The organism is Paracoccus homiensis (assembly GCF_900111675.1).
In the GTDB taxonomy this organism is placed as follows: domain Bacteria; phylum Pseudomonadota; class Alphaproteobacteria; order Rhodobacterales; family Rhodobacteraceae; genus Paracoccus; species Paracoccus homiensis.
Genome location: NZ_FOHO01000005.1, coordinates 110,836 through 222,832, shown reverse-complemented (window position 1 = coordinate 222,832; position 111,997 = coordinate 110,836). Strand labels below are relative to the sequence as shown.

Below are 111,997 nucleotides of genomic sequence, written 5' to 3'. Positions count from 1 at the left end.
ATCGCACCGCGCATTCTGCAAAGCTGGTGGGCTCCGCGCGATGTCGTGCGGGGCCTTTCGGCCATGCCCGAACGGGCAAAGCTGGTCGTGCTGATGGCGGCCATGCTGATCTTTCTGATCGCCCAGGCCCCGCAACATGCCCGCAACGCCCATCTAGACCCGTCCGTGCCCTTCGACGCCCGGATGGCCGGATCGTTGCTGGCGGTGATGTTCGTGATGCCGTTGCTGGCCTATGCGGTGGCCGGGTTGGTGGCGTTTCTGTCACGTGCCCTGCCGCGGCGGCTGACCCCCGAGGATTCGCGGCTGGCGCTGTTCTGGGCGCTGCTCGCGGTCGCGCCGGCGATGTTGCTGACCGGGCTGGTGGCCGGGCTGATCGGGCCGGGGGCGGCCCTGATCGTGGCACAGACCGTGACCGGTCTGGGTTTTCTGTGGATCTGGGGCGCGAATATTGCGGCACTGGCGAGGAAGGCATGACTTTCGACGATCTCAAGGCCCTGATCGGCCTGACCTTTCGTGAACCCGAGGCGGCGGCCCGGCAGTTGATGTCGGCGGAGATTCCGCTGCCCGCGCGCTGGATGGGCTTGGCGATCGCGGTGTCGGTTTCGGCCATTCTGGCCTGGTTCTCGGCACAGCTTTTCCCCCTGCCCGAGGGCGAGGCGATGCCTGCCCTGTCGATGACGGCGCAACCCTTGCTGATGGCCAGCGTTCAGGCCGGGGCGATTCTGCTTGCGGCCGGGCTGATGTCGGCGGTGGGGCGCATGTTCGGCGGGCAGGGCCGGTTCGAGGATGCGCTGCTGCTGGCCGTGTGGATCGAGGTCGTGCTGCTGCTGGTGCAGGTGGCGCAGGTCGTGGTCAGTCTGCTGCTGCCCGCCGTCGCGGGCATTCTGGGTATTCTGGCAATCGCGATGTTTTTGTGGCTGACGGTTCAATTCACCAAGGCGCTGCATGATTTTCGCAGCGGCGCCAAGGTATTCATGGGTCTGATCGCAACCGCCTTTGTCGCGGGCTTTCTTCTATCCTTCATTGCCGCGGCATTGGGCATTCTACCGGAGATTTCGCAATGAGCTTTGATATCGCCAAGGTCCGCGCGGATTTCCCGATCCTGTCGCGTCAGGTGAATGGCAAGCCGCTGGTCTATCTGGACAGCGGCGCCAGCGCGCAGAAACCGCAGGTCGTGATCGACGCGATCACCCGTGCATATGAGGGCGAATACGCCAATGTTCATCGCGGTCTGCATTACCTGTCGAACCTTGCGACCGACAATTACGAACGCGTCCGCGCCATCATCGCACGGTTCCTGAACGCCCCCCGCGAGGATGAGGTGATCTTTACCAGCGGTTCGACCGAGGGGATCAATCTGGTCAGCTATGGCTGGGCTGCGCCGCGCCTGCAGGCCGGTGATGAGATCGTGCTGTCGGTTCTGGAACATCACGCCAATATCGTTCCCTGGCATTTCCTGCGCGAACGGCAGGGTGTCGTCCTGAAATGGGTCGAGCCCGAGGCCGATGGCAGCCTGCCCGCCGAAAAGGTTCTGGCCGCCATCGGTCCGAAGACGAAACTGGTGGCCGTCACGCATATGTCGAACGTGACCGGCACTATCGTCGATGTCGCGGCGATCGCGCAGGGCACCGATGTGCCGGTGCTGGTCGATGGCAGTCAGGCCGCGGTTCACATGCCGGTCGATCTGTCGGCGCTTGGCTGCGATTTCTACTGCGTGACGGGGCACAAGCTTTACGGCCCCTCGGGCTCGGGGGCGATCTGGATCAAGGCCGCGCGTCAGGCCGAGATGCGGCCCTTCCTTGGCGGCGGCGACATGATCCGCACCGTCGCGCGGGACGAGGTGACCTATGCCGACCCGCCCCTGCGTTTTGAGGCCGGGACCCCCGGCATCGTCAACCAGATTGGGCTGGGCGCGGCGCTGGAATATCTGATGGATCTGGGGATGCAGAATGTCGCGGCGCATGAACGCGTGCTGCGCGATCATGCCCGCGACCGGTTGCGGCAGCTGAACTGGCTTAGCGTTCAGGGTGACGCACCGGACAAGGGCGCGATCTTTTCCATGACCATGGAAGGCGCGCATGCCCATGACCTGTCCACCATTCTGGACAAGAAGGGTGTCGCCATCCGCGCCGGGTCCCATTGCGCGATGCCGCTGATGGAATTCTATGGAATCAATGCCTCGGCCCGGGCGTCTTTCGCGATGTATAACACTGTCGAAGAAGTGGACGCGCTTGTCGAAGCTTTAAGCTTCTGCCGCGAGCTTTTCGCCTGAATCTTGCAAAGTTTTGGCCAGTCACCGAAGATTGGCCGAAATTCCTTGCCCGAGTGCGACGATTTCCTGCATCCCGGCGTTGACACGTCAAGGAGGCAGTCATGTCCGAGATTCTGGTTCTGGGCGCAGGCATGGTCGGCGTCACAACCGCGTTGGCCCTGCAGGAACGGGGCCATGACGTCACCATCATCGACCGCAACGCGCCGGGGCGCGAGACCAGCTATGGCAATGCCGGGCTGATCCAGACCGAGGCGGTAGAACCCTATGCCATGCCGCTGGCGCCCGGTGCGCTGCTGCAAATCGCGCTGGGGCGCGGCTATGATGTGAAATGGAACATTCCGGGGCTTCTGTCGCAGGCCGGCGCGGTGTTCGCCTATGCCCGAAACTCGCTTCCGGCGGCGCATCGCCGCGCCTCGCAGACCTGGGGCAAGCTGATCCGCCAGTCGACGGAACGCCACGGCCCGCTGATCGAGGCGTCAGGCGCCGACAACATCATCCGCCGCGACGGCTATATCGAGCTGCACCGGACCCCCGCCAAGCTGGAAAAGGGCCGCAAGGCGGTGGAACGGTTCCGCACTGAATTCGGCGTGGAATCAACCCTTCTGGATGGGGCGCAGCTGCGCGCGCTGGAACCTTCGATCAAGGTCGATATTCTGGGCGCGACGCATTGGGCCGACAGCTGGAACTGTTCCGATCCGGGCGGTCTGGTCGCGCGCTATGCGGCGCTGTTCGAACGGCGCGGCGGACGGATCATCAATGGCGACGCGGGCGATCTGCACCGCAAGGGCGCGGCATGGATCGCGGATGAGGGCGAAGGCGAACATGCCGTCATCGCGCTGGGGCCGTGGTCGCCGATGCTGTTGGGCCGCTATGGGCTGAAGGTGCCGATGGTCTACAAACGCGGCTATCATCGCCATTATCACATGGACGCGCCGCCCCATCATCCGATCGCGGATTTCGGCAATTCGGTCGTCCTGTCGCCCATGCGCCGCGGGCTGCGGATCGCCACCGCCGCCGAACTGACCAGCCACCCGCGACTGCTGCCCCCGCAGCTGAGCCACGGTGAAAAGGCGGCAAAGGAACTGTTCGAGATCGGGGCCCCGGTCGAGGCCGAACCCTGGACAGGTCGCCGCCCCTGCATGCCGGACATGCTGCCCGTGGTCGGGGCGGTGCCGGATCAGCCCAACCTGTGGGCACATTTCGGGCATGGGCATCAGGGCTTTACCCTTGGCCCCGTCACGGCCGAGATCCTGGCTGAACAGATGGATGGCGGCCCCGGCTGGTCCGAGCTGTCGCCGGATCGCCTGCACCGTTAGGGCGCGGACACGCAAGACCGAAGGGCGTCCATCCGGGCGCCCTTATTTCATGAAAGGGTGCAGCAATCGCATTCCCGCGAGTGTAATGTCAAGTGATTCACTCAGGTATTGTGGAAAGTTCTGGCGACGCGGGTGGCGGCGGTTTTTCTTGTTCCAAGCAGCCCATCCTATAACTAACTGAAATTATAAGATTAAGGGCGGTCGGCAGGATTTCTTTATCCCTTTGTAATCAGGTCATTTTGCAACAGCTTCGGGAATCCTGACTGTTTTAGTTGATCATTCCGCCGTGATTGGCGCATCTCAGCGCGAAACACATGTCGCGGAGATGACCCATGCAAAGACTATCGTTCCCCGCCATGACCGGTGTATCGCTGATCGCGATGGCAACGGCATTGCAGGCACAGGACGCCACCATTTCTCAGACGCCGGGAACGGTCGTTCTTGACCCCATCACGCTGGTCTCGGACGGGCAGGAAAGCACCGAGGCGACCGGCGGCGTCACCCTGACGCAAGCGGATCTTCAGGCGCTGAAGCCCGCCGATGTGTCGGAACTGTTCTCGCGCGATTCTGCGGTCAATGTCGCGGCGGGCACCGGCCCGGCCAAGCGGATCTATGTTCTGGGTCTGGAACAGTCGAACCTTGCCGTGACCGTCGATGGCGTGCCGCAGTTCAAGGACAGCTGGCATCACGGTGGGTCCAGCTTTGTCGATCCGGCCTTCTTGAAACGCGTCGAGGTCGAGGCAGGCGCGGCAGGTGCCGATGCGGGCTTTGCCGCAGCCGCGGGTGCGGTGCGCTATGAAACGCTTGGCGCACGCGAACTGCTGACCGATGGCCGCACGCAGGGCGGGCGCGCAAGCCTGTCCTATGGCAGCAATGGCCGCGGCGTGACCGCCAGCCTTGCCGGATATGGCGTTTACGACGGGTTCGACTGGTTCGCGATGGTCAACACCGCGCAGGGCGACAATTACGACGATGGCGACGGCAACGAGATCCCCGGCAGCGAGGCGTCGAATGTCACCGGTATCGTCAAGCTGGGTTATGAATTCGAAGGACACCGCGTCGAACTGGCCTATGAGCACAGCGAAGACGACGCCGACCGCCCGGTCCGCATGAACATGAATCTGGAAGATGCGGTCTATCCGCTGAAACTGACCCGCGACACGCTGAGCCTGACCTATACCGAAACCGCACCTTCGGCGATGTGGGATCCCGAACTGTCGATCTATCTGGCCCGTCAGGAATACGCGCGGACGAATTTTCTTGAAGGTCGCGCGGGCGGTGACTTTTCGTTCGATGCGACGACTGTCGGCGGCGTCGCAAAGAACCGCTTCGATGTCGGGGTCGGCACCGTCACGGCGGGTCTGGATTGGGCCTATAACGACTATTCGATCGACAATTTCGGCGATACCGATGTGCCGGTCCACGAACTGGAAACCATGCAGGCGGGCGCCTTCGTTCAGGGCCGGTTCGAATTCGCCAACGGCATTCGCCTGTCAACCGGCGGCCGTCTGGACGCACATCGTTTCAGCGACTGGACGGGGGATCGCCGCTCGGACACGGGTGCCAGCGTGAACGCCACCATCGCCTATGAATTCGCACCCGGTTACGAGGTGTTCGCAGGCGCGTCGCGGACCTGGCTGGGCTATGATCTGGGCGAATACGGCTATCTGCATGCCCGCGATTCCTCGACCGTCACGGCCGACGGGTTCGAGCCTGCCACCGCCAAGAACTACAAGCTGGGCCTGAACGCCAGCCAGGGCAACTGGACAGGCAACGTGACCCTGTTCGACACCCGTCTGGACGGTCTGGCCAACGCCTATTACCCGACGCTGGACAACAGCGAGGAATATCGCAGCAAGGGCTTTACCCTGTCGGGGAATTACAGCTGGGGTTCGGGCCGCATCGGGGCCAGCATCACCAAGGCAGACGTGTCCTATGACGGCGACGATCTGGCGCCGGTCGGTGGCGAGGCGACGCCCTTCGGTACCGTGGCCACGCTGTTCATCGATCAGGATATCCCGCAATACAATCTTGCCGTCGGCGCAAGCGTCGAACTGGCCGATCGGCTGTCGGGTGACTATATCACCGATAGCGGCTTTGCCGAGGCGCCCGGCTATGCGGTCGTGAACGCTTATGCCGAATGGTCGCCCGCCCAGTATCAGGATGTTGTCGTGCGTCTTGGCGTCGAAAACCTGCTGGACAAGGCTTACTATGAACGGTCGACCTATGGTCGCAATCTTGATCGCGACGTGACCCCGCTTTACGCGCCGGGCCGCACCGTCACCCTTGGCGTCAGCATGGACTTCTGATCCCTGATTCTGCCGCCGGGGCAGCCCGGCGGCAGGATGTCTGTTCCCTCTCTCTGACAGACAAAAACAGCCGCCCTGGTCGGGGCGGCTGTTTTCTGTATCGGGGATCGGCGCGGGGCGTCAGATCAACAGCACCTGCGTGCCGATATTCGACAAGCTGAACAGTTCGGCGATATGTTCGTTGTAAAGACCGATGCACCCGTTCGAGGATTTGCGCCCGATCTTGCGCGTGTCATGCGTGCCGTGAATGCGGTAATACTGCCAGCTTAGCCACAGGGCGTGGGTGCCAAGCGGGTTGTCGGGGCCGGGGCCGACGAATTCGGGCCATTCCGGGTTGCGCTTGCGCATGTCGGGGGTGGGTGCCCAGCTGGGGCCTTCGACCTTCTTGATGATCTCGGTCCGGCCGGTGCGCGTCAGGTCGGCGCTGACCGGGATCGAGGACGGGTACAGCCGATAGACCGATTCATCCTCGGACCAGTAATGCACCGCGCGCGAGGTCAGGTCGCACAGGATCGCGCCATTGGTGAGATTGTCGAAATAGGGACGCCAGTCCTGAGCGCGGAAGCTGGAGATGTTGTGCCGCTGGTTCGACTGTTCGTATTGCACCGCGCCCGCATCGGGCGTCGCGCCTGCGGTGGCGCCATAGATCGGCTGACCGGTATAGGGGTCAACCTGCTGGGCCGCTGCGGGCAGCACCAGACCGGCGGTTCCCATCGCGGCGGCCGTGCCCAGAAAGGCGCGGCGGTTCATTGCGACTGACTTGCTCATTGCAGTATGTCCTTCGTTCCAGACCGCGCTTTTCCAGCGGGGTTCTGACTGCATCACCTCTTGAATGATACCGACAAATATAGATCGCGCTGCGCAACCGGGCAATTCAAACCGGCGAGATCGCGCCCGCGTGAGGAATTCGCGATCATCACGAATTCTTGCGTTTGAAGCGTTGCGGGGGATTCTGTAAATCTGTCCTTAAAATAAAGACGAGGGACAACCCAAAATGATGAATTTCAAGGTGATTGCGGCCTTGTCGCTGATTGCGCTGACCGCGTGTCAGCCGCGCAGCGCGCCGCAGCTTGGTCCGGATGGCCAGCCCTTGCCCGTGGCCTATACGATCGACCAGCGCGAAGCGGCCGAAATTCCGGCCCGAGTGTTGCAGCAAATCAACACGCTACGGGCCAATGTCGGTGCCCCGGCATTGATGATGAACCCGCAATTGTCGGCGGCTGCGGCGACTCATTCCCGTGACATGGCGGCGCAGAACCGCGCGTGGCATTGGGGTTCCGATGGCTCGTCGCCGCTGGATCGGGCGCGCAGCCAGGGCTATTTCGGCACCTTGGTCGGCGAGAATATCTCGGAGACCTATGAAAACGACATCCAGACCCTGAACGCCTGGATGAGCGAGCGTGACACCCGCGACGTGATCATGGACCCCACGGCCACCAATCTGGGCTTTGCCTGGTATCAGGAACCGTCGGGCAAGGTCTGGTGGACGCTGCTGGCCGGCCGCTGATCGCCGCAGCAAGCCCCGCGCATGACAAAGCCCCGGCCTTGCGGTCGGGGCTTTTTGCGATCGGCGGGACGGGATCAGGGATTGATGACGATCGGCACGCCACCGCTGAGCATGGCGTAGATTTCCTCGATCTCGTCATCCTTCACCGCGATGCAGCCCGCGGTCCAGTCGCGTTTCTTCGGCGCCTTTGCGTTGCCTTCGGGGCCGCGGCCATGGATGAAGATATCGCCGCCCGGCGAAAGGCCGAACTGGTTGGCAAACATCTTGTCATTGGGATTCGGGTAGGACACGCCGACCGACAGGTGAAAGGCGCTGTTGGGATTGAAGCGGTCGATGAAATAGATGCCCTCGGGGGTCTTGCCGTCGCCTTCGAACTGCTTGTGGCCGATCGGTTCATTGCCCAAGGCGATGTCATAGGATTTCAGCACGGTACGCCCGCTGAGCAGGTGCATCCGGCGTTCGCCCTTGTTCACGACGATCTGCGTGACCGGGGGCCCGCTGTATTTCTTGAACTTGGAAGGTTTCCCACAGGCGGCCAATGCGGCCAGAAGCCCGACGGTGAAAATCCGGCGTGTTGCGCGTGCCATGTCTGCCCCAGCTACTTTTTTTGTTGGTCCTGAATAACACGTCAGGGCGGGTTCGCGCTAGCGTCGAACAAACTCGGTCACGGTTTCGACATGGGGTGACCAGCGGAACTGATCGACGACATAGACCCGCGTGATCTGATAGCCGCCATCGCATAAGATCCTTGCATCCTTGGCGAAATTCACCGGGTCGCAGGCGACGAAGGCGATTTTCGGAACAGCAGATTCCGCGATCTGGCGGGTCTGCGCCTCGGCGCCGCTGCGGGGTGGATCGATCACGATTGCGTCAAAGCCGGCAAGCTCTTGGTCAAGAAGGGGATTGCGGGCCAGATCGCGGATCTCGGTGGTCACCTGACGCAGGCCGGGTGTCATGCGCCATGCCTGGGTCAGCGCCGACAGGGGCGCGGCAAGACCTTCGACCGCATGCAGTTCGGCCTGCTGGGCAAGGGGCAGGGTAAAGGTGCCGATCCCGGCGAACAGGTCAAGGATCCGGGTTGCGCCTTTGGTCATGTCGCGCACCGCGCCCAGCAGCGCGGCCTCGCCCTGCGCGGTTGCCTGCAGGAAGGCGGCGGGTGGCGGCACCACCTGGGCGCGGCCCATCGGCAGCGCGGGGGCGCGGCGGGTGATCGCCTGACCGTCCCAGTCCAGCCGCGCCAGATCGCCCTCTTCGGCCAGCGCGGCCAATGTCTGAAAAAGGGCGGGTTCCAACGGGCGACCGCCGGTGACCGCCAGATCCAGCCCCGCAGGCCCGGCGATGACGGTCAATGTCAGTTCCGCCGCGCGGCTGGCCCCGGCGATCACGATGCGGCGCAGCAGGCGCAGCGCGGCAGTTATTCGTGGGTCCATGACAAGGCAATCGGCCAGATCCACGATCACGTCCGAGGCGCGGGCGTGAAAGCCCACCAACGCGCCTTTCTTGGTGCGCCGTCCCGACAGCACCGCCCGACGCCGCGATTTCGGTGGCGAGACATGCGTGCCCGCGATGGGGGCCGTCAGCCGTTGCGCGGTCAGGGCGGTTTCGACGACCTGCCGTTTCCATGCCGCCACGAAGCTGTCGCTGCCATGCATCAGCGAACACCCCCCGCAGGCGCGGTAATGCGGACAGGCGGGCCGTACCCGCATCGCGGACGGCGTCAGAATGCGCGGCGCGGCGATGCGACCGTCCACGGCCTCGCCCTCGATCTGTTCGCCGGGCAGGGTCAGCGGGGCCAGCGCGCGTCCCTGATCGCCGACAGCCACGCCATCCCCGCGACGGCCCAGCCGCTCGATCGTCCACTGCATTATTCCGCCGCCTCTTCGGTTCCCAGAAAGCCGCCCGATTGCCTGTTCCAATAGCGGGCGTAAAGCCCCCCTTTGGCCAGCAGCGCATCGTGGCTGCCCTGTTCGACGATCTGCCCGGCTTCCATCACGATGATGCGGTCAAGCTGGGCGATGGTGGACAGGCGGTGGGCGATGGCCAGGACCGTCTTGCCCTGCATGGCGCGTGCCAGCGCGTCCTGCACCTGTGCCTCGACCTCGCTGTCCAGGGCGCTTGTGGCCTCGTCCAGAACCAGAATCGGCGCGTCTTTCAGGAACGCGCGGGCCAGCGCGATCCGCTGACGCTGACCGCCCGACAGCTTGACCCCCCGTTCCCCCAGATGCGCGTCGTAACCGGTGCGTCCGGCATGATCGGCCAGACCAAGGATGAACTCATGCGCCTCGGCGGCGCGGGCGGCGGCGTGGATCTGATCCTCGGTCGCGTCGGGGCGGCCATAGGTGATGTTGTCGCGGGCCGAGCGGTTGAACATCGCGGTTTCCTGCGTGACCATGCCGATCTGGCGGCGCAGGCTTTCCTGTGTCACCCCGCGCAGATCGCGACCGTCGATGCGGACCGTGCCACGTTCGACATCGTAAAGCCGCAGCAACAGCGCAACCAACGTCGATTTCCCCGCCCCCGAGGCGCCGACGATGCCGATCTTCTCGCCCGCCGTGATATGCAGATCGACGCCGCGCAGACCGCCGCTGCGCTGGCCATAGGCAAACCCCACATCGTCGAAATCGATACGCCCGGCGACGCGGTCCAGCACCTGCGCATCGGGCGCATCCTTCAGGTCATGCGGGGGCGACAGGGTGCGCATCCCGTCCTCGACCTCGCCGATATTGCCCCAGATCCCCATCAGCGACATGCTGACCCAGCCGGTCATCTGGCTCAGCCGCATCGCGATCGCGCCCGACGCCGCGATATCGCCCGGCGTGGCCAGCCCCTGACGCCACAGCAGGATCGAACCGCCGACAAGAATGACAGGCAAAATGCCCGCAATCACCATCAGCGACAGGCGAAACGCGCTGCTGACGACGCCGAAATCCAGTGCACGTTCGCGAAAACCCGCCATCGCCCCAAGCGCGGCGCGATCCTCGTGTTCGGCATGGGCGAACAGCTTGACCGTCTTGATATTGGTGATGGTGTCGACGACCTGTCCGGTCACCATCGCCCGGGCCGAGGCCCGCGCCCCGGACCGTTCGCGGATACGGGGCAGGAAAAAGCGGATCAGCGCCAGATATGCTACCAGCCAGACGATCAGCGCGACCGCGCCCCAGCCATCGACCGCCAGCAGAAACGCCGCCGAGCCCAGGACCGAGGCCAGCGCGAAGGCGACCACATTGACCATTTCGGTCGCGACATCGGTGACCGCGCGGGCGGTCTGCATCTGCTTTTGCGCCAGTCGCCCGGCAAAGTCGTTGTCGAAGAAGGTGACCGAATGGCCCATGGTCCAGCGGTGCAGCCGCGACAGCACAAGGGGCAGGATGTTCGGCCCCACGATCACGTTCGATGTCGCGGTCGAGATCCCGAAGATCGCCGGTCGCAGCAGCAGGAAGAACCCGACAAATGCCGCGATAAGCCAGCCGTTCTGCGCCCAGAACACCGATGCATCGCCGCTGGCGACGGCATCCACGACCGCGCCCAGAAGCACCGCCGCCAGGACATCCGCCGCACCCCCCAGCGCCGAGGCGACCGCGGCGATGCCAAGCCCGCCCCAGGCGCCTGACAGGCACCAGCCGAAAAAGGCCAGCAGGGTCGCAGGCGGCGCACCCTCGGCGGGGCGGAAGGCATGGATCAGGTTGCCTAGGCGGCGATGCAGGCTCATGTCCGGCTTCCTTCCATCAGCGCGGTATCGATCAGGGCCGGGGCGGGGACGGCGAACTCTCCCGCGATCCAGGCGGCCTCGGCGGCGTGAAGCCCGCGCCCGATGGCGGGGCCGGACAGGGCAGGCATCAGATCGCGGGCGGTGATCGGCAGGGTCGCGCGCGCCGCCTCGGCGATGCGGGTCTGCCAACCCTGTGGCAGCGGCCGTCCATGTGCGGCACAGATCAGCGCCTGATCCGTCGCCAGCGCCGCGCCCAGCCGATAGCCGGCCTCGTTCAGGGACCAGTCCGCGGCAACGGCATCGCGCAGCGCGGCCTGCGTCTTTGCCTCGTCCCGCGACAGGCGCAGATGGTCCGATACATCCGGTGCCTTCAGACAGGCCAGCCGGCGCGGCCAGGCGGGCGGCAGATGGCCTTCGGCGGCGATCAGGGCGGGCATGGCGGTCGCGTCGGCACCGGGCAGGACCATTCGCAGCACGCCGGTCTGATCCATCAGCGCAACCGCAGGGCCGGGATCCGGCGCGGCCAGCAGCTTTTTCAACTCGGCCCCGATCCGTTCGCGGGCGATGCCGGTCAGCCCGTCCTTCAGCGCGGCACAGGCGGCGACGGCCTGCGGTTCCGCGTCATGACCATACCAGGCCAGAAACCGGAAAAAGCGCAGGATACGCAGGTAATCCTCGCGGATGCGCAGTTCGGGCCGACCCACGAACCGAAGGTGCCGCGCGGCCAGATCGGGCAATCCGCCGACCGGGTCGATCACCTGACCATCGCGCCCGGCATAAAGTGCATTCATCGTAAAGTCGCGGCGGCGGGCGTCCTCGGCCAGATCGGTCGAAAAGGCCACGACGGCGCGCCGCCCGTCGGTTTCCACATCGCGGCGGAAGGTCGTGACCTCGAAGCCCTGCTTGTCCACGACGACGGTGATCGTGCCGTGGTCAATCCCGGTCGGCACGGGTTTCAACCCGGCGGCCTTGGCCAGCCGCACCACCTGATCGGGCAGGGCATCGGTTGCGATGTCGATATCGTCCACCGGCTGACCCAACAGCGCGTTGCGCACCGCGCCGCCGACCAGAAAGGCGCGATGACCGCCCGCCTCGATCGCGTCCAGCACGGCGCGCAGGGCAGGGGCGCCTAGCAGATCAGGCGGCAATACGGTCATGGGTCAAGCCTTCGTGCCAGTTGCAGCAACACCCGCGCGGTCGCGCCCCACAGGTAATAGGGGCCGTAGGGGGCGACATAGTATCTGCGCCAGCCGCCGCGCCAGCGCCGCCCCTCGACCCGGTAATTCGCCGGCTGGGCGATATGGGCGAAGGGCAGGGTGAAGACCTCTTCGACCTCGCCGGGTTCGGGGCGGGCGGCAAACTGGCCGCGCACGATGCCCAGAACCGGGGTCATGGTAAAGCCGGTCACGGTGCGATGCGGCGGCAGGGTGCCCAGAACCTCGACCTGTGCGGGGTCCAGCCCGACCTCTTCGCGGGCCTCGCGCAGGGCGGCCGCGATTTCGTCGGCATCGCCCGGATCGACCTTGCCACCGGGCAGGGCGATCTGTCCGGGATGGTGGCGCAGCCCAGATGCGCGCTTGGTCAGGATCAGCCGCCCGTCATCTTCGTGAAAGGCGGCCAGAACCCCGGCCGGGCGCAGGCTGACCTCGGGCGCGGGGTCGGGGTTCAGGTCATAGTCCGAACTTGGCCCCGACGCCTGCGTCAGGGCCTGTCGCAGCCGATCTTCTGACCAGCCCGCCGTCACTCGGCGGCCTTGTCTTCGGGATCGATCGGATTGCCTTCGGGATCGACGGTGGCCTCGAACCCAAGGCTGTTGGGGTCGAATTCGTAATGCGCACCGCAGAACTGGCAATCGGCGGTGACCTTGCCGTCATCGGTGGTCATGTGGCCGATATCCTTGGCCGAATAGATCGCCAGTGTGTCGCGCACCCGATCCGAGGTGCAGGAGCAGCCGAATTCCACCCGCTGCGTGTCGAAGACCCGCGGGCTTTCTTCGTGAAACAGCCGCAGAAGCAAATCGGTCGGCCCGACCCGCGGACCGATCAGTTCCAGCGTCTCGACCGTGTCCAGCAGCATGTTGGCGCGGTTCCAATCCTCGGATTCGCCCCCTTGCAGGATGTCGGCAGCCTCGATCAGCCCGCCTTCGCCACTGCCGCCATCGGCGGCATCCATTGGCATCGCCGGCAGGGTCTGCAACATCACCCCGCCCGCGCGCCAATGCTCGGGTTCGCCGGACAGTTGCGACCGGCCATGAGCCAGAGAGAACCGCGTGGGCAGCTGTTCGGATTGCGCGAAATAGGATTGCGCACAGGCCGACAGCGACCCGCCCGCCAGAGGCGTGATGCCCTGATAGGGCTGCGTGCCTGCGCCCTGGTCGATGAGGATCGCGAAATATCCTTCGCCGATCTGGTCGAACGCCTCGCGGTCATCCAGTCGGTCGGCATCGAAACTGGCCCAGGCGCGGATGCGCGCGGGCTCGCCCTCGGCGGCGGGGGCGTAGAAATCGGTGGCGATGGTGCGGATGGCGCCATTGCCGCGCACCTGCAGGCTCAGTTTCCAGCGCAGCTTGATCGTCGGGCCGATCAGCGCCGTCAGCAGGGCCAGTTCGGCCACCAGCGCGCTGACCAGCGGCGGATAGTCGTGGCGCGACAGAATATGGTCCAGAACACCGTCAAGCCGCGCGACGCGGCCGCGGATATTCGAGCGGTCCAGTTGAAACGGCAGAACCGTGTCGTCCCAGGCGATCTGGTTGATCTTGCTCATGGCGTATCCTTGAAATGGCGTCAGCCCGCCTTTCGGGCGGGCCGCTTTGGTCCCCAATATAGAGGTTTCGCCGCCGATCCCAAGGGGGGGCGCATGCCGCCTTTCGCAGCCGGCGCATAGCCGCTAGAACCGCCGCAACGCTATCGGAGCCTGCCATGACCCCTCGTTTCGGCCAGCCGCCGCTGCCCGCCACCCGTTATCGCCGCAGGCCGGGGGCCTATGCGGTGCTGCTGCGGGAAGGCCGGGTCCTGCTGACCCATCAGGCCTGGCCCGACCCCGAATATCAACTGCCCGGTGGCGGCATAGATCCCGGCGAACACTCGATCGCGGCCCTGCATCGCGAGGTGCATGAGGAAACCGGCTGGCGTATTTCTGCGCCGGTTTTTGTCGGCAACTACCGGCGTTTCTGTTTCCTGCCGGATTACGACTACTTTGCCGAAAAGCAATGTTCGATCTGGCTGGCGCGTCCCGTCGCCCGTCTTGGCCCGCCGACCGAGCCGGGACACCGCGCGGTCTGGGTCGGTGCGGGCGAGGCGTCGCGCCTACTGGGCGATCCGGGGTCGCGTGCATTGCTGGATCGGGTCTTGCGGCGGGTTTAGGATCCGCGAAGGGATACGGTGTCGGCCGATTTCCGATATTCCAGCAGCACGGCCGACATGTCGTCGGGACGTTCGCCGCGGCAATATTCCGATACCGACCAGGCCATCGATTCCAGAAAGGCATGACCGCTGAGAAAGGCGTTGGTCTGCATGATCGCCCGCAACCCTTCTTCGCCCAGCAGATGGCCCGCGGGGCTGCGCGCCTCGATCACGCCGTCCGAAGCGACCATCAGCCGGTCGCCGGGCTGCATGGTAAACTCGATCTCGTCAAAGATCGGATCCTCGACCACGCCGATGGGCATGCCGCCCGCACCGATTTCCTCGATCCGGCCATCGGCGCGCTGCAGGACGGGATGGGGGTGGCCGGCCTGAACCATCTGCACCTTGCCGGTCTTATGGTTCAGTTCGGCATAGATCATGGTGAAATAGCTGTCGGTGATCATCTCCTCCAACATCATGTTGTTGAAGAAATGCGCCAGCGCGGCAGGGTGCACCGCCTCGCTGCCCGATTGTGCGGCGCGCAGGGCGACATTCTGGTCCGATGATCCCGACAGATGCACGGACAGTTGCGCCGTCAGCAGCGCCGCCGTCACCCCGTGGCCCGATACGTCCAGCGCGTAGAACCCGACGCGCGAATCGTCGATCGGAAAGAAATTCACCAGATCGCCGCCGATATGTCCGGCAGGTCGCAACAGCAACGACAGGTCGAACGGACCCCATCGCCCGCTGCGTTCGCGGACCAGGCCCTGTTGCAGCTTGCGGGCTTCGCGCAGGTCGCGTTCCATCGCCGTCTGCGTATCGCGCAGCTTGTCCAGCGCGCTGCGCAACTGGTCGTTGCTGTTGCGCAGGCTTTCCTCGACCCGCAGCATGCGTTCGCCCGTGGTCAGCCGGACCTCCAGTTCGGCGGGGGCAAGTGGCAGCTTCAGAAAATCGTCTGCTCCGGCCTCCAGCGCAGCAAGTATTTCGGGCATGTCGCGCCGGGGCATCATCAGGATCACGAAGCCATAGCTGGCCCCCGACTGCACCCTGTAGGCGCGACAGAATTCCAGCGTCGACATGCAGGGCAGCGACCAGTTGGCGATGACGATGTCAAACTTCGTTTCGCGACAAAGGATTAGTGCTTCGGGGCCGGTGGTGGCGCCGGTCACGTCATAACCGGCATTCCGCAGGAACTGCGTGATCTGCTGTCGGGTTTCGTCGGGTTCGTTGACCAACAGCACCCGCCGCACCAGTTTCGGTGCGGAATGGTCGGCCGGGCGTGTGGGCAATTTCTTGGCGGTCTTCATGTCCGCAGAAATAGCCCGAAGCCTTTAAGAAAGCCGTAAATACCGGACACCGCAGCCCGGAAAACTAGTTCAAATACGCCTTAATTCGGGTCGGCTCAGACCAGAAGCTCGGCCAGAATCTCGTCATTGGTGATATCGCGATAGGCAAAGCCCGCCTGATCCAGCCGCTTGACCAACGTGTCCAGATTGGCCGGGTCCGAAGTTTCGATCCCCAGCAGAATCGACCCGAAATTCCGTGCCGATTTCTTCAGGTATTCGAATCGGGCGACGTCGTCGTCGGGGCCAAGAAGTTCCAGAAAATCGCGCAGGGCGCCGGGGCGTTGTGGCATCCGCAGGACAAAGTATTTCTTGACGCCCGCGTATCGCTGCGCGCGTTCCTTGACCTCGGGCAGGCGTTCGAAATCGAAATTGCCGCCCGAACAGACGCAGACGACCGATTTGCCGGACAGATCGCCCAGATCGGCCAGCACATCCAGCGCCAACGCGCCCGCCGGTTCCAGAACGATGCCCTCGGCATTCAACAGTTCCAGCATGGTGCCGCAGATCCGATCCTCGGGGGCCAGATGGACCTGATCGGGGGAAAATCGCGACAGATGCTCGAATGGCAGCGCCCCGATGCGGGCCACCGCGGCACCATCGACAAAGCTGTCGACGGCGGGCAGGGCGATGGGCGCCCCTGTCTGCAATGCGGCCTGAAGGCTGGCCCCGCCACGCGGTTCGGCAAAGGCGAATTCGGTGTCGGGCGCAAGCTGGCGCAGATAGCGCGTCACCCCCGATGCAAGCCCGCCGCCGCCCACCGGCAGCACCACCAGATCGGGCGCACAGCCCATCTGGTCCAGCATCTCAAGACCCACGGTCGCCTGACCCTCGATCACGTCAGGTGCATCGAAGGGCGACAGAAAGGACGCGCCCTGATCGGCGCAAAAGGCCTGCGCGGCCGCCAGCGTCTGGTCGAAATAGTCGCCGGTCAGCACGATCTCGACCGCGTCGCCGCCAAAGACGCGGGTTTTCTGGATCTTCTGCTGCGGCGTCGTCACCGGCATGAAGATCGTGCCCTTGGCACCGAAATGACGGCAGGCATAGGCGACGCCCTGCGCGTGGTTTCCGGCGCTTGCGCAGACGAAATGACCGGGGGCGTCGGGTCCGACCAGCTTGCGCATGGCGTTGAACGCGCCGCGCAGCTTATAGCTGCGCACCGGGGTCAGGTCCTCGCGCTTCAGCCAGATATCGGCGCCGTATTTCGCCGACAGATGGTCATTGCGCTGCAGGGGCGTAGGCTCGAACAGGTCGCGAAGCGCGGCCTCGGCTTGCTGGACGGAGGCGACAAAGTTTTCCATGGCCTCGGCCATGCCCAGATTTTGCGCCGGACACAAGCCCAATCGCGGCAAACCGCACCTGACGCCCTTGTGACAGCGACGAAATCGCCGTATTCCCCCGAAAACTTCGACGAAGGGTTACCGCATGTCCGACGCGCCGAAAAAAGTCGTCCTCGCCTATTCCGGGGGCCTCGACACCTCGATCATCCTGAAATGGTTGCAGACCGAATATGGCTGCGAGGTCATCACCTTCACTGCCGATCTGGGGCAGGGCGAGGAACTGGAGCCGGCCCGCAAGAAGGCCGAGATGCTGGGCATCGCGCCCGAGAACATCCATATCGAGGATCTGCGCGAGGAATTCGTGCGCGATTTCGTCTTCCCGATGTTCCGCGCCAATGCGCTGTACGAGGGGCTGTACCTGCTGGGCACGTCGATCGCGCGGCCGCTGATCTCGCAGCGCCTGGTCGAGCTGGCCCACCAGCACGGCGCGGATGCGGTGGCGCATGGCGCGACCGGCAAGGGCAACGACCAGGTCCGGTTCGAGCTGTCGGCCTATGCGCTGGACCCGTCGATCAAGGTCATCGCGCCCTGGCGTGAATGGGATCTGACCAGCCGTACCAAGCTGATCGAGTTTGCCGAACAGAACCAGATCCCCATCGCCAAGGACAAGCGCGGCGAGGCGCCCTTCAGTGTGGATGCGAACCTGCTGCACACCAGCAGCGAGGGCAAGGCATTGGAAGATCCGGCCGTCGAGGCCGGCGATTACGTGTTCCAGCGCACCGTCGCCCCCGAGGATGCGCCCGATACCCCCGAATATATCGAGGTGACCTTTGAGAAGGGCGATGCCGTCGCCATCGACGGTCAAGCCATGTCGCCCGCGACCATCCTGACCGCGCTGAACGAGTATGGCCGCAAGCACGGCATCGGGCGTCTGGACTTTGTGGAGAACCGCTTTGTCGGCATGAAGTCGCGCGGCATCTATGAAACGCCGGGCGGCACGATCCTGCTGGAAGCCCATCGCGGCATCGAGCAGATCACGCTGGACAGCGGCGCGGGCCACCTCAAGGACAGCCTGATGCCTCGCTATGCCGAGCTGATCTATAACGGTTTCTGGTTCAGCCCCGAGCGCGAGATGCTGCAGGCCGCAATCGACAAATCGCAGGAACATGTCAGCGGCACCGTCCGTCTGAAACTGTACAAGGGCAGCGCGACCTGCGTGGGCCGCTGGTCGGATCATTCGCTCTATTCCGAGGCGCATGTGACCTTCGAGGATGACGCCGGCGCATACGACCAGAAGGACGCGGCGGGCTTCATCAAGCTGAACGCCCTGCGCCTGAAGCTGGTCGCCAACCGGAACGCCCGCTTCAAGTAAGGCGGCGACATCGCACCATGTCGGGCGGCGCGCGGGGGCACCTGCGCGCCGCCTTTCTTATGCGGCGATCAGTCGAACAGACCGCGCAATCCGCGCGTGACCAGATTGCCGACCTTGGGGCGGGGCTGGGCGATGAAGGGCAGGGGGCGGCAGACCTCCATCGCGGCAATGCCCACACGGGCGGTCAGGGCGCCGTTCACGACACCTTCGCCAAAGCGGCGCGACAGTTTCGCCAGCACGCCACCGCCCGCGACGGTGTGGATCAGATCATCGCCGGCCGCGACCGCGCCGGTGGCGACCAGATGGGTCATCACCGTCCGCGCCAGACGCCACCCCCCGACCGCGCCCGCGCGCCCGCCATAGATTTCGGCCATGCGCCGGATCATCCGCAGATTGGCAGCCAGCGCGGCGGCGACATCGGCCAGCGCCAGCGGGATCAGCGCCGTGGCGGCGGCGACGGTGCGGGCTGCGGCCTCGATTTCGCGCCGGGCCTCTTGGTCCAGTTGCGCCATCAACTCGGTCTCGGCCATGGTCAGCAGGCTTTGGGCATCCACAGCCTCGGCCTGATGCTCGGCAAGACGCTTGGCCGCCCACTCCATTTCGGGGCGCTTGTGATAGATCGCCAGCAGATCCCTTGTCGCCTGCCGCGCCTGATCCAGGCTGCCCTCTGCAAGGGCAGACCCGGCGCGGCGCTGAATCGCGTCGATCCGGGCAAAACGGGCCCAAGCGCGGTATTCGCGCCACGCCATTCCCAGCGCGGCCAGTGTAAAGACCGCGAACAGCGCGATTCCGATCCAGCCCAGCAGCGGATAGCTGTTCAGCAACCCGTTCAGAAAATCCAGCGCCGCGATGGACAGCAGGAACGCAAACAGCGCCACCCCGGAATTGATGAAGATCCGGGTCAGCCGCGACGGCGGTCGCCCGATCAGACGGGTCACCATTTCCATCGTGCGCGGACGTGGCAGCGGGCCGTCGGGATCGTCGATTGCAGGGGCGTCGGCGGGGCTGGGGCCGGGCTCGCGCGGTGCCTCGGCCGGGCCTTGGCGGGCATCGGTGTCGGGGCCGTCCTCGAGTTCGATCAGAACCGGGCCGCGTCTGCGTTCGTTCATAGCCTGTCTCCGATCAGGAACTGGGCGGCGCGGTCCAGCCGGATATGGGGTGGACCGTCACCGGGGCGCGATGTCAGCGGCGCGGGTGCGAAATTCATGATCGCGTAATCGCCATCCAGCCAGCCCGCATCGCCATTGCGGGCGGGTTGCAGCAGTTGCGAGGGATCGGTCGGCAGGTCGCCGGGATAGAATGCCGCCTGCCGACCATCCAGCAGGCGCCCGCGCACGGCAGGCAGATCCTCGCCATCCTGGGCGATCACATCCTCGGTCGTGGCGCGCAGAGCGGCAATCGCCATCGCCTCGGTCCGGGCGCCGCTGAAATCGGCGCGATCGCGGGCCTCGCGCAGCATCGCGGACAGGATCGCGGTCAGGCGGTTGTGCTGGCTGTGATGCAGGTGGTCGGCCTTGGTCGCGGCGAACAGGATGCGTTCGACCCGGCGCGTGCCCAGAATCTGCGCCAGCCAACCGGCGCGACCGGGCCGGAACGCGGTCAGGATATCGGCCATCGCGCGGCGCATGTCCTCGACGGCGGGCGGTCCCTGATGGATCGCGCCCAGCACATCGACCAGCACCACCTGCCGGTCGATCCGGGCAAAGTGATCGCGAAAGAACGGGCGCACGATACGTGATTTATAGGCCTCATAGCGACGACGGAATTCCTTGTGCAGGCGGCTGCCCTCCATCTCCTCGGGCAAGGGCGCAAAGGTCAGCGCGGGCGATCCGGCCATTTCGCCGGGGATCAGGAACCGGCCGGGTGTGCAATCGGACCAGCCCGCATCGCGCGCGGCCTGCAGGTGATCGCTATAGCTGCTGGCCAGCGCCTGCGCGGTGGGTTCGTCCATGCGCTGCGGATCGGTCGCCGCAAGGTCAGCGCGATAGCGGGCCGCGCCGGGGCGGCCGTCGATGCGTGACAGCACCTCGGCGGACCAGGCGCTGAAATCCTTGTCCATCAGCCGCAGGTCCAGCAGCCATTCGCCGGGGTAATCGACGATATCCAGATGCACGGTCCGCGGCCCGCGCAGCCCCGACAACAGCCCGCGCCCGTCCAGCCGCAGCGACAGGCGCAACTGGCTGACATGGCGGGTGCCATCGGGCCAATGCGGGTCCGGCCCGGTCAGCGCCGCCAGATGCCGTTCGAAATCGAAGCGCGGCACGGTATCGTCGGGCTGCGGTTGCAGCCACGCGGTTTTCAGGCTGCCATCGGCGGCGACCTGCAAGGCATGCATCCGACCGCGATCCATCAGGTTGGCCACAAGCGAGGTGATGAACACCGTCTTGCCCGCCCGGCTAAGCCCGGTGACGCCCAGCCGGATCACCGGATCGCCAAGGCCAATGCCCGCCATCAGATCGCTGCCGATACCCATTCTGCCCGCTATCCTTTTCTTTTCATGCACAAGATAGGTCCGATGCAGGCGTTTTCATAGGGCGGGCTTTTCTGGGGCAAGACGCTCTGCCATAAGCCTGCGCATGCTGGATAGATTGCCCATTGACGATGCCTTGCCCGACCTGATCGCCGCGCTGTCGGCGCATGGCCGTGCCGTGCTGGTCGCGCCGCCGGGTGCGGGCAAGACGACGCGCGTGCCGCTGGCGCTGATGGACCGGGTGCCGGGGCGGATCGTCATGCTGGAACCGCGCCGCCTTGCCGCCCGCGCCGCGGCCGAGCGTCTGGCCCATGGCCTGTCAGAGCCGCTGGGACAGCGTGTCGGCTATCGCATCCGCGGCGAGTCGGTTCCGGGCACGCGGATCGAGGTCGTGACCGAGGGGATCCTGACGCGGATGATTCAGGGCGACCCGTCGCTGGACGGGATCGGCTGCGTCATCTTCGACGAGTTCCACGAACGCAGCCTGAACGCAGATCTTGGTCTGGCGCTGGTCTGGGAGGCGCGATCCGCCCTGCGCGAGGACCTGGCGCTGCTGGTCATGTCGGCCACGCTGGACGCGGAACCGGTCGCGGCGATGCTGGATCAGGCCCCGATCATCCGGTCCGAGGGGCGCGCCTTTCCGGTCGAGACACGCTGGCTGGATCGTCCGTTGCCGCCCCGCAGCCGCATGGTGGACGAAGCCGCGCGGCTGGTGCGCTATGCCGTCGCAGAGACCGCGCAGACCGGCGGCACGATCCTGACCTTCCTGCCCGGCGAGGGCGAGATCCGCCGGGTCATGGCGCAACTGGGCGATACCGGTTGCGAGGTGCTGCCCCTGTTCGGCGCGTTGGACGCCAAGGCGCAACGCGCGGCGCTGTCCCCGCCGGGCGACAGGCGGCGCATCGTTCTGGCGACGGCGATTGCGGAAACCTCGCTGACCATCCCCGAGGTGCGGGTGGTCGTGGATGCCGGTCAGGCCAGGCGCGCGCGGTTCGATCCGGGCAGCGGCATGTCGCGGCTGGTCACCGAACGGGTCAGCCGGGCCGAAGCCGAACAGCGCCGGGGCCGTGCGGGTCGTGTCGCCCCCGGCATTTGCTATCGGATGTGGGCGCGGGTCGAAGAGGGCGCCTTGCCCGCCTTCGCCCCCGCCGAGATCGCCGTGGCCGATCTGACCGGACTGGCGCTGGAACTGGCCGCATGGGGCGCGGCTCCGCAGGATCTGGCATTTCTGACCCCGCCGCCCGATGCGGCCATGGCCGAGGCGCGCGCCCTGCTGACGGGGCTTGGCGCGCTGGACAATGCGGGCCGGATCACCGCGCATGGCAAGGCACTGGCGCGGCTGCCGCTGCATCCGCGGCTGGCGCATATGCTGTTGCAGGCCGGGCGCGGGGCTGCCGATCTGGCGGCGCTGCTGTCGGATCGCGATCCGCTGCGCGGGGCACCGGTCGATCTGTCGCTGCGGCTGGCCGCGCTGAAGGATCCGCGCGGTTTTGCCGACCGTCACCCCTATGACCTGCACCGCGCCGCCCTGCCGCGCATCCGGGACGAGGCGGCCCGCCTGCGTCGGCTGTCGGGCGGCAATGCGGGCGGCCTTTCGGTCGCGCAGATGGCTGCGTTGGCCTATCCCGACCGTATCGCACAGCGCCGCAAGGGGGACGAGCCGCGCTTCGTGATGTCGGGCGGCAAGGGCGCGGTTCTGGACCCGACCGATCCGCTTGCGCAGCAACGGCTTCTGGTCGCGCTGGACCTGGATGGCGACACGCGCGAGGCGCGGGTTCGTCTGGCCGCGCCGATCACCGAATCCGAACTGCGCGAGGTTCTGGGCGATCAGGTGCGGCAGGTGCGGATCTGCGAATGGTCGCGCCGCGACAACCGCGTTCTGGCGCGCGAACAGGAACGGCTGGGTGCCGTGGTGCTGTCGGATCGCATCTGGTCCGACGCGCCCGAAGATGCGGTGGCGCTGGCGGCGCTTCAGGGGTTGCGGCTGGACGGGCTGCCCTGGACCAAGGCCGCGGCCCGGCTGCGGGCGCGGATGCGGTTGCTGCCCGATCTGGGCCCGGTCGATGATGACAGCTTGCTGGCCGATGGTGATTGGCTGCTGCCGTGGCTGGGCCGTGTTCGCACGCAATCCGACCTGCGCGCGCTGGATCTGGTCGAGCCGCTGAAGGCACGGATGGGCTGGGATGGGCAGCAACGGCTTGCCGCCGAAGCCCCGGCCCATTTCGTGACGCCCCTGGGTCGCAAGGTGCCTATCGACTATGACCACGAAACGCCGTCGATCGAGCTGCGGCTGCAGGAACTGTTCGGCGTGACCCGGCATCCGGTCGTGGGCGGCAGGCCCCTGCGGGTCAGCCTGTTGTCGCCGGGCGGCAAGCCGGTGCAGGTCACGACCGATCTGCCCGGCTTCTGGGCCAGTTCCTATGCCGATGTCCGCAAGGATATGCGCGGCCGCTATCCGCGCCATCCCTGGCCCGAGGATCCGACGCAGGCCGACCCCACGACCCGCGCCAAGCCGCGCGGCACCTAATCGTCGACGGGGCGGATCAGCTTGCGTTCCAGCACCCGCAACACCTGTCCCAGGTCGTGACCGCGTTTCAGGATGCGCCCATCCATGCCGATCACGGCATAGATGCCCTGGGCATTGCGCAGCTTCGGGCGTTTCTCGATGCGGTACAGCGGGTGTTCGGTCGCGCGGCGAAACACGCTGAAAATCGCCGCGTCGCGCAGAAAGGACATGGCATAGTCGCGCCATTCCCCCGCCGCGACAAAGCGACCATAGACCGACAGGATCAACCCCAGTTCAGAGCGGTCAAAGACCACGCGGTCGGGATCGGCAGCAAACGGCGGCGATGCGTTCATCATGACGAAATGGTGACACCGCGCGCCGCGCAGATCAATCGAAAAGGGCGACCCGTGGGCCGCCCGTCGTCTCAGTAGCAGCTGACCTTTTCGATCAGGCCGGCGCGGCTGTATTCGATGTTCAGCCGATCGGGCCGGTAATCTGCGGTCACCGCGTCCTCGGGGCCGATGACCCGCGTTCCCAGCGGAAACTTCATGCTGTCCAAGGCGGCTTTCGGCTGGCCGACCAGACCCTGATAGCCCGCGGCCCCGCATTCCTGCGGCAGATCCAGGACCGGTTGCGAGCCGTCATCCGTCACGGGTTCACAGGCTGCCAATGTCAGTCCGGCCAGGGCCGCGAATGCAAGGGCGCGCATGATCAACCGCAATCGATGTTGTAGATATTGCCCGAGGCGTCCAGCCGGAAGACGACGCGCTGCGGATTGTATTCCTGCGGCTCGATCCCGCGATATTCGACGACGCGGTATTCACGGGTCACGCCAAGCGACGGGATCACGCTGCCGGGCTGGGACAGGGCGCTGGTATAGTTCTTGGCGCCGCACAGGTCGGGCTGACGTTCTTCCAGACCGCTGATGCCCTCGGTCGGCAGCACGGGCACAGGTTGCACGGCGGGGATCGGCGCAGGCGCCGGGACCGGAGTGGGGGCCGGCATGCAGCCCGCCAGAAGCCCGGTCAGTGCAGCGATCGGCAGGATCGTCGTCTTCAGCATTTCCTCGATGTTCCCTCGTATGCCCGGATGGGTGGGCGATTGTTCCAAGGCGACTATACGTCGCAGCCGGGGCTGTGAGAACCCGGCCCGAAGGTCACGATTATTTCAGCTGTCGCAGCGATGCGATCAGGCAACGGCGCTGGTCTGGCGGCTGGGACCGAAGGCCGACAGGAACAGTTTTCCGGCCTCTTCGCCATTGGCGCGCACGGCATCGGCTTCGGGTTTGCGCACGGCCAGCAGCGCATCCTCGACCGAGGCGCTGCCGCACAGGCGCACGAAATAACGCGCCGCGCGGTCGGCATCGGCGACCTGAATTTCGCCGCGCTGATGGAAATGCTTCAGCAGTTGCGCCAAGGGCGCGATCAGCAGCTTGGTCAGGCTGGCGTGATAGGCGGTGGCGATGTTGGGAAAGCGCGTCGCCTCGCCCACGGTCAGGCGATAGATGCGCAGTTCGGCGTCGCGGGCCAGCCATGCCGCGATCAATCCGCCGATCCGGGGCAGGGCCACCGCGGCGGGTTCGTCGCCGGATACCTTCTGCAACGGACCTTCCTTGCGGGATTCGATTTCCGAACGCAGAACCTCTTGGAACATCAGCGTCTTGTCGGGAAAATACGCGTAAAGCGTGGCTTTCGAGACGCCTGCCTGCCGGGCGATGTCGTCGACGCTTGCACCGGCGTAGCCGTCTCGCAGAAAGATTTCCTTGGCCCCGTTGCACACCTGAATGAACTTGCGGCCTTCGATGACCTTATTCTGTTTTTTACTATTCGACATCTTCAAAAATCCAATACTGACATCGCCTGTACAACGCGGCCCGGGGCGACGGGTTGCTGACTTGCAGCGGCTCGGCCTGAAAACTGGCGCGGATGGTCCAATAATCGTGGGAATTTGCCAGATTACGCAAATCTCTGCAATGGTGATCGGCGTGTTAGCGCCGACATGGCGTGGCCTTGCGGCGGGGATTCACCTATTCCTGAAAGACAAGATTCGTGCCAAGCGAAACAGGAGGCTTTCATGGCCAGCACGCATACGTCATTCCGCGACTCGGTCGAGCGGATGTACACCCACGCCGCAGGGTTGATGACCTTGCCGCCGGGGCTGGAAGAAAAGATCCGGGTCTGCAACTCGACCTACACGGTACGTTTCGGGGTCCGCCTGCGTGGCGAGATCCATACCTTCACCGGCTACCGTTCGGTCCATTCCGAACATATGGAACCGGTCAAGGGCGGCATCCGCTATTCGCTGGATGTGAACCAGGATGAGGTCGAGGCGCTGGCCGCGCTGATGAGTTATAAATGCGCCTTGGTCGAGGTGCCGTTCGGCGGTTCGAAGGGCGGTCTGAAGATCGATCCCCGCGCCTGGAACGAGGATGAGCTGGAACGTGTGACGCGTCGCTTCACCTATGAACTGTCGCGCCGCAACCTGATTTCGCCCAGCCAGAACGTGCCGGCCCCCGACATGGGCACGGGCGAGCGGGAAATGGCGTGGATGGCCGATGCCTACAAGCGCCTGCATCCCGACGACATCAACGCCAAGGCCTGCGTGACCGGCAAGCCGCGCAGCGCGGGCGGCATCGACGGCCGGGTCGAGGCGACGGGCCGTGGTGTGCAATATGCCCTGCGCGAATTCTTCCGCCATGACGACGTGATGAAGCGCGCAGGTCTGGAAGGCACGCTGGCCGGCAAGCGCGTGATCGTGCAGGGTCTGGGCAATGTGGGCTATCACGCCGCACAGTTCCTGTCGGCGGAAGACAAGGCGCTGGTCACCTGCGTCATCGAACGCGACGGGGCCATCACTAATCCGCAGGGCATCAATATCGATGCGCTGCGCGGGCACATCATCTCGACCGGTGGGGTGCGCGGCTTTGCCGGTGGCGATTACCACGAAGAGGGTCTGGCCCGTCTGGAAGACGAATGCGACATCCTGATCCCGGCCGCCGTCGAAAGCGTGATCCACGCCAAGAATGCCGACCGGATCAAGTGCAAGCTGATCATCGAGGCCGCGAACGGTCCCGTGACCGCCGATGCCGACGAGATCCTGAAGCGCAAGGGTATCGTGATCATCCCCGACATGTATGCCAACGCGGGCGGTGTGACGGTGTCCTATTTCGAATGGGTCAAGAACCTGTCGCAGATCAGCCTTGGCCGACTGGAGCGTCGCCACGAAGAGGCCCGCGCCCGCATGTTGATCGAAGAGCTGGAGCGGATCTCGGCCGATACCGGCACCAATTTCACGCTGGCCAAGGGCTTCAAGGATCAGTTCCTTGTCGGCGCCGATGAACTTGAACTGGTGCGTTCGGGTCTGGACGACACCATGCGCGAGGCGTTCGGCAAGATGAAAGAGGTGTGGATGGCCAACCCGCGCGTCGATGACATGCGGACGGCGGCCTATGTGGTGGCGATCCGCCGCATCTCGAATGTCTATGGTTCGCTGGGTCTGTAACCGGGCCTGACACACAGCGCCCGTCCCGGTTCCGGGGCGGGTGCGACCTTGGCGCGGGGGTCGTGACGCGGGGTTTCGGTTGTGACCTGCGATCACCTGCCTAAGATGCCCCTGACAGCCTTGGCGACCCGTCTGCGTCGCGCATTCCGAAGGGGGGAAATCATGTCCTATAGGGCACCGGTCGAACAGATCCAGTTCATGCTGCGCCATGTCGTGCCATTTGCCGATGTCGCGGCCACCGAACGATTTGCCGAAGCCACCCCCGAAACCGCCGATGCGATCCTGAACGAGGCCGGCAAGCTGACCTCGAACGTGCTGGCGCCGCTGAACCGCAATGGCGACCTGACGCCCGCGCGGCTTGAAAACGGGGTGGTGCGATCCTCGCCCGGCTTTGCCGACGGGTTCCGCGCGATCGCCGAGGGCGGCTGGGTCGGGCTGGCCGCCGATCCCGAATATGGCGGCATGGGCCTGCCACAGGCGCTGAACATGGCGGTCGCCGACATGATGTCGGGCGCCAATCTTGCGCTGCAACTGAACCCGCTGCTGACGCAGGGCCAGATCGAGGCGTTGGAGCATCACGCCAGCGACGAGCTGAAGGCGCTGTATCTGCCCAAGCTGACCTCGGGCGAATGGTCGGGCACTATGAACCTGACCGAGCCCGGCGCGGGCAGCGATGTCGGCGCGTTGACGACCAAGGCCGAACGGAACGAGGACGGCACCTATTCGGTCACGGGGCAGAAGATCTTCATCACCTGGGGCGACAGCGACGTGACCGAAAACGTCTGCCATCTGGTGCTGGCGCGTCTGCCCGATGGCGCCAAGGGCACGCGCGGCATCAGCCTGTTCATGGTGCCCAAGCTGATCCCCGACGAGAACGGCAAGCCGGGCCGCGCCAACAGCCTGAAGGTCGTCAGCCTTGAAGAAAAGCTGGGAATCCATGGCAGCCCCACCTGTGTCATGAGCTTCGAGGGGGCGACCGGCTGGCTGGTCGGGGCCGAACACAAGGGCATGGCGGCGATGTTCACGATGATGAACTGCGCCCGTCTTGGCGTCGGCATGCAGGGCGTCGGCGTGGCCGAGGCTGCGCTGCAGCAGGCCGTCGCCTATGCGCAGGATCGCAATCAGATGGGTCAGATCATCCAGCATCCCGATGTCCGCCGGATGCTGGCCACCGCCCGGGCCGAGGTGTTCGCCGCCCGCGCGATCGGTCTGGCCTGTGCGACCGCAATCGACATGGAACGCGCCACCGGCGATCGCGATCATGCGGCCCGCGCGGCGTTTCTGACCCCGATCGCCAAGGCCTATGGCACCGATGTCGGCGTGCGCGTGGCCGATATGGGCGTTCAGGTGCATGGCGGCATGGGTTATGTCGAGGAAACCGGCGCGGCGCAGTATCTGCGCGATGTCCGCATCACTCCGATCTACGAGGGCACCAACGGCATTCAGGCGATGGATCTGGTAGGGCGCAAGCTGTCGGATGGCGGCGACGCCGCGATGCGCCTTCTGGACGAAATTTTCGACGGGGCGAAGGCCGCGCATCATGACCATCCCGATCTGACAGATCCGGTATTGCAGGCTGCGGAAACCCTGCGCGAAGCCACGCAGTCATTGCTGGAACGCGACCTGACGCTGCGCTTTGCCGGGGCGGTGCCCTATCTGTCGGCCTTTGCGCGCGTTCTGGGCGCGCATTATCATCTGCGTGCGGCCCGTCATGGCGGCGGCGCGCATGTCGCGCTGGCGCGGGTGCATATCCTGCGCGTGCTGCCGCGTGCCGCAGCCGAACTGCAAGAGGCGCTGGCCGGTCTGGACGACCTGACTGCGCTACAGGACGCGCATCTGGCGGGGGATTTCGCGGCGTGATCGTCACGCCGTTCCAGACCCCGCCTGTGGAAGGTCAGGCCACAGAGCTTGCCGAGGGCGTGCTGTGGTTGCGCCTGCCGCTGCCGATGGCGCTGGACCATGTCAATGTCTTTGCGCTGGATGATGGCGATGGCTGGACCATCGTGGATACCGGACTGGATACAAGGCGCGGTCGCCAGATCTGGCAGGCACTGCGCACGGGGCCGTTGCGCGGCCGTCCGATCCGGCGCGTGATCGGCACGCATCATCACCCCGACCATATCGGCCTTGCGGGCTGGTTCATGGCCGGTGACGATGCCGAACTGATGATGTCGCGCACCGCCTGGTTGATGGCGCGGATGCTGGTGCTGGACCGGCAGGATCGTCCCACACCACAGGCGCTGCGGTTCTGGAAACAGGCGGGGATGCCTGCCGGGATGCTGGAACGCCGCGCCGCGCAGGCGCCCTATAACTCGGCCGATGTGGTCCACCCGCTGCCGCTTGGTTTCACGCGGCTGTCCGAAGGGCAGATCGTCGGCTTTGGCGGGCGTCGCTGGCGGGTCGCCTTGGGTGACGGGCACGCGCCGCGCCATGCGACCTTCTGGTCGCAGGATGACGGGCTGGTCATCGGTGGCGATCAGTTGCTGCCCTCGATCTCGCCCAATCTTGGCGTCTACCCGACCGAGCCGCAGGCGGATCCGGTGGGCGAGTGGCTGGAAAGCTGTACGCGGCTTGCCGGGCTTGCGCGCGACGATCAGCTGGTTCTGCCGGGGCACAAGCTGCCCTTCCGGGGGCTGCCGACGCGGCTGCGGCAGCTGATCGACAATCACCACGGCGCGTTGAACAGGCTGGAACAGGCCTTGCAGGCCGGTCCCCGCAGCGCCGTCGATTGCTTTGACATCCTGTTCAAGCGCCGCATCGGTGAGGCCGAGTTCGGACTGGCGCTGGTCGAGGCGGTCGCGCATGTGAACCACCTGCATCAGCGGGGCAGAATCGCACCAGTCGGCGAAAGCGATGGCGCGATATTGTGGGGGGGCGTGACAGCCCCGGCAGTTTCGGCTATCGCGGAAATATCGAGGTAACAGGGGGCAGCCATGGCCACGCATCACGAAGTTTCGGAACATCAGCACGGGTCGATGGACATCACCGAGCACAAGAAAACCTTTGCCGGTTTCATCAAAATGGCAACTTGGGTGGTTATTCTGTCGGTGGCCGTCCTGATCTTCATGGCGCTTGCCAATTCCTGATCTCTGTCGCGGATACCGGTGATGAAAAGACGAGTGTTTCTGGCGGCGTCCCTGCCGGCGGTTCTGGCCGCCTGCGGTGCCGATAACGTCTGGGACGATGCCGAAGAGGTGCGCAAGGCCCGGTTCGTATCGGACGAGGCCCCCTCGATCACGCTGTTCACCGTCATCGGTATTCCGCGCGGGCAGGGCGGTCACTCGGCCTTGATGATCAATGGCAGCCAGCGCGTGATCTATGATCCGGCCGGCAGCTGGAAACATCCCCGGATTCCTGAACGGCATGATGTCCTGTATGGCATCACCGACAATTTCAAGAATTTCTACATCGATTATCATGCCCGCAGCACCTATTGGGTGGCCGAGGACAGCGTGCCCGTCACCCGCGAGGTCGCCGATCTGGCCATCCGCCGGGCCGAGGCGAATGGCGCGGCCAACAAAAGCTTCTGCGCGGTCGAAACCGGCACGGTCCTGCGGGGCGCTCCAGGATTTCAGGGCGCGCCAAGCGGGTTTTCCCCGATCAAGCTGCGCAACTGGTTCATGACCCTTCCCGGCGTCACCTCGAAGCGTCACCATGACGGCGACCCGGCCAATAACCATAACGTCCTGATCCGTCAGAAGGACGGTCAGTTCACCGGCTATCCCAGAACGTAAAGCAGCCCGAACAGCGTGATCGCGCCCGCAAGGATCGACAGGATCACGTTCTTGGTCAGCACGCCAACCGCCACGGTCGCCGCCGCCGCCGACAGGCGGGCGGGGTCGGGCTGACCGTCGGTCGCCGCGGGCCACATCACCAAGGGCGCGACCAGCGCGGGCAGCACCGCCACCGGCGTATAGCGCAGCATGCGCAGCACCCATTCCGGCATGTCGCGATTGCCCAGGGCACCCAGAAACGACCAGCGGATCAGGAAGGTGCCGATCCCCAGCGCGATGATGACGATCCAGATGGAAAGTTCGGAATACTGGTCGATCATGACATCTGCCCCTTGCGGCGTTCGGTCCAGGTCTCGACAAGGGCGCCTGCGGCCATGCCAAGCGGTGCGGCGATCATCAGGCCCAGCCCCGAAGGCAGACCCGCAAACAGCAATGCGGCGCTGATCGCCACAAAGCAGGCGACAAGATGCGCCGCCGTGCGCAGCATCGGGGCGATCATCGCCAGAAAGGTGATCGGCATGGCGAAATCCAGCGCGATGTCATCGGGGATCGCGCGTCCCAGCGTGGCACCGGCCCATGTCGCGGCCATCCACGGAATGCTCAGCGCCATCGCCGTGCCAAAGAAATAGGCCATCCGCTGCCGCACGCTCAGGCGCGGGTGCCGTTCGTAATGCTGGACCGCCAGCGCATAGCTTTGATCGATCAGCAGGTAGGCCAGCCAACCCTTTTGCGCGGCTGGCGCATCGCGCAGCCACGGTACAAGAGATGCCGAATACATCGCCATCCGCAGGTTCACCGCCAGCCCCGACAGGATCACGATGAAGATCGGCGCGTTGTCGGTCATCAGCTGTACCGCGGTGAATTGCGACGCGCCCGCCAGCACCAGCACCGAAAAACCCATGGTCTGCGCCAGATCCATCCCGGCTTCCAACGCGACGACGCCGAACAGGACGGCGAAGGGCACGATGACGATCAGGAAGGGCAGGGCCTGCACCATGCCATGCCGGAATGCCTGCGCGGGTGTGCGGGCAAGGGCGCGCAGACCGGCCTCGTCCGGGGCGGGCTGGCCGGGATCGGGTCTGGGGGCGGGTGAGGGGGCCATGGCTGCTTTCATTCTGCCGCGATTGCGGTCACCTTGGTTGCATGACGTGCAAGCAAGGGCAAGGCAGGCCGGTGCAGATTCTGACCCCGATTCCGGATGCGTTTCTGCCCGATGCCGCGCGGCTGTGGTGTAACGCTTTCGCGCCGCGCAGTCGGCGGGCGGCAATGCGTGCCGATCACGGGATCGCGGCCGTGAGGTGGGGGCAGGTCGTCGGTATCTGTGGTCTGCGCGACGCGGGCGGCGGCTTTCCAGGGACGTCGATGCGCGGCGGTTTCGCCTTTCGCGCGGCGCCGCAGACATCGGATCTGGTGCTGGACGGTCTGGTCGTTGCCGAAACGCGTCAGGGGATCGGGCGGGCGCTGGTCATGGCCGCCGTGCGGCAGGCCGCGTTTCGGGGCCATCCCGGACTGCGGGCCGAGGTGCGGATCGCAAATCGACCGGCCATGGCATTCTATCGCGCACTGGGGTTTGTCGAGGTGACGCGCGGGCGCTTTGGGTGGCCCTGGGGCGGGCAGGTCGCGGTGCTGCACCTGCCCGTCGATGACTAGGCGAACAGCCCCGCCGCGCGTCCGACAAGCATGAAGGCGCGCGTGGACCGCGTATCGCCCATGACCTGCAATTCCGCGTCATCCAATTGCGGGATCAGCTGGGTGATCAGCACGTCGAAATGGCGCAGGAAGTGATGGGCGCTGTCGCGGAAAATCTCGTCCCCGCGCAGGATGTCCGAGGTCAGCGCCAGGGCATCGGCATCGTTGATCCCGCCAAGTGGGGCGATGGCGCTGCCCCGCTCGCCCTCGCCAAAGCGGCGCCAGACATCGGCCGGGGCGGGCTGTGGCGGCAGGTCGTCCATATAGACGCCGCGATCGGCCAGCAGGGTGATGACATCCTGCGCCGCGCGCAGAACGCGTGCGGTTTCATGATCCTGCAGGGCGCTGCGCAGCGCGGCGATGGCATCGGCATCGTCCGGCCCATCGGGAAAGTTCAGCGCCCGGATCACGGTTTCGGCCGGAATATCGACCGCTTCGGGGGCGTCAAAGCTCATGGCGGATTGACGCGGATCGGGCCGGGCGATGGCTGCGGGACGGGGCTGCGCGGGGACCTGCGGCCTTGGTGCAGGCGGCGACCGGTCCGGCGGGGGGGCCGGACGGGCGGTGCCGGACGGACGCGGCTGATCTTCGCTGCGCGTGGGGCGCGCGGGCTTGCCACCGCGCAATTCGTCCAGCTGACGATGCAGGTGGTCGGCCTCGGCCCGCAGTTCCGCAATCGACCGTGCCAGCGAGACCGCCATCCAGATCAGCGCAAGCGGCATCACCGCGCCGATGATGGCCACCAGTCGCGTGACCCCGCCAGTGGCACCTTCATCACCCGGCGCCAACAGCCAGAACAGCATCAGCAGGATCAGCCACCCGGCCGACAATGCGTATCCCACCGCGGTCAGCGCATCACGGCGGGCCAGGGATGCAAGACGACCGGGAAGGGACATCGTCATTCGTACCGGATCGCCAGAACTTCGTAGCTGCGCACACCGCCCGGGGTCTGGACATCGACGCTGTCGCCTTCATCCTTGCCGATCAGCGCCCGCGCCAGCGGCGACCGCATGTTCAGCAGGCCGCGTTCGATATCGGCCTCGGCCTCGCCCACGATCTGGTAGGTCTTTTCTTCTTCGGTGTCCTCGTCGACCAGATGCACCGTCGCCCCGAACTTGATCGAGCCCGACAGCCGGGCCGGGTCGATCACTTCGCAGCGCGACAGGATGCTTTCCAGCTCTTTGATGCGACCCTCGATGAAGCCCTGCTTTTCGCGCGCGGCGTGATATTCGGCGTTCTCGGACAGGTCGCCATGTTCGCGCGCCTCGGCGATCTGGCGGATGATGGCCGGGCGTTCCTTGGATTTCAGCTCGGTCAGTTCGCGTTCCAGCAGCTGATAGCCGCTGCGGGTCATCGGTATCTTGTCCATCCCTGCCCAGTCCTTTGCGCTTTGCGTTCGCGGTCCGGATGCTAATCGAACGCCCCCGCCATTCGAAAACGGCAGGGGCGCAAAATCCGGTTCTGGCATCGTGACCCCAAATCCGGGACCAATGCAAGCCCACTTGCTGGGCACAGGTCGATTTCGGCCTATGGCCCGTCGCGTAACGATTGCTCTGTGCAAAAACGCGCGATAGTGCTGTTGCAGCAAGAAACTGGGGAGAGTTCAGCCATGACCGACGAGACGCAGATCGAACGCGAGTCGATGGAATACGATGTTGTGATCGTCGGCGGTGGTCCATCGGGTCTGTCCGCAGCCATCCGGTTGAAGCAGATCGATCCCGAGCTTCAGGTCGTGGTCCTGGAGAAAGGCTCGGAAATCGGCGCGCATATCCTGTCGGGCGCGGTTCTGGACCCCGCAGGGTTGAACCGCCTGATCCCGGACTGGAAGGAAAAGGGCGCGCCCCTGAACACCGAAGTCGTGGACGACAATTTCTTCGTTCTGGGCGAGGCGGGCCAGGTCCGCGTGCCGAACTGGCCGATGCCGCCGCTGATGAACAACCACGGCAATTATGTCGTCAGCATGGGCAATGTCTGCCGCTGGCTGGCCGAACAGGCCGAGGAACTGGGCGTCGAGATTTTCCCCGGCATGGCCGCCAGCCAGATCGTCTGGGACGGCAATCGCGTCAAGGGCGTTGTAGCGGGCGAAATGGGTCTGAACGCCGATGGCACCCCCGGCGCGATGTATGAACCGGGGATGGAGCTGCACGGCAAGTATGTATTCATCGCTGAAGGCGTGCGCGGCAGCCTTGCCAAGGAAATCATCGAAAAGCTGAACCTGTCCGACGGTCACGAGCCGCAGAAATTCGGCCTTGGCATGAAGGAAATCTGGGAGGTTCAGCCCGAAAAATTCCAGAAGGGCCGTGTCGTCCACACGATGGGCTGGCCGCTTGGCAAGAACGCGGGCGGCGGCAGCTTTATCTATCACTTCGAGGATAATCAGGTTCTGGTCGGCTTTGTCGTTCACCTGAACTATGCCAATCCGCATCTGTATCCCTATGCGGAATTCCAGCGATTCAAGCATCATCCGATGGTTGCCGAACTGCTGGAAGGCGGCAAGCGCGTCGCCTATGGCGCCCGCGCGATCAGCGAGGGTGGCCTGCAATCCATCCCGGAACTGTCCTTCGATGGCGGCGTCCTGCTGGGCTGTTCGGCGGGCATGGTCAATGTTCCGCGGATCAAGGGCAACCATAACGCCATGATTTCCGGCATCGAGGCAGCCGAGGCCGCGGCCGCCGCGCTGAAGGAGGGTCGCGAAGGCGATCGCCTGACCGCCTATGACGAGGCCGTGCGCAAGGGCGACATCGCCAAGGACCTGAAGAAGGTGCGCAACGTCAAGCCGATCTGGTCCAAGCTGGGCCTGTGGCCGTCGCTGATGCTGGGCGGTATCGACATGTGGGTGTCGAACCTGACCGGCTGGAACCCGCTGGGGACGTGGAAGCATGGCAAGACCGACGCGCAGGCGACGGGCAAGGCCAAGGATTTCCAGCCCATCGACTATCCAAAGCCCGATGGCAAACTGTCCTTCGACCGTCTGACCAACGTGGCGTTTTCCTTTACCAACCACGAGGAAAGCCAGCCCGCGCATCTGAAGCTGAAGGACCCTTCGATCCCGATCAAGGTGAACCTGCCTGAATATGCCGAACCGGCGCAGCGGTATTGCCCCGCGGGGGTCTATGAGGTGATCGAAGAGGGCGGCGAGGCGCGCTTTCAGATCAATTTCCAGAACTGCGTCCATTGCAAGACCTGCGACATCAAGGACCCGTCGCAGAACATTAACTGGACCACGCCGCAGGGCGGTGACGGGCCGAACTACCCGAATATGTGATCGCTGGGGCCGGGGCTGTGATTGCCCCGGCCGTTTCACATGTCTAGGCTGGGTCGCAACGCCCTTGTGATTTCTGCGATGGATGACGTGAGCACGACCCGACCGAATCTGGCCCTGATCGTTGCGCTGCTGGCTGGCCTGAGCTTGCCCGCCGTTGCGCAAGAGCCCCCCGCACCAAAGCCCGACCAATCCCCGTCTGCCGCGACCGCCAAGGCCGGGGATGACCAGACCGCGCCTCTGACCTTCGGGTTGGCCGGCCCCTATCTGGCCGCCCGGATGGCCACGGTCGAAAACGACTATCGCGCCGCCGCCCGCTATTTCGTTCAGGCGGTCGCCCATGATCGGGGTGATCGTTACCTGCAGGACAACGCGCTTGTCGCGCTGGTTTCGGCGGGGAATATCCCCCGTGCCGTCGAATTGGCACAGCAGATGACGCAGGATGGCGACCGGACCGAATTGTCCGACATCCTGCTGCGCGCCCAGTTGGCCCATCAGGGCGATTGGACCGGCCTGATCCAGCTGATCGACACCGCACGCAGCGACGATGACAGTCAGCGCAACCTGATCGAGGATATGGTCCAGGCCTGGGCGCTGATGGGGGCGGGCCGCGCCTCGGACGCGCTGGCTGAATTCGAACGCCTGTCGCAGATCGACGGCGTTGGCCCGATGGTCCGCTATCACCTTGCCTTGGCGCGCGGCATGGTCGGTGACTACGAAAGCGCACAGGAATTGCTGGCCGATCCCGCGACCGGCGGCCATTTGCTGGGCGTGACCGCCCGCGCCCAGATCCTGAGCCAGCTGGAGCAGAACGACAAGGCCGTCGACATGCTGAACCAGTTGCAGGGGATCGAGGCCGAGCCACAGATCGTCGCGCTGCGTGACCGCTTGGAAACCGGGGAGACCATTCCCTTCGATGTGGTGAAATCCCCGGCGGATGGCATTTCGCAGGCTTTTCTGACCTTCGCGACCGCGCTGGCCAGCAACCCCGATCCCGAACCGCTGTCGCTGATCCACGCCCGCATCGCGGCCTGGCTGTCGCCGGAAATGCCCGAAGCACGCCTGATGGTGGCGCAGCTTCTGCAGGACCGGCAGCAATTCGATCTGGCCGAACCCGAATTCGAGGCGCTGCGCCAGATGGGCCAGATGCGCCCGGTGGCCGAATTGTCGCGCATCGACGCGCTATCCCGCGCCGACCGCCGCGCCGAGGCTGAAAAGGCCGCGCTGGCACTGACCGCCGCCTATCCCGATCTGCCGCAGGCCTGGGTCGCGCTTGGGGATGTCCTGCGCCAGCAGGAAAAATTCGCCCAGGCCGTGCCTGCCTATGACAAGTCCCTGGCGCTGATGCAGGATGGCCCGGACCAGTCGCGCTGGTTCCCGCTTTATGCACGGGGCATCGCGCTGGAACGATCCGGCCAGTTCGATCGCGCCGAGGCCGATCTGCAGGCCGCGATCAAGATCAAGCCGGATCAGGCCAGTTTGCTGAACTATCTGGGCTACAGCTGGATCGACCGGAACCAGCACCTGGAAAAGGGGCTGGAACTGATCCAGAAGGCGGTCGAACTGTCCCCGAACGACGGTTATATCCTTGATTCGCTGGCTTGGGCCTATTTCCGTCTGGGTCGTTTCGATGAAGCGGTCGCCCCCATGGAACAGGCGGTCGGCAGCATGGCGGCCGATCCGGTGGTAAACGATCATCTGGGCGATATCTACTGGATGGTCGGCCGCACCCGCGAAGCCGAAATTCAGTGGCAGCGCGCCCTGTCGCTTGAACCCGGCGACAGTGGCGATGTCGATCCCGACCGGCTTCGCGCCAAGCTTGACCGAGGTCTGGATGCGGTGATGGCCGAGGAACGCGCCGCCGGCGAAACCAAGGATCTGCCGCCGCCGCAGACCGAGGCCGGGGCCCGGACCGATCCCAAGACCACGGATTGACCCGCCTCCATGACCGAAACTTCCGTGGTCGAATTCGCCCCGGCCAAGCTGAACCTTGCCCTGCATGTGACCGGCAGGCGTGACGACGGTTATCACCTGCTGGATTCGCTGGTCTGCTTTGCCGATCACGGCGACCGCATTGCCTTGTCGCGGGGCGGTTCATCGCTGATGATCGACGGACCGTTTTCTGCGGGCCTTGACGCGGGTGGCGACAACCTGTGCCTGCGCGCGGCGGCCCTGACGGGCGCCGATGCGGCCATTCGCCTGACCAAGAACCTGCCGGTGGCCTCGGGCATCGGCGGCGGTTCGGCCGATGCGGCGGCCGTGCTGCGCGGGCTTGCGCGCTTGGGCCATCCAATGCCGGACGATACCCATCGTCTGGGGGCTGATGTCCCGGTCTGCCTACGTTCGGCTCCGGCACGGATGTCCGGCATCGGAGAGGTCGTCGTTCCGCTGCCCGCCTTGCCGACGCTTGATCTTGTGCTGGTCAATCCGGGCGTGGCGGTGTCCACCCCTCAGGTTTTTGCCGCGCTGGATCGGCGCGACAATCCGCCGCTGCCGCCGATCCCCGCATTTGCCGATGCGACCGCGCTGATCGCGTGGTTGCGTCAGACCCGCAACGATCTTCAGGCCCCCGCCAGCCGGATCGCGCCGGTCATCGGCCAGGTGCTGCAGGCGCTGACCCACCACGGCGCGGGCCTTGCCCGCATGTCGGGATCGGGGGCGACCTGCTTCGGAATCTTCGACGGGGCTGCGGGAGCCCGCGCCGCCGCGTCGGATCTGGCGCGACGGGGCTGGTGGGCGGTCGCGACGGAACTGGCACAGCCGCAAATCGCGGGCTAGACTGCCGCTCGACCTATCCCGGAGGACCGACATGCTGCGCCTTGGCGTCAATATCGATCACGTCGCGACGATCAGAAATGCCCGCGGCACGCCTTGGCCCGATCCGCTGCGCGCCGCACGGATTGCCGAACAGGCCGGTGCCGACGGCATCACCGCGCATTTGCGCGAAGATCGACGCCATATCAGCGATGCCGATATCGACGCGCTGATGGCCGATCTGCGCCTGCCATTGAATCTGGAAATGGCAGCGACCGCAGAGATGCAGCAGATCGCATTGCGGCACCGCCCCCATGCCGTCTGCCTCGTCCCCGAAAAGCGGGAAGAGCGTACCACCGAAGGCGGCCTCGACGTCGCCGGAAACGAAAACTATCTGGCCGAATATATCGCCCCGCTTCGCGACGCGGGCAGCCGCGTGTCGCTGTTCATCGGTCACGAACCCGATCAGATCCGCGCCGCCGCCCGCATCGGCGCCGCCGTGGTCGAGCTGCATACCGGGGCCTATTGCGATCTCGACACCGAAGGTCGCCACGCCGACCGTGACGCCGAACTTCGGGGCCTGCGCGACGGCGCCGCCCTCGCAGCCAGCCTCGGCCTCGAGGTGCATGCCGGCCATGGCCTGACCTTCGATACCGTCGGACCCATCGCCGCCATCCCAGAGATCGCCGAACTGAATATCGGTCATTTCCTGATCGCCGAATCGGTTTTCATCGGTCTCGGCGATGCCATCCGCAAAATGCGCCGCTGCATGGACAAGGCACGGACGTGATCCGCAGGGCGGCCCTTCTGGCGTTTCTGGCCACCCCGGCGATGGCGCAGCAGGATCTCGGCGCGGCGCAGGTGCAGCCCTGCGGCGACGCCGATCGTGTCGATACCATCGCCGAACCCTGGCAGGACAACATTTCCAGCTACGCGCAGGGTCAGATCCGTATCGCACTGCTGGATTACGTCGAACCTGCGGGCGGCGCCTTCAAGCTCTTGGTGCTCAGCCCGCCGCGCGACGAACTCGGCTTTCGTCAATGCCGGATCGTGCAGCTCGGCGACGGTATCGGGTTCTACGACATGGATTTCGGCCGGCATCACGCCAGCTATGACCCCGCCCGCGGGCTGACCGTCACGCTGCCCGCCAGGCATTATCCGGTTTCGGGCGATCATGATGACGATGCGGGCTGGTTCCAGCTTTCTGTCACCATCGATCAGCAGACCGGCCAGATTACGACGCAAGGCTTCAAATGATGCGAACCGGCTTCTTCTTTGTTCAAATACCCATGATCCTGACGGGGATGTCGCGCGCATGATTCTGGGCATCGGAACCGACCTTGCGAATATCGACCGCATTCAGGGGACCCTCGACCGTTTTGGCGATCGCTTTCGGGACCGTGTGTTCACCGAGACCGAAAAGGCCAAGGCGGCCCGCCGCAAGGACGAGGCCGGAACACTGGCCAAAAGATGGGCGGCAAAAGAGGCCTGCAGCAAGGCGCTGGGAACCGGGCTTGCCATGGGCATCAGCTGGCGCGACATGTCGGTCAGCAATCTGCGCACCGGGCGGCCGGTCATGCATCTGACGGGCTGGGCGGCGGACAAGCTGGCTCAGATGACCCCCGCCGGGCACGAGGCCATCGTCCATGTCACCCTGACCGACGATCACCCCTGGGCACAGGCTTTCGTGGTGATCGAGGCGCGGCCGCTTTCAGGCTCGCCTGCTTGACTTTGCCCCCCTTGGGGGACCATGAACGCCACCAAACGCGGCCGCCGTGCCACGCAGGAAAGGACGACGACTATGGCCGACAGCACGGCAGGCAAGAAAAAGGAAGGCATCTGGGAGACGGTCAAGACGATCTTCTGGGCGCTGGTCATCGCAGGCATCTTCCGGACCCTGTTCTTTCAGCCCTTCTGGATTCCCTCGGGCTCGATGAAGGACACGCTGCTGATTGGCGATTTCCTGTTCGTCAACAAGATGGCCTATGGCTATTCGCAATATTCCTGCCCCTTCGGGATCTGCCCGATCACGGGGCGTATCCTCGCCTCGGAACCCGAACGCGGCGATGTCGTCGTGTTCCGCCATCCGACCCGCGGGGTGGATTTCATCAAGCGCCTGATCGGCCTGCCCGGTGATACCGTGCAGATGCGCGGCGGTCGTCTGTGGCTGAACGGGGAAGAGGTGCCGACCCAGCCCGCCGGCGATTTCGTCGAGACCAAGGAACAGCAGGGGCCGCAGGGCCTGATCCCGCGCTGCGTGAACGATCCGGTGCAGGAGGGCGGCGAATGCGTCAAGCAACGCTTTACCGAAACCCTGCCGGGCGGTGGCAGCCATGATGTGCTGAACATCGTCGATGGCTGGGTCGCCGATGACACTGCCACCTTCACGGTGCCGGAAGGGCAGTATTTCTTCATGGGCGACAACCGCGACAATTCCGAGGATTCGCGCTTTCCCCAAGAGGTCGGCGGCCTTGGCTTTGTCCCGGCGGAATATCTGATCGGCCGCGCCGACCGGATCATGTTCTCGTCCGCGGGCCGCTCGCTTCTGTATTTCTGGACCTGGCGTCCGGACCGCTTCTTCAAGGCGGTCGAGTGACCCCCTCTGCCGAGATACGCGCCTTCATGGGCCGTCTGGGTCACGAGTTCAAACATCATGAACTGCTGATCCGGGCGCTGACTCATGGCTCGATCGCGTCGCCGACCCGGCCCGACAATCAGCGGCTGGAATTTCTGGGCGACCGCGTTCTGGGCCTGGTCATGGCCGAGGAATTGTTCAATGCCGACCTGACCGCCAGCGAAGGGCAGTTGGCGCCGCGCTATAACGCGCTGGTCAAGGGCGATACCTGCGCCGATATCGCCCGCCAGATCGGGCTGGGCGATGTGCTGAAACTGGGCCGTTCGGAAATGCTGTCGGGCGGGCGGCGCAAGGATGCGCTGCTGGCCGACGCGATGGAGGCCGTACTGGCCGCCGTTTATCTGGATGCCGGTTTCGCCACCGTGCGCAAGGTCGTGCTGCGTCTTTGGAAGGATCGGCTGGACGGGCTGGAAGATGATCCGCGCGACGCCAAGACCGCCTTGCAGGAATGGGCGCAGGCCAATGGCATGCCGCCCCCGCGCTATGACCAGACCGGGCGCAGCGGTCCCGACCATGCCCCCGTTTTCCATATCACCGTGCGGCTTGCCGACGGGCGCGAGGCTTCTGCCGAAGGCGCCGGAACCAAGCGCAGCATCGAACAGGCAGCGGCGAAACTGCTGCTGGACCGGCTGGAGGGCCGCGAATGACCGAAACCAACACCCGCGCAGGCTTTGTCGCGCTGATCGGCGAACCGAATGCCGGGAAATCCACCCTGCTGAACCGCATGGTGGGCGCAAAGGTCAGCATCGTGACCCACAAGGTGCAGACCACCCGCGCCCGCATTCGCGGGATCGCGCTGCATGATGACAGCCAGATCGTCTTTGTCGACACGCCGGGCATCTTCCGTCCGCGCCGTCGTCTGGATCGCAGCATGGTCGCCGCCGCCTGGGGCGGGGCTGCCGATGCCGATGTGATCCTGTTGCTGATCGAGGCGCATCGCGGCCTGACCGATGGCGCGCAGGCGATCATCGACCAGTTGAAATCGCTAGACACGAAAACGCCGGTCGCGCTGATCATCAACAAGATCGACCGCGTGAAATCCGAGGTTCTGCTGGCCCTGTCGCAAAAGCTGAACGAGGCCTATGCGTTTCAGCAGACCTTCATGATTTCTGCGGAAAAGGGCTATGGTTGCGCCGATCTTCTGGACTGGCTGGCCGCGCAGGTGCCTGCAAGCCCGTGGCTGTATCCCGAAGACCAGATCGCCGATCTGCCGATGCGCATGATCGCCGCCGAGATCACGCGCGAAAAGCTGACCCTGCGCCTGCACGAGGAAATTCCCTATCAGCTGACGGTCGAGACCGAGCAGTGGGAAGAAAAGAAGGACGGCAGCGCAAGGGTCGAACAGGTGATCTATGTCGCCCGTCCCGGCCACAAGGGCATCGTCCTTGGCAAGGGCGGCGAGACGGTCAAGGCCGTCGGGCAGGCCGCCCGCACCGAGATGGAGGAATTCATGGGACGCCGCGTCCATCTGTTCCTGCAGGTCCGCGTGCGCGAGAACTGGCAGAACGAGGCCGAACGCTATGGCGAGATGGGCCTTGATTTCCGCGATGGCGACTAGGCACGACCATGGCTGAGGCGCGGCTGGCGGCCGGGGTCTGGGTTTCGGCCTATCTGACCCGGCTGGGGCTGGCCAATATCCCGGCCTATGTGATCGCGCATGGCGACGACACCGCGGGCGCGATCATGGTGAAATGCGCCCGGCTGGACGGCACCGCGCAGCTTTATGCCCGCGAATGGGACATGGACAGAGACGAACGGCCCTGGACCCTGACCGCCGATCTGCCCGAGGCGCAGATAGATCAAGCGATCCGCCGCCAGCGGGGCTTTGATCCCGATCTATGGGTCATCGAAATCGAAAGCCGCGATGGCCGCACCCTGCTGGACGAAGCAGGGCTTGGCTGAATATCGGCTCTGGCGCGGCGCGGTATTGCGGCATATGCAATCCGCATGAGCGCCGCGATCCCCATCCCCGCCGATTCCCCCCGTGGCTTTGCCTATGCGATGGCCGCCTATCTGTGCTGGGGCCTGTTGCCGCTGTATATGAAGGCGCTGTCCCACATTCCCGCGACCGAGGTGATCGCCCATCGGGTGCTGTGGTCCTTGCCGATCGCGGCGGCGGTGCTGCTGTGGCAACGGCGGTCGGATGATGTGCGTGCGGCCTTGCGCAGCCCACGGCTGCTGGCGATGGCGGGGCTGACGGCGGCGCTGATCAGCGTGAACTGGCTGACCTATGTCTGGGCCGTCGGCAACGGTCATGCGCTGGATGCCGCGCTGGGATATTACATCAACCCGCTGTTCAGCGTGCTTCTGGGCATGTTGTTTCTGGGCGAGAAACTGACCCGGCTGAAGATGCTGTCGGTTGCGCTTGCCCTGTCGGCGGTGGTGATCCTGACGGTGCAGGCGGGCAAACTGCCCGTCGTCGCGGTGCTGCTGATCCTCAGTTGGGGGCTTTACGCCTATTTCAAGAAAAGCCTGCCGCTTGGGCCCAATCAGGGATTCACGCTGGAGGTGCTGATCCTGACGCCGTTTGCCGCGGCCTTCCTGCTGTGGCGGCAGGTCACGGGGCAGGGCGCCTGGGGCGATGGCAGCCTGTTCGATGTCGTGATGCTGCTGGGCTGCGGGCCGGTCACCGCGATCCCGCTGCTGTTTTATGCAAACGGGGCCAAGCTGCTGCGCCTGTCGACCATCGGCGTGCTGCAATATACCACGCCGACGATGATCTTCCTGATCGCGGTCTGGATGTTCAACGAACCCTTCGGCACCGCGCGGATGATCGCCTTTCCGCTGATCTGGTCGGCGCTTGCCGTCTATACGGTGGCCCTGCTGCGCGAGGCGGGTGCGGCGCGCCGTGCCGCGATGGCAACAACCCGCCGGATGCAGTGACGCGCACCGGCCAGAATCTATTTACCCTTTTGTGCATTTCTTCTACGATTTTTCTGATCCGGAAGTAGACTTACAAAGAATTCATTCAGGAGGTTTCGATGCCGTTGAGATGGGAAGCCCTGTATCTGGGCAATATTTCGACCGATATCGACAGCATCGAAGGCAACTCGGTCGGTGGTGTCTTCGTCTCTGAAAATGCCTCATCCCCCTCGGTGCTTGGGACTTATGGCGCGGGCGGTGATCGCGGCGGCTTGACCACGCCGATCTATGAAAACCAGCATTCCGTGACGACCGTGAACCGCTTTGGCAGCACGGCGACGTTGAGTGCAAATAACAACGGCAATCTGTTTGAATTTTTTCAAACCGATCGCAATGGTGACGGCACGGCCGAGAACTATAATTTCGACGGGCTGTTCCGCTATCAGGTCACGCTGACCTATTTCGACGGCACCACCGCCGATACGACCGTGCTGATCGCGCAGATGGACAATGGCGACATGTGGCTGGTGCCGCCATTCTCGGCCGGCTTGCCGGACCCGACCCTGACCGCCAAGGCGATCAGCAACGTGACGCTGAACAGCGCTGTCACGAATCAGCTGTTCGACCTGTCGCGGGACCGGCAGGTTATCGCTTTCGCCTGTTTTGCCGAAGGGACGATGATCCAGACGCCCGATGGCGCGGTGCATGTGCAGGATCTGGCCGTGGGCGATACGGTGCAGACGCATGATAACGGCGCGCAGGCGATCCGCTGGATCGGTCGGGCCACCGTCGACTTGGAACAGGCCCCGCATATGCAGCCGATCCGCATCGCGGCGGGGGCCCTTGGTGCCGGCAGCCCTTCGGCCGATCTGATCGTGTCGCCACAGCATCGCATCCTTGTGCGCTCGGCCATTGCGCAGCGGATGTTCGGCGCTTCCGAAGTCCTGGTCGCGGCCAAGCAATTGCTGGAACTGGACGGGATCGAGCTGGCCGAGATCGGCGATTCCGTCAGCTATGTGCATTTCATGTGTGCGGAACATCAACTGGTGACGGCAAATGGCGCATTGACCGAATCGCTGTTCACCGGACCCGAGGCGATGTCCTCGGTCGGGCCGGCCGCGCGGCAGGAAATCCTTGAACTGTTCCCCGAACTGGCCGAGGTCGAGACGGCGCCCGTCCGACCGTTGGTCAAGGGTCGCCACGGTCGCAAGCTGGCCGCCCGCCATCAGGCCAATGGGCGCGATCTGCTGTCCTGACTTGCCCGCAGCCATGCGCCGTGACAGCCTGCGGATGTTGCAGGGAAGGATGCGCGCATGGCGTTGCCAAGACAACGGGTGACCCTGATCACGCTTGGCGTGGGTGATCTGACACGGGCCGAGGCATTTTATCGCGCATGGGGCTGGACCCCGCATCCTGCCTCACAGGATGGGGTGCGCTTTTATCAGATGCAGGGCGCGGTTCTGGGCCTGTTCGGTCTGTCGGATCTGGCCGAAGATCAGGGCCGCCCGGATGCGGTATTGGGAACCGGGGCGATGACGCTGGCCCAGAACATGAGCAGCCCCGCCGAGGTCGATCGCGTTTTCGATGACGGGCTTCGCGCCGGGGCGGTGGCCTTGAAACAGCCGCAAGCTGTGTTCTGGGGCGGCTATTCCGGTTATCTGGCGGACCCCGATGGCCATGTCTGGGAACTTGCGCATAACCCGTACTGGCCTTTGGCCGATGACGGCAGCCTGACCCTGCCCGCATCCGACTGACGCCGATGGAGTGGCAGGACGAAGGCACCGTGATCGCGCGGCGCAGCCATGGCGAAAACGCGGTCATCATCGAGGTTCTGACCCCGCGCCAAGGGCGCCATGCGGGTCTGGTGCCCGGTGGCGCCTCGCGCAAGCGGGCGGCGATGTTGCAACCGGGAACGCGGCTGGACCTGCGCTGGCGTGCCCGACGCGATGATCAGCTGGGCACGTTCAGCGTCGAACCCATTCGGTTGCGTGCAGGTCTGTTGGCCGATCCGCTGGGGCTGGCGGGGCTGAACGCGATCTGCGCCCTTCTGGTCTTTGCCTTGCCCGAACGGGATCCGCATCCGCGCCTGGTGCAGCGATCCGAGGATCTTCTGGACCTGATCGAGCAGGGCGAGGATTGGGGCGCTGCCTATCTGGCGTGGGAAGCGGCGCTTCTGGATGAAATGGGCTTCGGACTGGATCTTGCCAGCTGCGCCGTGACGGGGGCGCGTGACGGTCTGGCCTATGTCAGTCCGCGCACGGGCCGCGCCGTCAGCCGGGCGGGGGCGGGGGAATGGGCGGACCGTCTGCTGCCCTTGCCCGCGATCATGGGGGGGGCGGGCGACAACCGGGGGAATGGGCTGGCCGAAGGGCTGGCCATTACCGGGCATTTCCTGGAAACGAGATTGGCGGCCGAACTGGTCGGCCGCCCCGTGCCCGTCGCGCGCGACAGGCTGTTGCAGCGATTGCTGCGCGACAGGTGATTACTGCGTGCCCCGCGCGGCTTCCAGGGCACTGACCTGCGCCTCATCCGCGCGATGGCCATGTTCGAAGATCAGCCAGGTGCGCGGCGATTTCACCTTCAGCACGCCGCCAAAGAACTCCATCTCGGTTGCGGATTGTAGCGTCGCCAGAAAGCGGTTCTCCAACGGGGCGTCCTTGCAATGCATCTTGGTCGAGACGATCGGCGACAGTTGCAGCGCGGGCAGGGCGACGTTGTTTTCGGCGCTATAGCTGTTGCAGGGGCCGCGACCGGTCAGCTGGTTTTCCCCGACCACCAGCGTGACGTTGCGCAGGGGCACCGTGCCGCCATCCATCCCCACCAGAACATATTCGCCCTGCGGAATGCCGCCCGATCCGGTGCCGGTCGTCGCGGTCGGGCCGCAGGAAGCAAGGCCAAGGGTCGCGACGGCGGCAGTGGCAAGACCAAGGCGGGACAGACGGGGCATAAGCGCATCTCCTGTGAAGGCTGAATTCACGGGGCAGTGAACATGTTTTTGCGGCGATAGTCTATCCCGCCCGCGGTTCTGGCCTAGCCCAGCAGGCGTCGCGCGATCACCTGTGCCTGAATTTCAGCCGCCCCTTCAAAGATGTTCAGGATACGCGCATCGCACAGCACGCGGCTGATCTGATATTCCAGCGCAAAGCCGTTGCCGCCGTGGATCTGCAAGGCGTTGTCCGCACAGGCCCAGGCCACGCGCGCACCCAGCAGCTTGGCCATCCCGGCCTCTAGGTCGCAGCGATGGCCGTGATCCTTTTCCCAGGCGCTGAAATAGGTCAGCTGCCGCGCGATGGTGATTTCCACCGCCATCATCGCCAGCTTGTCGGCCACGCGCGGGAACTCGATCAGCGATTTGCCGAACTGCTTGCGGTCCAGCGCATATTGCAGGCCGAGTTCCAGCGCGTTCTGCGCGACGCCGATGGCGCGGGCGGCGGTCTGGATGCGGGCCGATTCAAAGGTCTGCATCAACTGCTTGAAGCCCTGACCGGTGACGCCGCCCAGAAGGTTCTCGCCCTTGACCTCGAATCCGTCGAAACCAAGCTCGTATTCCTTCATGCCGCGATAGCCCAGCACCTCGATCTCGCCGCCGGTCATGCCGGGGGTGGGGAAGGGATCTTCGTCGCTGCCCGGTGTCTTTTCGGCGATGAACATCGACAGGCCGCGGTAATCCGTTGTTTCGGGATCGGTGCGGGCCAGCAGCGTCATGATGTGGGTGCGGGCGGCATGGGTGATCCAGGTCTTGTTGCCGGTCACCTTCCAGTTATCGCCATCCTTGACCGCGCGGGTGCGCAGGCTGCCCAGATCGCTGCCGGTATTGGGTTCGGTAAAGACGGCGGTGGGCAGGATTTCCCCGCTGGCCAGTTTCGGCAGCCAATGTTCCTTCTGCGCATCGGTGCCGCCGCCGATGATCAGCTCGGCCGCGATTTCGCTGCGGGTGCCAAGGCTGCCGACGCCGATATAGCCGCGCGACAATTCTTCGCTGACGACGACCATCGCGGCCTTGGACATGCCCAGTCCGCCCAGTTCCTCGGGGATGGTCAGGCCAAAGACGCCCAGTTCGGCCAGCTCCTCGATGATCTCCATCGGGATCAGTTCGTCCTTCAGGTGCCATTCATGGGCATGGGGCACGACCTTGTTATCGGCCCAACGGCGGAATTGGTCACGGATCATTTCCAGATCCTCGTCCAGCCCCGACGCGCCAAAGGTCGCGCTACCGCGATTGTCGGCGATCAGCCGGGCAAGTTCCGCGCGCGCGGCAGGGGTATTGCCGGACATCATCGCCTGCGCGGCCTCGGACGGGGTCCAGCTGACGCCAAGATCCGACAGGCGGGCGAATTCATTCTGACTCATCAGGATGCCGCCGGCGATCTGGGTCAGGTATTCCCCGAAGGCGATCCGGGTGATCAGATCCTCGATCGGGCCCGAGACCCGCCCCGCCCAGGCCGAGATCTGTTTCAGCGATTCGACATAGGTCGCCAGCCAGGACAGCGCATGGGCGGCGTGCTGATGCTGTTCCAGAAGTGCGGGGTCGATCTTGCCGTCCGGGGCCAGCGTGGCGCGCAGGTTTTCGGTGGCGCGGGTCTGCAGGGCTTCGATTTCGGTCAGCACGGCTTCGGTTTGCTGCGGCATGTCTTTCATCGATCCATCCTTTTTCGGCGTTGCAGCATAGCTAATCCTTTTGCACCCGCAGCGCAACTATAATGCGCAACTGCCATAATTCGAGTTCTAAAATGTCGCCGTGATTTTGGCTGCACAGTCTGCAACGCGCTCTATTTCCTTTTCCCTGGCAGCGCCTTAGCTTGCCGCCATGTTTGGTCTGGAAATCTGGCAATTCTGGTTGGCCGTCGGCATTACGGCATTCGCGGGCTTCGTCAAAGGGGCGATCGGCTTTGCGATGCCGATGATCATGCTGTCGGCCTTTGGTTCGCTGTTGCCGGCGACAACGGCCTTGGCCGCGCTGATCCTGCCGACCCTGCTGACCAATATCCAGCAGGCGTTCCGGCAGGGTCCGGACGCGGCAAGAAACTCGATCAGATCGTTTCGCTGGCATATCGGCACGGTGCTGGTGTTCATCTGCGTATCCGCCGGCTTTGCGCAGGCGATCCCGCAGGGGATCATGTATGCGCTGCTGGGCGTGCCCATCGTTCTGTTCGCATCCTGGCAATTGGCGGGGCGTTCGCTTGCGCTGCCCCTGCATCATCGCCGCCGGGCCGAGGTGGGGATGGGCGTCATCGGCGGGCTTTACGGCGGCATTTCCGGCATCTGGGGGCCACCGCTGATCATCCTGCTGCTGTCCCTGGGCGTGGACAAGCGCGAACAGATCCGTGTGCAGGGCGTCGTCTTTCTGCTGGGCGCGGTGGTCCTGTTGATCGCGCATCTGGCCTCGGGGGTGCTGAATGCACAGACGCTGCCCCTGTCGGCGGTGCTGTGCATCCCCGCCTTTGCCGGGATGCTGGCGGGCTTTGTCTTGCAGGACCGGCTGGATGTGGTGCAGTTTCGCCGCTGGACGCTGATACTTCTGGTGCTGACGGGGGCGAACCTCGTCCGCCGCGCCTTTGATTTCTGGATGTGACATGACCGACGCTGCCGACCTGACCGCCCGCCTGATCCGTTGCCCCTCGGTGACGCCGGAAGAGGGCGGCGCGCTGATCCTGTTGGGCGACATGCTGCGCGAGGCCGGATTCGAGGTGCATCGTGTGGATCGCAACGGCACGGCGAACCTGTTCGCCCGCTGGGGCGCCAAGGGCGCGCGCAGCTTTGGTTTTAACGGACATACCGACGTGGTGCCGCCGGGCGACCTGGGGTCGTGGACCCATCCCCCGTTTTCGGGCCATGTGCAGGATGGCACGATCTGGGGCCGCGGCGCGACCGACATGAAATCGGGCGTGGCCAGCTTCGTCGCCGCCGCCATCGATTTTGTCACCGAAACCCCGCCGGATGGCGCGGTGATCCTGACCATCACCGGCGACGAGGAAGGCCCGGCCAGGGATGGCACCACCGCGATCCTTGACTGGATGGCCCAACAGGGCGAGCGGATGGATGTCTGCATCGTGGGCGAACCGTCGAATCCCGACATCATGGGCGAGATGATGAAGATCGGGCGGCGCGGGTCGGCCACCTTTACCATCCGCGCCAAGGGCCTGCAGGGCCATGCCGCCTATCCGCACAAGGCCCGCAATCCGCTGCACGCGCTGACCGGTTTTCTGAACGGGCTGATTGCGGAACCGCTGGATCAGGGCACCGAGCATTTCGACCCGTCCGGCCTGCAGATCACCACGGTCGATTGCGGCAATCCGGCGTCGAACGTGATCCCCGAAGCCGCAAGCGCCGTGGTGAACATCCGGTTCAACGATCTGCACAGCGGCGCCTCGCTGACGCGCATGATGACCGAACGCGCCGCGGCGGTCAGCGCCGAAACCGGTGTCGAGCTTGTGGTCGAGGCCAATATCTCGGGCGAGGCGTTTCTGACCCAGCCCGGCCCCTTCGTCGATCTGGTCCGCGGGATCGTGACGCAGGAAACCGGGCGTCAGCCGGTGCTTTCCACCTCGGGTGGGACATCGGATGCGCGGTTCGTGAAGGATCACTGCCCCGTGGTCGAATTCGGCCTTGTGGGGCGGTTCATGCATCAGGTCGACGAACGCGTTCCCGAAGCCGAAATCCATCAGCTGAAGACCATCTATCAGCGCATTCTGGAAAGCTATTTCGCATGAGGATCGCGCTGACCACCGATCTGGAAACCTGCCGCAACCTGCGCCGCGTCGTGTTCATCCAGGAACAGAATGTCCCCGAGGCCGAGGAATGGGACGGTCTGGACGGCCAGGCCACGCATCTTCTGGCGTGGCAGGGTGACCGGGCCATCGGCACCGCCCGGATCCTGATCCGCGATCACGTTGGCAAGATCGGTCGCGTCTGCGTTCTGGCCGAGGCACGCGGCACCGGCGCGGGTGCGGCGCTGATCCGCGCGGCCATGGCCGAACTGTCGACCCGCAAGGGTGTGACCCAGGCCAAGCTGGGTGCCCAGACCCATGCAATCGGCTTTTACGAAAAGCTGGGCTTTGTCGCGCAGGGGCCGATCTATGACGATGCTGGTATTCCGCATCGTGATATGGTGTGCGATCTTTGACGATCCGCCTGCTGCGCTTGCGCGGCCAAGCTGTTAGGTAAAGCCGATGACACAGATTCCCAGCAAGCAGCAGATTCTGGATTGGGTGGCGGAACATCCCGACGCCAATTCCAAACGCGATATCGCCAAGGCCTTCAACATCAAGGGTGCGCAGCGCATCGAACTGAAACGCCTGCTGAAGGAACTTGAATCCGAAGGCCGGCTGGAACGTCGCCGCCGCCACTATCTGGACGCCGAACAGCTGCCTCCGGTGACGGTGGTCGAACTGCTGGCCCCTGACGGGTCGGGCGATCTGTTCGCCAAGCCGCTGGAATGGCGTGGCGAGGGGCCGGTGCCGCGCATTCACTATGCCCCGCGCGATGCGGATCCCGCGCTGGGACGGGGCGAACGGTTTCTGGCGCGTCTGACGCAGGTGCAGGGCGAGGATTACGACTATCAGGCGCGTCTGATCCGTCGCATCACCGCCTCGCCCAACAAGATCGTCGGGATCTTCCGCTCCGAGGCCGAGGGCGGGCGCATCGTGCCCATCGACAAGGGGCAGGATCGCGAATGGCGCGTGCGGCCAGGCGATACACAGGGCGCACAGTCGGGCGAACTTGTGCAGGCGGAACAGACCGGACCCAAAGGGCGCATGGGCCTGCCGGTGGCGCGGGTGACCGACCGTCTGGGCGATCCGTCCGCGCCCAGGGCGGTCAGCCTGATCGCGATCCATCAGCACGGTATCCCCGATCAGTTTCCGCAATCCGTGCTGGACGAGGCCGAAGCCCAGAAACCCGCCACCCTGAAGGGGCGCGAGGATCTGCGCGATCTGCCATTGGTCACGATCGATCCGGCGGATGCACGCGATCATGACGATGCTGTCGCCGCGATGATCGAGGAGGACGGCGGCGCGACCATCTGGGTCGCGATCGCGGATGTCGCGTATTATGTCCGCCCTGGCAGCGCGCTGGACCGCGAGGCCTGGACGCGCGGCAATTCCAGCTATTTCCCGGACCGCGTGGTCCCCATGCTGCCCGAGGCGCTGTCGGCGGACCTGTGTTCGCTGCATGAAGGCGTCGACCGCCCGGTGATCGCGGTTCGGATGCGGCTGGACGCGCAGGGCAACAAGACCGGCCACAGTTTTCATCGCGCGATGATGAACAGTCGCGCCAGCCTTGCCTATGAACAGGCGCAGGCCGGGGCGAATGGCGATCCCGATGACCAGACAGCGCCGCTGATGAAGGATGTGATCCGCCCGCTGTGGCACGCCTACGGCCTGCTGCAATCGGCGCGCGACCGGCGTCAGCCGCTGGATCTGGACCTGCCCGAACGGCGGATCGAGCTGACCCCGGAAGGCCGCGTGAAATCGGTCAATTTCCGCGAACGCTTTGACGCGCACCGCCTGATCGAGGAATTCATGGTTCTGGCCAATGTCGCCGCCGCCGAGGAACTCAGCCGCCGTCAGCGGCCCTTGCTGTTCCGTGTCCACGAAGAACCCAGCCTCGACAAGATCGACGCCCTGCGCGAGGTCGCGCAGGCCTCGGGCTTCAACCTGGCCAAGGGGCAGGTCCTTCATACCAGCCACCTGAACCGCCTTCTCGCCCAGTCCGAAGGCACCGATTTCGACGAACTGATCAATATCTCGACCCTGCGGTCGATGACCCAAGCCTATTACCACCCCGAGAATTTCGGCCATTTCGGGCTGGCGCTGAAAAGTTATGCGCATTTCACCTCGCCCATCCGCCGCTATTCGGATCTGGTCGTGCATCGCGCGCTGATCACCGGGCATGGCTGGGGCAAGGACGGCCTGTCGGATCAGGACATCGAGCGGCTGTCCGAAACCGCCACCCATATCAGCGACACCGAACGGCGCAGCATGGCCGCCGAACGCGACACCACGGATCGCTACCTCGCCGCCTATCTGGCCGATCGCGTCGGCACCGAAATGACCGGACGCATCAGCGGGATCCAGCGCTTTGGCGCTTTTGTCAAACTGGATGAAACGGGCGCCGACGGGCTGCTGCCGATCCGTGACATCGGGCGCGAATATTTCCATTTCGACCCCGAGGCGCAGATGCTGATCGGCACCGAAACCGGCCTTGAAATCGGCATTGGCCAACGCGTCACCGTCCGCCTCACCGAGGCGATCCCCGTCACCGGCGGCCTGACGCTGGAACTGCTGGAACTGGACGGCAACGCGTTGCCGCGCGGCGGGCAGAAGGGCAAACGCGGTCGCGCCCCCCGGCGCATGTCCACGAAATCACGACTGTCCGAGATCAAGCGCGCCGCCAAGCGTCGCCGCAAGAAATAGGGGCGGTTTTCACCGCCCCATCTTCTGTGCCGAAATATCCTCGGGGGGTGCGGGGGGCGAAGCGCCCCCGCCTTTGCTAAAGCAGATATAGCATCCCGCCGATCAAGACGCCCGTGAACAGCAGCTGCACCACGCAGAACCCCATGATGTCGCGCGGCTTCAGACCGGCGATGCCCAGCATCGGCAGGGCCCAGAACGGCTGTAGCAGGTTGGTCCAGGCATCGCCCCAGGCCACGCCCATCACGACACGCGGGATATCCGCACCGATCGCTTCGGCCGCGGGCAGCATGACCGGGGCCTGAACCGCCCATTGACCACCGCCCGAGGGCACAAAGATATTGACGATCCCGGCGCTGATAAAGCTCCAGAACGGCAGCGTGTCGGCGGTCGAGATCGACACGAACCATTCCGACATGCTTGCTGCAAGGCCGCTGCCGGTCATGATCGCCATGATCCCGGCATAGAAGGGAAACTGGATCACGATACCCGCGCCACCACGGACCGCCTCATCCAGTGCGCCCAGCAGGCTGCGGGCGGTGCCGTGACACAGGATGCCCAGGAACAGGAACAGGAAATTCACCACATTCAGGTTGATCCCGCCGCCCTGGGCGAAATACAGGCCCAGCCAGACCAGGCCGGGCAGGCCGATGGCCCACATCAGGATCGGACTGTTTTCCAGCCGTTGCGCCGGGGTCGGATTGTAGATCGGCTGCGGCTGCGTGTCGTTGCCCAGCTTGTCGGGATCGACGATCACCTGCTCATGTTCCAATGGCAGCATCAGGCGGTTGACCAGCGGCACCACGATCAGCACCGCGGCGACGATCATCAGGTTCCAGGTCGAAAAGATCGTCTGGCCGGTATCGATCACCCCGATCTGGTCGGCGGTGAAATGCCCCTCGGTGGCGATGGTCAGCGGAATCGATCCCGAAAGCCCGCCATGCCAGATCACGAAGCCCGAATAGGCGGTGGCGATCAGCAGGCGGTAATCGACGCGAATCTGGCGCGCGACCTCCTTGGCAAAGATCGCGCCGACCACCAGCCCGAACCCCCAGTTGATCCAGCTCGCGGCCAGCGACACCACGCTGACCAGAAGGATCGCGCCCCCGCGCGAGGTCGCAAGTCCCGCGATCCGGGCCAGCGCCCGCCGCACCGGGGGCGAGCTTGCCAGGATGAACCCGGTGACAAGGACCAGCAGCATCTGCATCGCGAATTGCAGCAGCGACCAGAAGCCGTCGCCCCACAGTTGCACCAGCTGAACCGGCGAGGTGCCCTGCGTCGCCATCGCGGCAATGGCCGCCACCAGCGTCAGGACGATGACAAAGATGAACGCGTCGGGCAGCCACCGCTCCATCAGGCGGGTGGCGGGCCGGGAAAGGGCTCGCAGCATGAAATCCTCCTCATTGCCTTGCGGCAGGAAGGTGAAGCGGAAGGTTCAGAATGGCAAGGCTGTCCGGTCCCTGACCTTGCAATTTCTGCAAGGTCAGGGGCTGTTCTCAGTTCTCGCGGAAGGCGCGATTGAAGTAATCGGCCATGGGTTTCAGCAGATAGGTCATCGGGCTGCGTTCGCCGGTCTGGATATAAACCTCGACCGGCATCCCCGGAACCAGCGCCAGATCGCCCAGCTTTTCAAGCTGTTCGGCGGGGATCACGACCTCGGACCGGTAATAGGTCGCGCCGGTCTGTTCATCGGTCAGCGCATCGGCCGACACGCGAGAGATCTGGCCGTCGATCTCCGGTGTCGTCCGCGAGGAAAAGGCCGAAAAGCGTAGCACGACGGGCTGGCCGATCTGAACCTCATCGACATTGATCGTGGCGATCCGTGCGCCGATGACCAGCGGCCGGTCCTGCGGGATGATATACAGCAACGGGTCGGCCGGACGAATGACCGAACGTGGCGTCGTCACCTGCAGATCATAGACCACGCCACCGACAGGGGCGCGAATGTCCAGGCGGTTGATCTGTTCAGTCAGGCTGCGCCGACGCTCGGCCAGTTCCAGTTCGCGATAGCCCAGATCGCGCAGCTGGGTTTCGGCCTCTTCGCGACGCTCGGCGGTCAGGCGCAGCCGTTCCACGTCGATTTCGGTCTGACGGGTTTCGGACGCCGCGCGACTGGCCTGCAATTCGCCGATCTGTCCATCGATGCTGGCGGCTTCGCGTTGCAGGGCCAGAACCCGCGGCGCCTGCGCAAGCCCGCGTGCCAGCAGCGATTGCTGATCTTCCAGTTCTTCCTGGATCAGCCCGCGCTGCGCCTCTAATGCGCGCAGCTGTGCGTCGATGCCGACGATCTGGGCGCTGACCTGTTCGGATTGCTTCTGCAATTGTTCAAGCGACTGGGTCAGCGTGTCGCGACGTGCCACGAACAGGCTGCGCTGCCCCTCGATCAGGCCGGTCAGCTTGTCGTCGCCCTGCGCGGCCTCCAGCAGTTCCTGTGGAAAGCTGGCCTCGGATGTGTCGCCACGCTCGGCCTCCAATCGGCCGCGGCGGGCGAGGATCTCGAAATACTGGCCTTCGACGATGGCCAGTTCGGTGCGCAGCAGGGTGCCGTCCAACCGGACCAGAACATCGCCGCCATCGACCTGCTGGCCTTCGCGGACCAGGATTTCCTCGACCACGCCGCCATCGGGATGCTGGACGACCTGACGCTGTTGTTCGACTTCGACCTGACCGGTGGCGACGACGGCCCCGGCGATGCGGCTTTGGACGGCCCAGACGCCGAAACCGCCGAACAGGGCCACCATCGCCAGAATGCCGACAATTATGGGCTTGCGGACCGACCAGCGCTTCGGATCGGGGGGCGCGGGCGGTTTCGGCGGCGGAGGTGGCGACGCCGGCGGAATCGCGGGGGGCTGTGCGGCGCGGCGATCCTGCGCGACCGAAGTGGCGGCAGGCTTGGCAGGCACACTCGCAGGTTTTTGCGGGCCGGGTGCCGGCCGGGCGGGGCCCTGCGCGGCACTGGGCCACGGCATGCTTTCGCCCGGTCCCGGCGCGGGGTTCGGCGTGCCACGCGTGGCGGGGCGTTGATGGGCCTGGGCTTTCTTGTCGTCGGTGCCCTGCGCTGTCTGATCTGACGGCGTGTCGGGGCGGCTGTCGTCCTGGCTCATGTCACGCCTCCGCTGCGGCCGGTCTCTTGCGCCTTCTTGATCTGCGCCGAGTTCTGGACCATTTCCTTCAACACTTCATCGCGCGGACCAAAGGCCCGGCGCACGCCCTGTTCCATGACCAACAGCATCTCGCATTCGTTGATCGCGGCGGGGCGGTGGGCCATGATGATGACCGCGCCGCCCTGCGCCTTGATCCGCCGGATCGCCTGGTTCAGCGCCTCGGAGCCCTGATTGTCCAGGTTCGAATTCGGTTCGTCCAGAACCAGCAGGACCGGATCGGGATACAGGGCGCGGGCAAGGCCGATGCGCTGGATCTGCCCGCCTGACAGGCGACCCTGTGTCTGGCTGATGCGGGTGTCATAGCCTTGTGGCAGATCAAGGATCATCTGATGGGCCGCGGCGGCCTGTGCGGCCCTGACCACACGCTCGGGGTCGGGTTCGGGCGACAGGCGGGCGATGTTTTCGGCGATGGTGCCGTCGAACAGCGTGACCTGTTGCGGCAGGTAGCCGATCAGATTGCCCAGAATGTCCGGCCCGTACTGATCCAGCGTCGCGCCACCCAGCCGGACCGAGCCTGCGGCGACCGGCCATGCACCGATCAGCGCGCGCGCCAGCGTGGATTTGCCCGCGCCCGAAGGGCCGATCACGCCCATCGCCTGTCCCGGCGACAGCGCAAAGCTGACCCCGCGCACGATGGGCTGGGTCTGGCCGGGGGGCACCACGCTAAGCTGTCGGACATCGATATCGGCCTTGGGGCGGGGCAGGGCGATCGGGTCGCTTTCGGGTGGTTGCCGCGTCAGCAGGACCGACAGCCGGTGCCAGCCGTCCTGCGCCGCCTGAACCGCCGCCCAGCCGCCGACAAGCTGTTCGACCGGCGCAAGCGCGCGGCCCATCATGATCGAACTTGCGATCATCGCGCCCGGCGTCACCTCTTGGCGCAGGACCAGAAACGCGCCGGCGGCCAGCATCGCGGATTGCAGGAAAAGGCGGAAGCTGCGCGAGAACACGGTAAAGCCCGACGACACGTCGGCACCCTTGACGGTCTGTTCCTGCGCCTCGTTCCGGGCCCGTCGCCAGCGTGCATAGGTCGCCCCGCGCATCCCCAGCGCGCTGATCACCTCGCCCTCGTCGCGATACAGATCCGCCATGCGCTGTGCCTGCGCCGAGGCCGAGGCCGCGCTTTGCAGGGGCGTCTTGGTCAGGATCCGGTTCACGATGGTCGAGCATACAAGGATCAACCCGCCGATCGTGGCGACGACGCCCAGCAGCGGGTGAAAGATATAGACAGCCGCCAGAAACAGGGGCGCCCAGGGCAGGTCGAACATCGCCAGCAGCACGGGCGAGCCCATGAACCGCTGAACCGCGTCCAAATCGCGCAGCCCGCTGGCGGTTGCGGCGGATTCGTTGCCCGACACCGCGCCTTCGCGCAGCGCGGCGGTGAAAACCCGTCCTTCCATCTGTTCCTGAAACCGGGCGGCGATCCGCTGGGTGACGCGGTTGCGCACCAGATCGACCACGCCCATCAGCAGGAACAGGAACACGACCAGCGCAAACAGCGCGGTCAGCGTTTCGACCGACCGCGAGGCCAGCACGCGGTCATAAACCTGCAGCATGAACAGTGGCCCTGTCAGCATCAGAAGGTTCACCACCGCCGAAAACAGCGCCACCGCCAGGAACAGGGGCAGCCCGCTCATCCGGGCGCTGCGCAGTTCCTTTCGTCCGTCATGGGGAAGTCCGGCCCTGCTCATGTCCTGTCCAATCCTGTCATCACACTTGCCCTCGTTACCAAAACCCGCCGCCCCCATACCAGCCCGACTTGTCCCAGGCAGGCTTGACCGCTATTGCAGGGCCAAGCGTTGCCAAGCCGGGGCGACCGTCACCAATCTATCGGGAAAAGGTTAGAAATTCCTGTGAGTGTCAAGATTTTCTCGGGTCTGGGTGCAGGTTTTGGTCTGGTGCTGTTGGCGGCGGGATGTGCGTCGGACCCGCAGATCCGCGACGGCATCACCATGAACGACCCCTACGAGGCCGAGAACCGCCGCACGCATCAGTTCAACAAGGATGTGGACCGCAAGGTCATCTCGCCCGTGTCGAACCTGGTTGGCGGCGACGATGACGGCGCGCCGTCCGAAGGTCCGGGGGCGATGGATCTTGTCATCAATGCCGGGTCCAACCTGTCGCTGCCCAACAAGGTCGTGAACCATGTGCTGCAGGGCCGTCCGGTTGCCGCGGCCCAGAACACGGCGCGGTTTCTGGTCAACAGCACCATCGGTATCGCCGGGCTGTTCGACCCGGCGGGATCGCAGATGGGCCTGACCGAGGTCGATACCGATTTTGGCGCGACGCTGGCCCGTTGGGGCGTCCCCGAGGGGGCCTATCTGGAACTGCCGGTTCTGGGCCCGTCAACGCAGCGCGACGCTTCGGGCAAGGTGCTGGATCTGGTGGCAGATCCGCTGTCCTATGTGCTGACGCCTGCGGGCTGGGCCGGGGCCTATGCCTTGCGCGCCGGGGCCAAGGTCGGGGATCGCGCACGTTTTGGTGACACGGTTGACTCTGTGCTGCGTGACAGCGCTGATAGCTACGCCCAGTCGCGGCTGATCTATCTGATGCATCGCCGCCACGATGTCGGAGAGGAAGGGACGGATTTTGACCCATATGAGGACAGCGCCGCAGGTGACGGCATCATCGATCCCTATGCGGAATGACCGCCGCGCCACGCTGGCCTTGATGGCGGGGGCGGGGATGGCCGCGCTGATCGGCGCCCGCCCGGCCCGCGCGATGACGGCGGACGGGGCCTCGACCCTGATCCAGGCGGCGGTGACGGATGTCTATGCGGTCATCAATTCCGGCGTGTCGCCCGCCCAGATGTATAGCCAGTTCGAAGCGATCTTTGCCCGCTATGCCGATGTCGATATCATCGCGCGCTCGGTTCTGGGGCCGAAGGCACGCCAGATCAGCGGCGCCGAATTCGCCGCCTACAAACAGGCGTTCCAAGGTTTCATCGGCCGCAAATACGGCAAGCGGTTCCGCGAATTCGTCGGCGGCAAGATCGAGGTTCAGGGCGCGAAGCCGTTGAAAAGCTTTTATTCCGTCACGTCGGTCGCCTATCTGAACGGTCGTGCCCCGATGGAGGTCGAGTGGCATGTCTCGGACAAATCCGGCAAGCCCGCCTTCTTCAACCTGATTATCGAAGGCGTGAACATGCTGGCCACTGAACGGGCCGAAATCGCCGCCATGCTGGCCGCCCGCAAGGGTGACATCGCCGTGTTGACCGCCGATCTGCGCGGCGCGGGCTGACTCGGTCACCGTGCCGCGGATACCTGCTTTCCGCGCCACATGATGAACAGTCCCGAAATCACGATCAGCACCGATCCGACCAGCATCGGCGCGGTCAGTTCCTCGCCGAAGATCACGATGCCAAGTGCGATCCCGAACAGCAGGCGGGTATAGCGGAAGGGCGTCACCGCCGAGACCTGGCCCGTGCGCATGGCTTTCATCAGGCAGGCATAGGCGCCGACCCCCGCCAGCACGGCGCCCAGCAGCGCAACGGCTGCCGGGCCGCTGGGGCGGATGAAGGTCGCCCCTTCCCAGAACGCGAACAGCGCGCCCGCCACGATGACGGCAAGGAACCCGTAAAAGCCAAGGATCGCGGTGCTGATCCGCGCCGGGGCCGCGCGGCTGGCAAGATCGCGGCCCGCAAAGCCGATCATGCCGATGATCGCCAGGATCGACAGCATCGAAAATCCGTCGGTGCCGGGCTGCACGATCACGACCACGCCGACCAACCCGATCAGGATCGCGGCCCACCGGCGCCAGCCGACCTTCTCGCCAAAAACCAGCGCCGCCCCCGCGACCACCACCAGCGGCGTGGCCTGCAGGATCACGGTCGCGGCCGATAGTGGCGTCAAGGAAATCGCCAGAACGTAGAACAGGCGGCCACAGATTTCAAAGAGGACGCGGATCCGCATGGGACGCGACAACACCTCGGGGACGAAAAGCGGCTGTCCGTCCAGCCGCGCAACCGCCGCAAACACCAATGCGCCGCCCAGACCGAACAGGATCAGGATCTGAGCCACCGGCATGGTGTCGGCGGCGGCCTTGATAAGCGCATCCTCGACCGCAAAGGCGGCCATGGCGGCAATCATCCAAAGGCTGCCGAACAGATTGGCGCGGCTGTCGGTTGCGATGCTGGATGTCATTGATTTTCCAGTGCCCTGTTTCGCCGGCATCATGGCGATGGGGGACGGATTGGCAAGGGCCGGCGCGCGGCCTTTCACATGGAAAGGGCGGCCCATGACCGGGGCCGCCCTTGTCAGTTTGCGGGATCAGGGCGTTCAGTTGCCGCCCAGGATCCCATTCAACGCACGGCTGAGCGCATCGTCCGAATCGACCGAATTGCTGCTGCCCGGCGTTTGGGGGGCGCCGCCGCCGCCAATCTCGGTCGGGGCGGTGATGACCCGACCGCCATTGGCACGGGCCTGATTTTCATTTTCGACGGTGTTCATCACCCCGGCAAGTGCCGCGGCCAGCGGGTCGTCCGCCGATCCGGACGTGACCACTTTCGGGGTCGAGCTGCCGCTGGACATGATGATGCCGCTGCCATCGGGCGATACGGTGGACAACGCCAGTTCGGGCAGCCCTTCGTGGATCTCGGTCATGACGGCCTGCCAGATCTCGGCGGGCAGACCGCCGCCGGTGACACCCTTCAGCGGCGTGTTGTCGTCGTACCCCATCCAGACGCCCGCGACATATTGTTCGGTAAAGCCCACGAACCATGCGTCGCGATAGCTGCTGGTGGTGCCGGTCTTGCCCGCGGCGGGGCGAGAGCCCAGCTTGGCGCGGCCGCCGGTGCCCGAATTGATGACCTGCTGCATCATGTAGATCAGCTGACCGGCCGCGCGTTGGCTGACGACGCGTTCGCCCAGGCCGCCCAACTGACCCATCAGCGGCTCTTCATCGCCCCGGATCTTCAGCTCGACCAGACCATAGGGCGCGACCGAGGTACCGCCATTGCGGATGCCCGCATAGGCACCGGTCAGTTCCAGCAATGTCGCCTCGGACGCACCCAGTCCCAGCGAGGGGCTGGTCGTCAGGTTGCTGACAATCCCGAAATCATGGGCGACGCGGCGCACGGCGTCACGACCCACGGCCTCTTGCAGGCGGATCGTTGCGGTGTTCAGCGACCGTTTCAGCGCATCGGTCAGCGACACCGGGCCATAGAAGCGGCGGCTGTAGTTCTGGGGCGACCAGTTGCGGCTGCCCGGAATGCGAATGGTCAGCGGGCCGTCCTGTACGATATCGGACGGCGAATACCCCGCATCCAGCGCGGCGGCATAGACGAAGGGCTTGAAGCTGGATCCGGTCTGGCGCTTGGCCTGAATGGCGCGGTTGAAGGCGCCGTTCACGGTGGTGTCGCGCCCGCCGATCATGGCCCGGACGGCGCCGTCGGCGGACATGATCACCACGGCGACCTCGGCCTTGCTGCCCTCGCTGACCTTTTCGTCGAAGATCCGTTTGACCGCGCGTTCGGCGGCACGCTGGATCCCCTGATCGAAGGTCGTCTTGATGGTCACGTCCTCGGTCGTTTCGCTGGTCAGGAAGCCGGGGCCGGCTTCCATTACCCAATCGGCGAAATAGCCGCCGGCGCGATCCGAGGCCGCCTTGGACAGCACGGCGGGGTTCGCGCGGGCCTGGGCAACCTCGTCATCCGTCAGATAGCCTTGGTCGTGCATCAGGCCCAGAATCACGTCGGCGCGGCCCTGGCTGCGTTCCAGATTGGCGGTCGGCGCGAAATAGCTGGGCGCCTTCAGCAGACCTGCCAGCATCGCGGCCTCGGCGGGGCGCACCTCGGTTGCGGGCTTGTTGAAGTAACGCTGGCTGGCCGCCTCGAACCCGCGCGCCCCGGCACCCAGATAGGACCGGTTCATGTAGATGTTAAGGATGTCATCCTTGGAATACTTGGCCTCAAGCGCGAAGGCGAAGGGGACTTCCTTGACCTTCCGCCACAGGCTGGTTTCGCGGCAATCCGCCTCGAATTCGGCTTCGTTCTTCCAGCGGATCGGGTCGAAGGTCTCGCCCAGGCACAGCAGTTTGGCGACCTGCTGGGTGATGGTCGAACCGCCATTCCCTTCAAGCGGGCCGCGTCCTTCGGCAAGGTTGATCTTGATGGCGCTGGCGATGCCGCGCGGGCTGACGCCCATATGGCCATAGAAACGACGGTCCTCGGTTGCGATCACCGCCTCGCGCAGCACCGGCGAGATCTTGTCGCTGGTCACCGTGCCGAACGTCTCGCCGCGCCAGGCAAAGACCTTGCCCTCGCGGTCCAGCATGGTGACGCTGCCCCGGGCGCGGGCGTCGAACAGATCCTCGGGGTTGGGCAGGCTGGTGTAATAATAGCCGGTCGCCGCGCCGATGATCAGCAGCACGACCATTGCAAGCCGCCAGGTCGATCCCCAGATGACCCGCCAGATCAGGCTGACAGTCCCCGCGATCGCGCGAAAGACGACATTGCCCCGCTTGGGCGGGCGGTTGCCGCGGCGCGGATGCCGGGTGGTTTTCGCCGTGCTTTTGGGCGCGGTCGTGCGCTTGTCAGCGACGGGACTGCGGCCCGTGCGCTTTGGGGTGCCGGTGGGTTTTCTCATGCGGTTTGCTTTTGCCTGTCTGGTGCCCGAAGCCGGTTTCGTCGGCCAAATTGCGCCAGACTATACAGGAAGAATTGCGTGCAGGGAATTGCCCTGACCAATCCGTGATTGTTGGTGCAAATGCGCGCTGTCGGCGGCTTTCGGCCGGCACGAACCGCCATCGCGCAACTTTTACGGGCAGATTCGTCTGGCCTGCTTAGCGATGGGGCAAATTTCCGCGCCGCAGAAACGAACTTTGCGCATGGATTGGGCAAAACCGGGCATTTCTGCCCTTTGTCGCGACAAATGAGGTTTCCGCAGGCAGCAGAGCCGCCCTTGCCTTGTCCCGCGCCCCCTGAATTGCCGATCAAAGGCCCGATGGCAGCCGTGCGGCGGCTGCGAGTGCAGACAGGTGGATGACATGAGAAAGACCTTCCCGATCATCGCGACACTTGCGACGGTGGCCGCCATGCCGGCCCTTGCGCAAGACGCCCCGGTGGACGCGGCCCCCGCAGTCAGCGCGGATGTGGCGTATATCTTCAACACGCTGCTGTTCCTGATCGGGGGTTTCCTCGTGATGTGGATGGCGGCGGGCTTTGCCATGCTGGAAGCGGGGCTTGTCCGCTCCAAGAACGTGACGACGCAGCTGTTCAAGAACGTGTCGCTGTTCGCGATCGCGGGCATCATGTACTGGCTGATTGGCTATAACCTGATGTATCCGGGCGAATGGACCATGCCGGGCGTCATCGGCGAGATCTTCAGCCCCAAGGGAATCGACGCCGTCGGTTCGGGCGTGGCCGACGATGGCTATTCGGCCGGGTCGGACTTCTTCTTCCAGCTGATGTTCTGCGCCACCACTGCCTCGATCGTGTCGGGCACCCTGGCCGAGCGTGTCAAACTGTGGCCCTTCATGATCTTCACCGTGATCCTGACCGGCGTGATCTATCCCATCGAGGCCAGCTGGCAGTGGGGCGGCGGCTTCCTGTCGGAAATGGGCTTCTCGGATTTTGCAGGTTCGACGCTGGTCCATGCCACGGGTGGTTTCGCGGCGCTGGCCGGTGCGATCCTGCTGGGGGCGCGGACGGGCAAATACCGTGCCGATGGCCGCATGCAGCCGATGCCGGGCTCGAACCTGGCGCTGGCCACGCTTGGCACCTTCATCCTGTGGCTGGGTTGGTTCGGCTTCAACGGCGCCTCGCAGCTGGCCATCGGATCGGTTAATGACGCCGCCGATGTCAGCCGGATCTTCGTGAACACCAATATGGCCGCATCGGCCGGTGCGATCGCCGCCGTCATCACCACGCAGCTGCTGTATGGCAAGATCGACCTGACCATGGTGCTGAACGGTGCGCTGGCCGGTCTGGTCTCGATCACGGCCGAGCCGCTGACCCCCTCGATCTTCGCGTCGCTGCTGATCGGCGGTGTGGGTGGTGCGATTGCGGTGTTCGTGGTCCCGATGCTGGACAAGATGAAGATCGACGATGTCGTCGGCGCCATTCCGGTTCACCTTGTGGCCGGTGTCTGGGGCACCATCATCGTTCCGGCAACCAACCCCGATACCAGCTTTGTCACCCAGATCATCGGCGTCGTCGCCATCGGCGGGTTCACCTTCATCGTCAGCTTCATCATCTGGAGCATCCTGAAGGCGACCACCGGTATCCGTGTCGACAAGGAGGCCGAAATCACCGGCCTCGATATCGCCGAGATGGGGATGGAAGCATATCCGGACTTCGTGCAGGCGAAATAACCCGCACACAAAGTCTCTTCCCGGAGAGGGGCGGGCCGAGCGATCGGCCCGCCCTTCCGCATTTCAGACCCCGTCACCGGGCAAAGGAAAAGGCGCCCGGTTCGCGGACGCCCTTGATGCGGTCTTTGGTGGGGTGGGTTCAGGCGACCCGGCTGACCACGAAATCGGCCAGATCGGACAGCATGTCGCGGATCGGATGTTCCGGCAGGACCGACAGCGCCGATTTGGCACGGCCCGCCCAGTCCAGCGCATCGGCACGCGCCGCATCCATCGCGCCGTGACGCGCCAGCAGATCCAGCGCATGTTCCAGATCGCCGTCGCGCTGATCGCCCTTTTCGATCACGCGGGTCCAGAAATCGCGTTCGGCCTGATCGGCCTTGGCGACGGCCTTGATCACCGGCAGGGTCAGCTTGCGTTCGCGGAAATCATCGCCGACATTCTTGCCGATGGTTTCGGTGGCACCGCCGTAATCCAGAAGATCGTCCACGATCTGGAACGCGATCCCCAGCGCATCGCCGTAATCGAACAGCGCACGGACCTGTTCTTCCGAAGCCTCGGCGATGACGCCGCCCACCTCGGTCGCGGCGGAAAACAGCGCGGCGGTCTTGCCCCGGACGACCTGCAGATAGATGGCCTCGTCGGTGCGAAGATCCTGCGCGGCGCTAAGTTGCAGCACCTCGCCTTCCGCGATCACCGCACTGGCATTTGACAGGATTTCCAGCGTGCGAAGGTTGCCCGGCTCGACCATCAGCTGAAAGCTGCGGGCGAACAGGTAATCGCCGACCAGAACCGATGATTTGTTGTCCCACAGAAGGTTCGCCGTCGGGCGACCGCGCCGCTGCTGGCTTTCATCGACCACATCGTCATGTAGCAGCGTGGCTGTGTGGATGAATTCCACCGTCGCGGCCAGATGCACGTGGTAATCGCCCGGATAGCCAAGCAGCTTGGCCGCGGCCAGGGTCAGCATCGGGCGCAGGCGCTTGCCCCCGGCCTCGACCAGATGGGCCGTCACCTCGGGGATGCGCGGCGCATGCTTGCTGGCCATCCGCTGACGGATCAGCGCATTGACCGCTTCCATTTCGCCAGCCAAGGCCTGCGACAGCCGATCCAGCGGTTTCAGGACGTTTTCGTTCACACCCATTCCCACACCCCGTTTCTGGCCCAACGCATTGCCATGCCATCGACAATTGCGCAACCGCCACATATCGTTTCGCCCATGAAAGAGCTTTTGCGCACCACCGATCCGGTCCGTCTGTCCCATGCCGTCAGCATTCTGGACGAAGAAGGCATTCCCGCCTTCGAAATGGATCAGCATATGAGCGTTCTTGAAGGTTCGATCGGGATCTTGCCAAGGCGGCTGATGGTCGCGGATCGCGACGAGTTCCTGGCCCGCGCGATCCTGCGCGAGGCCGGATTGCATGACTGAGTTGCGCGATGACGGGTTTCTGAACGGTCGGCTGCGCGTCCTGCAACCGGCGCGCGGCTATCGGTCGGGGGCGGACGCCGTGATGCTGGCGGCGGCCTGCGCGGCACGACCGGGGCAATCGGTGCTGGAACTTGGCTGCGGGGCCGGGGTTGCCAGCCTGTGCCTGGCGGCGCGCGTGCCGGGGCTGGTCCTGACGGGGCTGGAATTGCAGGACAGCTACGCAAACCTTGCCCGGCAGAACGCAGCGCGAAACGGTCTGTCGATGACGGTGCTGACTGGTGACCTGTCGTCACCGCCTGCGGATCTGCGCGCCGCGAGCTTTGATCATGTGATCAGCAATCCCCCATATTTCATGGCCGGCACACAGGGGCCCGCGGCGGATCGCACGATCGCCCGGCAAGAGAGGCTGCCGCTGCATGGCTGGATCGATGCCGCGCTGCGCCGGCTGAAACCTGCGGGCGGTCTGACCCTGATCCAACGCGCCGATCGGCTGGATCAGTTGATCGCGGCTTTACTGGGTCGGGCAGGGGCGATCACGGTGCTGCCCATTGCCGCGCGGGCCGGGCGCGAGGCCGGTCGCGTGCTTGTGACCGCTCGTAAGGGGGCGCGGGCGCCGCTGCGTCTTTTGGCGCCGTTCATCATGCATGACGCCCCATGCCATACACGTGACGGCGAGGACTTTTCCGCTGCGGCCCGCGCGGTCCTGCGGGACGGCGCCGATCTCACGCGGCTGTTTGCGAAAGTTTCGTGACAGGCGTGGGATTCTGTGCTGCAATCCCTGTGTTCGACCAAACCACAGAGGAGGACGCAATGTCGGTTACTTCCCACGTAGAGGAACTTCGTCGCAAACATCGGGTGCTTTCGGATGCTGTTGAAAAAGAACAGAGAAGTCCGGGTGCAAGCGATCTGGATATTGCGCGAATGAAACGTGAAAAACTGCGCATCAAGGAAGAAATTTCCCGGCTGTCCCACTGATCGTTGAACGGTGACCTTTTACAAGACAAGGCCCGCGCAGTGCGCGGGCCTTTTTCTTTGGTTTGTCGCTTGTGTCAGGCGAAATACTGACCGCCATTCGCGCTGATGGTCGCGCCGGTGACGAAGCCTGCATCATCGGATGCCAGGAACACCACGCAGCGGGCGATTTCCTCGGGCTCACCCAGTCGGCCGACCGGGATCTGGGCGATGATCGATTCGCGCACCTTTTCCGGCACCGCCATCACCATCTCGGTCGCGATATAGCCGGGGCAGATCGCGTTGACGGTGATGTTGTTGCGTGCGCCTTCCTGGGCCAGTGCCTTGGTAAAGCCCAGATCGCCGGCCTTGGCCGCGGAATAGTTGGCCTGTGCGAACTGACCCTTTTGCCCGTTGATCGAGCTGATATTGATGATGCGGCCGAATTTGCGGTCGCGCAGCCCCGGCCACAGCGGGTGGGTCATGTTGAAGATGCCCGACAGGTTGGTGTCGATGACCTCTTTCCACTGCTGCGGCGTCATCTTGTGGAAAGGCGCGTCGCGGGTGATCCCGGCGTTGTTGACCAGAACCGCGATGGGGCCAAGTTCCTCTTCCACCTGCTTGATGCCCGCGGCGCAGGCATCGTAATCGGCGACCGACCATTTGTAGGTCTTGATCCCGGTTTCGTCGGTAAAGGCCTTTGCGGCCTCGTCATTGCCCGCATAATTTGCGGCAACGGTGTAGCCTGCGTCCTTCAGGGCCTTCGAGATGGCGGCGCCAATTCCGCGCGATCCGCCTGTGACCAATGCAACTTTCGACATGTCCCCTCCGTGTCGTTGATAGTGCTGAAACATTGCTATTCAAGTAAATCTCTGCGCGCAACATAATTGCGCGCAGGTTTTTGGCTTAACGTTCCAGACACATGGCAACGCCCATGCCGCCGCCGATGCACAGCGTCGCCAGACCCTTCTTGGCATCGCGACGCTTCATTTCGAACAGCAGCGTGTTCAGCACGCGGCAGCCCGAGGCACCGATCGGGTGACCGATGGCGATCGCGCCACCGTTGACGTTCACGATGGACGGATCCCAGCCCATGTCCTTGTTCACGGCACAGGCCTGTGCGGCAAAGGCTTCGTTCGCCTCGACCAGATCCAGATCGCCCACGGCCCAGCCGGCCTTTTCCAGCGCCTTGCGGCTGGCCGGGATCGGGCCGGTTCCCATGATCGCGGGGTCCAGACCGGCGGTGGCATAGGATGCGATGCGCGCCAGCGGCGTCAGGCCGCGGCGGTTTGCCTCGTCTTCCGACATCACCATGACGGCAGCCGCGCCGTCATTCAGGCCCGAGGCGTTGGCCGCCGTGACCGAGCCGTCCTTGGTAAAGGCCGGACGCAGTTTCTGCATCGCTTCGATCGTGGCGCCGTGGCGGATATATTCATCCTTGTCGACGATGGTGTCGCCCTTGCGACCCTTGACGGTATAGGCGACGATCTCGTCGTCGAAGCGGCCTTCCTTCTGCGCGGCTTCGGCCTTGTTCTGCGAGGCGACGGCGAATTCATCCTGCTGATCCCGCGAGATCGACCATTTTTCCGCCACGTTTTCAGCCGTCTGACCCATGTGGTAGTTGTTGAACGCGTCCCACAGGCCATCGCGGATCATGGTGTCGATCATCTTCATGTCGCCCATTTTCTGACCCGCGCGCAGATAGGCGGCGTGGGTGGCCAGCGACATGCTTTCCTGACCACCGGCCAGAACGATCTGCGCATCACCCAGCATCACCTGCTGCGCGGCCAGCGCGACGGCCCGCAGGCCCGAACCGCAAACCTGATTGATCAGCCAGGCCGCCGATTCCTGCGGCAGGCCGGCATTGATATGGGCCTGACGGGCGGGGTTCTGGCCCTGCGCGGCGGTCAGAACCTGCCCCAGAATGGTTTCGCTGACTTCTGCGGGGTCGACACCTGCGCGGGCGACGACCTCTTTCAGGACCGCGGCACCAAGATCATGCGCTGGCACATTGGCGAATGATCCAAGAAAGCTGCCCACCGGGGTGCGGGCGGCGGATACGATAACGGCTTTGGTCATGTCGGGCTCCTTCCCATCGCTGCCGAATTGGCGGCAGGTCGCAGCCAGAATGCGGTTTCGTGCCCCGACGTCAAGCCAATCGCAGGTTGCGGCTGCCGCTGTCACAATCTTTTCGCAGATGACGAAAAGCGCGGCAGGCCGGGCAGATCGAAGGACTGGAACGGATCAGATGGGACGATCGGTCAGCGATGGGCCAGCGACGGCGGCGATTTCCATGGCGGGGCGATGGTCGGCGCGCCGAAGTAATAGCCCTGCAGGCAATCGACGCCCATGTCGATCAGGAACGCGGCATCATCTGCCGTTTCCACCGATTCAGCGACCGTGAACATGTCGAAATGATGCGCGATGGATTGCAGGGCCCGTGTCAGCACCTGATTGTCGGGATGCTCGGAAATTTCGCGGATGAACTGCCCGTCGATCTTGATCATGTCAAAGCAGAAGTCGCGAAGATAGCGGAACGAAGTATAGCCGGCGCCGAAATCGTCCAGGGCCAGGCTGACACCATAGCGCTGCACCTCGCGCATGAACTGGTTGACCAGATCCGGCATGCCCATCGCTGAAGATTCGGTGATTTCCAGGATCAGCCTTTCGCCCAGATAGGGATCGTCTGCCAGACCTTCGCGCAGGATCCGCATCCAGTCGGGATAGCCGATCGAGCGGGCGGACATGTTGATGGACAGGCGCAGCGTCGGATCCTCGGCCAGCGATTTCAGGCCAAGCGACAATGACATGCAGTCGATCTGACGACCCAGTTCGGTCTGTTCCGCGACGGGCATGAAGTCGCGCAGCGGCACGATGCGGCCGGTATCGTCGATGATGCGGATCAGTCCTTCATAGAAGGCGGGCCGTTTCGTGTTCTGCGCCTGCACGATGGGCTGATAGGCCAGAACGCCATTTCCCTTTTCAACGGCTGCGCGCACGGTGGGCAGCGTGATGCGGGTCTGCTCGGTCATCGCAAAATCCAGCGGAGAGCCTTTCGGGGGGGTACCATCGCTCACAGCGGGCCTCGTCGTCGGTGGTGGTCAGGTGGCTTTTGTTGCACTTTGGGCATATTCGCCTAATTTCCGGTAAATGCGCAGGATTTTCTGGACTCAGGGTTAACAGATCATGATCGGCAGATGTTCGTGGTGCGGGACCGACCCGCTATATGTGGCCTATCACGACACCGAATGGGGCGTACCCGAGTGGGATTCCCGTGCCTTATGGGAAAAACTTGTCCTGGATGGGTTTCAGGCGGGGCTGAGCTGGATCACCATCCTGCGCAAGCGCGACGCCTTTCGCGAAGAGTTCGAGGGTTTCGATCCTGAACGCGTCGCCCGCTGGGACGAGGACCGAATCGCCAAGGCGCTGACCAATCCGGGAATCATCCGGCATCGCGGCAAGATCGCCGGCACTGTCAAAGGCGCGCGGCTGTTTCTGGAAATCGAAGGGAACGAAGGCTTTGCGCCCTGGCTGTGGTCCTTTGTCGGTGGCCAGCCGATCCAGAACGACTTTGCCGGGATGGGGCAGGTCCCGACCGACACCGCCGAATCCGCAGCCATGTCCAAGGCATTGAAAAAACGGGGCTTCACATTCTGTGGGCCGGTGATCACCTACGCCTTCATGCAGGCGACGGGCATGGTCAATGATCACATCACGACCTGCCCGCGCCATGCCGAGGTCAGTCGGCTGTCATCTGGCGGATAACGTCCTTGGCGGCGTCGCTGGCCCAGTCGGCGTCGCCCAGCAGGCGGGCGACCTCGGTGCCGTCGCGGTCGATCAGCACGGTGACCGGCAGGCCGACCACACCCATCTGACGCGACAATTGCTGTTTCGGGTCCAGCAGCGTCGGCAGGTTGGTAACGCCGGTTTCATCAAAGAATTCCGCGATCTTTTCAGGGGCGTTCCGGCCAGTGGCGATGGTCACGACCTGAAAATCGTCGCCGCCCAGTTCGGCCTGCAATTCGTCCAGCGCGGGCATTTCTTCGCGGCAGGGCGCGCACCATGTCGCCCAGAAGTTCAGCAGAACCACCTGACCTTCGTAATCGGCCAGGGTGAATTCATTGCCTTCGGGATCGGTAAAGACGGTGTCGGGCAGGGCGGGCGCGTCGGTCGAGGGCACAAGTTTGGCCAAACCTGCCGATTTTGCGGCGTCCCAGTCCACCTCGCCCGCGAAGGCGGTGTTTGCACCGATAAGAAGCGCCGTATAAAGCAGGGCGGAACGCAGCATGTGACCTCCGAAGGACTTTCCGTATGAACGACCGGCCCCAGACCCAGGACGCAGCCAACAGCATGTGGGGCGGGCGCTTTGCCGCAGGACCCGATGCCATCATGGAGGCGATCAACGCCTCGATCGGCTTCGACCGGCGGCTCTACGCCCAGGATATCCGGGGTAGCCGGGCCCATGCCGCGATGCTGGCGGCGCAGGGCATCATCAGCGATAGCGATGCCGACGCCATCGGGAAAGGCCTTCTCACGGTCTTGTCAGAGATCGAGGCAGGCGATTTCCCCTTCAAGACCGCGCTGGAAGACATCCACATGAATGTCGAGGCGCGGCTGAAGGACATCATCGGCGAACCGGCGGGCCGCCTGCATACGGGCCGGTCGCGCAACGATCAGGTCGCGACCGATTTCCGGCTGTGGGTACGCGATCAATGCGACGCCGCGATTGCGGGCCTGCAGGCGCTGATCCGTGCCGCGCTAGGTCAGGCCGAAAGCGGTGCCGACTGGGTCATGCCGGGCTTTACCCATCTGCAGACCGCGCAGCCGGTCACCTGGGGCCACCACATGATGGCCTATGTCGAGATGTTCGGCCGCGATCTGTCGCGCTTTCAGGATGCACGCCGGCGGATGAACGAATCGCCCCTTGGCGCGGCGGCGCTGGCCGGGACCGGCTATCCGATCGACCGTCACGCCACGGCCAGGGCGCTGGATTTCGACCGCCCGATGGCCAACAGCCTGGATGCCGTCAGCGACCGTGACTTTGCGCTGGAATTCCTGTCTGCGGCCAGCATCTGCGCGGTGCATCTGTCGCGTCTGGCGGAAGAACTGGTGATCTGGTCCTCGGCGCAGTTCCGTTTCGTCTCGATGTCGGACAAGTGGTCGACCGGATCGTCGATCATGCCGCAGAAGCGCAACCCCGACGCGGCCGAGCTGATCCGTGCCAAGATCGGCCGGATTCTGGGCGCGACGGTGGCGCTGTTCACGGTGATGAAGGGTCTGCCCTTGGCCTATTCCAAGGACATGCAGGAAGACAAGGAACAGGTCTTTGACGCCGCCGACAACCTGATGCTGGCGCTGGCGGCGATGGGCGGGATGCTGTCGGATCTGACCGCGAACCGCGAAAACCTTCAGGCGGCGGCTTCGGCCGGGTTCTCGACCGCGACCGATCTGGCCGACTGGCTGGTCCGCGAGGCCGGTCTGCCCTTCCGCGACGCCCATCACGTCACCGGCACGCTGGTCGCCATGGCCGAGGACAGGGGCTGCGATCTGCCCGATCTGACGTTGGCGGACATGCAGTCGGTCAATGCCGCCATCACGGAGGATGTGTTCAACGTGCTGGGTGTGCATAATTCGGTCGCGTCGCGGCAAAGCTATGGCGGCACCGCGCCCGATCAGGTGCGCGCACAGATCGCCCGCTGGAAAGAGGTGCTGGCATGAGAAATATCGTCCTGATCGCAGCCGCCATCGTCGTGCTGATCGTGGTTCTGACCGGTTGCGGCGTCGATGGGGCGCCGCGCCGTCCGGCGCCGGAACCCGCAGCGCAGTCGCAAGGCGGCATCACCCTTTCGGGCGACGCCCGTATCGGCGTCTCGACGGAGCTTTGAATTGGATCACTTCAACTACAAGGACGGTCAGCTTCACGCCGAGGATGTCCCCCTGTCGCGGATCGCGGCCGAGGTCGGCACGCCCGTCTATGTCTATTCCGCGGCGACGCTGACCCGTCATTTCGGGCTGTTCCGTCAGGCGCTGGACTGGACCGATCACCTGGTCTGCTTTGCGGTCAAGGCGAATTCGAATCTGGCCGTGCTGAAGCTGATGGCCGACCAGGGCGCGGGAATGGATGTGGTGTCGGGCGGGGAATATGCCCGCGCCAAGGCGGCCGGTGTGCCGGGTGAGCGCATCGTCTTTTCGGGTGTCGGCAAGACCGTCTCCGAGATGCGTCAGGCGATCGAGGGCGGCATCCGTCAGTTCAACATCGAAAGCGAACCCGAGATGCGGGCGCTGTCCGCGCTGGCCGTCAGCATGGGGGCCGAGGTTCCCGTGGCGATCCGGGTGAACCCGGATGTCGATGCCAAGACGCATGAAAAGATCGCGACCGGGAAATCGGAAAACAAGTTCGGCATCCCGATTGCCAAATCGCGCCAGGTCTACGCCGAGGCCGCGGCGCTGCCCGGCCTGAAGGTCGTTGGCATCGACGTCCATATCGGCAGCCAGCTGACCGATCTGGACCCTTACCGCGCGGCCTATGCCAAGGTCGCGGATCTGACCCGTGCCCTGAGGGCCGATGGGCATGACATCACCCGGCTGGATCTGGGCGGCGGGCTGGGCATCCCCTATCGCCGCGACAACAATGCACCGCCCCTGCCCATCGAATATGGTCAGGTGATCCGCGATGCGGTCGGCGATCTGGGCTGCGAGATCGAGATCGAGCCCGGACGCAACATCGTCGGCAATGCGGGCGTGCTGTTGTCGTCGGTCATCTATGTGAAAGAGGGCGAGGGGCGCGATTTCCTGATCGTGGATGCGGCCATGAACGATCTGCTGCGCCCGGCCATGTATGGGGCGCATCACGACATCGTTCCGGTGCGCGAAGCGGCGCTTGGCGCAGAATTGCGGCCTTTCGACGTGGTGGGGCCTGTCTGCGAATCGGGGGACACGTTCCAGAAGGGCACCCAGCTGCCGTCGGTGGCTGCCGATGATCTGATCGCGTTCCGTTCGGCCGGGGCCTACGGGGCGGTGATGGCGTCGGAATACAATTCGCGCCCGCTGGTGCCCGAGGTTCTGGTCAGCGGCGATCACTTCGCCGTCATCCGCGCGCGGCCGACATTTGAGGAAATGCTGTCTCGGGATACGATCCCGGAATGGCTTTGAGACGACGCAGGCAGGTGACGTCACAGCCGGGGGCTGTCTGCCCCCGGACCCCCGAGGATATTTCCGCACAGAAGATGGGGCCGGTGGCCAATGCGCTGCGGCTGACCCGCTGGGGCATGGTGTGGGAACGCGGGGCGCGGGCCTTCTGGCCGTTAGCTGCGTTGCTGATGGCACTGTATGCGGGATTGGCGCTGGGTGTCATCGCCGCGATGCCGGTGGCTGTTCTGCCCTGGGTTCTGGGTGCTTTGCTGCTGGCGCTGCTGGTTGCCGCCATTCGCGGCGGAATGCGGTTTCGTCGGGTGCGCGAGGGCGAGGTTCTGGCCCGTCTGGATGACAGTCTTCCGGGGCGGCCGCTGACCGCCTTGCGCGATCAGGCCGCGATCGGGGGGGAAGGTGCCCTGTGGCAGGCGCATCTGCGCCAGATGGCCGATCGTGCAAGTGCCGCGCGGGCTGTCAGGCCGGATGCGGGGCTGACAACCCGCGATCCCTTTGCGTTGCGGCTGGCGGGGTTGGTCGCGTTGGTCATGGCGCTGATCTTTGGCGGTGCGGGCCAGATCGGGCAGGGGCTGTCTGCCGTTGCGGCAACGATCACACGTCCCGCCGTCCTGCCCGAGCGGTTGTCAGGTGGTCCAAGCTGGGAAGGGTGGGCCACGCCCCCGGCCTATACGCGCCGACCGACCATCTATCTGAATGCCCTGCCCGAGGGTGAGGTGCTGGAACTGCCCAAGGGCAGCGAACTTAGCTTTCTTCTTTATGGCGACGGGGCCGAGGTCACGCAGGATATCGGGCCGCTTGTGGGTGATGATGCGTCGGCGCCCAGCTTTCGGGGCGAGACTTCGGGGGTGATCGACATTGCCGGGCGGCGTTTCGACATCACGATCCTGCCCGATACGCCGCCGATGATCCGGGCCGGTGCCCCGGCGACGCGTCGCGCGGATGGTCGGATGGTTCAGTCCTTCGAGGCCGAGGACGATCATGGCATCGCCGCCGCCAAGGCGCGGATCGCGCTGGATCTGCCCGCGGTCGACCGCAGATTTGGTCTGGCCATCGACCCCGAGCCGCGCGACGGGCTGGACCTGACACTGCCCTTGCCGCGCGGCGGCGGGCGCGATCAGGTCGTTGGGCAACTGGTCGAGGATCTGTCGCGCCATCCCTGGGCCAATATGCCGATCACGCTGACGCTGGAAGCCAGTGACGGGATCGATCAGGTCGGTCTGTCCCAGCCGGCAAGCATGATCCTGCCGGGGCGCCGGTTTTTCGACCCGTTGGCCGCCGCCCTGATCGAGCTGCGGCGCGATCTGTTGTGGTCGCGCCAGAATGCCGGGCGCAGCGCCGAAATTCTGCGTGCGGTGACCTGGCAGCCCGAGGGGTTCGTCGAGGATGATCTTTATCGCGAGTTGCAGGGTGGCGTTGCGATCCTTGAAGATGGGCCGTTGACTGCCGACACGCGCGACCGCTTTGCCGAAGCCCTTTGGGAGGCAGCGGTCCTGTTGGAGGATGGCGGTCTGGCGGATGCGTTGGCGCGGATGAAACAGGCGCAGGAAAAACTGTCCGAGGCCATTCGCAACGGTGCCAGCGAGGATGAGATCCAGCGCCTTATGGATGAACTGAAAGAGGCGACCGACGCCTATACCCGCATGCTGGCCGAACAGAATCAGCGCGACCCGGCCGATCGCTTTGCCGAGCGCCCCGAGGGGCAGCGCATCACCGGCGATCAGATCCAGCAGATGATGGACGAAATTCAGCGCCTGATGAACGAGGGGCGCATGGCCGAGGCGCAGCAATTGCTGGAACAGTTCAACCGCATGATGGAAAACCTTCAGGTGACCGAGGGTCAGGGCGGACAGGGTGAGGGCAGTCAGGGGAATTCGGCGATGAACGGACTGGCCGACACCCTGCGCCAGCAGCAGCAATTGTCAGATGAGGCCTTCCGCGACCTGCAACAACAGTTCGGTCAGGGCCAGGATGGCGGGAACGCCGACGATCTGGCGCAACGCCAGCGGCAGCTGCGCGAGGATCTGGGGCAGCAGCGCGGATTGTTGCCGGGGCAGGGGTCGGATCTGGGCGATCAGGCGGGTCGGCAGCTGGACGAGGCCGGTCGCGCGATGGAAGATGCCGAACAGGCCCTGCGCGACGGCGATCCGGGTGGTGCGATGCAGCGACAGGCCGATGCGATCCAGTCCATGCGCGAAGGGATGCGCGCCCTGGGTGACATGCTGGGGCAACAGCGGCAGGGACAGGAACAGGGCGGGGATCAGCCCGGACAGCAGCCCGGCGATCAGCCGGGGCAGGGACAGCAGGCCGGGCAGACGGGCGCCGATGGCCAGCCCTTTGACCGTCGGCCGATCCTGGACCCGTTGGGACGGCAGCAGGCCGGAAACGGCAATGTCATCACCTCGGGCGATCCGCTGGCCGAAGGGGTCGACCCTGCCGCGCGGGCACGCGACCTGCTGGACGAGATCCGTCGCCGCAGCGGCCAGCGCGACCGCCCCAGTGATGAACGTGACTATCTGGATCGGCTGCTGGATCGGTTCTAGGCGCGATCAGCGTGACCCAAGAAACCGGGCGGTGCTGTCGGCCAGCCATGTGCGGGCCAGATCGACCTGTGCGCGATAGGCGTTCAGGCCATCGCCGATCGCGCCGCTGTCGGCCATGCGCGGTGCCAGCAGATACAACGCCAGCGCCGCCGTCGCGATCATCGCAGCAAGGCCGAAGCCCGGCCAATAGCCTGTGCGGCGGGTGGATTTGACCAGCGGCGAGTTATGCAGCGGGGTTTGCGGCTTTTGGACCCGATCATGTTTGACGATGGCGGCGGCGGCAGCCGTCGTGGCGGGCGAACTGGGCGGCGTCACATGCGATGCCGCGGACGGCGCACGGTAGGCCGGCGTGGTCGGCTGCGGCGCAGGTTTGGCCGGAGCGGCTGCGGTCTTTGGTGCGGGTGCGGTCAGGCGCGGGCCCGGTTCGGTGATCGCAGGCTGGGCGACCGACCGTGTGACAGGGGCCGTGATCGTGGTCGCCGGCCAATCCGGGTCCGATTGCGGCGAGACGGGCTGGATGTCATCGGATGCCCGCGCCTTGCGTTCGTATTCGACTTCGTCACGCAGGATGCTGAGGACATTGTCGGGCAGCTTGCGGCTGAGATTGACCGGTCCGGGCGATGGGGCGTTGACGTTTTCGTGACGAACCACACCCGAATCGTCCTGCTCGGCGGGGCGGGGCAGGGTCATCGACGGTTCGGCCTGTTGCGGCGTGGCCTGCCAGACATGCCCGCAGGCCGTGCATTCCACCTCTCGGCCGCCTGCCGGGATGGCATCCGGGGCAAGGCTGTATTCCATCCCGCATTCCGGACAAGTCAGTCTGATTTCGCCCATGCCGCCCTCTCGCATTCGTCGTTGCGCTGTTCTATCAAGCGCAGGTCCGGCTTCCAAGCGCTGCCGGCGCCACAAGCTATGGGAGAGCGCGCGTGATCGAGATGCAGGATGTGAGCTTTGGCTACCATGTCGGCTCCGAACTGTTGACGGGAATGACGCTGAGCCTTCAGCCCGGCATGTTCCACTTTCTGACCGGGCCGTCCGGGTCGGGGAAAACCACCCTTCTGCGACTGTGCTACGCCGATCTTCTGCCCAGTTCCGGCCAGTTGAAGGTCTTTGACCAGGATGTGACCGAACTGGGTCGCGACGAGATCGCGATGCTGCGCCGGCGTGTCGGCGTGGTCCATCAGGACACGCAGTTCCTTGATCATCTGCCGGTGGCCGAAAACGTGGCGCTGCCGCTGTCGGTGGCCGGGCAGGGCGTTGATATCGACGCGATGCGCGATCTGCTGGGCTGGGTGCAACTGGCGGCGCAGGCGCGATCCTACCCCCCCTCGCTGTCCGGGGGCGAGCGTCAGCGCGCCGCACTGGCCCGCGCGGTCATCCTGTCGCCCGACGTGGTGCTGGCGGACGAGCCGACGGGCAATCTGGACTGGGAAATGTCGATGCGGCTGATGCAGCTGCTGATCGAGTTGAATAAATCGGGCAAGACCGTTCTGGTGGCGACCCATGACCTGAACCTGATCCGCGCGACCAAGGCGCAGGTTTCGGCCCGGGTGCTGCGGATCGCGGGCGGAACCTTGCACCTGGCAGGAGCCGATCTGTGAAACGTCACGATTTTCGCGCCTTGAATCTACGGACGCTGTGGCAGGGATTGATCCGCGGCGATGGCGGCACCGGCGACCGGATCGTTCCACCGACCGGGTTCACCGCGCATCTGACGCTGTTTTCCGCTGCCGCGATGGCCTTCCTGGCGGTCTTTGCACTGGCGCTTGCGCTGGCGACGGGGCGTCTTGCCGATCGCTGGTCCTCGGAACTGGCGCAGTCGGTGACCGTTCGTGTCAGCGCCCCGGACGGCGATCAGGATGCCTATACACAGGCGGTGTTGCAGATCGTTCAGGCGACGCCGGGCGCGGGTACGCCGCAGAAGCTGCCGAACGATCAGGTGGCCCAGCTTCTGGCCCCGTGGTTCGGCCCCGACATGCCGGTCGACGCATTGCCGGTCCCCGACCTGATCGAGGTGCCGATCATCAGCAAGGACTTCGACCCCGAGGGCCTGCGTCTGCGCCTTGAGGCCGAGGCATCGGGCGCGGTGCTGGACGACCACACGCAATGGCGGCGTCCGCTGGTGACGGCGGCGAACCGGCTGCGGGCATTCGGGATCATTTCGCTGATCCTGATCGCCGCGGCTTCGGCATCGATGATCACGCTGGCGGCCAAGGCCGCGCTGGCGGCCAACGGGCAGGTGATCCGCGTGCTGCGGCTGATCGGGGCGCGGGACATCACCATCGCGACCGCTTTCGTGCGCCGGTTCACCCATCGCGCGGCGCTGGGTGCCGGGGCGGGGACGCTGGCCGGGATGCTGTGCGTGGCCCTGTTGCCCGACATGCAGGCTGCGGGTGGCTTTCTGACCGGCCTGGGCTTTCAGGGATGGGGCTGGCTGATGCCGTTGCTGATCCCGGTGATCGCGGCAGCGGTGGGCTTTCTGGCGACGAAATGGGCGGCGCTGCGTATGCTGGGGTCGGTCCGATGAGCAGTTCTGACACCACGCCGGGGCCGCTGGGTCCGTATCAATATGTGCAGAACGCGCTGTATTACGTGCATGTCGCGCTGGCGACGGTCGTGATCGGCCTGATCGGCATTCCCCGCGTCATCCGCGGCGGACGCGAGGGGGCTAACCGGGTCGCGACCGGCTGGATCGGCTATATGCTGTGGGCGGCCCGCCTGCATCTGGGTGTCACCTGCGAGGTGCGGGGCACACCGCCGACCGAAGATTGCATCGTCGCGGCCAAGCATCAGTGCTTTCTGGATATTCTGGCCATTGCCCATGCGGTTCCGCGCCGCAATTTCATCATGAAACGCGAGGTGATGCGCGTCCCGGTGATGGGGTGGTATGCCTATAAGGTCGGCTGCATTCCCATTGATCGCAGCAAGGGCCGCGACGCGATGCGCGCAATCGTCGCCCGCATCGGCGAGCGGATGGCCGGCGAGGGGCTTGGCCAGTTGATCATCTATCCCGAAGGCACCCGCACCCGCCCCGGCGAACGGCGCAGCTACAAGCATGGCGTGGGCACCTTTCGCGAGGCGACGCAGCTTCCGGTGGTGCCGGTGGCGGTCAATACCGGCCTGTTCTGGCCGCGCAAGGGGTGGGGGGTGCGCCCCGGCCGTGCGGTGATCGAGTTTCTGCCGCCCATCGACGCCCAGACCCCGAACGACGATTTCATGACAACACTTGCCAGTCAGATCGAGGATCACTCGGACCGGCTGATGGCCGAAGCCGGCTTTCGTCGTTAAGCAAGATGGGGGTGCGATTGCCCGCACCCCCGACCACGCCTAGCGCAGTTCGTAATATTTCGGGACATGGGGCTCTGCCGGGGGCAGCCCGATATCCCGCCGCATATGCGGGCTTAGCGCATAGGGGTCGGGCGGCCTTGGCCGCTTTTTCCGGGGCATCATCAGCGCCCGAAGGGTCGCCCATAACACCGCCGTCGCACCATAATGTGCAATCAGGCGTTCGATGCTGGGACGCGGCGTCAGCGCGCGCGCGGGAAGTCTGGCGATCATGTCGCTCTCCTGTGGATGGACCCGTGACGGGATCGGCACGGGACTTGGCTTTTGTGGAAGGCGACCGAACATGCGTGGACAGCCTGCATGGGGCAGGTCAGATCGCAGTCATGTCAGGTCGAAGATGGCCCGAAGGGCCAATGGCATCAGGCGTTTCGCCGGGTGCCTTGGGCCGGGACCACGAATCGGAAAGTCGCGAGAATACGATTGCTCATGCGCGCCCCTCCTTCTTGGATGTGGTCATCGGGCACGATAGGGATGACGGCGGCGTGATCATCTGGCAACGAAAGGATGCGGTCGATCGTGGTTTTGCCGCGACCTGTTGCCGCAAAGCCACGCCTGCCGGTGCAGCTAATCCCCGTCCTTGTCCGGTGTCAGCTGCGTTTGTTGCAGTCTGTTGCGATCCAGAACGCGGATGACGCCGCGGCCCAGTTCAATCGTTTTCTCTGCCCGCAACTGGGCCAGCGTCTTGTTGACGGTCTGCCGAGAACAGCCGGCGAAAGCCGCCAGCTTGGACTGGCTGATGATCGCTTCGGGATGTTCGGGCGTGGTCAGGGTCAGAAGATGCGAGCGCACCCGTTCCTCGGCGGGATAGTACATCGCCACTGTATGCTGGCGGTTGTCGCGCACCAGACGCGCATGAAAGATCCGCGCGAAATTGCCCAGCAGCTTTTCGGGTTCGATACAGCGATGCAGCACCTGTGCACTGAAGATCGCAAGGGTGCTGTTCTGCAACGCAAGGCAGGTCGCGGCGCATGACAGGCCCGACAGGATCTCGACCTCGCCGATGACTTCGCCGGGTTGCGCGACATGCGCCAGAACCTTGTTGCCGTCGATATTGATGAAGCTGACCTCGACACGTCCTTCCAGAACCAGAAAGGCGACGCGGGTGGGCTCACCCTGGGTCAGAACCTCGCGCGCGGAGGTCATCGTGCGAAGCTGCATCTGAGAGGCCAGACTGATCATCGCGCCATCATCAATGCCGCGCAGAAGGTCGGGGTCCAGTTGTCGGATCCGATGGGCCAGATATTCGGCCTGTCGGGAATCCTGATGGTTCGGAACAATATCCTGCACAAAAAACCTCGGTAACAATCCGCCACCGAAGTTTAGCTTTGCTTAAAATCCATGCAACAGGCTTTGAGAATATTGTTATGCGGTTCGCTGAAACCGCGCCCGGCCGGAGGGACCGAAACTCTTAAACCAAACACTCACTGATCCGGTACCCCCGATCGGCAAGAATCTTCTTAAACCGTTTGATCTAAACTTGTGTCGCCTTGCCGACAGAAGGCGCTGGTTTCATCGGCAAGGAGGTCGATTGTTACCAGATCTTGTGGGTGGAAATACCTAGACCAAGGATTTTGAACCCATGCTCAGGAATTTCTGCCGCCGGTCCTTGATCAGCTCGGGCGATTTCTTGCCGACCATATCGTTCAGCATTGCGGAAATCTCATCGCCGACCGCCTTGATCGCACCGGCGGAATCCCGCTGAGCGCCGCCCAGAGGTTCCTTGATGATGCGGTCGATCACGCCCAGTTTCTTCAGGTCCTGCGCGGTCAGGCGCAGCGCCGTGGCGGCCTCGCGCATCTTGTCGGCGTCCTTCCACAGGATCGAGGCGCAGCCCTCGGGCGAGATCACCGAGTAGATCGAATGTTCCAGCATCGCGATCTGGTTGGCGGTGGCAAAGGCCACGGCACCGCCGGATCCGCCTTCGCCGATGATGACGCTGACCAGAGGAACGCCGATTTCAAGGCATTTCTGGGTGCAGCGGGCAATCGCTTCGGACTGGCCGCGTTCCTCGGCGCCTTTGCCGGGATAGGCGCCCGGCGTGTCGACCAGCGTAATGACCGGCAGGCCAAAGCGATGCGCCATGTCCATCAGGCGGATTGCCTTGCGATACCCCTCGGGGCGGGCCATGCCGAAATTATGGGTGATGCGCGATTTGGTATCATTGCCTTTTTCATGGCCGATCACCACGCATGGCTGATCCTTGAAGCGGGCCAGGCCGCCCATCACGGCGTGGTCGTCACCAAAGGCACGGTCACCGGCAAGCGGGGTGTATTCGGTGAAAAGCGCCTCGATATAGTCGCGGCAATGCGGACGATCGGGATGGCGCGCGACCTGGGTTTTGCGCCAGGGGTCAAGATTCTTGTAAAGATCGCCTAGAAGATCGCTGGCTTTCTTGTCCAGCGCGGCGGCCTCTTTTTCGACATCGACCGCATCTTCGGATTTGCGGGCCATTGTCCGCAGTTCTTCTGCCTTGCCTTCAATGTCGGCCAGGGGTTTTTCGAAGTCCAGATAGACCATGCCAGAAGTGCTCCGGGGCTGTTCGCGATTTTGCCCTATATGCGGCTGACGGCGCGGGATTGCAACGCGGGCCGGATCAGGGCTGAATTTCGACCTCGGTGCCAAGGCGGATCGCGCCGAACAGCTCGGTCACCTCGGCATCGGACAGGGCGATGCAGCCGGCGGTCCAGTCGCCGGGCAGGATTTCCCCGTCCGGGCGGCTGTTGGGCTGGCCATGGATATAAATATCGCCGCCGGGGTTATAGCCACCGGCCCGCGCCAGCGCGACGTGATCGGCGCGCGGATAGTCCAGCCGCAGGGCAAGGTGGAAGCTGCTGTTCTTTTTCAGCATGTCGACGCGGTAGACGCCCTCGGGTGTCTTGCCGTCGCCTTCCAGCTTCTTGTCGCCCTCGGGGGCGAAGCCAAGGGCGACGTCATAGACGCGCACCGGCTTGCCACCGCGAAACGCGGTCATGCGCCGGTCGGATTTGTCGATGAGGATGCGATCGACCGGACCGTCCAGCGGGCCTTTCAGATCATCGGCTTTGTTCAGGTGGCCCTGTAGCCACCCCAGAAAAAGAAAGGCCAGCATCGCGGTGTCGGATTTCCAAAGCGAAACAGGTTATTGCAGGTCCGAAAAAGCCTCCTGCAGACGCTGGACGGCCTGCGCCACCCTTGCACGCGGCGTTGCGATGTTGAAGCGAAGAAAGCTGTCGCCGCCCGCCCCGAAGCTTTTTCCGTGATTGGCTGCGATCTTTGCGCCACGCTCGACGCGGGCGGTGAACTCGGCCGGGGTCATGCCGGTCCCGGAAAAATCCACCCAGGACAGGTAGGTGGCCTGCAGGGGCATGGAACGCAGGCCGGGGATCGCGTTCACGCCCTTGTCGAACAGGCGGCGGTTGCCGTCAAGGTAATCGACCAGCGAATCAACCCATGCCGCACCTTCCGGGGAATAGGCGGCGGTGACCATCTCGGCGCCGATGAAGGCGGGCGAAACGCCCCCGGCCATCAGCGCGGCCTTGAAGCGCAGGCGCAGATCAGCATCGGCGATGATCGCGTTGCCCAGATGCGCACCGGCGATGTTGAAGGTCTTGGTCGCCGCGCTCAGCGTGATCAGGCGGTCGCTGATCTCGGGGACCAGTGCGGCCATGACATGATGTTTGTGGCCCGGCATGACCAGATCGTTGTGGATCTCGTCCGAGATCAGGATCAGGTCGTGACGCACGCAGAAATCCGCGACCTGCCGCAGTTCCTCGGCGGTCCAGACGCGCCCGCCGGGATTATGCGGCGAACACAGGATCATCATCCGTTCCGACCCGTCCAGCATGGTTTCCCAGCGTGACCAGTCCAGCCGATAGCTGCCTTCGTCCTGAGCCAGCGGCAGTTCGACCAGATTGCGGTTATTGGCTTTGATGATGCGGCCAAAGGCGTGATAGACGGGCGACATCACGATCACCCCATCGCCCGGCTGGGTAAAGGCCTGCACCGCCATCGCGGTGCCGTTGACCAGCCCGGCGGCGGTCAGGATCCAGTCGGGATCGACTGTCCAGTCGTGGCGATTGGCCATCCACCAGCAGATCGACTGCTGATAGGCGGGGTTCGCGCCGGGATAGCCATAGATGCCGTGGGCGGCGGCGGTTTCGACCGCGCGCTGAACGGCGGCGGGCGGCCGGAAATCCATGTCCGCGACCCACATCGCCAGCCCGCCTTCGGCCGGCGACACGCCAAAGCCCGCCTCCATGTCGTCCCATTTCGAGCAATGCGTTCCGGTGCGATCGATCACTTCGTCGAAATCGGGCAGGGTCATGTCGGCTCCTTTGCTTTGTCGCTTCTGCTTACGCGGGTTGTTGCGTCAGGTGAAGCCATCGCCTAAATCGCAATGCATGAGCCTGCGTCCGATCCTGATCCATCCCGATCCCCGCCTGAAGAAGGTGGCCGAACCCATCGCCCGCGTCACGCCCGAAATCGAGGCGCTGGCCGATGACATGCTGGCCACGATGTATGATGCGCCCGGCATCGGCCTTGCCGCCCCGCAGATCGGCGTTCTGCGCCGGATCTTCGTGATGGACGCAACCCGAGAGCCCGAGGACGAGAAGAATCCGATGGTTCTGATCAACCCCGAGATCGTTCTGTCCTCGGATGACACGAATGTCTATGACGAGGGCTGCCTGTCGATCCCCGATCAATATGCCGAAGTGACCCGCCCCGCCGAGGTGCGGATGCGCTGGCTGGGTCTGGACGGCAAGACGCATGAACAGGATTTCGACGGGCTGTGGGCGACCTGCGCCCAGCACGAACTGGACCACCTGAACGGCGTGCTGTTCATCGACCATCTGTCGGTGATGAAGCGGCAGATGATCACCCGCAAGATGGTCAAGCTGAAGCGGGAACGCGCCCGTGTCTGAGAGGCCCGCTCCGGGTGCGGCCGGCGACGGCTGGCCCGACGGGCTGCCCAGGGGTAAGGTCAGGCCGATCCTGATCCATCCGCATCCCGACCTGCGCCGCGTCTGTGAATTCGCGGGCTATCTGAGCGCCGCCGAGCAGCAGGACCTGGCAGGGGATTTGCTGGCCAGCATGTATCACGCACAGGGCCGCGGCCTTGCCGCGCCGCAGATCGGCCGGGCGCATCGCGTCTTTGTCATGGATGCGGGGTGGAAGGCAGGGCGCCCTTCGCCCTTGGTCGCGCTGGACCCCGAGATCGTCGATCAATCGACCGAAACCGACGAGGCCGAAGAGCAGTGCCTGTCGATTCCCGGTCAGCCGATGGTCGTGTCGCGTCCGGCCTGGGTCACGGCCTGCTGGTACGATCTGCAGGGCAAGCGGCATCAGCGCCAACTGACCCGCGCCGAGGCGCGGATATTTCAGCATGAATTCGACCATCTGGATGGTCGCCTGATCGTGGATGTCACATGAGCGTTCGACCCTTCATTCCCTATGCAGACAAGCGCCTGCACATGCCCGCCGAACCGGTCGAGGCCGTTACCGAGACCGTCCAGATGATCTGGGACGACATGATCCAGACCATGGATGCGATGCCCGGCGTCGGACTTGCCGCGCCGCAGATCGGGATCATGCTGCGGCTGGCGGTGGTCGATGCCTCGGACAAGCGCGGACAGGCGGTGCGGATGGCCAATCCGGAGATCCTGCATGCCAGCGTCCAGCTGCGCCAGCATGACGAGGCAAGCCCGAACCTGCCGGGGGTGTTCGCCCCGGTCAGCCGGCCCCGTGCGGTGACGGTGCGGTTCATGAACGCCAAGGGCGACATGGAAGATCGCGATTTCGTCGGGCTGTGGGCGACCAGCGTGCAGCATCAGATCGACCATCTGAACGGGCGCATGTATGTCGACCATTTGTCGCCACTGCGCCGCAAGATGCTGGTACAGAAATCGGCCAAGCTGTCCCGGCGCGGCTGATTGGCTTTGAGGGCCGCCTTGTCGCGTGCTTCGGGCAAGGATGGGTATTTGGACAAAGAAGAAGAGGCGATGATGCGTGTGATTTTCATGGGAACGCCTGATTTTTCAGTTCCGGCCTTGCGCAAGATCGCGGCGCGTCACGAGGTCGTGGCGGTTTATTCGCAGCCGCCGCGTGCCGCCGGGCGTGGTCAGAAGGCACGGCCCTCTGCGGTGCAGAGGGTGGCCGAGGAACTGGGTTTGCCGATGCGCACCCCGCTGTCGTTGCGCGATGCCGAAGCGCAGCGCGAATTTGCCGAATTGCAGGCGGATGTGGCGGTCGTCGTGGCCTATGGGTTGATCCTGCCCAAGGAGGTTCTGGATGCGCCGCGGTTCGGATGCCTGAACATTCATGCTTCGCTGTTGCCACGTTGGCGCGGGGCTGCGCCGATCCATCGCGCGATCCTGGCCGGTGATGCGGAAACGGGTGTCGCGATCATGCAGATGGAGGTCGGACTGGATACCGGGCCGGTGATCGCAGAGGCGCGAACGCCGATCGGCGTTGAGGAAACGACGCAGGATCTGCATGATCGGCTGTCCACCATGGGCGCGGAGCTTGTCGTCAGCGTGCTTGCGCAGCTGCCGGCCGATGCTGTGGCGCAGCCCGCCGATGGTGTTCGGTATGCGGAAAAGATCGACAAATCCGAGGCGCGGATCGATTGGACGCGGTCGGCCACGCAGATTGATCGTCAGATACGTGGATTGTCGCCTTTCCCCGGTGCCTGGTGCGAGATCGAGGGAGAGCGGGTCAAGTTGCTGCGCAGTCGTGTCGTGGCGGGCAGTGGGCAGGCTGGCGAGGTTCTTGACGGGTTTCGGATTGCCTGTGGTGAGGGTGCCGTTGAGATCCTGCTGGCGCAGCGATCCGGCAAGCGCCCCATGCAGGCCGATGACCTTCTGCGGGGTTGGAAGCTGCCTCTGAAACTGGCGTAACGCGCGGCGACTGCCGCTTTGTGCCTGAGCGTGGCGGGGCTTGCCCCGCCCGTCAGGCGCAAATGCGGTCGCGGGACGCAAACTGCGCCCCGTCTGGTGTCAGATCGCGCCGTGGCAGTGTTTGAACTTCTTGCCCGAGCCGCAGGGGCACAGGTCATTTCGCGACGGATTACCCCAGGTCGACGGGTCGTTTTCGTCGAAACCCTCGACCAGCGGCGCAGGCTTTTCTTCCTCGTCCGTTGATTGCTTTTCGGCGCCATGCTCCATCGTCAGATGTTCCTGGGCGGCCTTCTGCTGTTCCGCCATCTGGCGCAGCATGTCCTCGCGCTCGGCATCCGTCAGCGGACGGATCTGGGCAAGGCGCTGGGTCACGTCGAAACGCAGCCCGTCCAGCAGCGTTTCGAACAGCTGGAACGCCTCGGTCTTGTATTCCGACAGCGGGTCGCGCTGCGCATAGCCGCGAAAGCCGACGACCGAGCGTAGATGTTCCAGCGTGACCAGATGCTCGCGCCATTTCTGATCGATCATCTGCAGCAGCACCTGCTTTTCGATCTGGCGCATGTTTTCTTCGCCGAAGGCCTGGGTCTTGTCTGCCATGTAGGTGTCGGTCGCATCCGCGATGCGTTCACGCATGGTTTCCTGATCGACGCCTTCCTCTTCGGCCCAGTCGCCGATCGGCAGGTTCATGTTCAGGCGTTCGCGAATGGCGTTCTTTAGGCCCTCGCTGTCCCACTGATCGGCATAGGATTTCGGTGGCATGAAATCATCGACCAGATCGTCGATGACCTGATGGCGCATGTCGGCGGTGATTTCGCCGACCTCCTGGCTGTCCATGATCTCGCGGCGCTGGCTGAAGATCGCCTTGCGCTGATCGTTCATAACATCGTCGAATTTCAGCAGCTGCTTGCGGATGTCGAAGTTGCGGCCCTCGACCTTCGCCTGCGCACGTTCCAGCGACTTGTTCACCCAAGGGTGCACGATCGCCTCGCCTTCCTTCATCCCCAGCGAGGACAGGACCTTGTCCAGACGTTCGGAGCCGAAGATCCGCATCAGGTCGTCATCCAGCGACAGGAAGAACAGCGAACGGCCGGGATCGCCCTGACGGCCCGAACGACCGCGCAGCTGGTTGTCGATCCGGCGGCTTTCGTGGCGTTCGGTGCCCAGAACGAACAGGCCGCCCGCGTCCAGCACCTTCTGCTTTTCGTTGGCATGTTCGGCTTCGATCCGGGCGCGCAATTCGTCGGGATTGGCGTCGGGATCGGCGTTCAGCGCCTCCATCACCTTCATCTCGACATTGCCGCCCAGCTGGATGTCGGTGCCGCGACCGGCCATGTTGGTGGCGATGGTGACGGCGCCCGACTTGCCGGCATCGGCAACGATCTGCGCCTCGGCCTCGTGCTGGCGGGCGTTCAGGACGTTATGCGGGATCCCGGCCTGTTGCAGCACGCTGGACAGCATTTCGGATTTCTCGATGCTGGTCGTGCCCACAAGGGTCGGCTGACCCTTGGCATGGGCTTCCTTGATCGCCTCGACGACGGCGCCGTATTTTTCCTGCGCGGTACGGTAGACCCGGTCATGTTCATCCAGTCGCTGGATGGGACGGTTCGTCGGTACCTCGACCACGCCCAGCTTGTAGATCTCGGCGAATTCCTCGGCCTCGGTGCTGGCGGTGCCGGTCATGCCCGACAGCTTGTCGTAAAGCCGGAAATAGTTCTGGAAGGTCACGCTGGCCAGGGTCACGTTTTCAGGCTGGATGGCGACGCCTTCCTTGGCCTCGATCGCCTGATGCAGACCGTCCGACAGGCGGCGGCCCTTCATCATGCGGCCGGTGAATTCGTCGATCAGCGCCACTTCGCCATCGCGGATCATGTAATGCTGATCCTTCAGGAACAGCTTGTGCGCGCGCAGGGCCTGGCTTGCATGGTGGACGATGGTGGTCGATTCCGGATCATACAGCGTCTGGCCTTCGGGAAGGATGCCGTCTGCCGACAGCCTTTGTTCCAGAAACTCGTTACCTTCTTCGGTGAAGGTGGCGTTGCGGGCCTTTTCGTCCAGCTTGTAATGTTCTTCGGTCAGCAGCGGAATGTATTTGTCCAGCGTGACATACAGTTCCGAACGGTCCTGCGACGGCCCCGAGATGATCAGCGGGGTCCGCGCCTCGTCGATCAGGATGCTGTCCACTTCGTCGACGATGGCGAAATGATGGCCGCGCTGAAGCATCTCTTCGACGCTGCCCTTCATGTTGTCGCGCAGATAGTCGAAACCCAGCTCGTTATTGGTCGAATAGGTCACATCGGCCTGATAGGCGACGCGCTTTTCGGCCTCGGGCTGGAAGGGATAGACCGCGCCGCTGGTCATGCCCAGCTGGGTAAAGACCTTGCCCATCCATTCGGCATCGCGCTTGGCCAGATAGTCGTTCACCGTGACGACATGCACGCCCTTGCCGGTCAGCGCGTTCAGATAGGCCGGGAAGGTCGCAACCAGCGTCTTGCCTTCACCGGTCTTCATCTCGGCGATATTGCCCTGATGCAGGAAGATGCCGCCCATCAGCTGCGTGTCGAAGGCCCGCAGCCCAAGCGCGCGGCGCGCGCCCTCGCGACAGTTGGCGAAGGCTTCGGGCAGGATGGCGTCAAGGCTTTCACCCTCGGCCACGCGCGTCTGAAATTCGCGGGTTTTCTGGATCAGACCCTCATCGGAAAGCGCCTTGAAGTCCTCTTCCAGCGCGTTGATGCGGGCGACCAAGGGACGGGTCGATTTCACCTTGCGGTCATTCGGCGTACCAAAGACCTTCTTCGCCAGATTTCCAATGCCGAGCATATTACCTTCGCAATCACGTTGTTGGGAAAGCTTGTCAGAGTTGGGCCACTTGCCCGGACCATCCGCATTGCCGTATCAGGGGCCTGATCGAAAAGCGGCGGTGGCGCCTTCCACGGGTTGCCTGCGGATGTATGCCGCCCCCGTCAGAGTGTCAATGTTGGCCCGTCCCGCACAATGGACCGGCTCAAGGACCCGCAAAGGAATTTCCATGCTCAAACGCTCGATTCTGACCGCGCTCGTGATCGCGGCACCGGTGGTCACACCTGTCTTTGCCCAAGCGCAGGACCGCACGGCCGAAACAGTCGTGGCCACCGTGAACGGCCAGCCGATCACCTTGGGTCAGATGATCGTCATGAAGCAATCGGTGCAGGACCCGAACATGGCCGGGCTGCCCGATCAGGCATTGTGGGACATGCTGCTGGATCAGCTGATCCGCCAGACCGCCGTGTCCGAAACCGGCAGCGAGACCGCAGGCGTGCGCGCCCAGCTGGAATTGCAGCGCCGCAACACGCTGGCTGCCGCCGCCGTGACCGAGATCGCCGAGGCAGAGCCCGCCGATGACGAAATTCAGGCAGCCTATGACAAGCTGTTCGCCGATGCCGCGCCCAGCACCGAATATTCGGCCGCCCATATCCTTGTCGATACCGAGGAGAAGGCGAAAGAGCTGAAGGCGGAACTGGACGAAGGTGCCGATTTCGGCACGCTGGCCGAAGAAAATTCGACCGGTCCCAGCGGCCCGAACAAGGGTGATCTGGGCTGGTTCAGCGCCGATCAGATGGTTGCCGAATTCGGCGATGCGGTGAAGGCGATGGAAAAGGGCCAGATTTCGGACCCGGTGCAAACGCAGTTCGGCTGGCATCTGATCAAGCTGAATGACAGCCGCGTGCAAGAGGCCCCGGCCCTTGACGAGGTGCGCGAACAGCTGGTGCAGATGGTGCGCCGCGACAAGGTCGAGGCACGGATCGAACAGCTGACCACCGAGGCCGAAATCGAAAAGACCGAAGGCGTCGATCCGGCGCTGATTAACGAAACCGACCTGCTGGAGGCCGAATAATGGGCAAGGCGGGGCTTCCGGTTTCGCCTCTGGCGCCTGCACGCTTTCCCGATCTGCCGGTGATCGCCGGGGTCGAATTCGCCAGCGGTGCGGCGGGCGTCAAATATCAGGGTCGCACGGATGTGACCCTGATCAGGATCGCGCCGGGCGCCAGCATCGCGGGCGCCTTTACCCGGTCCTCGACCCGCGCGGCCTGCGTTCTGGACAATCAGGCCAAGCTGACACAGGGGGGCGATGCCCCGGACGGTGCCGCGATCATCGTCAATTCCGGCAATGCGAATGCCTTTACCGGCGCGCGCGGGCAGGAATCGGTCGATGCGGTCACGGCGGCAGTCGCCAGCGCCACCGGCGTTCCGGCGTCGCGGGTGTTTTCATCCTCGACCGGGGTGATCGGCGAGCCGCTGCCCCATGACCGGATCGTGGCGATCACCGATGATCTGGCAGGGGCGCTGTCGCAGGATGGCGTGGCCGAGGCCGCCCGCGCGATCATGACCACCGACACTTTCCCCAAGGGCGCTTCGGCGACCGTGGCGGGCGATGGTGGCCAGATCCGCATCACCGGTATCGCCAAGGGCTCCGGGATGATCGCGCCTGATATGGCGACGATGCTGGTCTATATCTTTACCGATGCCAGAATTTCGGCACCGCTGCTGCAACAGGCGCTGTCGGGCCATATGGACAGCACCTTCAACGCGATCACGGTGGACAGCGACACCTCGACCTCGGATGCGCTGATCCTTGCGGCCACCGGGCGCAGCGATGCGGCCGAGATCACCTCGCTGGACAGTGGCGCGGGCGCGGGTTTCACGGCGGCGCTGCAACAGGTGATGCGCGAACTGGCGCATCTGGTCGTGCGCGACGGCGAGGGGGCGACGAAATTCGTCGAGGTTCAGGTCACCGGCGCCGAGACCGAGGCCGACGCCCAGAAGGTGGCCATGGCCATCGCCAATTCGCCGCTGGTCAAGACCGCCATCGCCGGCGAGGATGCCAATTGGGGTCGCATCGTCATGGCGGTCGGCAAATCCGGCGCAAAGGCCGATCGCGATCTGCTGACCATCCGTTTCGGTGATATGGTTCTGGCCGAAAAGGGCTGGCGTGCCCCGGATTACGACGAGGCCGCGGCCAGCGCCTATATGAAAAACCAGAACCTGCTGATCGCGGTGGATCTGGGGTTGGGGCAGGGCGCGCGTACCGCGTGGACCTGTGATCTGACCCATGGCTATATCGACATCAACGCGGATTACCGGTCGTGAAGACGGTTCTGGTCGCCGCCGTTGCGCTGATCGATCCTGACGGGCGCGTGCTTCTGGCACAGCGCCCGGAAGGGAAATCCATGGCCGGGCTGTGGGAATTTCCGGGCGGCAAGGTCGAGCCGGGCGAAACCCCCGAAGTCGCGCTGATCCGCGAATTGGATGAGGAGCTGGGCATCCAGACCTGGGACAGCTGCCTTGCGCCCCTGACCTTCGCCAGTCACAGCTATGACGATTTCCATTTGCTGATGCCCGTGTTCGCCTGCCGCAAATGGCAGGGAATCGTTCAGCCGCGTGAAGGGCAGTCGCTGGCATGGGCACATGCGCGTGATTTGCGCAATTACCCCATGCCCGCGGCGGATGTTCCGCTGATCCCGGCGCTGCAAATGTGGCTGTAGCATCGCCATTTGGTTGTAGATTTCGTCAGGATCAGCCCTGTGCAATCAGAAGTTACTTCTTTCTTAACCAATTCGTGGCAAGCTGGTCTGAGAGGAGGAAAGGGGTCAACATGCTGAAGACTATATTGATTGGTGGCTATATCTCGGTTCAGGGTCTGTTCGAGAAATTGGCGCCGAACGGAAATGTCATCGTCCGCGTCGGGTCGCGCACCTATGAGGGTAAACCCGTCTAGATTGAATGCCGGACAGATCTGATGCGATCCGGGGCGTGCAAGCGGTACGCCCCGGATTTTCGGTTTCAGGGCCGGGCAAGGGCGGTCGCGTGCCGGGGCGTTGCGCGTCACGCTTGCATTGTGGGGGATTCGCGTCTATATCCCCCTCAACAGCGGTGCAGGCTTCCACCCCCTGCCCACCGGACTTAATCGTATGGGCCCGCTGCGGGCCCTTTTTCGTATCCGAAGGTAGCTATGTCGAACGATCTGATCGCCAAGACCGCCATCGACCGGCGCCTGGCCGAGATCATCACCCCGGTGATCGAGGATCTGGGCTTTGAACTGGTGCGCGTGCGCCTGCAAGGTGGCAAGACCGCCACGTTGCAGATCATGGCCGACCGCCCCGATGGCGGCATCAATGTCGATGATTGCGGCGATATCTCTGTCGCTGTCAGCGCGACACTGGATGTCGAGGACCCGATCGAGGAGGCCTATCATCTGGAGGTCTCCAGCCCCGGGATCGACCGTCCCCTGACCCGCCTGAAGGATTTCGAAACCTTCGAGGGCTACGAGGTTCGGCTGGAAACAAGCGAGCAGATCGACGGGCGCAAGCGCTGGAAAGGTGTTCTGGCCGGGGTCGAGGGCGACGAAGTTCTGTTGAACATGGACGAGGGCGGCGAGGTTCAGACCATCGGGCTGAATTTCGACTGGCTGTCCGATGCCAAGCTGGTGCTGACCGACGAGCTGATCCGCGAGATGCTGCGCCAGAAGAAAGAAGCCGGGATCGAGATCGACAATCTGGACGAAAGCGCGTTCGACGCGGTCGAGACCGAAGACGACAGCGACAACCAAGAACAAACGGGCGCGAACGGCGCCGATTCGAAGGAGTAAGTGATGGCAATCACCTCTGCCAACCAGCTGGAACTGCTGCAAACGGCCGAAGCCGTGGCACGCGAAAAGATGATCGAGCCCGAGCTGGTCATCGAAGCCATGGAAGACAGCCTCGCCCGTGCCGCGAAGTCGCGCTATGGCTCGGAAATGGATATCCGGGTCAAGATCGACCGCCGGACCGGCAACGCCACCTTCACCCGTGTCCGCACGGTCGTCGAAGATGAAGAGCTGGAAAACTATCAGGCCCAGTTCACCGCCGATCAGGCCCGCCCCTATTTCGAGCCGTCGAAAGACGCGCGCAACTTCTGGACCCGCGAAGATCAGCGTCTTGCCGATTTCGCCGGTGGCCCGCAGGTCGGCGACGTGTTCCAGGAAGAGGTTCCGCCCGTCGATCTGGGCCGGATCGCCGCCCAGTCGGCCAAGCAGGTGATCCTGCAGCGCGTCCGCGAGGCCGAGCGTGACCGCCAGTACGAGGAATTCAAGGACCGTGCCGGCACCATCATCAACGGCATCGTCAAGCGCGAGGAATACGGCAACATCATCGTCGATGTGGGTCGTGGCGAAGCCGTGCTGCGCCGCAACGAGAAGATCGGTCGCGAAAGCTATCGCCCGAACGACCGGATCCGCGCCTATGTGAAGGATGTCCGCCGCGAAAGCCGTGGCCCGCAGATCTTCCTGTCGCGCACGGATCCGCAGTTCATGGCCGAACTGTTCAAGATGGAGGTGCCGGAAATCTACGAAGGCGTCATCGAGATCAAGGCCGTTGCCCGCGATCCGGGCAGCCGCGCCAAGATCGCCGTGATCTCGTTCGACAACTCGATCGATCCGGTCGGGGCCTGCGTCGGGATGCGCGGCAGCCGCGTGCAGGCCGTCGTCGGCGAATTGCAGGGCGAAAAGATCGACATCATCCCGTGGAACGAGGATCAGGCGACTTTTCTGGTCAACGCGTTGCAGCCCGCCGAGGTCAGCAAGGTCGTGTTCGACGAAGAGGCGAACAAGATCGAGGTCGTGGTCCCCGACGAACAGCTTAGCCTTGCCATCGGTCGTCGCGGTCAGAACGTGCGCTTGGCCAGCCAGCTGACCGGTCTGGATATCGACATCCTGACCGAGGAAGAGGAATCGAAGCGTCGTCAGGCCGAGTTCAACGCCCGGACCAAGCTGTTCATGGACGCGCTGGATCTGGACGAATTCTTCGCGCAGCTTCTGGTCGCCGAAGGCTTCACCGATCTGGAAGAAGTCGCCTATGTCGAGCAGGACGAACTGCTATCGATCGAGGGTGTCGACGAGGGCACCGCAGCCGAATTGCAGGCCCGCGCCCGCGACGTGCTGGAAGCCCGCAACAAGGCCGCGCTGGACAATGCCCGCGCCCTGGGTGTCGAGGACAGCCTGGTTGAATTCGAAGGCCTGACCCCCCAGATGGTAGAGGCACTGGCCAAGGATGGCGTCAAGACGTTGGAAGACTTTGCCACCTGCGCCGACTGGGAACTGGCCGGCGGCTGGACCACGGTCAACGGTCAGCGCGTCAAGGACGAAGGTCTGCTGGAACCGTTCGAGATCAGCCTTGAAGAGGCGCAGACCATGGTGATGACTGCCCGGATCATGCTGGGCTGGGTCGATCCCGCCGAACTGGAAGCTGAGGCAGGCGACGCCGAGGAAGCCGAAGGCGACGAGACCGCGGAGGCCGGGGCGTGATGCCCCGGATTTTCGCGCTTGAGCCGCGGTGGTCTCACTAAGGATCGCGATGCGCCCGAACGGCGCTGCATCGTCACCGGAGAGGTGCAACCCAAAGCCGGGTTGATCCGTTTCGTTGTCGGGCCCGATGAAAGCATCGTGCCCGATCTGACTGAAAAGCTGCCGGGACGCGGCATCTGGGTGGCCGCCGATCGTGCGGCCATCGACAAGGCCGCGGCCAAGGGCCTGTTTGCCCGGGCGGCCAGGGCCAAGGTAACGGTTCCCGCCGATCTGTCCGACCTGGTCGAAGCCGGATTGGCAAAGCGGGTGGTCGAGCTGGTCTCGCTGGCCCGCAAGACGGGTCGCGCGGTCGCCGGCTTTGAAAAGGTCAAGGGTTGGCTGGCCGAGGGTCGCGCAAAGGTTCTGTTGCAGGCCAGCGACGGGTCGGAACGCGGCAAGGGCAAGCTGTGGACGCCCACGGGCGGGCGCTGGTTCGGCTGTCTGACCGCATCAGAATTGGGTTTGTCCTTTGGGCGCGATCATGTCATACACGGCGCGCTTGCGGCGGGTGGCCTGACGGACAAGGTGATCTTGGAAGCCGGCAGACTGACGGGTCTGCGCGGGCATGACGGCGGCAATACGGCTGCCGGGAAGGAATGAAGACGCAGATGAGCGATAACGACGGTAAAAAGACACTTGGCGTTGGCGGTTCGGGCCGCTCGGGTCAGGTCAAACAAAGCTTCAGCCACGGCCGCACCAAAAGTGTGGTGGTCGAAACCAAGCGCAAGCGCGTCATGGTTCCGAAACCCAGTGCCGGACAGGGCGGTGGCGACAAAGGTAAATCGCCCCTCGTCTCGAAGGTGGCGGGCGATCCGTCGCGCCGCCCCGCCGGGATCTCGGAAGCCGAGATGGAGCGCCGCCTGAAGGCTCTGGCCGCCGCCAAGGCGCGCGAGGTCGAAGAGGCCGCAGCACGCGTTGCCGAGGAAAAGGCCCGCGAGGAAGAACGCGAGCGTCGCCGCGCCGAGGCCGAGGCCAAGGAACGCGAGGACCGCGAACGCGAAGAGGCCCTGAAGGCGAAAGCCGAAGAAGATGCCCGCCGCGCCCGCGAGGCCGAGGAAAAGGCCAAGCAGAAAGAGCAGCCCAAGCGCGAAGAACGCAAGAAGCCGGCCACCGCCGAGCGTCCTGCCGCGCAGGATCCGGCCGCCATGGAAGCCGCTGCGATGCGCGCGGACGCCAAGGGTGGTGCCGGGACCGGTGCCCGCAAGACCGAACGCGACCGCCCCGAGCGCGCCAATGACCGCGATGCACGCGGCAAAGGTGGCCGTGACGACAACCGTCGTTCGGGCAAGCTGTCGCTGAATCAGGCGCTGAGCGGTGAAGGCGGGCGTCAGCGCAGCCTTGCCGCGATGAAGCGCAAGCAGGAAAAGGCACGGCAAAAGGCCATGGGTGGCGCGATGCGCGCCGAAAAGCAGGTCCGCGAGGTTCAGCTGCCCGAAACCATCGTCGTCTCGGAACTGGCGAACCGCATGGCCGAACGCTCGGCCGATGTGGTCAAGGCGCTGATGAAGATGGGCATGATGGTCAGCATGAACCAGCCCATCGACGCCGACACCGCGGAACTGGTGATCGAGGAATTCGGCCACAAGACCGTGCGCGTCAGCGACTCGGATGTGGAACAGGTCATCGACACCGTCGAGGACAAGGCCGAGGACCTGCAGTCGCGCCCGCCGATCATCACGATCATGGGCCATGTCGACCACGGCAAGACCTCGCTTCTGGACGCGATCCGCAAGGCGAATGTCGTGTCCGGCGAAGCCGGCGGCATCACGCAGCATATCGGCGCCTATCAGGTCACGACCGATTCCGGCGCGGTGTTGAGCTTCCTGGATACGCCGGGTCACGCGGCCTTCACCTCGATGCGGGCACGCGGTGCGAATGTCACCGATATCGTCGTGCTGGTCGTGGCGGCAGATGACGCGGTGATGCCGCAGACGGTCGAGGCGATCAATCACGCCAAGGCCGCAGGCGTGCCGATGATCGTCGCCATCAACAAGGTCGACAAGCCCGAAGCCGATCCCGACAAGGTGCGCAGCGCGCTGCTGCACCACGAAGTGATCGTCGAAAAACTGTCCGGTGACGTGCAGGATGTCGAAGTATCGGCCAAGACCGGACTTGGTCTGGACGAGCTGTTGGAGGCGATCGCCCTGCAGGCCGAGATCCTGGAACTGAAGGCCAACCCCGATCGCTCGGCCCAGGGTGCCGTGATCGAGGCGCAGCTGGATATCGGCCGCGGCCCCGTCGCGACGGTTCTGGTTCAGCACGGGACGCTGCGTCGCGGCGACATCTTCGTCGTCGGCGAACAGTGGGGCAAGGTCCGCGCCCTTATCAACGACAAGGGCGAGCGCGTCGAAGAGGCCGGTCCCTCGGTTCCGGTCGAGGTGCTGGGTCTGAACGGGACGCCCGAGGCAGGTGACGTGCTGAACGTCGTCGAAACCGAGGCGCAAGCCCGCGAGATCGCCGAGTTCCGCAACCAGCAGGCCAAGGACAAGCGCGCCGCCGCAGGTGCCGCAACCACGCTGGAACAGCTGATGGCGAAGGCCAAGGCCGACGAGAATGTCGCGGAACTGCCGGTCATCCTGAAAGCCGACGTGCAGGGCTCTGCCGAGGCGATCGTTCAGGCGCTGGAAAAGGTCGGCAATGACGAAGTTCGTGTCCGCGTGCTGCATTACGGTGTCGGCGCGATCACCGAATCCGATATCGGTCTGGCAGAAGCCAGCCAGGCGCCGGTCATGGGCTTCAACGTCCGTGCCAACGCCCCGGCCCGCAACTCGGCCAACCAGAAGGGCGTCGAGATCCGTTACTACTCGGTCATCTATGACCTGGTGGACGACATCAAGGCGGCCGCATCGGGCCTGCTGTCGGCCGAAGTGCGCGAAAACTTCATCGGCTATGCCGAGATCCGCGAAGTCTTCAAGGTTACGGGCGTCGGCAAGGTCGCAGGCTGTCTGGTGACCGAAGGCGTTGCCCGCCGCAGCGCAGGCGTCCGCCTGCTGCGCGACAACGTGGTGATCCACGAAGGCACGCTGAAAACGCTGAAGCGCTTCAAGGACGAGGTCAAGGAAGTGCAGTCCGGTCAGGAATGCGGCATGGCCTTTGAAAACTACGACGACATCCGCGCAGGCGATGTCATCGAGATCTTCGAGCGTGAAGAGGTCGAGCGCAGCCTGTAAGCGCCGCCGACAGACAAATGGTAAAAGGGGCGCCGAAGGGCGCCCCTTTTTCATTGCGGGTGAAGGGCAGGATCAGCTGTCCATCAGCTCGTTCATCGTGCGCACCAGTTCGCTGGCGATGCGTGGTTCGGACAGGGCGTGACCCGATGCGGGAACGATGCGCAGCTCGCAGCCATCCCAACCCTGTGCAAGGTCCCAGGCGCTTTGCGGCGGGCAGACCATGTCATAGCGGCCCTGCACGATCACCGCGGGCAGATGCGCGATCCGGCCGCGGTTCTTCAGAAGCTGATTTTCGTCGAGGAAACAGCGATTGGCGAAATAGTGGTTTTCCAGCCGCGCGAAGGCACGGGCATATTCCGGCGGCGCATGGCTGGCGGCGGCGGATTGCAGCCCGGCCAGCGCGTTTTCCCACATCAGCCAAGGCAGGGCGAAGCGCTGTTGCCGACCGCGATCATCGGAAAACAACCGTCGATGATAGGCGCCGATCAGGTCGTGCCGTTCACCTTCGGGGATCGGATCGCAGAACCGCGCCCACAGATCCGGGAAAAAGCGTCCGGCGCCACCGCCGTAAAACCAGTCCAGTTCCTGCTGGCGCCCCAGAAAAACGCCGCGCAGGATCAGGCCGGTGGCGCGATCCGGATGGGACTGGGCATAGGCAAGCGCCAGTGTAGCGCCCCAGCTTCCCCCGAACAGAAGCCAGTTCTGAATGTTCAGCGTCGTGCGAATCACCTCGATATCGGCGATCAGATGCTGGGTCGTGTTTGCCTGCACCGATGCGACCGGCCGCGACCGGCCACAGCCACGCTGATCGAACAGAATCACGCGGTAATGTTCGGGGTTGAAGAACTGTCGCATGAACGGGCTGCACCCGCCCCCCGGCCCGCCATGCAGCACGACGACCGGGCGACCTTCGGGATTTCCACATTCCTCGACATACAGAACATGGCCGTCGCCGACATCGATATGATGCCTCCGGAACGGCTCTCCGGTAGGGTAGAGGCGGCTTTGAGACGCGGCGATTTGTCCTGCCAATCTGTCCATCAAATCAGTATAGACTCAGATGCCACCGCCCGCCAGAAGGACCCGACATGACCAGTATCGACCCCGCAGAGATCGCCAAGTTCGAGGCGATGGCCGCCGAATGGTGGGACACCAAGGGCAAGTTCAAGCCGCTGCACATGATGAACCCGGTGCGGCTGGATTATATCGTGACGCAAATCGCGGCGGAATTCGGACTGGATCGCAACGCACCGCGCCCGTTTGACGGGTTGCGCATCCTTGATATCGGCTGCGGGGGCGGGCTGATTTCGGAACCGATGGCGCGGCTGGGCGCGACCGTGGTCGGCGCCGATGCCGCCGAGGGGAATATCGCCGTGGCCCGCCTTCACGCCGAACAGCAGGGGCTGAAGATCGACTATCGCGCCACCACGGCCGAGTCGCTGTTGCAGGATGATGAGGCGTTCGACGTGGTTCTGGCGCTTGAAATCGTCGAGCATGTCGCCGAACCGGCCGAGTTTGTGGCCACCTGTCACGATCTTGCCAGGCCCGGCGGGCTGGTCCTGATGTCGACGCTGAACCGGACCGTGAAAAGTTTTGGCGCGGCGATCATCGGGGCGGAATGGGTCATGCGCTGGCTGCCCAAGGGCACCCATGACTGGGACCGCTTCATCACGCCCGAAGAGCTGGCGCAAATGATGGTGCAGGCCGGGCTGGCGCCGGTCGACCGCCGCGGCATGGTGTTCAACCCGATCACCTGGGGATGGAGCCTGTCTGATCGCGACCTGACGGTGAACTACGCCATCAGCGGTCGCCGCACGGTCTAGTTCCCGCCTTCCAGCCTGCGCCGCAATTCGCGCAGGACGGGCAGGGCGACGCGCACGCGCTCTATCCCGATATCGCGGACCACATCGGCAATCAGCGGCATGAAGGCCGCGGTTGCCGCATCGCGGGCGGCCCGTCCAGCCGGACTGATCGAGACGAATTTGCGCCGCGCATCGTCCCAGTCTGGCCGGATGTGGATATGCCCCGCCCATTCCAGCCGCGACAATGTGTTGGTCATGGCCCCGCGCGTGACGTGAAACGCCTCGGCCAGTTGGGCGGGGGTGCGTTCCTCGCCAAGATGGGCCAGCAGGTTCAGCACCGAGAAATGCGAGATCTGCATACCGCGCGGCAGCGCGCGGCTGATCAGGTTGCGCGACAGCTGGTCGGTGATGAACACCTCGGCGAACAGGCTGGCGGCCAGCCTGTCTTCTGCCTGATTTTTTTCGTTACTTGTCGCGGTCTTGTTCATTGCCTCGGGGGCCGTCGAAAGGGCGGTCATGGGTCAGGGACGGGATGCGAGACCGTGCCCCGTTAACTGCCCGAAGGTCAAGCCGATGTATCGTCACACCTTGCGTCACACCGGCGTCGTGCAGCACCGTTCCCCACGGATCCACGATCAGGCTGTGGCCGTGGCTGCGGCGCGGACGCCGGTCGGGGCTGTTCGGCGCGGCATGGGTGCCGCATTGTGCAGGTGCTAGGATGAAGCATCCGGTCTCGATGGCCCGCGCGCGCAACAGAACCTCCCAATGGGCTTCGCCGGTGACGGGACTGAAGGCCGAGGGTACGGTCAGGATCCGCGCCCCGGCCTGCGCCAGTCGCCGGTAAAGATGCGGAAACCGCAGATCGTAGCAGATCGTCATGCCGATCCCGATGCCGTTCATATCGGCCAGCGTGGCGCGGTCGCCGGGGCGGTAGGCCGCGCTTTCACGGTAGGTTTCGGTGTCGGAAATGCTGACATCGAACATATGCAGCTTGTCATAGCGCGCGGCGATGCGGCCATCTGGCGCGATCAGAAAGCTGCGATTGACAAAGCGGTCATCGGCTGGGTCGTCGCCCTTCAGCGCAAGCGACCCTATCAGCAGCCAGACACCTGCCTGTGCGGCCTCGGCCCGTAAGGCGGCAAGGGTCGGATCGTCGGTCTCGTGGCGCAGGGTTTTCGCCTGCCAGCCGCGGTCGGGCGACACGATATTGGTCACTTCCGGCGTCAGCACGAAATCCGCGCCCTGTTCCACCGCCTGCCGAAACAAGGCGATGGTCCGGGGCAGATTGACCTGCGGGTCATCGCCCGAGGTCAATTGCAACAGCGCGACATTCAGTGCCGAGGCATCCTTCACGCGGCCTTGCCCTTCAGCAGCGCGTCCAGCTTGCCCGCGCGTTCCAGCGCATAGAGATCGTCACAGCCACCCACATGGGTTTGCCCGATGAAGATCTGCGGCACTGTACGGCGGCCCTTCGCACGCTGGGTCATCGCGGCACGCTTGGACGGGTCCGACCCGACATCGGTTTCCGAAAAGCTGACGCCTTTCTGCTTCAGCAGCGATTTCGCCTGAATGCAGAAGGGGCAGGTACGGGTGGTGTAGATCTCGACGTTCTGGGTGGTCATGTTAGCCTCTGTCTGGTGGTCAGGCGTTATCTAGTCATCCTTGACCGCCCTTGCCAGAACCGCGACCGAAATTGGCCCCGCCCCGGCATCCTGCAGCACCTGTGTCGCCGCGGCCAGCGTCGCGCCCGAGGTCATCACGTCATCGATCAGCAGAACGGGCCTGCCGGCGATGCGTCCCGCGCAGCGGGGATTGATCTGAAGCGCACCCGCGATATTTGCGAAACGATCCAGAACGCCACGGTGGTCCTGCGCGGGGGTGTGCCGACCCCTCAGCAACAGATCGGGAATATGCAGAAGCCGGTGCCTGCGTGCGACGTGATCTGCCAGCAGGGCGGCCTGATTGTATTTGCGCTTCAACAGCCTGCGCAGGTGCAACGGCACCGGCGCGACGATCGTATCGCCGGTGGTCAGGGGCGCGGCCGCCTCGGCCAGCCAGCGGCCAAGATGCGGGGCCAGATCGGGCCGGTCACCATGTTTCAGCGCCAGGATCAATTGCCGTCCCGTCCCGCCATAGACCATGGCCGCGCGGCCTGCCTGCCACGGACGCGGGATTGCAAGGCAGTCGTCGCAAATGACGTCGGTATCGGTCTGTCCGGGAAGGGGTGCGCCACAGCTGTTGCAGGCGCAGCCCTGAATGAACTTCGCATCGGGCCAGCATTTGGTGCAAAGCTGTGCCTGGCCAGTGGCGACGGGATCGCCGCAGGACAGACATTGCGGCGGATAAAGTAGGCGCAGGGCGGCTTTCATCGGCGCAGCAAGCACCCTATGTTGCATCCCCATGAACATCCCCTCTGCTTCCTCTGGTCCCGACGCCGCGCGCCCGGCGCTGACAGACCGCACCGCCCTGATCCGCAATCGCCAGCGCGCGATGCGTCAGGGTCATGTCGATCTGCTCCACCGAATCGCCGCCGATGAGATCGAAGATAGGCTGGGTGAGATTAACAGAAGCTTTACCGCACCCGCCGTGGTGACCGGCTTTCCCGAGCTGTGGCGCGGGTATTTCCCGACCGCGACCATCGTCCCCGACGATGCGGTGCTGGATCTTCGGCCCGGCGCGCATGATCTGGTGATCCACGCGATGTCGCTGCATTGGGCCGATGATCCGGTCGGGCAAATCGTCCAGTCGCGTCACGCGCTGCGCGAGGACGGCCTGTTCATTGCCGCCTGTTTCGGTGGCCAGACCCTGCACGAAGCCCGCGCGGCGCTGGCCCAGGCCGAGGCCGAGGTGACGGGCGGGCTGTCGCCGCGCATCCTGCCGATGGGCGAGATCCGCGATCTGGGCGGGCTTCTGCACCGCGCCGGACTGGCCTTGCCGGTTGCCGATCTGGTCAGCCAGCGCGCCAGCTATCGTGACCTGCTGCATCTGGCGCGCGATCTGCGGGCGATGGGCGAGGGTAACGCCATCGCGGCCCGCCTGCGCCGCCCCACCCGGCGCGAGGTTCTGGCCCGCGCCGCCGCCATTTACGCCGGGGCCCATCCCGACCGCGACGATCCGTCCCGTATCGCCGCCACCTTCGATCTGGTTTTTCTGACCGGATGGGCACCCTCGGACACGCAGCAAAAGCCCCTGCGTCCGGGATCGGCCCGAAAAAGCCTTGCCGACGCGCTGAACGAAATCAGGAAACAATCATGACGCCAGCCTCTGCGCCTGCCCATGCCCCCGCCGATCATCCGAAGATCAAGCCCGCCAGAACGGGCATCCTGATCGCCAATCTGGGCACGCCCGACGGATATGATTATTGGTCGATGCGGCGCTATCTGAACGAATTCCTGTCGGATCGCCGGGTCATCGATCTGCCGCGCTGGAAATGGCAGCCGCTGTTGCAGGGGATCATCCTGACCAAACGGCCTTTCAGTTCCGGTGCGAATTACAAGCTGATCTGGAACGAGGAAAAGGGCGAAAGCCCGCTGATGACCATCACCCGCGACCAGACCGAGGCCCTGCGCGCGCGGGCCCATGCCGAATGGGGCGAGCAGGTCATGGTCGAATTCTGCATGCGCTATGGCAACCCCTCGACGCACGAGGTGCTGGACCGGATGGTCAAGGCTGGGTGCCGCCGGATCGTGTTCCTGCCGCTTTATCCGCAATATGCGGGGGCGACCTCGGCCACGGCGAATGACCAGCTGTTCCGCGCGCTGATGGAACAGACCTGGCAGCCCTCGGTTCGGACCTGCGATCCCTATTTCGACCGGCCCGACTATATCGCCGCGCTGGCCGACAGCGTGCGGCGCTGCCTTGGCGATCGCAAGCCCGGCAAACTGGTCGCGTCCTATCACGGGATGCCCAAGCGCTATCTGATGCAGGGCGATCCCTATCACTGCCAGTGCCAGAAGACTTCGCGCCTGCTTCAAGAGGCATTGGGCTGGGAAGATGGCATTGTCGACACCACCTTCCAGTCGGTCTTTGGCCGCGAGGAATGGCTGCGCCCCTATACCGTCGAGCATGTCGCGGAACTGGCGCGGCAGGGTCACGACGACATCGCCGTCATCTCGCCCGCTTTCGCCGCCGATTGCATCGAGACCCTGGAAGAGATCAACGGCGAGATCCGCGAAAGCTATGAAGAGGCCGGTGGCAAGGATTTCACCTATATCCCCTGCCTGAACGACGATCCGGCCCATATCGAGGTGATGATGAACGTCATCCGCGAAAATATCGGCGGCTGGGTGAGCCGAAGCTAGACCCGCGCGGCGGCCTGCCAAAATCGCACCGCGAGTTTCGCGGTGCTGCAAAAGCCTTGCGGAATCTGCAGAAGCGCATCACTGAGGGTTGATGCGCTTCACAGGTTGCAAGGTTTTTGGTCAATGCGCGACAATCGAATAGACGTCATCCGTGGATTTGCGATCCTGTTGTTGACAGTGACGCACACGATGTGCGGTCCGGCCCTGCTGGCGGATCATGGGCATTATTATCCGCGTCTCGGGTTCTTCTTTCATGGCGCCGATATCTTCGTCGCATTCAGCGGCCTGATCTGCGGCATCGTCTATACGCGGACCCTGCAGCGGCAGGGCGCGTCGGGCCTGTTGCAGAAGGGCTGGGCGCGGGCGCTGCAATTGTGGCTGTTCAATGCCATCGCCTTTTTCGTGGTGGCGGCCGTGGTGCTGGCGTTCAACCATGCCGGTGTGAACGCCGAGATCCACAACCTTCAGCCGGGTCTCTGGTCGGCGATGACCGGCACGCTGTTCCTGTTCGCGCCCATTCCCTATTTCAACGTGCTGAATGTCTATATCATCTTCCTGGTGATATTGCCCGTTTTCGTCCTGTTGCAGGCGCGTTGGCGCTATACGATCGTCGCGTCGCTTGGGCTTTATGGTCTCAGCCTTGTGGTTCTTGATCCGGGACAAGAGCCGGATCGGTTCTTCGTCTCGCCGATGGCGTGGCAGTTCCTGTTCTTTGGTGCGGTGGTCGTCGGCATGCATCTTGACCGGGTGCGGGCGGCGTTGCCGCCATTGCGAACGGTTGGATGGGCGTTGTTGCTTTATTTTTTCGTGATCCACTACATGAAGGAAAACGCGTGGATCGTGCACAACTTCTCGTCGAAATATGGGCTTGGGGCGCTGCGGATCGTGGATCTTGTTCTGGTGGTCTATGTGCTGGATCGGCTGAACGCGCCTGATGTTCCGGTCACATCGCGGCTGCTGCGCAATATCGCCTCGATCGGCAGCAATTCCCTGTTCAGTTTTTGCTGCACGCTGGTCCTGTGCTATGCGGCCAGCAACCTGCTTGTGGTGTTCGATGCCAGCCGCGCGATCTATCTGATCGTGATCCTGGCCGAGCTGTCGATCATGGTTCTGATCGGCGCCTTGCTGCTGCATCGGCCCGCATGGCGCGCGATGACACAGGCGAAATGGGTCGAAAGGTGGCTGGCGGCCGTCTGGCCGAAGCGGCGGGTCGCGGGTGTCATCGGCGGTTAGGTCGCCGGTCCCTGCACGGGCCTGCGATGGTGGCGCCATGCCCGAACCGATGAAAAAGGCGCATCCGCGGGGATGCGCCTTTCCTGTTTCAGGGCCTTGCGATCAGGCCTTTTCCAACAGCGCCTCACCGCCGCTGATGCCGCAGGTGCCGGGGCTGTCTTCCACGTCGATCACCTCGACCTTGCCGTCGCGCAGCAATGCGCCAAAACGCTTGCAGCGGCCGTAAAGCCCTGCACCGGGCGCGTCGAAATCAAGGCCCAGTGCCTTGGTCACGCTGCCATCGGCATCGGCCAGAACCTCGATCCCGGCATCCGGCGCCCCGGTCGAGCTTGCCCAGGCGTCGCAGACGAAGGGGTCGTTGACGGTCAGGCAGACGATGCGCTGAAAGCCCTTGGCGCGGAACGCATCGGCGGTGCGCACGAAGCTGGGCATATGGGCGTTGGTGCAGGTGCCGGTAAAGGCGCCGGGCAGGCCGAAGATCACCACGCGGCCTTCCGACAGGCTGGCGGTGTCAACGGCCTCGGGGCCGTTCTCGCCGACTTTCAGCAGGGCGCCTTTGGGAAAGCTGTCGCCGATTTGGATGCTCATTGCGCGTTCTCCATGAATTGCAACGGATTCGCCGCGACTATAGGGTGCAGCCCGAAGACAGACCAGCGGCGGGGGCCCTTATGGATATCGTGATTGTCGGGGCCGGGCAGGCGGCGGCATCAATGGCGGCAAGGCTGCGTGCCAAAGGCCATGAGGGCGCGATCACCGTCATCGGCGGGGAAACCGTTGCGCCTTATCAGCGTCCGCCGCTGTCCAAGGCCTATCTGCTGGGACAGATGGGGCTGGACCGGCTGTTGCTGCGCGGGGCGGATTGGTGGGCGGAACAGCGTGTCGCGTTGCGCCTTGGCGAATGGGTGACGGCGATCGATCATGCGGGCCATGCTGTCGTGACCGACAAGGGGCGCGTGCCCTATGACGCGCTGGCGCTGACGCTGGGGGCGGCGCCCCGGCATCTGCCCGCCGCGATGGGGGGCGATCTGGACGGGGTGCATGTCGTGCGCGATCTGGGCGACGTGGACGCGCTTGCCCCGCAGATGCAGGCGGGGCGCCGGCTGATCGTGATCGGCGGCGGCTATATCGGGCTGGAGGCGGCGGCCGTTGCCCGCAAGCTGGGGCTGGAGGTCACGCTGATCGAGGCCGCGCCGCGCATCCTGGGCCGTGTCGCGGCACCGCAGACTGCCGACATGATCCGCGATCTGCACCGCCATCACGGCGTCACCATCCTTGAAGATACCGCCATCGCCCGACTGACCGGCCAGGATCGCGTCGACGGGGTGCATCTGGCCGATGGGCGGCATCTGCCCGCCGATCTGGTCGTCGCGGGCATCGGCGTGACCCCGCGCACCGATCTGGCCGAGGCGGCAGGCCTGCATCTGGACAATGGCATTGCCGCCGATGAACTTGGCCGCAGTTCGGACCCGGCGATCTGGACGGCGGGCGATTGCGCCAGCTTTCCGCATGCGGGCGGGCGAATTCGGCTGGAAAGCGTCGGCAATGCCATCGATATGGCCGAATGCGTGGCCGACAACATGCTGGGTGCGGGGCGGGCCTATCAGGCAAGGCCGTGGTTCTGGTCGGATCAGTTCGACGCCAAATTGCAGATCGCCGGGCTGGGCACGGGTTACGACCGTATCGTGACGCGGTCGGGCGACGGGGCGCATGGTGGCTCGGTCTGGTATTACGCGGGGGGGCGGCTGATCGCGGTGGATGCGCTGAATGATGCCCGCGCCTACATGATCGGCAAGCGCCTGATCGAGGCCGGGAAATCGCCCGACCCGCAAGCCGTGCGCGAGGCCGCAAACCTGAAAGAGCTGATGTAACATGCGGATTGTTGGCGGAAATCTGCGTGGGCTGAAACTGGCCGAGGTGGGCATTGGCGATCAGGCCGCGCATTTGCGACCGACCACCGACCGGGTGCGGGAATCGATCTTCAACCTGCTGATCAATGGCGGTCATGGAAACCCGATTCCGGGGGCGCGGGTGCTGGATCTTTTCGCGGGCACCGGCGCCCTTGGGCTAGAGGCGCTGTCGCGCGGCGCGGCGGCGGTCACCTTTGTCGATGACGGGGTGAAATCGCGGGCGCTGATCCGCGACAATATCGACCGCTGCCGGGCGGCGGGGTCCACCGATCTGTGGCGGCGCGACGCGACCGGGCTGGGCCAGAACCGGGGCGCGGCTTTCGGTTTGATCTTTCTGGATCCGCCCTATGGCAAGGCGCTGGGCGAGCGGGCACTGACCTCGGCGCTGGACGGGGGCTGGATCGCCCCCGGCGCGATGATCGTCTGGGAAGAATCGCGCCCGCCGATCCTGCCCGCGCCGCTGGTCCTGCTGGATCAGCGGAAATATGGCGATACGCTGGTCACGCTGGCGCGGATGCCGGGGGACGCCGCCTAGGCATTGGCCGCAAAGACCGCCGCCGCCGCGTCCAATGCGCCACGGCCATGCGGGATCGACAGCGCGGTCATGCCCGCCGCCATCGCCCCCAGCGCGCCCATCACCGTCGCCGCGTTGCAGTAGCCCATATGCGCCACGCGCAGCGCATTGGCGGGGTCCGCCGCACCCAGACCGACGCCAAGCGTCACGCCCATCCTGTCGCGGGTCCAGCCGCGCAGCGCATCCGCGCCGGGGATCTTCAGCGCGGTCACCGCGGCCGAACGGCAGGCGCGGTCCTGCACCGACAGCACGATGTCGGGATTGCCGTCGGCCCAGGCCTCGGTCGCGGCCCAGACACCCTTGGCCAGCGTGTCGTGGCGTGCCCAGACATTCTGCAGGCCCTCTTCGTCCAGGATCATGCGCAGCGCCTCGTCCAGCGCGAAGATCTGCTGCACGGGCGGCGTTCCGCCCCAAAATCGCCACAGCGCCTCGGCCCCCGCTCGCAGATGCCAGTTCCATGTCGGTGAGGTCAGCGCGGTTGGCCCCACAGCCGCCGCACGGTCGGAAAACCACAGAAAGACCGTGCCGGGCAGGCACATCAGCCCCTTCTGGCTGCCTGCGATCAGCACATCGACGCCCCAGTCATCCATATGCATCGGCGCACAACCCAGCGAGGCGATGGCATCGACGACCAGCAGCGCGGGGTGATCGCCCATCGCGGCGCGGATCGCGGGAATATCGGCGCAGGCGGCGCTGGCGGTGTCGGTCTGGCAGACCATGACCGCCTTGATCCGACCATCGCCATCCTGCGCCAGCCGTTCGGCCAGCATCGCCGGATCTGCGGGGCGGTTGCCGAAATCCAGCGCCTCGGCGGCGATGCCGGTCTGGGTCAGCTGATCCAGCCAGGACCGCCCGAAATGCCCCGATGTCAGAACCAGCGCCCGATCGCCGGGATTGAAGATATTGGCGGCGCTGGCCTCCCAGCCGACATGGCCGTTGCCGATATAGGGGGCCAGATGCGCGCGCGTTCCGGCCAGCCGCTTCAACTGTGCCATGACCTGCAGATTCAGCGCCGCCAGTTCGTCGCCATAGATATCGGGCGAGGCGCGATGCGCGGCGCGCAGCACCCGGTCGGGCACCGGCGAGGGGCCGGGAATTGCGATGATGGGCTGGCCGAAGGCAAGGGTCATGGGCGGGTTCCTTCACGATATGCAAACTGGCTAGGGGGCTTTCGCGCAGGCGTCAATTGCCGCAGCCGCCTTGCCCGCCCCGGCGCTGACGGGCTATGGCTTGCGGACAAGACATGACCGGCCCCGCCCGGAACGTGCCAACAAGAACGCGGACGGAATTCAGTGAGCCAGCCAGACAGCAGCAGCACCCTTACCTCTCGCGGCCTGTTTGCACGGCTGTGGCGCGACTATCTGCAAAGGCACCGGCTGGGCATGACGGGGGCATTCGTGCTGATGACGATCGAGGGATCGACGCTGGCGCTGATTTCCTGGATGCTGAAACCGCTGTTCGACCGCGTGTTCGTCGGCAAGGAAGAGGGCGCGATCTGGTGGGTCGGCGGCGCGATTCTGGGCATCTTCTTTCTGCGCGCGATCACGCTGATTGCCAGCCGGTCCCTGTTGACGCGGATCTCGCTGAGCATCTCGACCCTGATGCAGCGCGACATGCTGGCCCATATCCTGACGCTGGACGGGCAGTTCTTTCGCACCAACCCGCCCGGCGCGCTGATCGAAAGGATACAGGGCGACACCATGGCCGTGCAGGGGGTGTGGTCGACGATCCTGACATCCTCGACCCGCGATGCGATTTCGCTGGTGATGCTGTTCGCGGTGGCCGTGAATATCGACCCTGTCTGGACGCTGGCGGCGCTGATCGGGGCACCGATCCTGATCGCCCCCGCGGCGCTGGTTCAGCGCTATATCCGCCGCAAGATGCGCCAGAACCGCGCCCATGCCAGCCAGCGCGCGACCCGGCTGGACGAGGTGCTGCACGGCATCACCTCGATCCGGCTGAACCGCGCCGAGGCCGCGCAGACCGACCGCTTTGCCCAGATCGTGGGCCGCATCCGGGATTCACAGACCAAGGTCGCCGCGACCAGCAGCGTGATCCCGGCGCTGACCGATATCGTCACCGGGCTTGGCTTTGTCGCCGTTCTGGCCCTGGGCGGCCGCGAGGTGATGGAGGGCGAGCGGAGCGTCGGGGATTTCATGTCGTTCTTTACCGCGCTGGCACTGGCCTTTCAGCCGATGCGCCGTCTGGGCAGCACGGCTGGCAACTGGCAGACCGCCGCGGCCAGTCTGGAACGCATCTACCAAGTCTTTGACACCGCGCCGACGATCCGGTCGGGGTCGCGCCGGGAACCGCCCGCCGACAAGTCGATCGAGCTGCGCGACGTTCACCTGTCCTATGACGGTCAGATGGCGCTGGGTGGGTTGTCGTTTATCGCGCCGGCGGGCCAGACGACTGCGCTGGTGGGACCGTCGGGGGCGGGCAAGTCCACCGTCTTCAACCTGCTGACCCGCATGGTCGATCCTGACAGCGGACAGGTGCTGCTGGGGGGCGTGTCGGTCACCGATTACGACCTTGGCGTGCTGCGGGATCAATTCTCGACCGTGGCGCAGGATTCCGCGCTGTTCGACGAGACGCTGCGCGACAATATCCTGATGGGCCGCCCCGACGCGAACGAGGATGACCTGCAAAAGGCGCTGCGCACGGCGCATGTCGATGAATTCACCGCCGGATTGCAGCGCGGTCTGGACAGCGCCGCCGGCCCGCGCGGATCGTCCCTCTCGGGCGGGCAGCGTCAGCGCGTGGCGATTGCGCGTGCCGTGCTGCGCGACGCACCGATCCTGTTGCTGGACGAGGCGACAAGTGCGCTGGACACCGCAAGCGAACGTCTGGTTCAGGATGCGCTGGATCGGTTGTCGCGGGGGCGCACCACGCTGGTCATCGCGCATCGTCTGTCCACGATCCGCAATGCCGACAAGATCGTCGTGATCGAACAGGGCAGGGTTGTCGAAGAGGGCAGCCATGACCAGTTGATGGACAGGGGCGGCGCCTATGCCCGCCTTGTCGCTTTGCAATTCGGAGACCAGTAGATGACCCGCCAGATCATTCGCCTGACCGGCGAGGACCGCATCGAATTTCTTCAGGGTCTTGTCACCAACGACATCTCTCGCGGGGCGTGCTGGACGGCGTTGCTGACGCCGCAAGGCAAGTATCTGGCCGATTTTCTGGTGATCCCGCAGGATGACGCGCTGCTTCTGGATGTCGATGCCGGGCTGGCCGACGACCTGATGCGCCGCCTGTCGATGTACAAATTGCGGTCGAAAGTCACGATTGAGGCGATCGACATGCCCGTCGCCCGCGGCACCGGTCCCGCGCCCGAAGGGGCGATTGCCGATCCGCGTCACGATGCGCTGGGATGGCGGCATTACGGCGCGACCGGCGATGACGGCACCGATTGGGATGCGATCCGGGTGGCCCATTGCATCCCCGAAAGCCTGATCGAGCTGATCCCGAACGACACCTTCATCCTGGAGGCCGGGTTCGAACGGCTGCACGGCGTCGATTTCCGCAAGGGCTGTTATGTCGGGCAGGAAGTCACGGCGCGGATGAAGCACAAGACCGAATTGCGCAAGGGATTGACCGTGCTGGCCATCGACGGGCAGGCCCCGGT

The 111,997-nt window shown here is 64.5% G+C and carries 112 protein-coding genes (2 of these 112 running past the window's edge); 67 read left to right on the top strand and 45 right to left on the bottom strand.

The features are described from left to right. From BMX67_RS09520 to BMX67_RS09500, 5 genes are all read left to right on the top strand, one after another. A protein-coding gene (locus tag BMX67_RS09520; RefSeq protein WP_245739370.1) for a hypothetical protein crosses the window boundary here: on the top strand, nt 1-474 show its 3' portion. It extends 39 nt beyond the left edge of the window; 474 of the gene's 513 nt are visible here — the last part of the coding sequence; its start codon lies beyond the left edge, outside the window; its stop codon occupies nt 472-474. Continuing rightward, nucleotides 471-1,064, top strand: coding sequence for a YIP1 family protein (locus tag BMX67_RS09515; RefSeq protein WP_090734355.1), 594 nt, complete (start codon nt 471-473; stop codon nt 1,062-1,064). Before BMX67_RS09520 ends, BMX67_RS09515 begins: the two co-directional genes overlap by 4 nt. Then, the gene (locus BMX67_RS09510; protein ID WP_090734354.1) at nt 1,061-2,272 is read left to right on the top strand and encodes a cysteine desulfurase; all 1,212 of its coding nucleotides are present in this window, start codon (nt 1,061-1,063) and stop codon (nt 2,270-2,272) included. Before BMX67_RS09515 ends, BMX67_RS09510 begins: the two co-directional genes overlap by 4 nt. A gap of 101 nt (nt 2,273-2,373) precedes the next feature. Further along, nucleotides 2,374-3,588 (top strand): NAD(P)/FAD-dependent oxidoreductase, encoded by a 1,215-nt coding sequence (locus tag BMX67_RS09505; protein WP_090734353.1) that lies wholly within the window; start codon nt 2,374-2,376, stop codon nt 3,586-3,588. A 332-nt stretch (nt 3,589-3,920) separates the two neighbouring features. Then, nucleotides 3,921-5,897: a TonB-dependent receptor gene (locus tag BMX67_RS09500; protein WP_090734351.1), complete on the top strand. Its 1,977-nt coding sequence runs from the start codon at nt 3,921-3,923 to the stop codon at nt 5,895-5,897. Nucleotides 5,898-6,017: 120 nt separating this feature from the next. Here the strand turns inward: BMX67_RS09500 and BMX67_RS09495 are convergent, their stop codons facing one another. Then, nucleotides 6,018-6,665, bottom strand: a complete 648-nt coding sequence (locus BMX67_RS09495) for a L,D-transpeptidase (protein ID WP_245739369.1) — start codon at nt 6,663-6,665, stop codon at nt 6,018-6,020. 226 nt (nt 6,666-6,891) lie between these two features. Between BMX67_RS09495 and dalA the strand changes: the two genes are divergently transcribed. After that, a complete protein-coding gene (gene dalA / locus BMX67_RS09490; RefSeq protein ID WP_090734348.1) occupies nt 6,892-7,404 on the top strand; it encodes a divisome-associated lipoprotein DalA in 513 nt (170 codons plus the stop codon). Nucleotides 7,405-7,478: 74 nt separating this feature from the next. On the opposite strand, the gene BMX67_RS09485 is transcribed toward dalA, so the two are convergent. Genes BMX67_RS09485 through hslO form a run of 6 tightly spaced genes read right to left on the bottom strand, consistent with a single transcriptional unit; the run spans nt 7,479 to nt 13,876 of the window. Then, a complete protein-coding gene (locus BMX67_RS09485; RefSeq protein ID WP_090734347.1) occupies nt 7,479-7,991 on the bottom strand; it encodes a L,D-transpeptidase family protein in 513 nt (170 codons plus the stop codon). Nucleotides 7,992-8,048: 57 nt separating this feature from the next. Next, a complete protein-coding gene (locus BMX67_RS09480) occupies nt 8,049-9,269 on the bottom strand; it encodes a class I SAM-dependent RNA methyltransferase (protein ID WP_090734345.1) in 1,221 nt (406 codons plus the stop codon). Beyond that, a complete protein-coding gene (locus BMX67_RS09475; RefSeq protein WP_090734343.1) occupies nt 9,269-11,113 on the bottom strand; it encodes an ABC transporter ATP-binding protein in 1,845 nt (614 codons plus the stop codon). The genes BMX67_RS09480 and BMX67_RS09475 overlap by 1 nt, the downstream gene beginning before the upstream one ends. After that, nucleotides 11,110-12,270 (bottom strand): CCA tRNA nucleotidyltransferase, encoded by a 1,161-nt coding sequence (locus BMX67_RS09470; RefSeq protein ID WP_090734342.1) that lies wholly within the window; start codon nt 12,268-12,270, stop codon nt 11,110-11,112. Before BMX67_RS09470 ends, BMX67_RS09475 begins: the two co-directional genes overlap by 4 nt. Then, complete coding sequence (locus tag BMX67_RS09465) at nt 12,267-12,857, bottom strand: CoA pyrophosphatase (protein WP_090734340.1); 591 nt, start codon at nt 12,855-12,857, stop codon at nt 12,267-12,269. Before BMX67_RS09465 ends, BMX67_RS09470 begins: the two co-directional genes overlap by 4 nt. After that, nucleotides 12,854-13,876: an Hsp33 family molecular chaperone HslO gene (gene hslO / locus BMX67_RS09460; RefSeq protein ID WP_090734338.1), complete on the bottom strand. Its 1,023-nt coding sequence runs from the start codon at nt 13,874-13,876 to the stop codon at nt 12,854-12,856. The genes BMX67_RS09465 and hslO overlap by 4 nt, the downstream gene beginning before the upstream one ends. A gap of 155 nt (nt 13,877-14,031) precedes the next feature. On the opposite strand from hslO, the gene BMX67_RS09455 reads away from it, so the two are divergent. Further along, entirely contained in the window at nt 14,032-14,475 is a 444-nt protein-coding gene (locus BMX67_RS09455; RefSeq protein WP_090734336.1) for an NUDIX domain-containing protein, read from the top strand. On the opposite strand, the gene BMX67_RS09450 is transcribed toward BMX67_RS09455, so the two are convergent. Then, on the bottom strand, nt 14,472-15,761 hold the full coding sequence (locus tag BMX67_RS09450) for a response regulator (protein ID WP_090734335.1): 1,290 nt from the start codon (nt 15,759-15,761) through the stop codon (nt 14,472-14,474). The genes BMX67_RS09455 and BMX67_RS09450 overlap by 4 nt on opposite strands. 95 nt (nt 15,762-15,856) lie before the next feature. After that, nucleotides 15,857-17,098 (bottom strand): threonine ammonia-lyase IlvA, encoded by a 1,242-nt coding sequence (ilvA, locus tag BMX67_RS09445; protein WP_090734434.1) that lies wholly within the window; start codon nt 17,096-17,098, stop codon nt 15,857-15,859. A gap of 124 nt (nt 17,099-17,222) precedes the next feature. Between ilvA and BMX67_RS09440 the strand changes: the two genes are divergently transcribed. Next, a complete protein-coding gene (locus BMX67_RS09440) occupies nt 17,223-18,449 on the top strand; it encodes an argininosuccinate synthase (RefSeq protein ID WP_090734333.1) in 1,227 nt (408 codons plus the stop codon). Between the two features lie 68 nt (nt 18,450-18,517). On the opposite strand, the gene BMX67_RS09435 is transcribed toward BMX67_RS09440, so the two are convergent. Continuing rightward, complete coding sequence (locus BMX67_RS09435; RefSeq protein WP_090734331.1) at nt 18,518-19,558, bottom strand: YcjF family protein; 1,041 nt, start codon at nt 19,556-19,558, stop codon at nt 18,518-18,520. Then, nucleotides 19,555-20,922 (bottom strand): YcjX family GTP-binding protein, encoded by a 1,368-nt coding sequence (locus BMX67_RS09430; protein ID WP_090734329.1) that lies wholly within the window; start codon nt 20,920-20,922, stop codon nt 19,555-19,557. The genes BMX67_RS09435 and BMX67_RS09430 overlap by 4 nt, the downstream gene beginning before the upstream one ends. 103 nt (nt 20,923-21,025) lie before the next feature. Between BMX67_RS09430 and hrpB the strand changes: the two genes are divergently transcribed. After that, nucleotides 21,026-23,446: an ATP-dependent helicase HrpB gene (gene hrpB, locus BMX67_RS09425; RefSeq protein WP_090734327.1), complete on the top strand. Its 2,421-nt coding sequence runs from the start codon at nt 21,026-21,028 to the stop codon at nt 23,444-23,446. Here hrpB and BMX67_RS09420 read toward each other — a convergent pair. The 4 genes from BMX67_RS09420 to BMX67_RS09405 form a co-directional block, all read right to left on the bottom strand. After that, nucleotides 23,443-23,778: a DUF2794 domain-containing protein gene (locus BMX67_RS09420; protein WP_090734433.1), complete on the bottom strand. Its 336-nt coding sequence runs from the start codon at nt 23,776-23,778 to the stop codon at nt 23,443-23,445. The genes hrpB and BMX67_RS09420 overlap by 4 nt on opposite strands. A gap of 71 nt (nt 23,779-23,849) precedes the next feature. Next, on the bottom strand, nt 23,850-24,134 hold the full coding sequence (locus BMX67_RS09415) for an I78 family peptidase inhibitor (protein ID WP_090734325.1): 285 nt from the start codon (nt 24,132-24,134) through the stop codon (nt 23,850-23,852). 2 nt (nt 24,135-24,136) lie between these two features. Next, complete coding sequence (locus BMX67_RS09410) at nt 24,137-24,487, bottom strand: hypothetical protein (RefSeq protein ID WP_090734324.1); 351 nt, start codon at nt 24,485-24,487, stop codon at nt 24,137-24,139. A gap of 126 nt (nt 24,488-24,613) precedes the next feature. Continuing rightward, nucleotides 24,614-25,258 (bottom strand): TetR/AcrR family transcriptional regulator, encoded by a 645-nt coding sequence (locus tag BMX67_RS09405; RefSeq protein WP_090734322.1) that lies wholly within the window; start codon nt 25,256-25,258, stop codon nt 24,614-24,616. 240 nt (nt 25,259-25,498) lie between these two features. Here BMX67_RS09405 and BMX67_RS09400 point away from each other — a divergent pair, with 240 nt between their 5' ends. The 5 genes from BMX67_RS09400 (at nt 25,499) to BMX67_RS09380 (ending at nt 30,660) form a co-directional block, all read left to right on the top strand. Next, nucleotides 25,499-26,926, top strand: a complete 1,428-nt coding sequence (locus BMX67_RS09400) for a Glu/Leu/Phe/Val family dehydrogenase (protein WP_090734320.1) — start codon at nt 25,499-25,501, stop codon at nt 26,924-26,926. 162 nt (nt 26,927-27,088) lie between these two features. Next, the gene (locus BMX67_RS09395; protein WP_090734319.1) at nt 27,089-28,786 is read left to right on the top strand and encodes an acyl-CoA dehydrogenase; all 1,698 of its coding nucleotides are present in this window, start codon (nt 27,089-27,091) and stop codon (nt 28,784-28,786) included. Next, a complete protein-coding gene (locus BMX67_RS09390; RefSeq protein ID WP_245739363.1) occupies nt 28,783-29,847 on the top strand; it encodes an MBL fold metallo-hydrolase in 1,065 nt (354 codons plus the stop codon). Before BMX67_RS09395 ends, BMX67_RS09390 begins: the two co-directional genes overlap by 4 nt. Nucleotides 29,848-29,859: 12 nt before the next feature. Next, nucleotides 29,860-30,012, top strand: a complete 153-nt coding sequence (locus tag BMX67_RS09385) for an aa3-type cytochrome c oxidase subunit IV (protein WP_090734317.1) — start codon at nt 29,860-29,862, stop codon at nt 30,010-30,012. 21 nt (nt 30,013-30,033) lie between these two features. Continuing rightward, entirely contained in the window at nt 30,034-30,660 is a 627-nt protein-coding gene (locus BMX67_RS09380; protein ID WP_090734316.1) for a hypothetical protein, read from the top strand. On the opposite strand, the gene BMX67_RS09375 is transcribed toward BMX67_RS09380, so the two are convergent. Both BMX67_RS09375 and BMX67_RS09370 read right to left on the bottom strand, forming a co-directional pair. Then, nucleotides 30,645-30,980, bottom strand: coding sequence for an AzlD domain-containing protein (locus BMX67_RS09375; protein WP_090734314.1), 336 nt, complete (start codon nt 30,978-30,980; stop codon nt 30,645-30,647). The two genes, BMX67_RS09380 and BMX67_RS09375, sit on opposite strands and share 16 nt — an antisense overlap. Beyond that, the gene (locus tag BMX67_RS09370) at nt 30,977-31,762 is read right to left on the bottom strand and encodes an AzlC family ABC transporter permease (RefSeq protein WP_090734313.1); all 786 of its coding nucleotides are present in this window, start codon (nt 31,760-31,762) and stop codon (nt 30,977-30,979) included. The genes BMX67_RS09375 and BMX67_RS09370 overlap by 4 nt, the downstream gene beginning before the upstream one ends. Before the next feature lie 71 nt (nt 31,763-31,833). Between BMX67_RS09370 and BMX67_RS09365 the strand changes: the two genes are divergently transcribed. Continuing rightward, the gene (locus tag BMX67_RS09365) at nt 31,834-32,310 is read left to right on the top strand and encodes a GNAT family N-acetyltransferase (protein ID WP_175479865.1); all 477 of its coding nucleotides are present in this window, start codon (nt 31,834-31,836) and stop codon (nt 32,308-32,310) included. Here BMX67_RS09365 and BMX67_RS09360 read toward each other — a convergent pair. Together BMX67_RS09360 and greA are read right to left on the bottom strand one after the other, a co-directional pair. Continuing rightward, nucleotides 32,307-33,251: a hypothetical protein gene (locus BMX67_RS09360; RefSeq protein ID WP_139206474.1), complete on the bottom strand. Its 945-nt coding sequence runs from the start codon at nt 33,249-33,251 to the stop codon at nt 32,307-32,309. The genes BMX67_RS09365 and BMX67_RS09360 overlap by 4 nt on opposite strands. After that, on the bottom strand, nt 33,248-33,718 hold the full coding sequence (gene greA / locus BMX67_RS09355) for a transcription elongation factor GreA (protein WP_090734309.1): 471 nt from the start codon (nt 33,716-33,718) through the stop codon (nt 33,248-33,250). Before greA ends, BMX67_RS09360 begins: the two co-directional genes overlap by 4 nt. 240 nt (nt 33,719-33,958) lie before the next feature. Here greA and BMX67_RS09350 point away from each other — a divergent pair, with 240 nt between their 5' ends. The 14 genes from BMX67_RS09350 (at nt 33,959) to recO (ending at nt 46,344) form a co-directional block, all read left to right on the top strand. Further along, nucleotides 33,959-35,614: an electron transfer flavoprotein-ubiquinone oxidoreductase gene (locus BMX67_RS09350; protein ID WP_090734307.1), complete on the top strand. Its 1,656-nt coding sequence runs from the start codon at nt 33,959-33,961 to the stop codon at nt 35,612-35,614. An 87-nt stretch (nt 35,615-35,701) separates the two neighbouring features. After that, nucleotides 35,702-37,546 (top strand): tetratricopeptide repeat protein, encoded by a 1,845-nt coding sequence (locus BMX67_RS09345; protein WP_245739361.1) that lies wholly within the window; start codon nt 35,702-35,704, stop codon nt 37,544-37,546. Nucleotides 37,547-37,555: 9 nt separating this feature from the next. Then, nucleotides 37,556-38,389 (top strand): 4-(cytidine 5'-diphospho)-2-C-methyl-D-erythritol kinase, encoded by an 834-nt coding sequence (locus tag BMX67_RS09340; RefSeq protein WP_090734303.1) that lies wholly within the window; start codon nt 37,556-37,558, stop codon nt 38,387-38,389. A 31-nt stretch (nt 38,390-38,420) separates the two neighbouring features. Next, nucleotides 38,421-39,155, top strand: coding sequence for a pyridoxine 5'-phosphate synthase (locus tag BMX67_RS09335; RefSeq protein ID WP_090734301.1), 735 nt, complete (start codon nt 38,421-38,423; stop codon nt 39,153-39,155). Between the two features lie 41 nt (nt 39,156-39,196). Beyond that, nucleotides 39,197-39,622, top strand: coding sequence for a hypothetical protein (locus BMX67_RS09330; RefSeq protein ID WP_139206473.1), 426 nt, complete (start codon nt 39,197-39,199; stop codon nt 39,620-39,622). A 58-nt stretch (nt 39,623-39,680) separates the two neighbouring features. Continuing rightward, entirely contained in the window at nt 39,681-40,094 is a 414-nt protein-coding gene (gene acpS / locus BMX67_RS09325; protein WP_090734298.1) for a holo-ACP synthase, read from the top strand. 72 nt (nt 40,095-40,166) lie between these two features. Then, nucleotides 40,167-40,961: a signal peptidase I gene (gene lepB / locus BMX67_RS09320; RefSeq protein WP_090734297.1), complete on the top strand. Its 795-nt coding sequence runs from the start codon at nt 40,167-40,169 to the stop codon at nt 40,959-40,961. Continuing rightward, a complete protein-coding gene (gene rnc, locus BMX67_RS09315; protein WP_090734295.1) occupies nt 40,958-41,647 on the top strand; it encodes a ribonuclease III in 690 nt (229 codons plus the stop codon). The genes lepB and rnc overlap by 4 nt, the downstream gene beginning before the upstream one ends. Beyond that, the gene (gene era / locus BMX67_RS09310; protein WP_090734294.1) at nt 41,644-42,558 is read left to right on the top strand and encodes a GTPase Era; all 915 of its coding nucleotides are present in this window, start codon (nt 41,644-41,646) and stop codon (nt 42,556-42,558) included. The genes rnc and era overlap by 4 nt, the downstream gene beginning before the upstream one ends. 8 nt (nt 42,559-42,566) lie before the next feature. After that, nucleotides 42,567-42,902: a DUF1491 family protein gene (locus BMX67_RS09305; RefSeq protein WP_090734293.1), complete on the top strand. Its 336-nt coding sequence runs from the start codon at nt 42,567-42,569 to the stop codon at nt 42,900-42,902. Nucleotides 42,903-42,947: 45 nt separating this feature from the next. Beyond that, on the top strand, nt 42,948-43,883 hold the full coding sequence (gene rarD, locus BMX67_RS09300; RefSeq protein WP_090734291.1) for an EamA family transporter RarD: 936 nt from the start codon (nt 42,948-42,950) through the stop codon (nt 43,881-43,883). Nucleotides 43,884-43,981: 98 nt separating this feature from the next. After that, entirely contained in the window at nt 43,982-45,118 is a 1,137-nt protein-coding gene (locus BMX67_RS09295) for a Hint domain-containing protein (RefSeq protein WP_090734290.1), read from the top strand. Between the two features lie 63 nt (nt 45,119-45,181). After that, a complete protein-coding gene (locus tag BMX67_RS09290) occupies nt 45,182-45,616 on the top strand; it encodes a VOC family protein (RefSeq protein ID WP_090734429.1) in 435 nt (144 codons plus the stop codon). A 5-nt stretch (nt 45,617-45,621) separates the two neighbouring features. After that, nucleotides 45,622-46,344, top strand: coding sequence for a DNA repair protein RecO (gene recO, locus BMX67_RS09285; RefSeq protein WP_090734288.1), 723 nt, complete (start codon nt 45,622-45,624; stop codon nt 46,342-46,344). Here recO and BMX67_RS09280 read toward each other — a convergent pair whose 3' ends face one another. Both BMX67_RS09280 and BMX67_RS09275 read right to left on the bottom strand, forming a co-directional pair. Further along, nucleotides 46,345-46,809, bottom strand: coding sequence for an META domain-containing protein (locus tag BMX67_RS09280; RefSeq protein WP_090734286.1), 465 nt, complete (start codon nt 46,807-46,809; stop codon nt 46,345-46,347). A gap of 83 nt (nt 46,810-46,892) precedes the next feature. Then, entirely contained in the window at nt 46,893-48,500 is a 1,608-nt protein-coding gene (locus BMX67_RS09275) for an acyl-CoA dehydrogenase family protein (RefSeq protein WP_090734285.1), read from the bottom strand. A 169-nt stretch (nt 48,501-48,669) separates the two neighbouring features. Here BMX67_RS09275 and BMX67_RS09270 point away from each other — a divergent pair, with 169 nt between their 5' ends. Genes BMX67_RS09270 through rnr form a run of 4 tightly spaced genes read left to right on the top strand, consistent with a single transcriptional unit; the run spans nt 48,670 to nt 53,275 of the window. Further along, complete coding sequence (locus BMX67_RS09270; protein WP_090734283.1) at nt 48,670-49,434, top strand: sulfite exporter TauE/SafE family protein; 765 nt, start codon at nt 48,670-48,672, stop codon at nt 49,432-49,434. A 1-nt stretch (nt 49,435) separates the two neighbouring features. Further along, nucleotides 49,436-50,572, top strand: a complete 1,137-nt coding sequence (gene dapE, locus BMX67_RS09265) for a succinyl-diaminopimelate desuccinylase (protein ID WP_090734281.1) — start codon at nt 49,436-49,438, stop codon at nt 50,570-50,572. Next, nucleotides 50,569-50,985 (top strand): GNAT family N-acetyltransferase, encoded by a 417-nt coding sequence (locus BMX67_RS09260; RefSeq protein ID WP_090734279.1) that lies wholly within the window; start codon nt 50,569-50,571, stop codon nt 50,983-50,985. The genes dapE and BMX67_RS09260 overlap by 4 nt, the downstream gene beginning before the upstream one ends. 46 nt (nt 50,986-51,031) lie before the next feature. Then, on the top strand, nt 51,032-53,275 hold the full coding sequence (gene rnr / locus BMX67_RS09255) for a ribonuclease R (RefSeq protein WP_090734278.1): 2,244 nt from the start codon (nt 51,032-51,034) through the stop codon (nt 53,273-53,275). 76 nt (nt 53,276-53,351) lie between these two features. On the opposite strand, the gene BMX67_RS09250 is transcribed toward rnr, so the two are convergent. The 3 genes from BMX67_RS09250 to BMX67_RS09240 form a co-directional block, all read right to left on the bottom strand. Further along, the gene (locus BMX67_RS09250; protein ID WP_090734276.1) at nt 53,352-54,662 is read right to left on the bottom strand and encodes a short-chain fatty acid transporter; all 1,311 of its coding nucleotides are present in this window, start codon (nt 54,660-54,662) and stop codon (nt 53,352-53,354) included. Between the two features lie 106 nt (nt 54,663-54,768). After that, nucleotides 54,769-56,376 (bottom strand): HlyD family type I secretion periplasmic adaptor subunit, encoded by a 1,608-nt coding sequence (locus BMX67_RS09245; protein ID WP_281249167.1) that lies wholly within the window; start codon nt 56,374-56,376, stop codon nt 54,769-54,771. Next, entirely contained in the window at nt 56,373-58,124 is a 1,752-nt protein-coding gene (locus BMX67_RS09240) for a type I secretion system permease/ATPase (protein ID WP_090734275.1), read from the bottom strand. The genes BMX67_RS09245 and BMX67_RS09240 overlap by 4 nt, the downstream gene beginning before the upstream one ends. A gap of 162 nt (nt 58,125-58,286) precedes the next feature. On the opposite strand from BMX67_RS09240, the gene BMX67_RS09235 reads away from it, so the two are divergent. Together BMX67_RS09235 and BMX67_RS09230 are read left to right on the top strand one after the other, a co-directional pair. Then, nucleotides 58,287-59,081 carry an MlaA family lipoprotein gene (locus BMX67_RS09235; RefSeq protein WP_245739359.1) on the top strand — a complete coding sequence of 265 codons (795 nt, stop codon included), beginning with the start codon at nt 58,287-58,289 and terminating at the stop codon, nt 59,079-59,081. Beyond that, a complete protein-coding gene (locus BMX67_RS09230; RefSeq protein ID WP_090734273.1) occupies nt 59,071-59,673 on the top strand; it encodes an MlaC/ttg2D family ABC transporter substrate-binding protein in 603 nt (200 codons plus the stop codon). The genes BMX67_RS09235 and BMX67_RS09230 overlap by 11 nt, the downstream gene beginning before the upstream one ends. Nucleotides 59,674-59,678: 5 nt before the next feature. On the opposite strand, the gene BMX67_RS09225 is transcribed toward BMX67_RS09230, so the two are convergent. Both BMX67_RS09225 and BMX67_RS09220 read right to left on the bottom strand, forming a co-directional pair. Next, nucleotides 59,679-60,575: a DMT family transporter gene (locus BMX67_RS09225; RefSeq protein WP_090734424.1), complete on the bottom strand. Its 897-nt coding sequence runs from the start codon at nt 60,573-60,575 to the stop codon at nt 59,679-59,681. 135 nt (nt 60,576-60,710) lie between these two features. Next, nucleotides 60,711-63,017 carry a transglycosylase domain-containing protein gene (locus BMX67_RS09220; protein ID WP_090734271.1) on the bottom strand — a complete coding sequence of 769 codons (2,307 nt, stop codon included), beginning with the start codon at nt 63,015-63,017 and terminating at the stop codon, nt 60,711-60,713. A 400-nt stretch (nt 63,018-63,417) separates the two neighbouring features. Between BMX67_RS09220 and BMX67_RS09215 the strand changes: the two genes are divergently transcribed. Further along, nucleotides 63,418-64,743 (top strand): ammonium transporter, encoded by a 1,326-nt coding sequence (locus BMX67_RS09215; protein WP_090734270.1) that lies wholly within the window; start codon nt 63,418-63,420, stop codon nt 64,741-64,743. A 139-nt stretch (nt 64,744-64,882) separates the two neighbouring features. Here the strand turns inward: BMX67_RS09215 and BMX67_RS09210 are convergent, their stop codons facing one another. Then, entirely contained in the window at nt 64,883-65,884 is a 1,002-nt protein-coding gene (locus BMX67_RS09210) for a polyprenyl synthetase family protein (protein ID WP_090734268.1), read from the bottom strand. A 75-nt stretch (nt 65,885-65,959) separates the two neighbouring features. On the opposite strand from BMX67_RS09210, the gene BMX67_RS09205 reads away from it, so the two are divergent. From BMX67_RS09205 to BMX67_RS09195, 3 genes are read left to right on the top strand one after another with little or no spacing between them, the layout of a single operon-like run. After that, a complete protein-coding gene (locus tag BMX67_RS09205) occupies nt 65,960-66,169 on the top strand; it encodes a putative signal transducing protein (RefSeq protein ID WP_090734267.1) in 210 nt (69 codons plus the stop codon). Beyond that, nucleotides 66,162-66,920 carry a tRNA1(Val) (adenine(37)-N6)-methyltransferase gene (locus tag BMX67_RS09200; protein WP_090734265.1) on the top strand — a complete coding sequence of 253 codons (759 nt, stop codon included), beginning with the start codon at nt 66,162-66,164 and terminating at the stop codon, nt 66,918-66,920. The genes BMX67_RS09205 and BMX67_RS09200 overlap by 8 nt, the downstream gene beginning before the upstream one ends. Nucleotides 66,921-66,979: 59 nt before the next feature. Then, nucleotides 66,980-67,144: a YdcH family protein gene (locus BMX67_RS09195; protein ID WP_090734264.1), complete on the top strand. Its 165-nt coding sequence runs from the start codon at nt 66,980-66,982 to the stop codon at nt 67,142-67,144. Nucleotides 67,145-67,218: 74 nt separating this feature from the next. On the opposite strand, the gene phbB is transcribed toward BMX67_RS09195, so the two are convergent. The 3 genes from phbB to BMX67_RS09180 all read right to left on the bottom strand — a co-directional run bounded on the left by phbB (nt 67,219) and on the right by BMX67_RS09180 (nt 70,152). Further along, nucleotides 67,219-67,941 (bottom strand): beta-ketoacyl-ACP reductase, encoded by a 723-nt coding sequence (gene phbB, locus BMX67_RS09190; protein WP_090734262.1) that lies wholly within the window; start codon nt 67,939-67,941, stop codon nt 67,219-67,221. 85 nt (nt 67,942-68,026) lie between these two features. Further along, complete coding sequence (locus BMX67_RS09185) at nt 68,027-69,199, bottom strand: acetyl-CoA C-acetyltransferase (protein ID WP_090734261.1); 1,173 nt, start codon at nt 69,197-69,199, stop codon at nt 68,027-68,029. 182 nt (nt 69,200-69,381) lie between these two features. After that, the gene (locus BMX67_RS09180; protein WP_090734259.1) at nt 69,382-70,152 is read right to left on the bottom strand and encodes an EAL domain-containing protein; all 771 of its coding nucleotides are present in this window, start codon (nt 70,150-70,152) and stop codon (nt 69,382-69,384) included. A gap of 154 nt (nt 70,153-70,306) precedes the next feature. Between BMX67_RS09180 and BMX67_RS09175 the strand changes: the two genes are divergently transcribed. Beyond that, nucleotides 70,307-70,885, top strand: a complete 579-nt coding sequence (locus tag BMX67_RS09175; RefSeq protein ID WP_090734258.1) for a DNA-3-methyladenine glycosylase I — start codon at nt 70,307-70,309, stop codon at nt 70,883-70,885. Here the strand turns inward: BMX67_RS09175 and BMX67_RS09170 are convergent. Continuing rightward, nucleotides 70,860-71,408, bottom strand: coding sequence for a TlpA disulfide reductase family protein (locus tag BMX67_RS09170; RefSeq protein WP_090734256.1), 549 nt, complete (start codon nt 71,406-71,408; stop codon nt 70,860-70,862). The genes BMX67_RS09175 and BMX67_RS09170 overlap by 26 nt on opposite strands. 23 nt (nt 71,409-71,431) lie before the next feature. On the opposite strand from BMX67_RS09170, the gene argH reads away from it, so the two are divergent. Genes argH through BMX67_RS09155 form a run of 4 tightly spaced genes read left to right on the top strand, consistent with a single transcriptional unit; the run spans nt 71,432 to nt 76,809 of the window. After that, the gene (gene argH / locus BMX67_RS09165; protein WP_090734255.1) at nt 71,432-72,838 is read left to right on the top strand and encodes an argininosuccinate lyase; all 1,407 of its coding nucleotides are present in this window, start codon (nt 71,432-71,434) and stop codon (nt 72,836-72,838) included. After that, a complete protein-coding gene (locus BMX67_RS19570) occupies nt 72,835-73,005 on the top strand; it encodes a hypothetical protein (RefSeq protein WP_175479864.1) in 171 nt (56 codons plus the stop codon). The genes argH and BMX67_RS19570 overlap by 4 nt, the downstream gene beginning before the upstream one ends. A gap of 1 nt (nt 73,006) precedes the next feature. After that, complete coding sequence (gene lysA, locus BMX67_RS09160) at nt 73,007-74,272, top strand: diaminopimelate decarboxylase (protein ID WP_090734253.1); 1,266 nt, start codon at nt 73,007-73,009, stop codon at nt 74,270-74,272. Then, complete coding sequence (locus tag BMX67_RS09155; RefSeq protein WP_245739357.1) at nt 74,263-76,809, top strand: DUF4175 domain-containing protein; 2,547 nt, start codon at nt 74,263-74,265, stop codon at nt 76,807-76,809. The genes lysA and BMX67_RS09155 overlap by 10 nt, the downstream gene beginning before the upstream one ends. Before the next feature lie 6 nt (nt 76,810-76,815). On the opposite strand, the gene BMX67_RS09150 is transcribed toward BMX67_RS09155, so the two are convergent. Continuing rightward, the gene (locus BMX67_RS09150) at nt 76,816-77,643 is read right to left on the bottom strand and encodes a zinc-ribbon domain-containing protein (RefSeq protein WP_281249166.1); all 828 of its coding nucleotides are present in this window, start codon (nt 77,641-77,643) and stop codon (nt 76,816-76,818) included. A gap of 92 nt (nt 77,644-77,735) precedes the next feature. Here BMX67_RS09150 and BMX67_RS09145 point away from each other — a divergent pair, with 92 nt between their 5' ends. The 3 genes from BMX67_RS09145 to BMX67_RS09135 are packed head-to-tail and all read left to right on the top strand — an operon-like array spanning nt 77,736 to nt 80,097. Beyond that, nucleotides 77,736-78,410: a cell division ATP-binding protein FtsE gene (locus BMX67_RS09145; RefSeq protein ID WP_090734250.1), complete on the top strand. Its 675-nt coding sequence runs from the start codon at nt 77,736-77,738 to the stop codon at nt 78,408-78,410. After that, nucleotides 78,407-79,336: a cell division protein FtsX gene (locus tag BMX67_RS09140; protein WP_090734249.1), complete on the top strand. Its 930-nt coding sequence runs from the start codon at nt 78,407-78,409 to the stop codon at nt 79,334-79,336. Before BMX67_RS09145 ends, BMX67_RS09140 begins: the two co-directional genes overlap by 4 nt. Next, nucleotides 79,333-80,097 carry a lysophospholipid acyltransferase family protein gene (locus BMX67_RS09135; protein ID WP_090734248.1) on the top strand — a complete coding sequence of 255 codons (765 nt, stop codon included), beginning with the start codon at nt 79,333-79,335 and terminating at the stop codon, nt 80,095-80,097. The genes BMX67_RS09140 and BMX67_RS09135 overlap by 4 nt, the downstream gene beginning before the upstream one ends. Nucleotides 80,098-80,136: 39 nt before the next feature. Here BMX67_RS09135 and BMX67_RS09130 read toward each other — a convergent pair whose 3' ends face one another. The 5 genes from BMX67_RS09130 to BMX67_RS09110 all read right to left on the bottom strand — a co-directional run bounded on the left by BMX67_RS09130 (nt 80,137) and on the right by BMX67_RS09110 (nt 84,457). Then, nucleotides 80,137-80,367, bottom strand: coding sequence for a hypothetical protein (locus BMX67_RS09130; protein ID WP_090734246.1), 231 nt, complete (start codon nt 80,365-80,367; stop codon nt 80,137-80,139). 351 nt (nt 80,368-80,718) lie between these two features. Continuing rightward, a complete protein-coding gene (locus BMX67_RS09125; RefSeq protein ID WP_090734245.1) occupies nt 80,719-81,441 on the bottom strand; it encodes a Crp/Fnr family transcriptional regulator in 723 nt (240 codons plus the stop codon). Between the two features lie 270 nt (nt 81,442-81,711). After that, entirely contained in the window at nt 81,712-82,671 is a 960-nt protein-coding gene (locus tag BMX67_RS09120) for an acetyl-CoA carboxylase carboxyltransferase subunit alpha (protein WP_090734243.1), read from the bottom strand. 76 nt (nt 82,672-82,747) lie between these two features. Further along, complete coding sequence (locus BMX67_RS09115) at nt 82,748-83,242, bottom strand: L,D-transpeptidase family protein (protein WP_090734241.1); 495 nt, start codon at nt 83,240-83,242, stop codon at nt 82,748-82,750. 30 nt (nt 83,243-83,272) lie between these two features. After that, nucleotides 83,273-84,457: a MalY/PatB family protein gene (locus BMX67_RS09110; protein WP_090734240.1), complete on the bottom strand. Its 1,185-nt coding sequence runs from the start codon at nt 84,455-84,457 to the stop codon at nt 83,273-83,275. Between the two features lie 76 nt (nt 84,458-84,533). Here BMX67_RS09110 and def (BMX67_RS09105) point away from each other — a divergent pair, with 76 nt between their 5' ends. From def (BMX67_RS09105) to fmt, 4 genes are all read left to right on the top strand, one after another. Further along, nucleotides 84,534-85,055 (top strand): peptide deformylase, encoded by a 522-nt coding sequence (gene def, locus BMX67_RS09105; protein ID WP_090734238.1) that lies wholly within the window; start codon nt 84,534-84,536, stop codon nt 85,053-85,055. Beyond that, a complete protein-coding gene (gene def / locus BMX67_RS09100) occupies nt 85,048-85,563 on the top strand; it encodes a peptide deformylase (protein ID WP_090734236.1) in 516 nt (171 codons plus the stop codon). Before def (BMX67_RS09105) ends, def (BMX67_RS09100) begins: the two co-directional genes overlap by 8 nt. After that, complete coding sequence (gene def, locus BMX67_RS09095) at nt 85,560-86,063, top strand: peptide deformylase (RefSeq protein ID WP_090734234.1); 504 nt, start codon at nt 85,560-85,562, stop codon at nt 86,061-86,063. Before def (BMX67_RS09100) ends, def (BMX67_RS09095) begins: the two co-directional genes overlap by 4 nt. 72 nt (nt 86,064-86,135) lie before the next feature. After that, nucleotides 86,136-87,029 carry a methionyl-tRNA formyltransferase gene (fmt, locus tag BMX67_RS09090; RefSeq protein WP_090734421.1) on the top strand — a complete coding sequence of 298 codons (894 nt, stop codon included), beginning with the start codon at nt 86,136-86,138 and terminating at the stop codon, nt 87,027-87,029. A 99-nt stretch (nt 87,030-87,128) separates the two neighbouring features. On the opposite strand, the gene secA is transcribed toward fmt, so the two are convergent. Continuing rightward, entirely contained in the window at nt 87,129-89,846 is a 2,718-nt protein-coding gene (gene secA / locus BMX67_RS09085; RefSeq protein WP_090734233.1) for a preprotein translocase subunit SecA, read from the bottom strand. Between the two features lie 208 nt (nt 89,847-90,054). Between secA and BMX67_RS09080 the strand changes: the two genes are divergently transcribed. From BMX67_RS09080 to infB, 8 genes are all read left to right on the top strand, one after another. Beyond that, on the top strand, nt 90,055-90,900 hold the full coding sequence (locus tag BMX67_RS09080; RefSeq protein ID WP_090734231.1) for a peptidylprolyl isomerase: 846 nt from the start codon (nt 90,055-90,057) through the stop codon (nt 90,898-90,900). After that, nucleotides 90,900-92,153 (top strand): bifunctional glutamate N-acetyltransferase/amino-acid acetyltransferase ArgJ, encoded by a 1,254-nt coding sequence (gene argJ, locus BMX67_RS09075; RefSeq protein WP_090734230.1) that lies wholly within the window; start codon nt 90,900-90,902, stop codon nt 92,151-92,153. Before BMX67_RS09080 ends, argJ begins: the two co-directional genes overlap by 1 nt. Beyond that, nucleotides 92,150-92,548, top strand: a complete 399-nt coding sequence (mutT, locus tag BMX67_RS09070) for an 8-oxo-dGTP diphosphatase MutT (RefSeq protein ID WP_090734228.1) — start codon at nt 92,150-92,152, stop codon at nt 92,546-92,548. Before argJ ends, mutT begins: the two co-directional genes overlap by 4 nt. A gap of 110 nt (nt 92,549-92,658) precedes the next feature. After that, nucleotides 92,659-92,781, top strand: a complete 123-nt coding sequence (locus BMX67_RS19985; protein WP_090734227.1) for a hypothetical protein — start codon at nt 92,659-92,661, stop codon at nt 92,779-92,781. A gap of 234 nt (nt 92,782-93,015) precedes the next feature. Beyond that, nucleotides 93,016-93,651 (top strand): ribosome maturation factor RimP, encoded by a 636-nt coding sequence (gene rimP, locus BMX67_RS09060; RefSeq protein WP_090734225.1) that lies wholly within the window; start codon nt 93,016-93,018, stop codon nt 93,649-93,651. 3 nt (nt 93,652-93,654) lie between these two features. Beyond that, on the top strand, nt 93,655-95,343 hold the full coding sequence (nusA, locus tag BMX67_RS09055) for a transcription termination factor NusA (protein ID WP_090734224.1): 1,689 nt from the start codon (nt 93,655-93,657) through the stop codon (nt 95,341-95,343). Between the two features lie 18 nt (nt 95,344-95,361). Beyond that, nucleotides 95,362-95,982: an RNA-binding protein gene (locus BMX67_RS09050; protein ID WP_090734222.1), complete on the top strand. Its 621-nt coding sequence runs from the start codon at nt 95,362-95,364 to the stop codon at nt 95,980-95,982. Between the two features lie 8 nt (nt 95,983-95,990). Beyond that, entirely contained in the window at nt 95,991-98,552 is a 2,562-nt protein-coding gene (gene infB, locus BMX67_RS09045) for a translation initiation factor IF-2 (RefSeq protein WP_090734420.1), read from the top strand. 72 nt (nt 98,553-98,624) lie between these two features. Here the strand turns inward: infB and pip are convergent, their stop codons facing one another. Continuing rightward, a complete protein-coding gene (pip, locus tag BMX67_RS09040; protein ID WP_090734221.1) occupies nt 98,625-99,593 on the bottom strand; it encodes a prolyl aminopeptidase in 969 nt (322 codons plus the stop codon). 47 nt (nt 99,594-99,640) lie between these two features. Between pip and ubiG the strand changes: the two genes are divergently transcribed. Next, nucleotides 99,641-100,375 (top strand): bifunctional 2-polyprenyl-6-hydroxyphenol methylase/3-demethylubiquinol 3-O-methyltransferase UbiG, encoded by a 735-nt coding sequence (ubiG, locus tag BMX67_RS09035; RefSeq protein ID WP_090734219.1) that lies wholly within the window; start codon nt 99,641-99,643, stop codon nt 100,373-100,375. Here ubiG and BMX67_RS09030 read toward each other — a convergent pair. Genes BMX67_RS09030 through BMX67_RS09015 form a run of 4 tightly spaced genes read right to left on the bottom strand, consistent with a single transcriptional unit; the run spans nt 100,372 to nt 102,723 of the window. Continuing rightward, complete coding sequence (locus BMX67_RS09030) at nt 100,372-100,842, bottom strand: MarR family winged helix-turn-helix transcriptional regulator (protein ID WP_090734218.1); 471 nt, start codon at nt 100,840-100,842, stop codon at nt 100,372-100,374. The genes ubiG and BMX67_RS09030 overlap by 4 nt on opposite strands. After that, nucleotides 100,820-101,689: a carbon-nitrogen hydrolase family protein gene (locus tag BMX67_RS09025; RefSeq protein WP_090734418.1), complete on the bottom strand. Its 870-nt coding sequence runs from the start codon at nt 101,687-101,689 to the stop codon at nt 100,820-100,822. Before BMX67_RS09025 ends, BMX67_RS09030 begins: the two co-directional genes overlap by 23 nt. A 14-nt stretch (nt 101,690-101,703) precedes the next feature. Further along, the gene (gene grxC / locus BMX67_RS09020) at nt 101,704-101,976 is read right to left on the bottom strand and encodes a glutaredoxin 3 (RefSeq protein WP_090734217.1); all 273 of its coding nucleotides are present in this window, start codon (nt 101,974-101,976) and stop codon (nt 101,704-101,706) included. 30 nt (nt 101,977-102,006) lie between these two features. Then, complete coding sequence (locus tag BMX67_RS09015) at nt 102,007-102,723, bottom strand: ComF family protein (RefSeq protein WP_090734417.1); 717 nt, start codon at nt 102,721-102,723, stop codon at nt 102,007-102,009. A gap of 31 nt (nt 102,724-102,754) precedes the next feature. On the opposite strand from BMX67_RS09015, the gene BMX67_RS09010 reads away from it, so the two are divergent. From BMX67_RS09010 to opgC, 3 genes are all read left to right on the top strand, one after another. Next, nucleotides 102,755-103,609 carry a methyltransferase domain-containing protein gene (locus tag BMX67_RS09010; protein ID WP_090734215.1) on the top strand — a complete coding sequence of 285 codons (855 nt, stop codon included), beginning with the start codon at nt 102,755-102,757 and terminating at the stop codon, nt 103,607-103,609. Beyond that, nucleotides 103,606-104,655: a ferrochelatase gene (gene hemH / locus BMX67_RS09005; RefSeq protein ID WP_090734214.1), complete on the top strand. Its 1,050-nt coding sequence runs from the start codon at nt 103,606-103,608 to the stop codon at nt 104,653-104,655. The genes BMX67_RS09010 and hemH overlap by 4 nt, the downstream gene beginning before the upstream one ends. A 123-nt stretch (nt 104,656-104,778) precedes the next feature. Continuing rightward, the gene (opgC, locus tag BMX67_RS09000) at nt 104,779-105,888 is read left to right on the top strand and encodes an OpgC domain-containing protein (protein WP_090734212.1); all 1,110 of its coding nucleotides are present in this window, start codon (nt 104,779-104,781) and stop codon (nt 105,886-105,888) included. 102 nt (nt 105,889-105,990) lie between these two features. Here the strand turns inward: opgC and BMX67_RS08995 are convergent, their stop codons facing one another. Then, nucleotides 105,991-106,476: a peroxiredoxin gene (locus BMX67_RS08995; protein ID WP_090734211.1), complete on the bottom strand. Its 486-nt coding sequence runs from the start codon at nt 106,474-106,476 to the stop codon at nt 105,991-105,993. A gap of 80 nt (nt 106,477-106,556) precedes the next feature. On the opposite strand from BMX67_RS08995, the gene BMX67_RS08990 reads away from it, so the two are divergent. Both BMX67_RS08990 and rsmD read left to right on the top strand, forming a co-directional pair. Beyond that, complete coding sequence (locus BMX67_RS08990) at nt 106,557-107,756, top strand: NAD(P)/FAD-dependent oxidoreductase (RefSeq protein ID WP_090734209.1); 1,200 nt, start codon at nt 106,557-106,559, stop codon at nt 107,754-107,756. 1 nt (nt 107,757) lies between these two features. Then, the gene (rsmD, locus tag BMX67_RS08985; RefSeq protein WP_090734208.1) at nt 107,758-108,330 is read left to right on the top strand and encodes a 16S rRNA (guanine(966)-N(2))-methyltransferase RsmD; all 573 of its coding nucleotides are present in this window, start codon (nt 107,758-107,760) and stop codon (nt 108,328-108,330) included. On the opposite strand, the gene BMX67_RS08980 is transcribed toward rsmD, so the two are convergent. Continuing rightward, entirely contained in the window at nt 108,327-109,499 is a 1,173-nt protein-coding gene (locus BMX67_RS08980; protein ID WP_090734206.1) for a pyridoxal-phosphate-dependent aminotransferase family protein, read from the bottom strand. The genes rsmD and BMX67_RS08980 overlap by 4 nt on opposite strands. A gap of 162 nt (nt 109,500-109,661) precedes the next feature. Between BMX67_RS08980 and BMX67_RS08975 the strand changes: the two genes are divergently transcribed. Continuing rightward, nucleotides 109,662-111,416, top strand: coding sequence for an ABC transporter ATP-binding protein (locus BMX67_RS08975; RefSeq protein WP_425438975.1), 1,755 nt, complete (start codon nt 109,662-109,664; stop codon nt 111,414-111,416). Continuing rightward, on the top strand, nt 111,417-111,997 hold the 5' portion of the coding sequence (gene ygfZ, locus BMX67_RS08970; protein ID WP_090734205.1) for a CAF17-like 4Fe-4S cluster assembly/insertion protein YgfZ. 154 nt of this gene lie beyond the right edge of the window; 581 of the gene's 735 nt are visible here — the first part of the coding sequence; its start codon is at nt 111,417-111,419; its stop codon lies beyond the right edge, outside the window.

What these genes read in the sequence shown, in the direction of transcription:
- BMX67_RS09420 (WP_090734433.1), bottom strand. Translation starts at nt 23,778, where the DNA reads ATGAACGCATCGCCGCCGTTTGCTGCCGATCCCGACCGCGTGGTCTTT.
- BMX67_RS09270 (WP_090734283.1), top strand. Translation starts at nt 48,670, where the DNA reads ATGTTTGGTCTGGAAATCTGGCAATTCTGGTTGGCCGTCGGCATTACG.
- hslO (WP_090734338.1), bottom strand. Translation starts at nt 13,876, where the DNA reads ATGAGCAAGATCAACCAGATCGCCTGGGACGACACGGTTCTGCCGTTT.
- rnr (WP_090734278.1), top strand. Translation starts at nt 51,032, where the DNA reads ATGACACAGATTCCCAGCAAGCAGCAGATTCTGGATTGGGTGGCGGAA.
- BMX67_RS09350 (WP_090734307.1), top strand. Translation starts at nt 33,959, where the DNA reads ATGACCGACGAGACGCAGATCGAACGCGAGTCGATGGAATACGATGTT.
- BMX67_RS09515 (WP_090734355.1), top strand. Translation starts at nt 471, where the DNA reads ATGACTTTCGACGATCTCAAGGCCCTGATCGGCCTGACCTTTCGTGAA.
- ubiG (WP_090734219.1), top strand. Translation starts at nt 99,641, where the DNA reads ATGACCAGTATCGACCCCGCAGAGATCGCCAAGTTCGAGGCGATGGCC.
- BMX67_RS09510 (WP_090734354.1), top strand. Translation starts at nt 1,061, where the DNA reads ATGAGCTTTGATATCGCCAAGGTCCGCGCGGATTTCCCGATCCTGTCG.
- BMX67_RS09010 (WP_090734215.1), top strand. Translation starts at nt 102,755, where the DNA reads ATGAACATCCCCTCTGCTTCCTCTGGTCCCGACGCCGCGCGCCCGGCG.
- BMX67_RS09230 (WP_090734273.1), top strand. Translation starts at nt 59,071, where the DNA reads ATGCGGAATGACCGCCGCGCCACGCTGGCCTTGATGGCGGGGGCGGGG.
- nusA (WP_090734224.1), top strand. Translation starts at nt 93,655, where the DNA reads ATGGCAATCACCTCTGCCAACCAGCTGGAACTGCTGCAAACGGCCGAA.
- BMX67_RS09120 (WP_090734243.1), bottom strand. Translation starts at nt 82,671, where the DNA reads ATGGTCTATCTGGACTTCGAAAAACCCCTGGCCGACATTGAAGGCAAG.
- BMX67_RS09260 (WP_090734279.1), top strand. Translation starts at nt 50,569, where the DNA reads ATGAGGATCGCGCTGACCACCGATCTGGAAACCTGCCGCAACCTGCGC.
- BMX67_RS09210 (WP_090734268.1), bottom strand. Translation starts at nt 65,884, where the DNA reads ATGGGTGTGAACGAAAACGTCCTGAAACCGCTGGATCGGCTGTCGCAG.
- infB (WP_090734420.1), top strand. Translation starts at nt 95,991, where the DNA reads ATGAGCGATAACGACGGTAAAAAGACACTTGGCGTTGGCGGTTCGGGC.
- era (WP_090734294.1), top strand. Translation starts at nt 41,644, where the DNA reads ATGACCGAAACCAACACCCGCGCAGGCTTTGTCGCGCTGATCGGCGAA.
- BMX67_RS09480 (WP_090734345.1), bottom strand. Translation starts at nt 9,269, where the DNA reads ATGCAGTGGACGATCGAGCGGCTGGGCCGTCGCGGGGATGGCGTGGCT.
- BMX67_RS08980 (WP_090734206.1), bottom strand. Translation starts at nt 109,499, where the DNA reads ATGACCCTTGCCTTCGGCCAGCCCATCATCGCAATTCCCGGCCCCTCG.
- BMX67_RS09080 (WP_090734231.1), top strand. Translation starts at nt 90,055, where the DNA reads ATGCTCAAACGCTCGATTCTGACCGCGCTCGTGATCGCGGCACCGGTG.
- BMX67_RS08990 (WP_090734209.1), top strand. Translation starts at nt 106,557, where the DNA reads ATGGATATCGTGATTGTCGGGGCCGGGCAGGCGGCGGCATCAATGGCG.
- BMX67_RS09150 (WP_281249166.1), bottom strand. Translation starts at nt 77,643, where the DNA reads ATGGGCGAAATCAGACTGACTTGTCCGGAATGCGGGATGGAATACAGC.
- BMX67_RS09305 (WP_090734293.1), top strand. Translation starts at nt 42,567, where the DNA reads ATGGCTGAGGCGCGGCTGGCGGCCGGGGTCTGGGTTTCGGCCTATCTG.
- ilvA (WP_090734434.1), bottom strand. Translation starts at nt 17,098, where the DNA reads ATGGAAAACTTTGTCGCCTCCGTCCAGCAAGCCGAGGCCGCGCTTCGC.
- BMX67_RS09405 (WP_090734322.1), bottom strand. Translation starts at nt 25,258, where the DNA reads ATGTCGAATAGTAAAAAACAGAATAAGGTCATCGAAGGCCGCAAGTTC.
- def (WP_090734234.1), top strand. Translation starts at nt 85,560, where the DNA reads ATGAGCGTTCGACCCTTCATTCCCTATGCAGACAAGCGCCTGCACATG.
- BMX67_RS09330 (WP_139206473.1), top strand. Translation starts at nt 39,197, where the DNA reads ATGGCGCAGCAGGATCTCGGCGCGGCGCAGGTGCAGCCCTGCGGCGAC.
- argJ (WP_090734230.1), top strand. Translation starts at nt 90,900, where the DNA reads ATGGGCAAGGCGGGGCTTCCGGTTTCGCCTCTGGCGCCTGCACGCTTT.
- BMX67_RS09200 (WP_090734265.1), top strand. Translation starts at nt 66,162, where the DNA reads ATGACTGAGTTGCGCGATGACGGGTTTCTGAACGGTCGGCTGCGCGTC.
- BMX67_RS09360 (WP_139206474.1), bottom strand. Translation starts at nt 33,251, where the DNA reads ATGACGATGTCCCTTCCCGGTCGTCTTGCATCCCTGGCCCGCCGTGAT.
- BMX67_RS09295 (WP_090734290.1), top strand. Translation starts at nt 43,982, where the DNA reads ATGCCGTTGAGATGGGAAGCCCTGTATCTGGGCAATATTTCGACCGAT.
- BMX67_RS09275 (WP_090734285.1), bottom strand. Translation starts at nt 48,500, where the DNA reads ATGAAAGACATGCCGCAGCAAACCGAAGCCGTGCTGACCGAAATCGAA.
- hrpB (WP_090734327.1), top strand. Translation starts at nt 21,026, where the DNA reads ATGCTGGATAGATTGCCCATTGACGATGCCTTGCCCGACCTGATCGCC.
- BMX67_RS09410 (WP_090734324.1), bottom strand. Translation starts at nt 24,487, where the DNA reads ATGCTGAAGACGACGATCCTGCCGATCGCTGCACTGACCGGGCTTCTG.
- pip (WP_090734221.1), bottom strand. Translation starts at nt 99,593, where the DNA reads ATGGACAGATTGGCAGGACAAATCGCCGCGTCTCAAAGCCGCCTCTAC.
- BMX67_RS09375 (WP_090734314.1), bottom strand. Translation starts at nt 30,980, where the DNA reads ATGATCGACCAGTATTCCGAACTTTCCATCTGGATCGTCATCATCGCG.
- BMX67_RS09400 (WP_090734320.1), top strand. Translation starts at nt 25,499, where the DNA reads ATGGCCAGCACGCATACGTCATTCCGCGACTCGGTCGAGCGGATGTAC.
- BMX67_RS09335 (WP_090734301.1), top strand. Translation starts at nt 38,421, where the DNA reads ATGCTGCGCCTTGGCGTCAATATCGATCACGTCGCGACGATCAGAAAT.
- lepB (WP_090734297.1), top strand. Translation starts at nt 40,167, where the DNA reads ATGGCCGACAGCACGGCAGGCAAGAAAAAGGAAGGCATCTGGGAGACG.
- BMX67_RS09115 (WP_090734241.1), bottom strand. Translation starts at nt 83,242, where the DNA reads ATGCTGGCCTTTCTTTTTCTGGGGTGGCTACAGGGCCACCTGAACAAA.
- BMX67_RS09205 (WP_090734267.1), top strand. Translation starts at nt 65,960, where the DNA reads ATGAAAGAGCTTTTGCGCACCACCGATCCGGTCCGTCTGTCCCATGCC.
- hemH (WP_090734214.1), top strand. Translation starts at nt 103,606, where the DNA reads ATGACGCCAGCCTCTGCGCCTGCCCATGCCCCCGCCGATCATCCGAAG.
- BMX67_RS09385 (WP_090734317.1), top strand. Translation starts at nt 29,860, where the DNA reads ATGGCCACGCATCACGAAGTTTCGGAACATCAGCACGGGTCGATGGAC.
- BMX67_RS09170 (WP_090734256.1), bottom strand. Translation starts at nt 71,408, where the DNA reads ATGCTGCGTTCCGCCCTGCTTTATACGGCGCTTCTTATCGGTGCAAAC.
- dapE (WP_090734281.1), top strand. Translation starts at nt 49,436, where the DNA reads ATGACCGACGCTGCCGACCTGACCGCCCGCCTGATCCGTTGCCCCTCG.
- BMX67_RS09440 (WP_090734333.1), top strand. Translation starts at nt 17,223, where the DNA reads ATGTCCGACGCGCCGAAAAAAGTCGTCCTCGCCTATTCCGGGGGCCTC.
- rsmD (WP_090734208.1), top strand. Translation starts at nt 107,758, where the DNA reads ATGCGGATTGTTGGCGGAAATCTGCGTGGGCTGAAACTGGCCGAGGTG.
- BMX67_RS08995 (WP_090734211.1), bottom strand. Translation starts at nt 106,476, where the DNA reads ATGAGCATCCAAATCGGCGACAGCTTTCCCAAAGGCGCCCTGCTGAAA.
- opgC (WP_090734212.1), top strand. Translation starts at nt 104,779, where the DNA reads ATGCGCGACAATCGAATAGACGTCATCCGTGGATTTGCGATCCTGTTG.
- BMX67_RS09470 (WP_090734342.1), bottom strand. Translation starts at nt 12,270, where the DNA reads ATGACCGTATTGCCGCCTGATCTGCTAGGCGCCCCTGCCCTGCGCGCC.
- BMX67_RS09130 (WP_090734246.1), bottom strand. Translation starts at nt 80,367, where the DNA reads ATGATCGCCAGACTTCCCGCGCGCGCGCTGACGCCGCGTCCCAGCATC.
- BMX67_RS09380 (WP_090734316.1), top strand. Translation starts at nt 30,034, where the DNA reads ATGAAAAGACGAGTGTTTCTGGCGGCGTCCCTGCCGGCGGTTCTGGCC.
- secA (WP_090734233.1), bottom strand. Translation starts at nt 89,846, where the DNA reads ATGCTCGGCATTGGAAATCTGGCGAAGAAGGTCTTTGGTACGCCGAAT.
- BMX67_RS09015 (WP_090734417.1), bottom strand. Translation starts at nt 102,723, where the DNA reads ATGAAAGCCGCCCTGCGCCTACTTTATCCGCCGCAATGTCTGTCCTGC.
- greA (WP_090734309.1), bottom strand. Translation starts at nt 33,718, where the DNA reads ATGGACAAGATACCGATGACCCGCAGCGGCTATCAGCTGCTGGAACGC.
- def (WP_090734238.1), top strand. Translation starts at nt 84,534, where the DNA reads ATGAGCCTGCGTCCGATCCTGATCCATCCCGATCCCCGCCTGAAGAAG.
- BMX67_RS19570 (WP_175479864.1), top strand. Translation starts at nt 72,835, where the DNA reads ATGAGAAATATCGTCCTGATCGCAGCCGCCATCGTCGTGCTGATCGTG.
- BMX67_RS09340 (WP_090734303.1), top strand. Translation starts at nt 37,556, where the DNA reads ATGACCGAAACTTCCGTGGTCGAATTCGCCCCGGCCAAGCTGAACCTT.
- acpS (WP_090734298.1), top strand. Translation starts at nt 39,681, where the DNA reads ATGATTCTGGGCATCGGAACCGACCTTGCGAATATCGACCGCATTCAG.
- BMX67_RS09280 (WP_090734286.1), bottom strand. Translation starts at nt 46,809, where the DNA reads ATGCCCCGTCTGTCCCGCCTTGGTCTTGCCACTGCCGCCGTCGCGACC.
- BMX67_RS09155 (WP_245739357.1), top strand. Translation starts at nt 74,263, where the DNA reads ATGGCTTTGAGACGACGCAGGCAGGTGACGTCACAGCCGGGGGCTGTC.
- BMX67_RS09495 (WP_245739369.1), bottom strand. Translation starts at nt 6,665, where the DNA reads ATGAGCAAGTCAGTCGCAATGAACCGCCGCGCCTTTCTGGGCACGGCC.
- recO (WP_090734288.1), top strand. Translation starts at nt 45,622, where the DNA reads ATGGAGTGGCAGGACGAAGGCACCGTGATCGCGCGGCGCAGCCATGGC.
- phbB (WP_090734262.1), bottom strand. Translation starts at nt 67,941, where the DNA reads ATGTCGAAAGTTGCATTGGTCACAGGCGGATCGCGCGGAATTGGCGCC.
- BMX67_RS09240 (WP_090734275.1), bottom strand. Translation starts at nt 58,124, where the DNA reads ATGAGCAGGGCCGGACTTCCCCATGACGGACGAAAGGAACTGCGCAGC.
- grxC (WP_090734217.1), bottom strand. Translation starts at nt 101,976, where the DNA reads ATGACCACCCAGAACGTCGAGATCTACACCACCCGTACCTGCCCCTTC.
- BMX67_RS09450 (WP_090734335.1), bottom strand. Translation starts at nt 15,761, where the DNA reads ATGAAGACCGCCAAGAAATTGCCCACACGCCCGGCCGACCATTCCGCA.
- BMX67_RS09430 (WP_090734329.1), bottom strand. Translation starts at nt 20,922, where the DNA reads ATGGGTATCGGCAGCGATCTGATGGCGGGCATTGGCCTTGGCGATCCG.
- dalA (WP_090734348.1), top strand. Translation starts at nt 6,892, where the DNA reads ATGATGAATTTCAAGGTGATTGCGGCCTTGTCGCTGATTGCGCTGACC.
- BMX67_RS09110 (WP_090734240.1), bottom strand. Translation starts at nt 84,457, where the DNA reads ATGACCCTGCCCGATTTCGACGAAGTGATCGATCGCACCGGAACGCAT.
- BMX67_RS09245 (WP_281249167.1), bottom strand. Translation starts at nt 56,376, where the DNA reads ATGAGCCAGGACGACAGCCGCCCCGACACGCCGTCAGATCAGACAGCG.
- BMX67_RS09500 (WP_090734351.1), top strand. Translation starts at nt 3,921, where the DNA reads ATGCAAAGACTATCGTTCCCCGCCATGACCGGTGTATCGCTGATCGCG.
- BMX67_RS09415 (WP_090734325.1), bottom strand. Translation starts at nt 24,134, where the DNA reads ATGCGCGCCCTTGCATTCGCGGCCCTGGCCGGACTGACATTGGCAGCC.
- BMX67_RS09185 (WP_090734261.1), bottom strand. Translation starts at nt 69,199, where the DNA reads ATGACCAAAGCCGTTATCGTATCCGCCGCCCGCACCCCGGTGGGCAGC.
- rimP (WP_090734225.1), top strand. Translation starts at nt 93,016, where the DNA reads ATGTCGAACGATCTGATCGCCAAGACCGCCATCGACCGGCGCCTGGCC.
- BMX67_RS09180 (WP_090734259.1), bottom strand. Translation starts at nt 70,152, where the DNA reads ATGACCGAGCAGACCCGCATCACGCTGCCCACCGTGCGCGCAGCCGTT.
- BMX67_RS09395 (WP_090734319.1), top strand. Translation starts at nt 27,089, where the DNA reads ATGTCCTATAGGGCACCGGTCGAACAGATCCAGTTCATGCTGCGCCAT.
- BMX67_RS09505 (WP_090734353.1), top strand. Translation starts at nt 2,374, where the DNA reads ATGTCCGAGATTCTGGTTCTGGGCGCAGGCATGGTCGGCGTCACAACC.
- BMX67_RS09175 (WP_090734258.1), top strand. Translation starts at nt 70,307, where the DNA reads ATGATCGGCAGATGTTCGTGGTGCGGGACCGACCCGCTATATGTGGCC.
- BMX67_RS09475 (WP_090734343.1), bottom strand. Translation starts at nt 11,113, where the DNA reads ATGAGCCTGCATCGCCGCCTAGGCAACCTGATCCATGCCTTCCGCCCC.
- BMX67_RS19985 (WP_090734227.1), top strand. Translation starts at nt 92,659, where the DNA reads ATGCTGAAGACTATATTGATTGGTGGCTATATCTCGGTTCAGGGTCTG.
- BMX67_RS09195 (WP_090734264.1), top strand. Translation starts at nt 66,980, where the DNA reads ATGTCGGTTACTTCCCACGTAGAGGAACTTCGTCGCAAACATCGGGTG.
- BMX67_RS09225 (WP_090734424.1), bottom strand. Translation starts at nt 60,575, where the DNA reads ATGACATCCAGCATCGCAACCGACAGCCGCGCCAATCTGTTCGGCAGC.
- BMX67_RS09485 (WP_090734347.1), bottom strand. Translation starts at nt 7,991, where the DNA reads ATGGCACGCGCAACACGCCGGATTTTCACCGTCGGGCTTCTGGCCGCA.
- BMX67_RS09455 (WP_090734336.1), top strand. Translation starts at nt 14,032, where the DNA reads ATGACCCCTCGTTTCGGCCAGCCGCCGCTGCCCGCCACCCGTTATCGC.
- BMX67_RS09030 (WP_090734218.1), bottom strand. Translation starts at nt 100,842, where the DNA reads ATGAACAAGACCGCGACAAGTAACGAAAAAAATCAGGCAGAAGACAGG.
- BMX67_RS09250 (WP_090734276.1), bottom strand. Translation starts at nt 54,662, where the DNA reads ATGCTGCGAGCCCTTTCCCGGCCCGCCACCCGCCTGATGGAGCGGTGG.
- BMX67_RS09215 (WP_090734270.1), top strand. Translation starts at nt 63,418, where the DNA reads ATGAGAAAGACCTTCCCGATCATCGCGACACTTGCGACGGTGGCCGCC.
- BMX67_RS09220 (WP_090734271.1), bottom strand. Translation starts at nt 63,017, where the DNA reads ATGAGAAAACCCACCGGCACCCCAAAGCGCACGGGCCGCAGTCCCGTC.
- BMX67_RS09370 (WP_090734313.1), bottom strand. Translation starts at nt 31,762, where the DNA reads ATGGCCCCCTCACCCGCCCCCAGACCCGATCCCGGCCAGCCCGCCCCG.
- fmt (WP_090734421.1), top strand. Translation starts at nt 86,136, where the DNA reads ATGCGTGTGATTTTCATGGGAACGCCTGATTTTTCAGTTCCGGCCTTG.
- argH (WP_090734255.1), top strand. Translation starts at nt 71,432, where the DNA reads ATGAACGACCGGCCCCAGACCCAGGACGCAGCCAACAGCATGTGGGGC.
- rarD (WP_090734291.1), top strand. Translation starts at nt 42,948, where the DNA reads ATGAGCGCCGCGATCCCCATCCCCGCCGATTCCCCCCGTGGCTTTGCC.
- BMX67_RS09135 (WP_090734248.1), top strand. Translation starts at nt 79,333, where the DNA reads ATGAGCAGTTCTGACACCACGCCGGGGCCGCTGGGTCCGTATCAATAT.
- BMX67_RS09435 (WP_090734331.1), bottom strand. Translation starts at nt 19,558, where the DNA reads ATGAACGAACGCAGACGCGGCCCGGTTCTGATCGAACTCGAGGACGGC.